Annotated in this window: 113 protein-coding genes, 1 tRNA gene, 1 pseudogene and 3 other annotated features (2 of these 118 only partly in view); of the genes and pseudogenes, 30 read left to right on the top strand and 85 right to left on the bottom strand. The window is 43.7% G+C overall.

The features are described from left to right. From liaX to rplU, 35 genes are all read right to left on the bottom strand, one after another. Positions 1-442, bottom strand: the 5' portion of a protein-coding gene (liaX, locus tag A5878_RS06875; RefSeq protein WP_010748005.1) for a daptomycin-sensing surface protein LiaX. It extends 1,121 nt beyond the left edge of the window; 442 of the gene's 1,563 nt are visible here — the first part of the coding sequence; it begins with the start codon at positions 440-442; its stop codon lies off the left edge, out of view. Positions 443-970: 528 nt separating this feature from the next. Beyond that, positions 971-1,648 (bottom strand): phosphate signaling complex protein PhoU, encoded by a 678-nt coding sequence (gene phoU / locus A5878_RS06870; protein WP_010748004.1) that lies wholly within the window; start codon positions 1,646-1,648, stop codon positions 971-973. 11 nt (positions 1,649-1,659) lie between these two features. Next, positions 1,660-2,418 (bottom strand): phosphate ABC transporter ATP-binding protein PstB, encoded by a 759-nt coding sequence (gene pstB / locus A5878_RS06865; RefSeq protein WP_005225784.1) that lies wholly within the window; start codon positions 2,416-2,418, stop codon positions 1,660-1,662. 31 nt (positions 2,419-2,449) lie between these two features. Next, positions 2,450-3,256 carry a phosphate ABC transporter ATP-binding protein PstB gene (gene pstB, locus A5878_RS06860; protein WP_005225783.1) on the bottom strand — a complete coding sequence of 269 codons (807 nt, stop codon included), beginning with the start codon at positions 3,254-3,256 and terminating at the stop codon, positions 2,450-2,452. A 13-nt stretch (positions 3,257-3,269) separates the two neighbouring features. Continuing rightward, a complete protein-coding gene (gene pstA, locus A5878_RS06855; protein WP_005225782.1) occupies positions 3,270-4,154 on the bottom strand; it encodes a phosphate ABC transporter permease PstA in 885 nt (294 codons plus the stop codon). Further along, the gene (pstC, locus tag A5878_RS06850; protein ID WP_005225781.1) at positions 4,154-5,074 is read right to left on the bottom strand and encodes a phosphate ABC transporter permease subunit PstC; all 921 of its coding nucleotides are present in this window, start codon (positions 5,072-5,074) and stop codon (positions 4,154-4,156) included. The genes pstA and pstC overlap by 1 nt, the downstream gene beginning before the upstream one ends. A 97-nt stretch (positions 5,075-5,171) precedes the next feature. Next, positions 5,172-6,026 (bottom strand): phosphate ABC transporter substrate-binding protein PstS, encoded by an 855-nt coding sequence (locus A5878_RS06845; protein WP_010748000.1) that lies wholly within the window; start codon positions 6,024-6,026, stop codon positions 5,172-5,174. Between the two features lie 401 nt (positions 6,027-6,427). Beyond that, on the bottom strand, positions 6,428-7,159 hold the full coding sequence (locus tag A5878_RS06840) for an alpha/beta hydrolase (protein WP_179190634.1): 732 nt from the start codon (positions 7,157-7,159) through the stop codon (positions 6,428-6,430). A gap of 95 nt (positions 7,160-7,254) precedes the next feature. After that, positions 7,255-8,928: a DNA repair protein RecN gene (recN, locus tag A5878_RS06835; protein WP_010747998.1), complete on the bottom strand. Its 1,674-nt coding sequence runs from the start codon at positions 8,926-8,928 to the stop codon at positions 7,255-7,257. Between the two features lie 15 nt (positions 8,929-8,943). Continuing rightward, on the bottom strand, positions 8,944-9,393 hold the full coding sequence (argR, locus tag A5878_RS06830) for an arginine repressor (RefSeq protein ID WP_086295086.1): 450 nt from the start codon (positions 9,391-9,393) through the stop codon (positions 8,944-8,946). 97 nt (positions 9,394-9,490) lie between these two features. Further along, positions 9,491-10,312 carry a TlyA family RNA methyltransferase gene (locus A5878_RS06825; protein ID WP_005225776.1) on the bottom strand — a complete coding sequence of 274 codons (822 nt, stop codon included), beginning with the start codon at positions 10,310-10,312 and terminating at the stop codon, positions 9,491-9,493. Further along, on the bottom strand, positions 10,309-11,205 hold the full coding sequence (locus A5878_RS06820; RefSeq protein WP_086295084.1) for a polyprenyl synthetase family protein: 897 nt from the start codon (positions 11,203-11,205) through the stop codon (positions 10,309-10,311). The genes A5878_RS06825 and A5878_RS06820 overlap by 4 nt, the downstream gene beginning before the upstream one ends. After that, positions 11,202-11,423, bottom strand: coding sequence for an exodeoxyribonuclease VII small subunit (locus tag A5878_RS06815; protein ID WP_005235356.1), 222 nt, complete (start codon positions 11,421-11,423; stop codon positions 11,202-11,204). Before A5878_RS06815 ends, A5878_RS06820 begins: the two co-directional genes overlap by 4 nt. Next, a complete protein-coding gene (gene xseA, locus A5878_RS06810) occupies positions 11,404-12,756 on the bottom strand; it encodes an exodeoxyribonuclease VII large subunit (protein WP_010747995.1) in 1,353 nt (450 codons plus the stop codon). Before xseA ends, A5878_RS06815 begins: the two co-directional genes overlap by 20 nt. Next, positions 12,757-13,608: a bifunctional methylenetetrahydrofolate dehydrogenase/methenyltetrahydrofolate cyclohydrolase gene (locus A5878_RS06805; RefSeq protein WP_005235351.1), complete on the bottom strand. Its 852-nt coding sequence runs from the start codon at positions 13,606-13,608 to the stop codon at positions 12,757-12,759. It abuts the gene before it with no gap. A 293-nt stretch (positions 13,609-13,901) separates the two neighbouring features. After that, positions 13,902-14,366 carry a transcription antitermination factor NusB gene (gene nusB, locus A5878_RS06800; protein ID WP_086295082.1) on the bottom strand — a complete coding sequence of 155 codons (465 nt, stop codon included), beginning with the start codon at positions 14,364-14,366 and terminating at the stop codon, positions 13,902-13,904. Continuing rightward, positions 14,359-14,784, bottom strand: coding sequence for an Asp23/Gls24 family envelope stress response protein (locus A5878_RS06795; RefSeq protein ID WP_005225770.1), 426 nt, complete (start codon positions 14,782-14,784; stop codon positions 14,359-14,361). Before A5878_RS06795 ends, nusB begins: the two co-directional genes overlap by 8 nt. A gap of 209 nt (positions 14,785-14,993) precedes the next feature. Beyond that, positions 14,994-16,058, bottom strand: a complete 1,065-nt coding sequence (locus A5878_RS06790; protein WP_005225769.1) for a Xaa-Pro peptidase family protein — start codon at positions 16,056-16,058, stop codon at positions 14,994-14,996. A 218-nt stretch (positions 16,059-16,276) separates the two neighbouring features. Continuing rightward, the gene (locus A5878_RS06780; RefSeq protein ID WP_086295080.1) at positions 16,277-16,516 is read right to left on the bottom strand and encodes a GlsB/YeaQ/YmgE family stress response membrane protein; all 240 of its coding nucleotides are present in this window, start codon (positions 16,514-16,516) and stop codon (positions 16,277-16,279) included. Positions 16,517-16,590: 74 nt separating this feature from the next. Beyond that, positions 16,591-16,956 (bottom strand): DUF956 family protein, encoded by a 366-nt coding sequence (locus A5878_RS06775; protein ID WP_005225766.1) that lies wholly within the window; start codon positions 16,954-16,956, stop codon positions 16,591-16,593. 114 nt (positions 16,957-17,070) lie between these two features. Continuing rightward, the gene (locus tag A5878_RS06770; protein WP_005225765.1) at positions 17,071-17,982 is read right to left on the bottom strand and encodes a PTS system mannose/fructose/sorbose family transporter subunit IID; all 912 of its coding nucleotides are present in this window, start codon (positions 17,980-17,982) and stop codon (positions 17,071-17,073) included. A gap of 20 nt (positions 17,983-18,002) precedes the next feature. Next, positions 18,003-18,806, bottom strand: coding sequence for a PTS mannose/fructose/sorbose transporter subunit IIC (locus A5878_RS06765; RefSeq protein ID WP_005225764.1), 804 nt, complete (start codon positions 18,804-18,806; stop codon positions 18,003-18,005). Between the two features lie 30 nt (positions 18,807-18,836). Next, positions 18,837-19,829 (bottom strand): mannose/fructose/sorbose PTS transporter subunit IIA, encoded by a 993-nt coding sequence (locus A5878_RS06760; RefSeq protein ID WP_005225763.1) that lies wholly within the window; start codon positions 19,827-19,829, stop codon positions 18,837-18,839. A gap of 69 nt (positions 19,830-19,898) precedes the next feature. Then, complete coding sequence (locus A5878_RS06755) at positions 19,899-20,393, bottom strand: mannose/fructose/sorbose PTS transporter subunit IIB (protein WP_026008065.1); 495 nt, start codon at positions 20,391-20,393, stop codon at positions 19,899-19,901. Positions 20,394-20,622: 229 nt separating this feature from the next. Continuing rightward, on the bottom strand, positions 20,623-23,397 hold the full coding sequence (locus A5878_RS06745; protein ID WP_086295809.1) for a sigma-54-dependent transcriptional regulator: 2,775 nt from the start codon (positions 23,395-23,397) through the stop codon (positions 20,623-20,625). A 230-nt stretch (positions 23,398-23,627) separates the two neighbouring features. Then, positions 23,628-24,161, bottom strand: coding sequence for a GNAT family N-acetyltransferase (locus A5878_RS06740; RefSeq protein WP_086295078.1), 534 nt, complete (start codon positions 24,159-24,161; stop codon positions 23,628-23,630). A gap of 96 nt (positions 24,162-24,257) precedes the next feature. Then, on the bottom strand, positions 24,258-25,166 hold the full coding sequence (locus tag A5878_RS06735) for a diacylglycerol kinase family protein (protein ID WP_086295076.1): 909 nt from the start codon (positions 25,164-25,166) through the stop codon (positions 24,258-24,260). A gap of 145 nt (positions 25,167-25,311) precedes the next feature. Next, positions 25,312-26,103: a phosphonate ABC transporter, permease protein PhnE gene (gene phnE / locus A5878_RS06730; protein ID WP_010747988.1), complete on the bottom strand. Its 792-nt coding sequence runs from the start codon at positions 26,101-26,103 to the stop codon at positions 25,312-25,314. Then, positions 26,100-26,882 (bottom strand): phosphonate ABC transporter, permease protein PhnE, encoded by a 783-nt coding sequence (gene phnE / locus A5878_RS06725; protein WP_005235330.1) that lies wholly within the window; start codon positions 26,880-26,882, stop codon positions 26,100-26,102. The genes phnE (A5878_RS06730) and phnE (A5878_RS06725) overlap by 4 nt, the downstream gene beginning before the upstream one ends. Further along, on the bottom strand, positions 26,879-27,667 hold the full coding sequence (phnC, locus tag A5878_RS06720; RefSeq protein WP_016610305.1) for a phosphonate ABC transporter ATP-binding protein: 789 nt from the start codon (positions 27,665-27,667) through the stop codon (positions 26,879-26,881). The genes phnE (A5878_RS06725) and phnC overlap by 4 nt, the downstream gene beginning before the upstream one ends. A 95-nt stretch (positions 27,668-27,762) precedes the next feature. Further along, positions 27,763-28,698: a phosphate/phosphite/phosphonate ABC transporter substrate-binding protein gene (phnD, locus tag A5878_RS06715; protein WP_015509497.1), complete on the bottom strand. Its 936-nt coding sequence runs from the start codon at positions 28,696-28,698 to the stop codon at positions 27,763-27,765. Between the two features lie 460 nt (positions 28,699-29,158). Continuing rightward, positions 29,159-29,623, bottom strand: coding sequence for a GNAT family N-acetyltransferase (locus A5878_RS06710; protein WP_060792438.1), 465 nt, complete (start codon positions 29,621-29,623; stop codon positions 29,159-29,161). Between the two features lie 109 nt (positions 29,624-29,732). Next, the gene (gene rpmA, locus A5878_RS06705) at positions 29,733-30,026 is read right to left on the bottom strand and encodes a 50S ribosomal protein L27 (RefSeq protein ID WP_003126181.1); all 294 of its coding nucleotides are present in this window, start codon (positions 30,024-30,026) and stop codon (positions 29,733-29,735) included. A gap of 12 nt (positions 30,027-30,038) precedes the next feature. Beyond that, positions 30,039-30,383, bottom strand: coding sequence for a ribosomal-processing cysteine protease Prp (locus A5878_RS06700; protein ID WP_005225752.1), 345 nt, complete (start codon positions 30,381-30,383; stop codon positions 30,039-30,041). 26 nt (positions 30,384-30,409) lie between these two features. Further along, the gene (rplU, locus tag A5878_RS06695; protein ID WP_005225751.1) at positions 30,410-30,718 is read right to left on the bottom strand and encodes a 50S ribosomal protein L21; all 309 of its coding nucleotides are present in this window, start codon (positions 30,716-30,718) and stop codon (positions 30,410-30,412) included. A gap of 19 nt (positions 30,719-30,737) precedes the next feature. Next, positions 30,738-30,808 (bottom strand) — a sequence feature (ribosomal protein L21 leader region). 169 nt (positions 30,809-30,977) lie between these two features. Between rplU and A5878_RS06690 the strand changes: the two genes are divergently transcribed. Further along, positions 30,978-31,631, top strand: coding sequence for a uracil-DNA glycosylase (locus A5878_RS06690; RefSeq protein WP_086295074.1), 654 nt, complete (start codon positions 30,978-30,980; stop codon positions 31,629-31,631). Positions 31,632-31,648: 17 nt separating this feature from the next. Here A5878_RS06690 and leuD read toward each other — a convergent pair whose 3' ends face one another. The 4 genes from leuD to A5878_RS06670 are packed head-to-tail and all read right to left on the bottom strand — an operon-like array spanning position 31,649 to position 36,180. Further along, on the bottom strand, positions 31,649-32,236 hold the full coding sequence (leuD, locus tag A5878_RS06685; protein WP_086295072.1) for a 3-isopropylmalate dehydratase small subunit: 588 nt from the start codon (positions 32,234-32,236) through the stop codon (positions 31,649-31,651). Next, positions 32,236-33,618: a 3-isopropylmalate dehydratase large subunit gene (leuC, locus tag A5878_RS06680; protein ID WP_086295069.1), complete on the bottom strand. Its 1,383-nt coding sequence runs from the start codon at positions 33,616-33,618 to the stop codon at positions 32,236-32,238. The genes leuD and leuC overlap by 1 nt, the downstream gene beginning before the upstream one ends. Further along, positions 33,599-34,663, bottom strand: coding sequence for a 3-isopropylmalate dehydrogenase (gene leuB / locus A5878_RS06675; protein ID WP_086295067.1), 1,065 nt, complete (start codon positions 34,661-34,663; stop codon positions 33,599-33,601). Before leuB ends, leuC begins: the two co-directional genes overlap by 20 nt. Continuing rightward, positions 34,660-36,180, bottom strand: coding sequence for a 2-isopropylmalate synthase (locus A5878_RS06670; protein ID WP_010747979.1), 1,521 nt, complete (start codon positions 36,178-36,180; stop codon positions 34,660-34,662). Before A5878_RS06670 ends, leuB begins: the two co-directional genes overlap by 4 nt. 574 nt (positions 36,181-36,754) lie before the next feature. Between A5878_RS06670 and A5878_RS06665 the strand changes: the two genes are divergently transcribed. From A5878_RS06665 to A5878_RS06655, 3 genes are all read left to right on the top strand, one after another. Beyond that, a complete protein-coding gene (locus tag A5878_RS06665; protein WP_005225745.1) occupies positions 36,755-37,453 on the top strand; it encodes an O-methyltransferase in 699 nt (232 codons plus the stop codon). Between the two features lie 145 nt (positions 37,454-37,598). Continuing rightward, positions 37,599-37,672: transfer RNA gene (locus A5878_RS06660), tRNA-Arg, on the top strand. Positions 37,673-38,012: 340 nt separating this feature from the next. Beyond that, complete coding sequence (locus A5878_RS06655; protein WP_005225744.1) at positions 38,013-38,435, top strand: HIT family protein; 423 nt, start codon at positions 38,013-38,015, stop codon at positions 38,433-38,435. 39 nt (positions 38,436-38,474) lie between these two features. Here the strand turns inward: A5878_RS06655 and A5878_RS06650 are convergent, their stop codons facing one another. After that, positions 38,475-39,011, bottom strand: coding sequence for an AAA family ATPase (locus A5878_RS06650; RefSeq protein ID WP_086295065.1), 537 nt, complete (start codon positions 39,009-39,011; stop codon positions 38,475-38,477). Positions 39,012-39,125: 114 nt separating this feature from the next. Here A5878_RS06650 and A5878_RS06645 point away from each other — a divergent pair, with 114 nt between their 5' ends. Continuing rightward, positions 39,126-39,983 carry a PhzF family phenazine biosynthesis protein gene (locus A5878_RS06645; protein ID WP_086295063.1) on the top strand — a complete coding sequence of 286 codons (858 nt, stop codon included), beginning with the start codon at positions 39,126-39,128 and terminating at the stop codon, positions 39,981-39,983. A 148-nt stretch (positions 39,984-40,131) separates the two neighbouring features. Here A5878_RS06645 and trpA read toward each other — a convergent pair whose 3' ends face one another. Genes trpA through trpE form a run of 7 tightly spaced genes read right to left on the bottom strand, consistent with a single transcriptional unit; the run spans position 40,132 to position 46,540 of the window. Continuing rightward, a complete protein-coding gene (gene trpA, locus A5878_RS06640; RefSeq protein WP_086295061.1) occupies positions 40,132-40,908 on the bottom strand; it encodes a tryptophan synthase subunit alpha in 777 nt (258 codons plus the stop codon). After that, positions 40,905-42,098 carry a tryptophan synthase subunit beta gene (gene trpB, locus A5878_RS06635; RefSeq protein ID WP_086295060.1) on the bottom strand — a complete coding sequence of 398 codons (1,194 nt, stop codon included), beginning with the start codon at positions 42,096-42,098 and terminating at the stop codon, positions 40,905-40,907. Before trpB ends, trpA begins: the two co-directional genes overlap by 4 nt. Next, positions 42,095-42,742: a phosphoribosylanthranilate isomerase gene (locus A5878_RS06630; RefSeq protein ID WP_086295058.1), complete on the bottom strand. Its 648-nt coding sequence runs from the start codon at positions 42,740-42,742 to the stop codon at positions 42,095-42,097. The genes trpB and A5878_RS06630 overlap by 4 nt, the downstream gene beginning before the upstream one ends. Then, positions 42,739-43,497 (bottom strand): indole-3-glycerol phosphate synthase TrpC, encoded by a 759-nt coding sequence (gene trpC, locus A5878_RS06625; protein WP_086295056.1) that lies wholly within the window; start codon positions 43,495-43,497, stop codon positions 42,739-42,741. The genes A5878_RS06630 and trpC overlap by 4 nt, the downstream gene beginning before the upstream one ends. 26 nt (positions 43,498-43,523) lie before the next feature. Continuing rightward, entirely contained in the window at positions 43,524-44,558 is a 1,035-nt protein-coding gene (gene trpD / locus A5878_RS06620) for an anthranilate phosphoribosyltransferase (protein WP_086295054.1), read from the bottom strand. A gap of 16 nt (positions 44,559-44,574) precedes the next feature. Continuing rightward, on the bottom strand, positions 44,575-45,153 hold the full coding sequence (locus tag A5878_RS06615) for an aminodeoxychorismate/anthranilate synthase component II (RefSeq protein ID WP_086295052.1): 579 nt from the start codon (positions 45,151-45,153) through the stop codon (positions 44,575-44,577). After that, positions 45,134-46,540: an anthranilate synthase component I gene (gene trpE / locus A5878_RS06610; protein WP_086295050.1), complete on the bottom strand. Its 1,407-nt coding sequence runs from the start codon at positions 46,538-46,540 to the stop codon at positions 45,134-45,136. Before trpE ends, A5878_RS06615 begins: the two co-directional genes overlap by 20 nt. A 58-nt stretch (positions 46,541-46,598) precedes the next feature. Continuing rightward, positions 46,599-46,845, bottom strand: a binding site (T-box leader). Between the two features lie 66 nt (positions 46,846-46,911). Beyond that, positions 46,912-47,124, bottom strand: a binding site (T-box leader). Between the two features lie 862 nt (positions 47,125-47,986). On the opposite strand from trpE, the gene A5878_RS06595 reads away from it, so the two are divergent. Further along, positions 47,987-49,438 (top strand): helix-turn-helix domain-containing protein, encoded by a 1,452-nt coding sequence (locus A5878_RS06595; RefSeq protein WP_010747967.1) that lies wholly within the window; start codon positions 47,987-47,989, stop codon positions 49,436-49,438. 16 nt (positions 49,439-49,454) lie between these two features. On the opposite strand, the gene A5878_RS06590 is transcribed toward A5878_RS06595, so the two are convergent. Beyond that, positions 49,455-52,019, bottom strand: a complete 2,565-nt coding sequence (locus tag A5878_RS06590) for an HAD-IC family P-type ATPase (protein ID WP_086295046.1) — start codon at positions 52,017-52,019, stop codon at positions 49,455-49,457. A gap of 268 nt (positions 52,020-52,287) precedes the next feature. Between A5878_RS06590 and A5878_RS06585 the strand changes: the two genes are divergently transcribed. After that, positions 52,288-52,626 (top strand): RidA family protein, encoded by a 339-nt coding sequence (locus A5878_RS06585; protein WP_074535663.1) that lies wholly within the window; start codon positions 52,288-52,290, stop codon positions 52,624-52,626. 78 nt (positions 52,627-52,704) lie between these two features. Here A5878_RS06585 and A5878_RS06580 read toward each other — a convergent pair whose 3' ends face one another. Further along, positions 52,705-53,829 (bottom strand): glycerate kinase, encoded by a 1,125-nt coding sequence (locus A5878_RS06580; RefSeq protein ID WP_086295044.1) that lies wholly within the window; start codon positions 53,827-53,829, stop codon positions 52,705-52,707. A 170-nt stretch (positions 53,830-53,999) separates the two neighbouring features. On the opposite strand from A5878_RS06580, the gene A5878_RS06575 reads away from it, so the two are divergent. Genes A5878_RS06575 through A5878_RS06560 form a run of 4 tightly spaced genes read left to right on the top strand, consistent with a single transcriptional unit; the run spans position 54,000 to position 57,079 of the window. Continuing rightward, on the top strand, positions 54,000-55,190 hold the full coding sequence (locus tag A5878_RS06575) for a helix-turn-helix domain-containing protein (protein ID WP_086295042.1): 1,191 nt from the start codon (positions 54,000-54,002) through the stop codon (positions 55,188-55,190). Further along, positions 55,183-55,410 (top strand): PLDc N-terminal domain-containing protein, encoded by a 228-nt coding sequence (locus A5878_RS06570; protein WP_086295040.1) that lies wholly within the window; start codon positions 55,183-55,185, stop codon positions 55,408-55,410. Before A5878_RS06575 ends, A5878_RS06570 begins: the two co-directional genes overlap by 8 nt. Beyond that, the gene (locus tag A5878_RS06565) at positions 55,407-56,318 is read left to right on the top strand and encodes an ABC transporter ATP-binding protein (protein WP_086295038.1); all 912 of its coding nucleotides are present in this window, start codon (positions 55,407-55,409) and stop codon (positions 56,316-56,318) included. Before A5878_RS06570 ends, A5878_RS06565 begins: the two co-directional genes overlap by 4 nt. Next, positions 56,315-57,079, top strand: a complete 765-nt coding sequence (locus A5878_RS06560) for an ABC transporter permease subunit (RefSeq protein ID WP_086295037.1) — start codon at positions 56,315-56,317, stop codon at positions 57,077-57,079. Before A5878_RS06565 ends, A5878_RS06560 begins: the two co-directional genes overlap by 4 nt. 102 nt (positions 57,080-57,181) lie before the next feature. Here the strand turns inward: A5878_RS06560 and A5878_RS06555 are convergent, their stop codons facing one another. From A5878_RS06555 to A5878_RS06540, 4 genes are all read right to left on the bottom strand, one after another. Next, the gene (locus tag A5878_RS06555) at positions 57,182-57,805 is read right to left on the bottom strand and encodes a YitT family protein (RefSeq protein ID WP_086295035.1); all 624 of its coding nucleotides are present in this window, start codon (positions 57,803-57,805) and stop codon (positions 57,182-57,184) included. A gap of 164 nt (positions 57,806-57,969) precedes the next feature. Then, complete coding sequence (locus tag A5878_RS06550) at positions 57,970-58,530, bottom strand: NAD(P)H-binding protein (RefSeq protein WP_086295033.1); 561 nt, start codon at positions 58,528-58,530, stop codon at positions 57,970-57,972. A 60-nt stretch (positions 58,531-58,590) separates the two neighbouring features. Beyond that, a complete protein-coding gene (locus A5878_RS06545; protein WP_086295031.1) occupies positions 58,591-58,998 on the bottom strand; it encodes a MerR family transcriptional regulator in 408 nt (135 codons plus the stop codon). Positions 58,999-59,073: 75 nt separating this feature from the next. After that, complete coding sequence (locus A5878_RS06540) at positions 59,074-60,054, bottom strand: aldo/keto reductase (protein WP_086295029.1); 981 nt, start codon at positions 60,052-60,054, stop codon at positions 59,074-59,076. Positions 60,055-60,264: 210 nt separating this feature from the next. On the opposite strand from A5878_RS06540, the gene A5878_RS06535 reads away from it, so the two are divergent. Beyond that, positions 60,265-60,630, top strand: a complete 366-nt coding sequence (locus A5878_RS06535; protein ID WP_086295027.1) for an HIT family protein — start codon at positions 60,265-60,267, stop codon at positions 60,628-60,630. Positions 60,631-60,695: 65 nt separating this feature from the next. Here the strand turns inward: A5878_RS06535 and A5878_RS06530 are convergent, their stop codons facing one another. From A5878_RS06530 to A5878_RS06520, 3 genes are read right to left on the bottom strand one after another with little or no spacing between them, the layout of a single operon-like run. After that, positions 60,696-61,544: a PRD domain-containing protein gene (locus tag A5878_RS06530; protein WP_010747958.1), complete on the bottom strand. Its 849-nt coding sequence runs from the start codon at positions 61,542-61,544 to the stop codon at positions 60,696-60,698. Positions 61,545-61,564: 20 nt separating this feature from the next. Beyond that, the gene (locus tag A5878_RS06525; RefSeq protein WP_086295025.1) at positions 61,565-63,028 is read right to left on the bottom strand and encodes a glycoside hydrolase family 1 protein; all 1,464 of its coding nucleotides are present in this window, start codon (positions 63,026-63,028) and stop codon (positions 61,565-61,567) included. A 47-nt stretch (positions 63,029-63,075) separates the two neighbouring features. Beyond that, entirely contained in the window at positions 63,076-64,908 is a 1,833-nt protein-coding gene (locus tag A5878_RS06520; protein WP_086295023.1) for a beta-glucoside-specific PTS transporter subunit IIABC, read from the bottom strand. 336 nt (positions 64,909-65,244) lie between these two features. Here A5878_RS06520 and A5878_RS06515 point away from each other — a divergent pair. The 8 genes and pseudogenes from A5878_RS06515 to A5878_RS06480 all read left to right on the top strand — a co-directional run bounded on the left by A5878_RS06515 (position 65,245) and on the right by A5878_RS06480 (position 72,560). Then, a pseudogene (locus A5878_RS06515) lies at positions 65,245-66,166 on the top strand (dihydrodipicolinate synthase family protein). Then, entirely contained in the window at positions 66,156-66,815 is a 660-nt protein-coding gene (locus A5878_RS06510) for an HD domain-containing protein (RefSeq protein ID WP_086295021.1), read from the top strand. Before A5878_RS06515 ends, A5878_RS06510 begins: the two are co-directional and overlap by 11 nt. A 314-nt stretch (positions 66,816-67,129) precedes the next feature. After that, positions 67,130-68,194, top strand: coding sequence for an ABC transporter permease (locus A5878_RS06505; RefSeq protein ID WP_005235249.1), 1,065 nt, complete (start codon positions 67,130-67,132; stop codon positions 68,192-68,194). An 11-nt stretch (positions 68,195-68,205) separates the two neighbouring features. Further along, positions 68,206-68,922: an ABC transporter ATP-binding protein gene (locus tag A5878_RS06500; protein ID WP_005225713.1), complete on the top strand. Its 717-nt coding sequence runs from the start codon at positions 68,206-68,208 to the stop codon at positions 68,920-68,922. Continuing rightward, on the top strand, positions 68,919-70,406 hold the full coding sequence (locus A5878_RS06495) for an NAD(P)/FAD-dependent oxidoreductase (RefSeq protein ID WP_086295019.1): 1,488 nt from the start codon (positions 68,919-68,921) through the stop codon (positions 70,404-70,406). Before A5878_RS06500 ends, A5878_RS06495 begins: the two co-directional genes overlap by 4 nt. Then, positions 70,396-71,319 carry a phytoene/squalene synthase family protein gene (locus tag A5878_RS06490; protein ID WP_086295017.1) on the top strand — a complete coding sequence of 308 codons (924 nt, stop codon included), beginning with the start codon at positions 70,396-70,398 and terminating at the stop codon, positions 71,317-71,319. The genes A5878_RS06495 and A5878_RS06490 overlap by 11 nt, the downstream gene beginning before the upstream one ends. A 2-nt stretch (positions 71,320-71,321) precedes the next feature. Then, positions 71,322-71,882 carry a TetR/AcrR family transcriptional regulator gene (locus tag A5878_RS06485; protein WP_086295015.1) on the top strand — a complete coding sequence of 187 codons (561 nt, stop codon included), beginning with the start codon at positions 71,322-71,324 and terminating at the stop codon, positions 71,880-71,882. Positions 71,883-71,981: 99 nt separating this feature from the next. Next, entirely contained in the window at positions 71,982-72,560 is a 579-nt protein-coding gene (locus A5878_RS06480; RefSeq protein ID WP_074535651.1) for a TMEM175 family protein, read from the top strand. A gap of 106 nt (positions 72,561-72,666) precedes the next feature. Here A5878_RS06480 and A5878_RS06475 read toward each other — a convergent pair whose 3' ends face one another. The 8 genes from A5878_RS06475 to A5878_RS06440 form a co-directional block, all read right to left on the bottom strand. Further along, complete coding sequence (locus tag A5878_RS06475) at positions 72,667-73,671, bottom strand: sugar kinase (RefSeq protein WP_086295013.1); 1,005 nt, start codon at positions 73,669-73,671, stop codon at positions 72,667-72,669. Between the two features lie 10 nt (positions 73,672-73,681). Further along, complete coding sequence (locus A5878_RS06470) at positions 73,682-74,431, bottom strand: KDGP aldolase family protein (RefSeq protein WP_086295010.1); 750 nt, start codon at positions 74,429-74,431, stop codon at positions 73,682-73,684. Beyond that, the gene (locus tag A5878_RS06465) at positions 74,428-75,534 is read right to left on the bottom strand and encodes a DgaE family pyridoxal phosphate-dependent ammonia lyase (RefSeq protein ID WP_086295008.1); all 1,107 of its coding nucleotides are present in this window, start codon (positions 75,532-75,534) and stop codon (positions 74,428-74,430) included. The genes A5878_RS06470 and A5878_RS06465 overlap by 4 nt, the downstream gene beginning before the upstream one ends. After that, positions 75,518-76,630 carry an amidohydrolase/deacetylase family metallohydrolase gene (locus A5878_RS06460; RefSeq protein ID WP_005225705.1) on the bottom strand — a complete coding sequence of 371 codons (1,113 nt, stop codon included), beginning with the start codon at positions 76,628-76,630 and terminating at the stop codon, positions 75,518-75,520. Before A5878_RS06460 ends, A5878_RS06465 begins: the two co-directional genes overlap by 17 nt. 4 nt (positions 76,631-76,634) lie before the next feature. Next, positions 76,635-77,729 (bottom strand): DUF871 domain-containing protein, encoded by a 1,095-nt coding sequence (locus tag A5878_RS06455; protein ID WP_086295006.1) that lies wholly within the window; start codon positions 77,727-77,729, stop codon positions 76,635-76,637. A 1-nt stretch (position 77,730) separates the two neighbouring features. Then, on the bottom strand, positions 77,731-77,982 hold the full coding sequence (locus tag A5878_RS06450) for a hypothetical protein (RefSeq protein WP_005225703.1): 252 nt from the start codon (positions 77,980-77,982) through the stop codon (positions 77,731-77,733). A gap of 27 nt (positions 77,983-78,009) precedes the next feature. Beyond that, positions 78,010-79,308: a PTS sugar transporter subunit IIC gene (locus A5878_RS06445; RefSeq protein ID WP_086295004.1), complete on the bottom strand. Its 1,299-nt coding sequence runs from the start codon at positions 79,306-79,308 to the stop codon at positions 78,010-78,012. 307 nt (positions 79,309-79,615) lie between these two features. Further along, the gene (locus A5878_RS06440; RefSeq protein WP_086295002.1) at positions 79,616-80,101 is read right to left on the bottom strand and encodes a GNAT family N-acetyltransferase; all 486 of its coding nucleotides are present in this window, start codon (positions 80,099-80,101) and stop codon (positions 79,616-79,618) included. Between the two features lie 168 nt (positions 80,102-80,269). On the opposite strand from A5878_RS06440, the gene A5878_RS06430 reads away from it, so the two are divergent. After that, on the top strand, positions 80,270-80,533 hold the full coding sequence (locus tag A5878_RS06430) for a hypothetical protein (protein WP_086294998.1): 264 nt from the start codon (positions 80,270-80,272) through the stop codon (positions 80,531-80,533). 116 nt (positions 80,534-80,649) lie between these two features. Here the strand turns inward: A5878_RS06430 and A5878_RS17500 are convergent, their stop codons facing one another. The 3 genes from A5878_RS17500 to A5878_RS06415 form a co-directional block, all read right to left on the bottom strand. After that, complete coding sequence (locus A5878_RS17500) at positions 80,650-80,820, bottom strand: hypothetical protein (RefSeq protein WP_005225698.1); 171 nt, start codon at positions 80,818-80,820, stop codon at positions 80,650-80,652. Between the two features lie 131 nt (positions 80,821-80,951). Continuing rightward, a complete protein-coding gene (locus A5878_RS06425; protein WP_086294996.1) occupies positions 80,952-81,827 on the bottom strand; it encodes a cation diffusion facilitator family transporter in 876 nt (291 codons plus the stop codon). A gap of 200 nt (positions 81,828-82,027) precedes the next feature. After that, complete coding sequence (locus tag A5878_RS06415; protein ID WP_086294994.1) at positions 82,028-83,053, bottom strand: NAD(P)/FAD-dependent oxidoreductase; 1,026 nt, start codon at positions 83,051-83,053, stop codon at positions 82,028-82,030. A 266-nt stretch (positions 83,054-83,319) separates the two neighbouring features. On the opposite strand from A5878_RS06415, the gene A5878_RS06410 reads away from it, so the two are divergent. Both A5878_RS06410 and mprF read left to right on the top strand, forming a co-directional pair. Then, positions 83,320-84,045, top strand: a complete 726-nt coding sequence (locus A5878_RS06410) for an alpha/beta fold hydrolase (RefSeq protein WP_086294992.1) — start codon at positions 83,320-83,322, stop codon at positions 84,043-84,045. Between the two features lie 2 nt (positions 84,046-84,047). After that, positions 84,048-86,594, top strand: coding sequence for a bifunctional lysylphosphatidylglycerol flippase/synthetase MprF (mprF, locus tag A5878_RS06405; RefSeq protein ID WP_074931775.1), 2,547 nt, complete (start codon positions 84,048-84,050; stop codon positions 86,592-86,594). Positions 86,595-86,660: 66 nt separating this feature from the next. Here mprF and A5878_RS06400 read toward each other — a convergent pair whose 3' ends face one another. Next, on the bottom strand, positions 86,661-87,620 hold the full coding sequence (locus tag A5878_RS06400; RefSeq protein ID WP_086294990.1) for an SPFH domain-containing protein: 960 nt from the start codon (positions 87,618-87,620) through the stop codon (positions 86,661-86,663). Continuing rightward, positions 87,617-87,892 carry a hypothetical protein gene (locus A5878_RS06395; RefSeq protein ID WP_016620494.1) on the bottom strand — a complete coding sequence of 92 codons (276 nt, stop codon included), beginning with the start codon at positions 87,890-87,892 and terminating at the stop codon, positions 87,617-87,619. Before A5878_RS06395 ends, A5878_RS06400 begins: the two co-directional genes overlap by 4 nt. A 185-nt stretch (positions 87,893-88,077) precedes the next feature. Here A5878_RS06395 and A5878_RS06390 point away from each other — a divergent pair, with 185 nt between their 5' ends. Together A5878_RS06390 and A5878_RS06385 are read left to right on the top strand one after the other, a co-directional pair. After that, positions 88,078-88,488, top strand: coding sequence for an organic hydroperoxide resistance protein (locus A5878_RS06390; RefSeq protein WP_026008061.1), 411 nt, complete (start codon positions 88,078-88,080; stop codon positions 88,486-88,488). A gap of 58 nt (positions 88,489-88,546) precedes the next feature. Beyond that, positions 88,547-88,981 carry a MarR family winged helix-turn-helix transcriptional regulator gene (locus A5878_RS06385; RefSeq protein ID WP_086294988.1) on the top strand — a complete coding sequence of 145 codons (435 nt, stop codon included), beginning with the start codon at positions 88,547-88,549 and terminating at the stop codon, positions 88,979-88,981. 76 nt (positions 88,982-89,057) lie between these two features. On the opposite strand, the gene A5878_RS06380 is transcribed toward A5878_RS06385, so the two are convergent. The 5 genes from A5878_RS06380 to A5878_RS06355 all read right to left on the bottom strand — a co-directional run bounded on the left by A5878_RS06380 (position 89,058) and on the right by A5878_RS06355 (position 94,671). Continuing rightward, positions 89,058-89,420 carry a hypothetical protein gene (locus A5878_RS06380; RefSeq protein ID WP_005225688.1) on the bottom strand — a complete coding sequence of 121 codons (363 nt, stop codon included), beginning with the start codon at positions 89,418-89,420 and terminating at the stop codon, positions 89,058-89,060. Between the two features lie 277 nt (positions 89,421-89,697). After that, positions 89,698-90,066 (bottom strand): hypothetical protein, encoded by a 369-nt coding sequence (locus A5878_RS06375; RefSeq protein ID WP_015509452.1) that lies wholly within the window; start codon positions 90,064-90,066, stop codon positions 89,698-89,700. A gap of 681 nt (positions 90,067-90,747) precedes the next feature. Further along, positions 90,748-92,910 (bottom strand): L-type lectin-domain containing protein, encoded by a 2,163-nt coding sequence (locus tag A5878_RS06365; RefSeq protein ID WP_086294986.1) that lies wholly within the window; start codon positions 92,908-92,910, stop codon positions 90,748-90,750. A 44-nt stretch (positions 92,911-92,954) separates the two neighbouring features. Further along, positions 92,955-93,986 carry a DUF916 and DUF3324 domain-containing protein gene (locus A5878_RS06360; RefSeq protein WP_086294984.1) on the bottom strand — a complete coding sequence of 344 codons (1,032 nt, stop codon included), beginning with the start codon at positions 93,984-93,986 and terminating at the stop codon, positions 92,955-92,957. Positions 93,987-94,002: 16 nt separating this feature from the next. Continuing rightward, positions 94,003-94,671, bottom strand: coding sequence for a WxL domain-containing protein (locus A5878_RS06355; protein ID WP_086294982.1), 669 nt, complete (start codon positions 94,669-94,671; stop codon positions 94,003-94,005). A 92-nt stretch (positions 94,672-94,763) separates the two neighbouring features. Between A5878_RS06355 and A5878_RS06350 the strand changes: the two genes are divergently transcribed. Further along, positions 94,764-96,269, top strand: coding sequence for a helix-turn-helix domain-containing protein (locus A5878_RS06350; protein ID WP_086294980.1), 1,506 nt, complete (start codon positions 94,764-94,766; stop codon positions 96,267-96,269). 82 nt (positions 96,270-96,351) lie between these two features. Here A5878_RS06350 and A5878_RS06345 read toward each other — a convergent pair whose 3' ends face one another. The 7 genes from A5878_RS06345 to A5878_RS06315 form a co-directional block, all read right to left on the bottom strand. Continuing rightward, a complete protein-coding gene (locus tag A5878_RS06345) occupies positions 96,352-97,239 on the bottom strand; it encodes an SDR family oxidoreductase (protein ID WP_016610366.1) in 888 nt (295 codons plus the stop codon). A 238-nt stretch (positions 97,240-97,477) separates the two neighbouring features. Continuing rightward, positions 97,478-99,178, bottom strand: coding sequence for a DUF4091 domain-containing protein (locus tag A5878_RS06340; RefSeq protein ID WP_086294978.1), 1,701 nt, complete (start codon positions 99,176-99,178; stop codon positions 97,478-97,480). Positions 99,179-99,180: 2 nt separating this feature from the next. Then, positions 99,181-100,152 carry an alpha/beta hydrolase gene (locus A5878_RS06335; RefSeq protein WP_086294976.1) on the bottom strand — a complete coding sequence of 324 codons (972 nt, stop codon included), beginning with the start codon at positions 100,150-100,152 and terminating at the stop codon, positions 99,181-99,183. A gap of 3 nt (positions 100,153-100,155) precedes the next feature. Further along, a complete protein-coding gene (locus A5878_RS06330) occupies positions 100,156-101,520 on the bottom strand; it encodes a glycoside hydrolase family 1 protein (RefSeq protein ID WP_086294975.1) in 1,365 nt (454 codons plus the stop codon). Further along, entirely contained in the window at positions 101,513-102,418 is a 906-nt protein-coding gene (locus A5878_RS06325; protein ID WP_086294974.1) for an ROK family protein, read from the bottom strand. The genes A5878_RS06330 and A5878_RS06325 overlap by 8 nt, the downstream gene beginning before the upstream one ends. 9 nt (positions 102,419-102,427) lie before the next feature. Then, positions 102,428-103,780 carry a PTS sugar transporter subunit IIC gene (locus tag A5878_RS06320; RefSeq protein ID WP_086294973.1) on the bottom strand — a complete coding sequence of 451 codons (1,353 nt, stop codon included), beginning with the start codon at positions 103,778-103,780 and terminating at the stop codon, positions 102,428-102,430. Positions 103,781-103,799: 19 nt separating this feature from the next. Continuing rightward, positions 103,800-106,001: a glycoside hydrolase family 3 N-terminal domain-containing protein gene (locus tag A5878_RS06315; RefSeq protein WP_086294972.1), complete on the bottom strand. Its 2,202-nt coding sequence runs from the start codon at positions 105,999-106,001 to the stop codon at positions 103,800-103,802. A gap of 100 nt (positions 106,002-106,101) precedes the next feature. Between A5878_RS06315 and A5878_RS06310 the strand changes: the two genes are divergently transcribed. After that, complete coding sequence (locus tag A5878_RS06310) at positions 106,102-107,337, top strand: helix-turn-helix domain-containing protein (protein WP_086294971.1); 1,236 nt, start codon at positions 106,102-106,104, stop codon at positions 107,335-107,337. Positions 107,338-107,446: 109 nt separating this feature from the next. After that, positions 107,447-107,704 (top strand): hypothetical protein, encoded by a 258-nt coding sequence (locus tag A5878_RS06305; protein WP_005225681.1) that lies wholly within the window; start codon positions 107,447-107,449, stop codon positions 107,702-107,704. Positions 107,705-108,300: 596 nt separating this feature from the next. On the opposite strand, the gene A5878_RS06295 is transcribed toward A5878_RS06305, so the two are convergent. The 3 genes from A5878_RS06295 to A5878_RS06285 form a co-directional block, all read right to left on the bottom strand. Continuing rightward, a complete protein-coding gene (locus tag A5878_RS06295; RefSeq protein ID WP_086294969.1) occupies positions 108,301-109,806 on the bottom strand; it encodes a glycoside hydrolase family 1 protein in 1,506 nt (501 codons plus the stop codon). Positions 109,807-109,861: 55 nt separating this feature from the next. Further along, the gene (locus tag A5878_RS06290; protein ID WP_086294968.1) at positions 109,862-111,763 is read right to left on the bottom strand and encodes a beta-glucoside-specific PTS transporter subunit IIABC; all 1,902 of its coding nucleotides are present in this window, start codon (positions 111,761-111,763) and stop codon (positions 109,862-109,864) included. Positions 111,764-111,933: 170 nt separating this feature from the next. Beyond that, entirely contained in the window at positions 111,934-112,776 is an 843-nt protein-coding gene (locus tag A5878_RS06285) for a PRD domain-containing protein (protein ID WP_005225677.1), read from the bottom strand. A 1,065-nt stretch (positions 112,777-113,841) separates the two neighbouring features. Here A5878_RS06285 and A5878_RS06270 point away from each other — a divergent pair. Further along, positions 113,842-114,705: a helix-turn-helix domain-containing protein gene (locus A5878_RS06270; RefSeq protein WP_086294967.1), complete on the top strand. Its 864-nt coding sequence runs from the start codon at positions 113,842-113,844 to the stop codon at positions 114,703-114,705. A gap of 79 nt (positions 114,706-114,784) precedes the next feature. After that, positions 114,785-114,967, top strand: coding sequence for a hypothetical protein (locus tag A5878_RS17360; RefSeq protein WP_142967746.1), 183 nt, complete (start codon positions 114,785-114,787; stop codon positions 114,965-114,967). Here the strand turns inward: A5878_RS17360 and A5878_RS06265 are convergent. Continuing rightward, positions 114,964-115,343, bottom strand: partial view of an oligopeptide ABC transporter substrate-binding protein gene (locus A5878_RS06265; protein WP_086294966.1) — the end only. 1,414 nt of this gene lie beyond the right edge of the window; only the last 380 of its 1,794 coding nucleotides appear in the window; its start codon lies beyond the right edge, outside the window; the stop codon is at positions 114,964-114,966. The genes A5878_RS17360 and A5878_RS06265 overlap by 4 nt on opposite strands.

The following is a 115,343-nucleotide window of genomic DNA, read 5'->3' as shown; positions in this document are numbered from 1 at the left end:
TCGCTTCTGTTTCGTGACGCGTAGCCAATTCATCTTCTGACAATTGATCCAACTCTTCTTTGGTGTTCAATTGCATCAGTGTTTCTTGTGCTTCTTTTAATTCTTCTTTGACGCCAAGAATTTCAGCATTGATTTCGTCCAACTCAGCAGATGCTTGGTTGGCTTCCGTTGCTAAACCATCGAGAATCTTTTCAAGATTTTCTTTGTCTTGCGCTTCGTTTTGACGAAGTTTTTCTTCGCTGTCAAACGTGAACATCTCATCGTCGTTTTCAGTATCATCAAATGGGCTTGTCGCATTCTTATCCGCGGTTACCTCAGCAGCAGCTTTGTTAATTTGTTTTTCGTCTTTGGCTTTTGCCATACCTTCTAGTAAATCCAAGGCTTCTTCTGTAGAAAGCACACCTTTTTTTACTAGATCCAATATACGTTCTCTTTCGTTCATGGAAATTGCCTCCTTCAGCAAATGTGTGATTGCAAGTTTAGCTTACGAACCTATTATGCCTTGTTTTTGCAAAAGTGTCATAGGTCTTAAGTACCAAGTTTTTCTCAATCTGCAGATTGGCAAGCAAAACCGACACTTTTTCTTCATTACACTAGGCTCAAAACGATCTTCCTATTGTTAACAGTACCACGAAAAACCAATAGAAACAAAAGTTTCAGCTAGTAGAACTCTTAAGGAATAGGCCTGCTAGAGTAAATGAGTGATTGCTCCTTTCACTGCAGGTCGGCGACGAAAAGCATAGACGGCTCAACTAGTAAATTTCAGGGACGATAGAATCGATTTCCATTGGCCATCTTTATGGTGGAGCCATTTTCTAATTTGCCTATCCTGTTCACGTCATCGATTGAAGCGATTCTTCCAAATCAAAAAGACCGCCGAGAGAAGTTACTCCTTAAAGGACAACTTCTTTCGACGGTCCGTCCCATCTCTTTTAAAAGAGATATGTGATCAAGAACCCAAGCTGGTTTCTTAAATCATTTCCGTACGGTTTGTATTCAATTCACTGATTTTCCCAGTAGCAAGATACACGATCCATTCACAAATATTCGTTACGTAGTCACCGATTCGTTCCAAGTATTGAGCAACGGATAAATAATCGGTCCCACTGACAACTGTTTCTGGATTTTCTTTCATACTCTCGATCGTTTTGTAATAAATGTCTTTGTAATATTCATTGACCCGATCGTCCATTTGAGCGATCATACGGGCATCTTCTTGGTCGGTCTTTACATACGCCACTAAAACATTATCAACCATTTTTTTGACGTAATCCGACATATCTGAGATTTCTTTTTCGATTTCGGCGATCCGCGTTTCGCCTTTGACCCGTATCGTTGACTTCGCGATGGATACCGCATGGTCCCCCATCCGCTCCAAGTCAGAGCTGGCTTTCATAACGGTAATGATCATTCGTAGATCGGTCGTTACTGGTTGTTGCAAAGCAATCATCTCAAAGCTCTTTTTTTCTAAACGAACCTCCATATTGTTGATCGCCAAATCATTTTCAATTACTTCCTGCGCAATTTCTTTGTCATGTCTGACATATGCTCGCACAGATTTATGAATGGCACTGCTGACTAGCATCCCCATTTCATAAAATTGATTGTGTAAATTTAATAACTCTTCTTCAAATTGTGTACGCAACATCCCTTTTCCTCCTAACCAAATCTTCCTGAGATATAATCTTCTGTTTCTTTTTTGCTTGGACTTAGGAACACTTTTTTCGTGTCATTGAACTCGATCAAGTTGCCGTCCAAAAAGAACGCGGTTTTATCTGAGATTCTTGAAGCTTGTGACATGTTGTGAGTCACGATGATCATCGTGTAGCGTTCTTTCAGCGCTAGAAGGGTATTCTCGATTTTCCCTGATGAAATGGGGTCTAACGCACTGGTTGGTTCATCCAGCAAAATGATTTCTGGATCGACAGCCAATACCCGAGCGATACAAACCCGCTGCTGTTGTCCACCTGATAAAGAAAGCGCACTTTGGTGAAGTTTGTCTTTGACATCTTCCCAGACAGAAGCTGCTTTCAGGCTTTCTTCTACCGTCTTATCAAGAATCTCCTTGTCCGTGACTCCTTTTAATTTTAACCCATAAATCACATTTTCGTAAATTGAAAAGGGAAAAGGATTCGGTTGTTGAAAAACCATCCCGATTTCTTTGCGCAAATCAACGATGTCTTGCTTTGGACTATAAATGTCTTTCCCTTTATAGACAACACTTCCTGTAATTGTCACACCAGGGATCAAATCATTCATTCGATTAAGAGAACGCAAGTAGGTCGATTTCCCACAACCTGAAGGTCCGATCATTGCCGTGATCTCGCCTTTTTTGATGGAAAGGTCGATTCCTTTCAATGCTTCTTTTTTTCCATAGTATAAATGCAGATCTTTCGATGTAATAATTTCTTCTGCCATTGTTTTGCCTCCGTTTACTGATCGAATCGGCTCAGCCAAAATGACCGGATACGTAATCTTCTGTTGCTTTAATTTTTGGACGAGTAAATATCTTACGGGTCTCATCGTACTCGATCGCATTTCCTAAGTAGAAAAAGGCAGTATAATCGCTGATCCGAGCAGCTTGCTGCATATTATGGGTCACGATGATGATTGAATAGTCGTTTTTCAAGTTGATAAGAGTTTCTTCCACTGTCCCTGTTGAGATTGGATCAAGGGCACTAGCTGGTTCATCTAGAAGCAAAATATCTGGTTTCATCGCAATTGCTCGAGCGATACACAGACGTTGCTGCTGTCCACCGGACAATGCCAAAGCACTTTTGTCTAAGCTGTCCTTTACTTGATCCCAAAGTGCGGCTTGTTTCAAGCTGGTTTCGACTGCTTCATCCAATTTCTTTTTGTTTCTTTCTCCATGACGTCGCAAAGCAAAGGCGATATTGTCATAGATCGATTTACTGAAAGGGTTTGGTCGTTGGAAAACCATGCCGATCCGCTTGCGCATTTCGAAGACATCGACTTCTTTTGTATTGACGTCGACTCCTTTATACATGATGTTTCCTGTGACTCTCGTGTTTGCGATCCCATCATTCATTCGATTCAAAGAACGCAGATACGTTGATTTACCGCAACCGGAAGGTCCGATCAATGCGGTGATTTTATTTTTTTCAAATTGTAGATCAATGCCTTTGATGGCTTCATTTGATCCATACCATACATGCAAGTCAGTGGTATAAAGCGCCACATCTTCTGGTTTATCGAAGGTAATGATATTTCGATCGTCCCAATTGTAATCGTTCATACTGTCATTCTCCTTATGCTGACGTCATTTTCTTGTACAACCGTTTGCCAGCTGCACGGGCGCCAAAGTTAAATAGCAAGACGGCAATGATCAATACCGCGGAAGCCCCGGCTGAAACTTGAGCGCCATCAGGCATCGTACCTTCTGTATTGATTTTCCAAATATGGACTGCCAGCGTCTCCGCTTGTCGGAAAAGACCGATCGGGCTGGAAACACTCAATGGATTCCAGTTTGTAAAATCAAGGGCCGGTGCACTTTGTCCTGCAGTGTAGATCAGCGCTGCCGCTTCACCAAAAATCCGACCAGAACTTAGAATGACCCCAGTCAAAATCCCTGGTGTTGCTTCTGGAACAATGATGCGTGTGACAGTTTCCCAACGGGATAAGCCTAACGACAAGCCCGCTTCACGCTGCGTATAATGAATCGCTTGTAGAGATTCTTCCACATTTCTAGTCAATAGTGGCAAATTGAAGAAAGTCAATGCCAAGGCACCTGAAATGATCGAAAAGCCATAACCAAACTGGATAACAAAGACCAAGAAACCAAAAAGACCGACAACCACAGAAGGCAGTGAACTCAAGATTTCGATCGATGTCCGAATGATATCCGTCAACCAGTTTTTCTTCGCATATTCTGATAAGTAGATTCCCGCTCCTAAAGAAATCGGAAAACTAATGATCATTGTCACTAAAAGCAAGTATAGGGAATTGAACAATTGGATGCCGATCCCGCCACCTTCTTGATATGCTTTTGAAGAAGAAGTCAGAAACTCCCAATTGATATGGGGAATACCACGTACCAAAATGTACAATAGTAAGGAAGCCAAAATCAAAACAATGACTCCAGCAACAGCATACAAGACGCCGGTAGCAATTTTATCTGAACGTTTTGCATTCATTATTTCAATGCTCCTTTCTTCCCAATAAAGCGAATGACAATGTTAAATAGTAAGGACATCAATAAGAGAATCAAGGCTAATGACCATAGAACGTTGTTTTGGACTGTTCCCATGATCGTATTCCCAATACCCATGGTTAAGATCGATGTCAATGTTGATGCAGGTGTCACTAAGCTCGTCGGCATCAATGCCGCATTACCGATAACCATTTGGATCGCCAATGCTTCCCCAAATGCGCGAGCCATTCCGAAAACAACTGCCGTTAAAATCCCAGGGACAGCTGCTCGTAAAACAACTTTATAGATCGTTTGCCAGCGTGTTGCACCTAAAGCTAAGGATGCCTCACGGTAGTGCCGAGGGACTGCCCGTAACGCATCGACAGTCATCGTAGTCACTGTCGGCAAAATCATGATAAATAGGACAAAGGTCCCCGCCAAGATCCCAAACCCTGTACCGCCAAAAACCGAACGGACTGCAGGTACAATGACAGACAAACCGATAAAACCATAAACTACAGAAGGAATACCGACTAATAGTTCGATAACGGGCTGCAAAATCTTCTCTCCGTTACGAGGGGAGATCTCCACCATAAAGACTGCTGCACCGATCGCAAATGGTGTTGCGACGATCGCTGATAGGAAGGTTACGAAGAACGAACCAAGGATCATCGGTAAAGCACCTACTAATGGTTGGCCATCAGGACCAACAGCACTTGGATTCCATTGCGTACCAAACAAAAAGTCGAAAACATTGACTTTGTCTACAAAGAATGTCGCTAATCCACGGCTAGCAACGAAATAAAAAATGGAGATCACAACCAATACAATCAGCGCAATACACAGAAAGCTAACCAGCTTTCCTCTTTGTTCCATTCTTGCGCGCTTGGATTTTTTTGTTAACACTTCTTTTACATTTTCCACGAGGGTTCCTCCTCAAAAATCAAACTAAACTCATAACCATTAGTTTATCGGTTCAACATCAATTTCTGTTAAAGCTTGTGTAAATTTTGTGTAAAGATTACTCGACGATGTTGCCTTCCCAATCTCTTTCCACCTGCATGATGGAAATTGGAATATAACCCAGATCCCCGACGATATGCTCTTGTACTTCATCAGAAAGCATATATTCGAGAAATTCAGCGGTCAATCCCGTTGGTTCTCCTTTTGTATACATATGCTCGTAAGCCCAAACTTTCCAATCATTGGTCGTTACATTTTCAATCGTTGGTTGAACCCCATCGATCGAAAGGACGTTGACTTCATCTGTCACATAAGAAAATGCAACATAACTGATGGCGCCTGGTGTATCTGAAACAATCGAACGGACCATCCCACTAGAATCTTGCTCTTGGGAAGGAATCGCTGTTTCGCCATCCATGATCCATTTTTCAAACGTACTTCTCGTGCCGCTTCCAGTCGCCCGATTCAACAAAACGATGGGCAGATCATTTCCGCCGACTTCACGCCAATTTGTAATATTTCCTAAGAAGATATTTTTTAAGTCCTCTGTTGAAATATCCGTGATCCCGACGCCTTTGTTGACGATCGGTGTGATACCCACCGTTGCCACTCGGTGGTCAACGAGTGCATCCGCATCGATCCCTGGCTTTTCTTCTGCAAACAAATCAGAATTCCCAATATCGACTGCGCCTGCTTGGACTTGACTTAACCCAGTGCCGCTCCCGCCTCCTTGGACATTGATAAATCGCCCAGGATTTGAGTTTTGAAATTCTTCCGCAACGGTTTCTACGAGTGGCTGCAAGGCAGAAGACCCGACTGCTGTGATCGATTCTCCTCGATCTGCCCAGCTTGCACATCCTGAGAGTAAAATAACCAATCCGATGATAGGACTTAGAAGTTTTAATTTTTTCATCATAACGCTCCTTGTACTTTCGAAAGTCATTGATTGTAAAAATCAATTATTTTCATTTTACCATTAGTTGAAATCAATGAAAATTATTATTTGCTTTTTTTTCTTGAGCTGAGTCTGTCCCTTTATTTAAAACGCTTTTTTTCTTTTACAAAATAACTATTTTGTAAATAAAATGACAAGATTTCTTAATTAAATTACGTGCATCCAGAAGGTATGCTGTGCTATACTGTGAGAGGAAACGTATTTTAAAAAGAACATAATTATTAATCTTGCTTCCCCAATCAAGTACAATATGTTGTTATGTTCAGCGTTTTCACGATTTCATCAACATTTCCCCAAAATGTCTGTTGAATCGAAACGGCAGAAAGAAGCATTCCTATGCATCTTCTGCCGTCTTTTTTTTATTCTAATTCACTTAACCATGCCGCCATCTGCTCAATGATGGCTTCTTGCTGTGCTTCATTTGGTAGATCCGCTGCTGCTTCTCCTTTTTGTAACCCATAGGTACCAAAGCCAGCATGATTGCCGCCTTCGATCGTTTGGAACGTCGTAGATTCTGGAAGGAGGCTGCGGGCAGCTTGCCAATTTTCCTGATTCACTACTTGGTCTTGACTGCCTGAGAGTGACAACACAGCAATCGATTGATCAGCTAAGGATCCTTTTTCATCTGGGTAACTAGCAAAGAAAAAGACGCCTTTTAACTCGTTGTCGTTTTCAGCCAACTGATTCGCTGCAAAACGGCTGGCCATGACGCCACCTAATGAATGACCACCAATGACATAGGAGCTATGGGGAATTTCTTTCAAGACCTCTTCTGCTCGATTGCCTGCTAAAACAGCCATGTTAAAGGGCATTTTAACGATTGCGACAGGATAGCCTTTTTCCGCTAAACCTGCTGCCCATACACTATAGCTTTCGGCATCGACAAGCGCACCAGGATAGAAAATAACCAAAGGCTTTTCTTCATCTCCAGCAAAATAGAGGACATTTCCCTCATCATCTGCCTCTTTCGCTGCTGTAACTGCAGCATCCACTGCTGGGTAATGCAGTTGTTGCCAACCGACCCAACCGGCAATAATTAAAATAACAACGGTGATCAATACACCGATCAAGACTTTTGTTCTTTTTCTCATCATGTCCTCCTGCAAAAAAGAAGATCAGGAAAGGATGGCAGACGAAACTTGCGGGTCCATCATCTCCTGAATCTTTCTATAAGTGTTTCCAATTTTTATCGGTGAGCCAGCGCCAATAGTTCTCGTGCATGTTCGATTGTTAAATCGGTGATTTCTGCACCTGAGAGCATACGGGCGATCTCAGCCACTCGTTCTTCTTCTGATAATTTACGGACATGGGTTTCTGTCCGACCTTCTTGAATTGCTTTTTCGATAAAATATTGATTGTCCGCCACAGCCGCTACTTGCGGCAAGTGGGTGATACACAAGACTTGCGAATTCGCAGCGATCTTGGCGATTTTTTCGGCGATCGCCTGAGCTACTCGGCCACTGACCCCAGTATCCACCTCATCAAAGACAATACTAGTGATTCCTTGCTTGCGGGAGAAAATCGATTTAAGCGCTAATAAGATTCGGGAAAGCTCTCCTCCAGAAGCAACTCGCACTAACGGTTTCATGCCTTCACCGGGGTTGGTGGTCAAATAAAACTCCACGGTATCAAAGCCGCTGCTGCTTAATTGTTTTGAGCCAGATGCAAACCGTACTTCAAACTGCGCGTGCTCCATATACAGCTCTTTTAACTCTTGAACGATTTCTTTTTCTAAACGATGAGCCAATTCACGTCGTTTGACGTGCAAGGCTTCCGCCAGCTGCCAAACTGCTTCAGCTTTTTGGGCAAGCTCTTCTTCTAATTGCTCCAACTGACCTTCCGTATAGGCTGACTCGCTGATTTCTTTACTGATCTCATCATAATAAGCAAGAATCACAGGAATTGACTCCCCGTATTTGCGCTTCAATTGACGAATCGTTTCCAGCCGTGAAATGACTTCTTCCAGTCGGCCTTCATCTAATTCAAGGTTGTCGACTTGCCGCGAAATATCAGTGGCTGCATCTTGCAACAAGTAATACGCACTTTGGATCGCTTCACTGATTTTTTCATACGCAGGATCAAGATGGGCGATCGACTGGATCTCTGATAATGCCACACTGACTCCATCTAGGCTATTAACTTCTTCGGCGGATAGAGCGCCATAGCTTTGCCCTAGAGCATCCACGATTTTTTGATAATTGGTCAGTTTTTCTCGTTCATCGATCAGCTGCTCTTCTTCATTTTCCATCAATTCCGCTTGGGCGATCTCTTCTTGTTGAAAACGCAGCATGTCCATTCGCTGCACATAGAGCTGTTCATTTTCTTGAATGGTCCGCACATGTTTTTCTAAGGAGCGATAGGCTTGATAGGCTTGACGGTAACTTGCAAGTTCCGCTTTAAAGGCATCATCTCCAAAACCATCCATCAACGCCAAATGTTTTTCTGGCTGCAGCAGCTCTTGATGCTCATTTTGTCCTTGGATATCAACTAAAAACAAGCCGATTTGGCGCAAAACCGACAAGGTAACAGTTCGACCATTCACACGACAAATAGTTTTACCCGATTGAGAGATATCCCGTTGTACGATCAGAACTTCCTCTTCATCAATACCCAGATCTGCGGTCAGCTCTTTGAACTCCAGCTGATTCGGCCATTCAAAAATCCCTTCCAAACGGCATTTTTCTGCGCCTTGACGCAAATAGTCACTGGATCCTCTGCCACCTGCTAGTAAGCCCATCGCATCGATAATGATTGATTTCCCAGCACCTGTTTCACCTGTTAGAGCCGTCATCCCCTCATGAAAAGACAGGTGCAAGTTGGAGATAATCGCAAAATTTTGGATCGACAATTCTAAAAGCATCCCTTGCCTCCTCTTTTATACGTAACGTTGGAAATCCTTGAATAGGTTCTCGGTATCTGTTTCTGTTCTAGTGATCATCAAGACGTTGTCATCATCGTTTAGCGTGCCAAATAATTCTTTGGCATAACGCTTATCGATCAAATTCGCCAAAGCCGAAGCATTGCCAGGCAGTGTGCGCAGAATCACAAATTTGTCCATTCGATCGACAGAAACAAACGCCGTTTTTAGGATTTTATCTAGTTTACCACTCACGTCTTCCGTTGTCTCTTGTGGAATACTATAGCGATAGCCGCCTTTTTGGGAAGGAACTTTCACTAACTTCAATTCCTTGATATCCCTTGATATGGTTGCTTGTGTGACTGAGACGCCGCGATCTTTTAACAACTCGACAAAATCTTCTTGTTTCTGAATATCTTGTTCACTTAACAATCGTGTAATCAAGCGATGCCGTTCTTTTTTTCTCATCTCTTGTTCCTCCTGAATGAATTCCTACTAATTTTATCCTATTTTGCGCAAGAAAGAAAGAGAGCCGACAAGTAAAATGTCCACTCTCTTCCATTCTTTATTTTGGTTGATGAAAGGTCTCATGTGCTGATGCAACAACTTTCGGGATGTCGATCCCTGCTGCGGTGCCTTCTTGCAGGCTTTTCTTTAAATGTACGATAAACTCGATGTTCCCTTCGCCACCAGTGATTGGTGAAAAACTTAGGTTTAATACATCGAATTTTGTTTTCTTAGCGAATGCCAGTACTTCCTCCAACACTCGTTCATGGGTTTTAGGGTCACGAACGATCCCATTTTTTCCGACCGCTTCTTTGCCCGCTTCAAATTGTGGTTTGATCAGCGCCATCACTTCGCCATCCGCTACCAAAATATCATAAAGGGGAGGTAAGATCAGTTTAAGTGAAATAAAAGAAACATCGATCGTAGCAGCTTCAGGAAGACCATCCAGGAAGTCTGTTGGTTTTGCATAACGGAAGTTGACCCGTTCCATTACGATCACTCGCTCATCTTGCCGCAGCTTCCATGCCAACTGATTGTAACCGACATCCAGTGCATAGCTTTTTTTGGCGCCATTTTGCAACGCCGCATCAGTAAAGCCACCGGTGGAAGCGCCGATATCTAACATGATTTTATCGGTTACGTCAAAATCAAAAACTTTGAGTGCTTTTTCTAACTTGAGACCACCACGAGAAACATAAGGCAGCTTCTTCCCTTTGATCTGCAGCAGTGTATCTGCGGCAATTTTTTCTCCAGGCTTATCTAGGCGCTCATTGTTTTTTTCTTTGTACACCAATCCAGCCATCACTCCTCGTTTGGCTTGCTCGCGGGTCTCAAAGAGGCCTTGCTGGACAGCTAAAACATCTACTCGTTCTTTCTTCATGCGTTCCCTCGAATCTCAAATCGTTCCACAAATGCCAATAAAACATCCGGCGTAAATTGACCGTATTGGCTTAACAGTGCCAGAATTTCTTTGGCTTTGCTCAATTCTTCAGTCAAGGCTTGCTGCGCGCCTGCTAAGCCAAGTAAAGCAGGATAGGTACTTTTCGCCAACTCGTCATCTCGGCGGACAACTTTGCCTAGCTCTTCGGTCGTACTAGTGGCATCTAACAGATCGTCGCGAATTTGAAAGGCTAACCCAATATGCTGGGCAAAGCGATCCAATTCATGCAGAACCTCTTCCGTCTGGTCGGCTAAGACACCACCAGCAATCACCGCAAAGCGGATCAATTCTCCAGTCTTTCGTTCATGGATTGACATGAGCTCCTCAAGACGAAGGGCTTGGTTCTCCCCTTGAATATCAGCTGCTTGGCCGGCGACCATCCCTTGCGTGCCCGCTGCTTTACTCAACTGCTGCAGCAGCAAGACTTTTTGATTGGCTTCGATTTCCGCCATAGCGACTAATTGAAACGCAGCCGTCAAAAGACCATCTCCAGCTAAAATCGCTAAAGCTTCACCAAAAACCTTATGGTTGGTGGGTTTTCCTCGACGCAGATCATCGTTGTCCATTGCTGGCAGATCATCATGGATCAGCGAATACGTATGCACCATTTCTAGGGCTGCTGCACACTGGTACACCGCGGTATTGATGGGTTTGTGAAAAGCGGCGACTGTTGCTGCCAATAAAAGCGGGCGAATACGTTTGCCGCCGGCTTGGATCGAATACTGCATGCTTTCAAATAATCGTTGATCAGAAGTGTGTTCTTTGACAAAGCGTTCCATGACTTCTTCGATCAATGGGGCGTGTTCTTTTGTGAATTCTGTTAAAGCACTCATTGGTTTTCCTCTTCAAAGGGGACTTCTTCATTGGATTCAGTCATCATTTTTGTTAAGGATTTTTCCGCTTTACTCAAGGTGTCCTTGCATTGCTTGCTCAAAACCATGCCTTTTTGAAAAGCATCTAACGCTTCTTCCAATGGAACATCGCCTTGTTCCAAACGGGTTACGATTTGTTCTAATTCTTGTAATGATTCTTCAAATGTTGGATTTGCCATGATTAACTCCTTCTGTACTAATAACTTCGACCAGTGCTTGGCCATCTTGGTAATGGATCGTCAGCTGATCTTCTGGCTCGATCGCATCAATCGATTTGATCACCTGCTCATTTTTCGTGGTATAGCTGTAGCCGCGCCCCATGATTTTCAGCGGGCTTAGCAAATCAAGGGATTGGACTGCATTTGCAAATTGATTTTCTTTTGCTGCATAGATATCTTTCATGGCTTTCGTTAAGCGTTGAGAAAGATAGCTGACCTCTTGATTGCTGGCTTGTAATCGCGCTTTTGGTTGTTGTTGGGCCAACCGTGAAATCAATTGCTGTGCCTGGCGATCCTTGTCATAAAGCAAGGTTTGCAAGCCTTGCTGCATCCGCTGCTGCAACTGATCGAGTTTGATCGACTGTGCCTCATACAAGCGCTCTGGTTGTCGAAAAACATACGATCCAATCACTCGCTGATAGCGTTCTTGTTTGTACTGGATCTGGTGCATAAATGCTTGCTCTAATCGGGCTTGTCTTTCTTCGATCCGCAAAATCTCCTCCGACAGCACTGGCACCGCTAATTCGGCAGCGGCGGTCGGAGTTGCCGCCCGCACATCCGCCACTAAATCGGCAATCGTCGTATCGGTTTCATGCCCCACTGAAGAAATAATGGGGGTTTTTGCATCAAAAATGGCTCTTGCCACTCGTTCTTCATTGAAAGGCCAGAGGTCCTCGATCGATCCACCCCCACGTCCGATGATCATAGTATCAAAGGTCCCATCGGCTTCGACTCGTTGGATATTTTTCACCACATCATCCGCAGCTTTATTACCTTGTACCACGGTTGGATACAAAACGATCTGAGCAATGGGGTAACGCCGCTGTGTCGTCGTGATGATATCTCTGATCACCGCCCCACTAGGACTGGTCAAAACTGCGATGCGTTTCGGGTATTTCGGCAAGGACTGCTTCGGTGCAGAAAATAATCCTTCCGCTGCCAATTTCTGCTTTAATTGTTCATAGGCTTGATAAAGAGCGCCGACACCGTCTGGTTCCATGTGATCGATCACCATCTGGTAATTTCCGCTTGCCTCATACAGAGTGATACGCCCAACCGCCATGACTTTCATGCCCTCTTCTGGTTGAAAGCGCAGCTTGTCAAAAGCGCCTTTGAACATGACGGTCGAAATTTTTGCACCATCATCCTTCAAACTAAAGTATTGGTGATTGGGGCGCCGACGAAAATTGGAGATCTCCCCTGTCAAATAAACCCGCTCTAAATACGGATCGACGTCAAACTTACGCTTGATATATTTTGTTAATGCGGTCACCGTTAAATATTCTTGCGCCATTTAGTTTTTCATTGTCTCCTTTGCTGCCTCGATCGTTTGGGCCATCAACATCGTGATCGTCATTGGACCTACACCTCTAGGTACCGGTGTGATATAGCTAGCGATCGGTTCGACTTCATCAAATTTCACATCGCCGATCAACTTGCCGTTGGCATCACGATTCATCCCAACATCAATCACCACAGCCCCTTCTTTTACGAAGTCTTTTGTGACAAAATGACCGCGGCCGATCGCCACGACTAAAATGTCCGCTTGTTTTGCCAACTCGGGCAGATTTTTGGTTTTTGAATGAGCAATAGTCACGGTGGCATTTGCCCCCAAGAGTAAGTGCGCCATTGGTTTTCCGACAATGTTGCTGCGACCGATCACTAAGGCATTTTTTCCTTCCAATTCGATCCCATACGCAGCAAACATTTTCATGATGCCATAAGGGGTACAAGGAATTCGGTCAGGTACACCTGCGAATAATTTTCCTAAATTGATTGGATGAAAGCCGTCGACATCTTTTTCTGGTTTGATGGCTAACAGTACTTTTTCTTCATTGATATGTTTTGGCAAAGGAAGTTGAACCAAAATTCCATGAAAGGCATCATCGTTATTGAACTGTTCGATTTCTGCTAATAATTCTGCCTCAGTAATGGATTCAGGGTAGCGGGCAACACGGGAATTAATGCCGATTTTCGCCGCAGCTAGTTCTTTATTTTTCACATAAGTCTGACTTGCTTTGTCTTCTCCAACAAGCAAAACAACTAATCCCGGTGTCACACCCTGCTCTTTTAGTGTTGCTGTCTCTGAAAGAAACGCTGCTTGCATTTTTTCAGCCAATTCTTTTCCATTGATCAATGTACCCATTCTGACAACTCCTCCAACCTGATTATACGGACTTATTTTGTAAAAAGAAACGCACCAATCGTTTGTCGATATGCTTCTTCATGTTTTCTATCATAGCATTTTCTGAAAAGAAAAACACCGTCTAAGGCTCCCTTTTTTCGGAAAAAACGAGGGTAAACCGACAAAGTGCGTGCAAAAAAACCGAACGATCAAGCAGGACCGTCAAAACAAGGCGGTTGCTCATAAATCGTTCGGTTTCTGACTCGATCGAAAAAAAGCTGATCTCTTTTGATCAATCGTGTTAGGGCTGAAAATTACTCACTTACTTGGTTGGTTTTTGTTTCTAGCTCTTGATTGACTGTCGATAAAATACCGTTGACAAACTTTCTGGACTGATCGTCACTAAAGGTTTTCGCTAATTCGATCGCTTCATTCAAAGCCACACGATTCGGCACATTATCCACATAGACCATTTCATACAAAGCAATTCGTAAAATCGTCACGTCCATTTTTGATAAACGCTGGATTTTCCAACCAGCTTTTAAATGATTTTGAATGACTTCATCCAAGGCTTCTTTGTAATGACAGACACCTGCCACTAATTGATCTAAATAAACAGGCACAAAATGCTCTTGTTCTTCATCGATCAATTCATGGTGTTCCAACTCGATGGCATGCATGATGGCATCTTGTTTCGTTAAATCTTTATTAAAGTCTAGTGGAAATAAAGCTTGTAACGCCATTTTCCGTATTTCATGCCGTGATAATTCTTTACTCATTTTCTTCCTCATCGTTTCCAAATAATTCTTCGATGTCTGGTAAATCTACTTTTTCTGGCACGACTGCCACAACATGAACATTTACTTCAGCCAGTTGTACATCTGTCATAAATAAGACTTGCTGTTTGACCCGTTCTTGGATCTCCATTGCCACTTTAGGCACTGACATCCCATAAGTGATATAGCAATAGATGTCCACTTTGATCCCTGTTTCATCGATCGTTAAGTAGACCCCTTTGCCATGAGCTGCGCGACCTAATAATTCAGTGACACTGTTTGCCAGTGTTCCTCGCATCCCATAGACACCTTCCACTTTAGAAGCAGCGATCCCAATAATGATCTCGATCACTTCTGGCGCGATGACGATCTCGCCTAATTCAGGACTTGCATTTAATACAAGGTTTTTATCTTCATTCATACGTTTTTGCCTCCATTCTAAACAGCTGTACCGTATTGTTTGTAAAAAAACCGCTCGTTTTTTCCGTTTGAAGCAAACCAACGCTTGATTCAATCAATAACATCCATGGCACAGTGTTTCTTCTCGCTCTAAGTTTATCATTTTCTGCACTGAGAATCTATAATAACCCACTATTCTCAATGAATTTTCTGAAAAACAAGGTCGATGAATCAGAGAATGATCAATTCTTTCGGTGAATGTGTCAACACTTTATTACCAGTTTCGGTGATCAAAAGATCATCTTCGATACGAACGCCGCCAATTCCTGGAAGATAGATCCCTGGTTCATCTGTAATGACGTTTCCGACAACAAATGCTTTATCAGCGCGGAAGGATACATTTGGTCCTTCGTGGATCTCTAAACCAATCCCATGGCCTGTTGAATGACCAAAGGCATCTCCGTAGCCAAAGGAAGCAATGTGATCCCGAGCGATCGCATCTAGTTCAATTCCGGTCATTCCAGGTTTTGCTGCGGCCAAGACTTTTTCTTGCGCTTCAAGTACGATTTGATAGATTTCCTTCAATTTATCGCCAGGATCTCCTACTGCAAAGGTTCTAGTCATATCAGACACATAGCCTTGATAGTAACAGCCAAAGTCTAACGTGATCAGATCGCCTTGTTCGATCACTTTTTCACTGGCAACCCCATGGGGCATTGCTGAACGCAGACCACTAGCAACGATCGTTTCAAAAGATACGCTTGTGGCACCTAATGAACGCATAAAGAAATCTAACTGATTCGCCACTTCGATTTCTGTCATTCCTGGGCGGACCATTTTCAAAATATGTTCGAATCCTTGATCAGCGATATGGCAGGCTTGTTGGATCAATGCGATCTCTTCCTCATCTTTGACTTCCCGCAAAGCCTCGATCATACCCGATACAGGGGCAAGGGATGATTCCTCGATCAAGTCTTCTAAGACGGAGTATTCGGCAAAGCTGACGAAACTTTCTTCAAAAGCTAAGACATTGATTTCTTCCTTTTGGCAGATGGTTGCAACTTCTTCAAAAATCGGTCCGCTATTTTTTACGATCTCAAATCCTTGAGCTTGGGCAGCTGCTTGCTCTGTATATCGGAAATCTGTTACAAAAAAAGCTTTGTCCAACGTAATGACTGCTAAACCAGTTGTCCCAGTAAAGTTTGTCAAGTAACGCAAATTGTATGGGCTGGTGATCAAGAACCCATCAATCGAATCTTTTCTCATTGCTTCACGTAATTTTTCAACTCTTAACATGTATCGTTCCCTACTTTCTTGTTCTATACGATAGTATTATAACAAACTTCCAGAAAAAGCGGAAAGCAAGCGAAAAGTTTTCTAAAAAATCAAGCAATATGAATAAACGATAGAGTACTTTAAAAAGACTGCCGTGTGATCTTTCGTTGTTCTCTTCTAAATGATGGCTTCCGTGCACAAAAAAAAGCAATTCAATCAATGAATTGCTTTTTTGATAATTATCTTTTACGTCCCAAAAAGAACGATACGACTGCCACGAAAATGACCGCGCCGATAATCGCAGGCACGATAGCCATTCCTGCTACTTGCGGTCCCCAAGTGCCAAAAAGGCCTTGACCAATCGATGCGCCTACAAGTCCCGCAACGACATCAAAAATACAACCGCGTTTTTCGCCTGCAATGGCACCACCGATTGAACCGATGACCGCTCCTACGATCAATGTCCATAAAAAGTGCATACTAACCCCTCCTAAACTTTCTTATAAAAAGGGTACCATATTGAGAATCAATTGGAAAAATATATGCTCTCTTGTTATTTTCTGCGAGTGAAGGCTCGTTTCAATACATCAAAAAAGCCTAATGAATGCACCATATGGTCTGGATCGACGTATTCACGAATCGCTCGCAAGACTTTTTTTGGTTCTTTTGAGGAGAAGGTATACGTGCCATTCTTTTTGGTGCGGATCGCATAGCGTGGTATCCAACGGCCTTTGAACATGACCGAAGCGATCACATAGTCGACATCTTCCCATGGGATCTGAATAAACTTGCGTTTGTCACGGTCATTGTAAAACTCAAAGGCTTTATCGCCGATCATGATTTTGCCGTACTCATTGATCCCTAAAAAAGACGTAGCATCGATCGTCAAATCCACTTTTGTATTAAGAGATTGTACCATTTGCGCTTACTCCATTCTATATCGACTTATTATCTTATTATACGTGTTTGCAGCAGGTTTGGCGAATAAATAAAAAGGTACTTGGGTTGCCCCAAGCACCTTTCATTGAAAAGATTATAACAATCCGATCAAGTGTCCACCGATACCGACTAAGAATAGACCGATAATAATGATGATTGGAGAAACTTTTTTCTTCAATAACCACATACATAATAAAGTAAGCAATAGTGCAGCTAGACCAGGAATCAATTGATCCAAGTTGTTTTGCAATGTTGTTACTTTTGTATCAGTCAACGCACGGCCTTCAGCAACTTGTTGGAAGGCTTGTTGCAAACCAGCAGAGCCAGAAGGCAAGTTCGCCCAATCGACATAAGCACCTTCATCAAGCGGTACGCTTGAGACAACTGGCGCAAATGAGATCGATACCCAACGCTGAACGAGTGACCCTAATACGAACATCCCTAAAATTGAAGCACCTTTTGTTACATCTTGCAACAATCCGCCTGAAAGGTCATCAGTGATTTTTGAACCAGCACGATAGCCGAATTCTTGTGTGTACCACATAAATGCCCAACGGATGATGTTCCATGCAACGAAGAAGATGATTGGACCTAAGATGTTTCCAGCTAAAGCAAGAGAAGCACCTAGAGCACCTAACATCGGACGGACAGTAAACCAGAACACAGGGTCACCGACACCGGCTAAAGGACCCATCATACCAACTTTTACCCCTTGGATCGCTACGTCATCGACAGGCGCGCCATTTGCGCGTTCTTCTTCTAAGGCTAATGTTACCCCTAAGATTGGCGATGCGATATATGGGTGAGTGTTAAAGAATTCTAAGTGACGCTTCAATGCAGCGGCACGGTCTTCTTTTGTTTTGTATAATTTTTTGATTGCTGGAATCATTGAGAATGCCCAACCACCATTTTGCATACGTTCATAGTTCCATGAACCTTGAATGAAGGTAGAGCGCCATGCTACGGCTAAACGATCTTTTTTATTTAATTGAATTTTTTCTGCCATTTTTTTCTCCTCCTTCGATTCTAATAGTCATTCAAGATATCGCCTAGAGGGTCGCCAGTGTTGCTGCCGCCGCCTCCATTTGATGATCCGCCCATTTTAGTTAGGTTCAAGTAGATCAATGCGATTGCTACTGCCAAAGCACCGATAGCGATCAATGTCAATTGAGAAATAGCTGCGATAACGAAACCGATAATGAAGAATGGCCATACTTCACGAGTTGCCATCATGTTGATAACCATTGCATAACCAACGGCAACGACCATACCACCACCGATAGCCATACCATCAGTTAACCATGCAGGCATTGATTCTAAGAAGTTTTGAACAGTTGCAGCAGGAATTGCCAACAATGCAGCTGCAGGAATCGCAATACGAACCCCTTGCATACATACAGCGATCACATGCCACATTTCGATTTTACGAATGTTGCCTTCTTCAGCAGCAGCATCCATAAAGTGAACGATTGGCACAGCCAATGTACGAACGATCATTGTCAAGAACAAACCAGCAACAGCTAGAGGGATCGCAACGGCAATCGCTGTATCAACACCAGCAGTTCCTTGTCCACCTAAAACTAGAATAATTGCAGATGCAACAGACGCCAATGCAGCATCAGGTGCAACAGCGGCACCGATATTTGCCCATCCAAGTGCGATCATTTGTAATGATCCGCCCAAAATGATACATGCTTCCAAATTACCGGTCACTAAACCGATCAAAGTACACGCGACTAGCGGTTGATGGAATTGGAATTCATCCAAGATTCCTTCCATACCAGCTAAAAAGGCAACGAGTACTACTAATACCATAGATATAATAGTCATGATAGACCTCCTATTTAGTTGAATACGTTTCTATTTATTCGCCAATTCATTTTTGGCTTTGCGTAAGATTTCGTCCATGTTGTCTCGAGAGTCATTTGGCACTTTACGTACATCAAATTTGATGCCGCGTCCTTTTAGATCTTCAAATGTCTTCACATCGTCCGTACCCATCGACAATACTTTACTTACAACAACTTTCCCAACAGAGTGAGCCATTGAACCAACGTTCACTTCAGTGATGTCAACGCCGCCTTCAACTGCACGCAATACATCTTGTGGGTTTTCAAATAATAGTAAAGCTTTCGTATTCCCGAAACGAGGGTCTTTAGAAACTTCGATCATTTTGTCCACTGGAATGACGTTCGCTTTTACTCCAGGAGGAGCTGCTTGTTCGATCAGTTTTTTACGCAAATCATCTTTTGCAACTGCATCAGAAACAACGATGATCCGAGATGGATTAACTGATTTTGTCCAAGCTGTAGCGACTTGACCATGTAGCAAACGAGAATCCACACGCGCAAGCACGATTTTGATTTTGCCATCGCCTAGAACAGTTCCCGGAGGAAGTGATCCTTTAGGTTGATCGTCTTGCACAGCTTTTGGTGCTGTCGCTTCTTCTGGTTCAAGCTCTTCTGGTTTGACCTTAACCCCTTCTTTAGCTGTTTCAACGATGTGCGCAGCGATTTCATGCGCAGTGTTCATTGAAAAACGTGAAGCATAGGCTTCGATCACCATTGGTAAATTCATACCAGCAACGATTGCCCATTTGTCTTTGTGATCTTCAAACAAGCTGTTTGCTTGGTTGAAAGGAGTACCACCCCAAAGATCAACTAAGAATAATACTTCTTCTTGATCGTCAAATGTAGCAATTGCTTCTTGCATTTTTGCCTTGATGTCATCTGGACCTTCACTTGGCATCAATGTAACAGCTTTAACATTTTCTTGTTCGCCGAAGATCATTGAACCAGATTGCAAAATGCCGTTAGCAAATTCTCCATGACTTGCTAGGATAATTCCTACCATCTTTTTACCTCCTATATCAAAATTGAAAAATGTGACACGAATACGAAAGAAAAAACAACATCGAAAAAATTAAGGGTGACTACCTTCTTTTTCCAAAATATCCTTCAAAAAGATTTTACGATCAGCTGGAACTTTGCGTATCTCTACTTCTATGCCTTGATTTTGCAAATAAAGCAGCGAAGCAAGATCTTGATCATTGACTGACACGAAATTAGTGATCATCCGTTTTCCCATTGAAAAGCTCATGCCGCCGATATTGACGGAACGAATGTCAATGCCTCCTTTGACCAGAGTCACGACATCTTGAGGGTTGGTAAATAATAACATGACTTTTTGCGTATTAAATAATGTGTTATGCGCCACCTCAAGCATTTTTGCTACTGTCACCACATTGGATTTGATTCCTGGTGGAGCAGCTTCTTTCAAGAGAAACTTCCGTAATTGGTCATTTGCGACCTCATCACTGACCACGATGATTCGATTGATACCAGTCATTTTCGACCAAGCTGTGGCGACCTGACCATGAATCAACCGATCGTCGATTCGGGCAAGACGTATATCCATTCCCATTGTGCAAGCCTCCTACATCCATCGATCCGCTTTTCATATTGAGGATCTGTTCTTTTTTCAATCACCTCCTGTATCCACTTATATAGAAGCAAGAAGCGTGCCAAGTTTTTTCGATACACTATTCTTGAAAAAACCTTAAGAATCAGCATTCGGACAATACACTAAAAAAGATACACTAAAAAATACTGTATCTTTTTTAGTGTATCTGTATTATTTGCAGGATTTAAAAATACATTTCTTTTTCGTGATGGTTTTTGATCAACTCCAGCAGGTAATACTCTTCTGTCTTCGGCACTTCGATATTCATCAAGCGCGAAAATGATTGGACATGCACATGCAATTGGCCGTAAAGAGGATTCTCCTCCATCGCTGCTAAATCAATTTCAGAAACAGTCAATGGTTGACGCAATAAGATCCGCTCCAGCATACCTGCGCCATGCATCACAAAATTGATCTGAAAGCCTTGCTGCGCCCCTACCAAATCCAAATCGTGAATGATCTCTTCGCCAAATTTCCACAACGGCTCTACCACTTTTTTCGCATTGATATAGGTAAAGTTTTCCTCTAAATACCGAACACAGATTTCCTTTGCCTGCCGATCATCTAGCTGCACTTCATCTTCAAAACTCAAATCGTTTTCCAATAAGATATCATCCAACAAAAGATCAACATCTTGGTCGATAAAACGTTCTAATGAAATAAACGGTGCATCGATATGCGGATCAATGATCCCCGTTGCGGCAATCAGCCGGTAGCGCTGTTGAATCTGATCCAAGTCCGTTCTCAGATCCGCCACCGATAAGGTCACTACGTCAACATTTTGATTTTGGCGTTTTGACAATGAGCTTTGGATCAATTCTTTGATGCGCTGCGCTGTACCTTTTCCCGAAGCGCAGACCGCTAGAATCGCTTTAGGGTGGTGGTTTTGTGTCACTGGTTCTTCCACAGTGACCGCTCCGTATCCGCGGAACTTCCGTAATGAATCATAGAGCTGATCGAGGTCCGTGCCGATCACTGATGCTTTGCGGACCGTCTCGAGGACGATGGAGGTAGTCACCATATCGACTGTTCGAACAGCCACACCCGTTTCTCGCTGGATTTCATTATTAAAGGTCGCTAAGGACCCCATATCGACTAAGAGGATCACCCCACTGCCGTCATTGACTGCTCGTACACTATCCACGATTTTTTTCAACGCCACAGCCGGTGGCATATCTAATGGCATGTCCACCGCTGTCACTTGATCGACTTCCAACAGCTGCTTGACTACTTGTACCATACTACTAGCCGTACTGTTGCCGTGAGCTGCCACAACGACACCAATTTTCCCAGAGGAATGTGTCGTACGCAGTGAAACCAATAGAACTGCCAAGTAATAGGATTCACTTTCAGGAATCGCCACGTGAAAGCTGTCGCCGATGAAGTCGCGGACTTCTTTGGCAACTTCGAACTCTTGGGGGTAATCCGCCACCATTTGACGAATGTTGTCGTTGGTTTGCCGTTCTTCTCCCAAATGGATCTTTTTCAAAAAAGAACTGATATGCAAACTCATCGCGTAAATAAAGTTTTGCTGGAAATCGTAATTTAACCGTTTCCGAACCATCTCATAAATTTGATTTGTTACACTGATCACTTTCTGATCGACAAATTCACTTAGTTTATTGACAGAATTAAAAGAGAAGCCGTGATCTTTATAAAAAGATTTCAAATGAACATTGATATCGGTTGAAATAAAATGATTGATTGCTTCTTGATCCAAACCATCTGCTTTTAATAAGGCTGCTTTATCCCCGATGATGTCGTAGAGATTGTAAGGCAATTCATAGGAATCTGATTGAATATTGTTTAAGTTTTGATTCGGTTGAATGCTGATCTTCGGTTCAAGGATTTTAGAAAGCTCCGCCAGCTCATTGCGGCGATTCCCCAAAACGATCAATCCAGAACGAATCCCTTCTGGCAAATCGATCAAATCGATCTCAATCTCATCTTGTTGCATATGATTCAAAAAGCCCCGTGCACAGACGAGCTGGACATTGGATTTCAATTGACCGATATTCCCAAAACTGACACTGCCGATCAACGCTTTGACTACATCTTCTGTCAAGGTGATCGTCCGCTGAATACGGGACGCCTCTTGCCCGACTAACACCCGAACGAGATCGACTTTTTCTGATGCGGGTCGTTTCTCAAAGAAGGGCAGTTGAATATTGATAGGAATGCGTCGGGTAAAGGTATCTAATAGCGTTGAGTTGGGGTCTTCGGTAGTCGCTCCAACGATTCGGACATTCGCTTGATGATTTTTGCCCGTTTCCCCTAAACGACTAAACGTTCCATGGTCCATAAAGTAAAAAATCATTTCTTGCCCTTCTGGCGGTAATCGATGGATCTCATCGAGAAACAACATACTCTCATCCGCTTGATCAATAATACCGATCTTCTCTTGATCGGCACCCGTAAATGCCCCCCGTACATAACCAAACAAATGGCTCATCAAAAGCTCTGGGTTATTTGCATAGTCGGCACAGTTAAAGACGATCAATTCTTTGTCATCGGCAATTACTTGATTGCTTTTGGCAAACTGGAACATTGCATGGGCAAAGTAGGTTTTCCCAGAACCAGTAGGCCCTGTGATCAAGCAGTTTAGCCCTTTTGGCGGATACAAGATCGCTGCTTTCGCCTGCTCAACGGCATTTTTCATACTTCCGTTGGCACCGATGATCGTCGCAAAAATATCTCGGTCAGAGGGTTTTCCTTGTACCCGTTGAGGGAAGGCTTTTTCTCTTTGCGGGCGACTTTCTTTGTAGCTTGGCACATACTTTTCCCTACTGCTGAGATCGACCCCTGCCGCCCAGTAGCGAACAGGCCGCGAGTCGCTTTTTTCGACGCGCCCTTCTTTGACAAGCTTATTTAAATCCTTACTGGCATTACTGCGCTGAATGGCTAAATGATCGGCAACTTCTGAAGTAGACAACCCTTTCTTTTCCCCTAAGCCGCTCATCGTATTTTCGACGATATATTGATAAATCCGTTCGATTCGCTTGCCCAACAGCTTCGCCTCCTTGTTTTTTCCACTTGAATACTTTACTCATTTTTCTATAAAAAAGCAACTTTTTTTCCGCACAGAAAAAGCAAAATACTTTGTTCGAAAGAGCAATAGAACGTCCTATCACATGCTACTCTCAGCATAAAGCATTTTGCCAAAAAAAGATATTCAAAAGTCAGGATGCGTTAGGCTTTTTCATTGGGAATGAACGCTGGTACCTTCTCAGGAAACCATTGCAGTTCTTTTTGCATCCAAATCACATCGTGCCATTGATTGAACTTATAGCCGACATGCGCAAAATCAGCAACTTTCCGATACCCAAGCTTCTCATGAAAAGCCTCGCTTTGTTGATTGCCTCCTGTAATACATGCAGTCAGATTGACCACGTTTTGCGCTTTTAATTTTTCTTCAAGCGCTTGATAAAGAGCGGTGCCGAGCCCTTTTGCTTTGGCATCCGGTGCTAAATAAACGGTTACTTCAACGGTCCAATCGTACGCCGCCCGTTCTTTATAGGCTGACGCATAGGCATAACCGACGATTTCACCAGCCTCTTCTGCAACGAGATACGGGTAGCGTTTCAAGGTCTTGGCGATGCGTTCCGCGAATTCTTGAACCGATGTCACCTCCGTTTCAAAGGTAATCGGGGTATTTTCTACATAATAAGCATAGATGGCTGTCAAGGCTTGGGCATCTGCAATCGTGGCAGAACGTATCGTCATAGAATCCCTTCTTTCAGTAAATTTTTTCCCAGTATACTCTTTCTGAACAAAAAAAACAATCCGCTTTTGACGGATCGTTTCCTAGCGATAAATGATTTAGCGGGCTTTTTCAGCTCCGCAATACACGGTAAGATGTTGTGGCAGTACCGCTACTGTGATTGGCAATTCAGGTCCTGGATCACCATCGACATTTGTTTCGATCGTTGCCCCATCCGTCAAACGAATCGCAGCTTTATCAAAGGTTTGATAGCCAAGAACATCATTTGATTCTGTCACCCCTTTGAGAAGCTCTGGGACACTTTTGACGGTCTCCCAAAGATTCGTATCCTTCAAGTAGATCAGATGCAATTTGCCGTCATCGGTACTCGCTTTAGGCAAAAGAGATTCGAAACCGCCGATCGTATTGGATGACCCAACGATCATCGTACTGCTTTCCACAGCGATCGTCGTTTTTTCGCCATTATTTTCGGCGGTCACTTCAAACGGATGACTTTCATTTTTCCGCACTTCCCGTAGACCAGAAACAAAATAGGCCATTTTTCCCAGCTTGGTTTTTTCTTCGACTTCTACGTTGTTGATCGCTGCTGGAATCATACCGATCGCCACCACATTGGTAAAATAGGCTTGATTGACCTGACCAATATCGATTTTGCGGGTGTGATCCACTGCAAATGATTCGATAGCTTCTTTAGGATCTAGTGGAATCGCTAATGCTCTGGCTAAATCATTTACTGTTCCCAGCGGGAAGAAACCAAAATTTGGTCGTTTGTCATGAGGGGCTAAGCCATTGACCGCTTCATTGACGGTACCATCACCGCCCATTGCGAAGACACTGTCAAATTCTGTTGCCGCTTCAGAGGCAAAACGTGTGGCATCTCCTTCTTTTTCGGTATGTTTGACCACGACTTCTGAAAAAGCCTCCCGCAGCTTTTCTTCTGCCAGCTGCTCATATTCTTGGGCCTCTTCCCCACCAGAGCTTGGATTGACGATCAATAATGCTTTCATAAAACAGCCTCCTTGTTTGGGTTCATTTTCTATGAATCCAGTATAACAAGTTTCACGAAACCTGTCTTAAACGACCTCCGCCTATCCGCTACAAAAAAACACAGCCTAATCAGACTGTGTTTTTTCGAGTACTCACTTCATTTAATTAAACCAATCGTTTACGCAAACGCCCAGAAATAAAATCAATGATCGTGACCGTCACCACGATCCCTAATAAAATGATTCCTACACGGCTCCATGATCGCGCATTGATGGCAAAGATCATCGGCGTACCGATCCCACCTGCCCCTACGATCCCTAAGATCGAAGCTGAACGGACAGCCAGTTCAAAACGATACAAGGTAAAAGAAAGAAATTCTGGAATCAGTTGTGGCAATGTCGCAAAGCCTAATACATCCCAACGGCTTCCTCCCGCACTAATGACGGATTCCGAGGGACCATGGTCCATGTTTTCGATCGCTTCGCTGTAAAGCTTTGCTAGCATCCCAATGGAATGGACACTGACCGCCAAGACTCCAGCAAAGGAGCCCGGACCCACTGTTTTGATGAACATGATCGCTAAGACGATTTCTGGAAACGTTCGAATCGCCGTCAGCACGATTTTCCCAAATCCCGATAACCAGCGAGGGCTGTTTTTGCTGCGCGCCGCCCAAAAGGCAAAAGGAATACTTAAAATCGATGACAAAAAGGTCCCAACAAAGGCAATCGCGACGGTTTCGATCATCAGACTGATCAAATCTTCGCCATCACCGGTATAAACATAGCCCCAATCAGGATGGATCAGGCCATAAAAGATCGAGCCGACAATTTGACCGACATTTTCTTTAACACCAGCAAAAGGCACGCCAGCAAAAGCCCAGATATAAAGGAGGATAACGACTACTGCGATCAGCCAATTCCGTATTTTTTTCTTCTTCGGTTCTGCTGGCAACATCATAATAATCGCTCCCTTAATCTATTACTAATGGTATCAATCACCAAAACAACTGCAAAAATCACTAAGACGATAATCGAGGTCTGGTCATATCGAAATTGGCTTAAAGATCGTTGTAAGAAAACACCGATTCCGCCTGCGCCGATATACCCAAGAATCGTCGATGCCCGCACATTGATCTCAAAGGCATAAAGCAAGTAACTAAGAAAATGGCTCATGACTTGCGGTACGACTGCATAGCGGATGATATCAAACTTCGATCCTCCAGAAGCCGTGATCGCTTCGATCGGACCTTCATCAATCGTTTCAATCGATTCATAAAACAATTTGGTGATCATCCCAAAAGAAAACACAGAGATGGAGATCACCCCTGCAACGGGACCAATTCCGACAATGGCAACAAATAAAGCCGCCAGCATCAAATCAGGTACCGTCCGAATGATATTCAAAACAAAACGGAAACAACCACTGATCCAATGATTGGTCATGATATTTCGTGCTGCTAAAAGTGAAAACGGAAAGGCCGCCAGTGCACCAAAGGTTGTGCCGATGATCGCCATTTGGATCGTTTGCAAAATCGGCTCAACAATGATTTTGGCATATGCCCAATCAGGATGAGCCATCTTTTGTAAGATGACATTCATTTGACTGCTATTGCTAAAGAACCGTGCCAAATCAACACCTGAAATAGAGCCGCTAACGAACAATACCACTAAAAAAATGACGAGCCAAAGAACATTTTTCCATAGTCCGCTGCGTTTCGGCAACGTATTTGTCGTCATTGTCCCGCCCCTTCCTGCTCTTCCATGATCTCGCTGCCATAAATCTGTTTCAATCGCTGGTCGGTCGCTTCACTGACAGGACCATCAAAAACCAAGCCTCCGTCTCGCAACCCAATGATCCGCGTGCCGTATTCTCTTGCCAATTGGACAGAATGTAAATTGACTACGATGGTGATCCCCAGATCTTGATTGATCCGTTTTAAGTCATTCATGACTTTTTCAGTGGTTAACGGATCCAATGAAGCAACTGGTTCATCCGCTAAAATAATCTTCGGTTCTTGCGTCAACGCCCGGGCAATCGAAACCCGCTGCTGCTGACCGCCAGACAGTTCATCGGCTCGGGTATAGACTTTTTCTGCTAAATTGACCCGCTGCAGTGATTGATACGCCAACTCTTTGTCCGCTTGCGGAAACAGACCCAGCAGCATTTTGATCGTGGGATGATAAGCCACCCGCCCCGTTAAGACGTTTCGCAAGACACTCGAACGTTTCACCAAATTGAAGCTTTGGAAAATCATGCCAATGTCTCGACGAATCAAGCGCAGCTCTCTTCCTTTTGCTTTTGTGATCGACTTGTTATCGATTAAAATCTCGCCGCTTGTGATCTCGTGCAGTCGATTGATGGAGCGCAGCATCGTCGATTTACCTGCACCGGATAAGCCCACTACGATGACAAATTCCCCTTTTTTGATATCGATGTTCAAGTCCTTCAACCCCAACACCCCATTTGGGTATTGCTTGGTCACATTCTGAAATGAAATAATCGTTTCGTTCTCTAGAGCCATGATTCTCCTACTTTCTTTCCATTAGGTAAAAATTGCTGTCCATTCGAAAAGGGTACCTCAACTACCGGTACCCTCCCGATCTATTCATCTATTAATTATTGTCCGACTTGTTCCGCATACTCTCTTACGATGTCGAAATTGCTGTCTTGTGAAACAACGTATCCTTCATGAGAGTAAATATCAGAGATGATTTGTTTTCCTTCTTCATCTTTTCCGATCGCGATAAAGGCATCTTGGATTTTTTTGTCCCACTCTTCACTCATATCGCTGCGAACACTGATCGTATCGTTCGGAATCGGTTCGGTAAAGTACATTGGTTCTACCTCATCCATGATTTCTGGGTAATCATTTTTGACCGTGTTACGGGCATCTTCAAAAACGAACGCCGCGTCAACATCGCCATTCAAGACAGATAAGACCGCTTGGTCATGGCCTTTGACTTGAACAGTCGTCACATCCGTATTGATATCGATGCCTGCTTTTTTCATTTCTGCTACTGGCCAAACATAACCGGCAGAAGAAGTAACATCTTGCGTGGCAATCGTTTTGCCTTTTAAATCTTCCAACTCTTTGATGTCGCTGCCGCTTTTTACGACGATCATTGAACGATAGCTATCAACCAATTCATCCGTTGATTCGCCACCAGGCTGCTTGATGCCATAACGCTGTGCTTGCAACAGTACCTTAACATTGCTTTGTTCATTTGCTAAAACATAGGCATTCGGCGGTAAAAAGCCGACATCTACTTGTTTAGAAGCCATTGCTTCGACGATTGTATTGTAGTCAGTGGAAACACTCACTGTGACTGGAATCCCTAATTCATCACTTAATAATTGCTCAAGTGGTTTTGCTTTTGCTTCTAATGTTTCTGCTGCTTGTGATGGGACAAATTGAACGGTCAACTTTTCTGGTACATATCCTGCGTCCTCAGCCGCCGAGTCAGTACTTGCTCCACCTGAGCCACATGCCGCCAGCGTAACTGCTGCCACCAAACCTAAACCAAACATTGCCGTTTTCTTCCAAACTTTCATCACTTTTTCTCCTTTTCATATAAAAAATCGAACTCATGGAATTCCGAACTTTCCTTTTTGATTATAAAAAACCAACGAATTAAAAACAATCTTTTTCGAATTACGAACGTTTTCTTTTTTGATAATGTTCGTGTTTTGACCGAAATCATTCGTGAGCACATTCTCAATAATCAACGTTTTTCGAAAGTTTCTTTCCATTTGTTCTACTTCCTCAGAGTATCAAATGAATATAAGGTTTGTGTTGTCAACGTGTAAAGATTCTGTTAACAGCAAAAGGAACTTTGTGAACAACAAAGCATGGACATACTCGTCATTCTTACCCCAAGTACACAAAATTTCTTGAAACGTCTAACCAGAAGATGACCGCACACTTTTTTTAACGAAACAACACAAAAAAAGCAGAGGATTCCCTTAAGAACCTCTGCTTTTGACCTCATTCTCTTACTGTAAAAAGAGTCATTTACCCTTGATCCGTTGGCAGCTGCAACAAGAGTACATGCTCGTTCTCAATCATTTCACCCGTCAAAACAAAGCCATTGCGTTCGTAAAGCTTCGTTGCGATCTCGTTGCCATCCACAGCGGAGATCCTTAATTCTTGCGCTTGGATATGGGTTTTGAACCAATCTAACCCAGCAAGAAACGCCTGAGTGCCTAACCCTTGATTTTGGAATTTTTCTGCGATCATAAACCGCTCGATCCACCACGAAGCTTTTGGATAATCCTCATCCGCCTCGTAAAAACTAAATAGCATAAAGCCGACCATTTCCTCACCATTGTATAGGGCAAATGCCTGACGAGGTTCCTCATAGATTGCCTCTAACATTGAGTACCAATTGGGCGCAACAAAATCTTCTTGCTCCTTCGTTGTCTTCAAATTCATGCACGCACGATAGTTTTCTTTCGTGATTTCTTTTAACTGAATCATTGCTTCGCTCCTTATCTAATCCATTATAAATAACTATTTCGTTAAAACGGTTTCATTGGTGTATAAAAAAACACCCAGGTTACTTTTACGTAATCTGGATGTCATTTTCTTATGCTTCTTGCGCTACTGGATACACAGATACTTGCTTTTTGTCGCGGCCTTTACGTTCGAAACGAACAACGCCGTCAACTTTTGCAAACAATGTATCATCTCCACCGATACCTACGTTTACCCCTGGGTAAATTTTAGTACCGCGTTGGCGATAAAGGATTGATCCGCCTGAAACGGTTTGACCGTCAGCACGTTTCGCACCTAAACGTTTTGATTGAGAGTCACGTCCGTTAGAAGTAGAACCCCCACCTTTTTTGTGAGCGAAGAATTGCAAATTCATTTTCATCAACATGAGATGCACCTCCTAGTTTTCTTTAGTAGTTTTGATTTGGATATAATCGTTGTACTCTTCTTGAACTGATTGCAAGCCGATCAACAAATTTTCTAAAAGAATTTGTGCGATATTCGACTGCTCTTGGGTCAAACGAGAAGGCAGTGTGACTAATAAGTACCCACCATTTTCGTTATCTGCTTCAACTTTTGGCGCAACGCCAGCCAAAGCATCGATCCCATTGACTGCACTGATCGCTAAAGCGGATGCTGCAGCACAGACGATGTCTTTGCCGTATTCTCCTGCTTGTGCGTGTCCAGCTAGTTCAAAAGAAACAATCCGACCAGAGTCATTTCGTTTGAATGTCCCTTTGATCATATTCGTTACCCTGCTTTTCGTAAGAATTAAGCGTTGATCGCGTCAATAACAACTTTTGTGTAAGGTTGACGGTGACCTTGTTTACGGTGTGAATGTTTTTTAGGTTTATATTTGAAAGTTACGACTTTCTTTTGTTTGCCGTGTTTTTCAACAGTTCCTTCAACAGTTGCTCCTGCAACGATTGGGGCACCAACTTTTGTTGATTCGCCACCTACTAAGATAACTTCATCAAAAGTAACCTTTTGTCCAGCTTCAACGTCTAATTTTTCAACGTAGATTGCTTGACCCACTTCAACTTTTACTTGTTTCCCACCAGTTTTGATAATTGCGTACATGCTCTACAGCACCTCCTTATAATATACTTAGACTCGCCATCCCAAGTGACTTTCGTACTTACTACTTGTTCTGTGCGGTTGTAGCTGTGGAGTCCACAATTACAACAGATTAACTTTATCAAAATGTTTTCCTAAAGTCAATCACTAATTAAGGAAAAGACAGAATTCTTTTGCTACTAGTCATTTCCTTTTGTGCATTTTTTATTTTCTATTACTATAGAAGAAAGAGCATAAGTGAAACAGAATTGGAGGAGTTTTCATGCAATACCCCAAAGAATTAGCCACTGCCGTCCAACAGGCGTCCCGCAGTTATCCGTTGGAAGGATTTGTTCCCGGTCAAGGACCGCTACAGCCCAAATTGATGATCGTTGGTGAAGCCCCTGGTCGAACCGAAATCGAAAATTTTATTCCTTTTAGCGGACAAGCAGGAAAAGAATTGATGAAATCGTTGGCTTTAGCCGGTTTGACCCGTGAGGATGTTTACATCACCAGCGCTGTCCGCAGCCGTCCATATTCCGTCAAAGAACGAATCAACAAACGCAGCGGTGCCCATGAGATCGTCCATCCCAATCGGACACCTACCAAAAAAGAAGTCTTGCTACACGCACCGCTGCTTGACTACGAGTTGTCCGTTGTAGATCCGCCTGTCATTGCAACTGTTGGCAATATCGGACTGCAGCGATTATTAGGCAACGCCTATTATATCAAAGATCACCATGGCGAAGTGATCCGTTCCAAAATACAAGAAAGCAATCCAACAAAAGATGGCTATCACTGGTCGGAAAAAGAATATTTGATCGTGCCGATGTATCATCCCGCTGCGATCTTTTACAATCGAACGTTGACTCCGCAAATCGAAGCCGATTGGCGAGGGTTAAGAAACATTCTCTCACAAATACCCGCCGACGAATAACGACCAGTCCCCTAGCCCTACTGCCAATACGCTGGAATCGTCTGCTCATAGGCGGTGATTTTCGCCTCTTCCTGCAACGTGATACTGATCTCATCGAGACCGTGGATCAATTTGTGTTTCCAGGTAGCATCGATTGCAAAGAAATGCTCCTCCCCAGCAACGATCACACATTGCCTCGGCAAGTCAATGCTGATTTTTTCTGAAGCAGGCAGCGAAGCGATCCTTTGGCGAACAGTCAAAGGCAGCTCGATGGGCAGCAGCCCGTTTTTGGTGGCATTCATATAGAAAATATCACCGAAGCTGCCAGCAATCACGGCTTTAAAGCCGTAATCCAACAGCGCCCATGCCGCGTGCTCTCGAGAAGAGCCAGAACCAAAATTATCACCAGTGACGAGGACTTGAGCGGTCTGATATGCTGGATCATTCAAGATAAATGCTGGATTAGGCTTGCGTTGCGGCAAATAGCGCCAATCGTCAAATAAAAATTCGCCAAAACCCGTTTTTTCAACGCGTTTCAAATAATTTTTCGGTAGGATTTGATCGGTATCGATATTGTCATTCATCAAAGGCAGCGTCGTACCTTCAAATTGCGTAAAAGCTTTCATTAACCAACACCTCCAACCACTTCTCGTACATCGACAAAGCGCCCATGAATCGCAGCTGCTGCCGCCATCGCTGGACTACAGAGGTGCGTCCGCGCGTTTTTCCCTTGCCGTCCAACAAAATTGCGGTTTGATGTGGAGGCACAGTGGACGCCTTCTGGTACTTTATCAGGATTCATTCCTAAGCACATGGAACAGCCAGGCTCCCGCCATTCAAAACCAGCGTCAATAAAGACTTTGTCTAAACCGATCGCTTCCGCTGCTTTACGAACAGGGCGTGAACCAGGAACGATAATACCAGTGACCCCTTCTTTGATGGTCTGACCTTTCAAAATCGCCGCTGCCTCTTGCAGATCAGACAAACGACCATTGGTACACGATCCAATAAAAATGTATTCAATGGGGATATCAGCAGCTGTCTGTCCAGGTTGCAGCGCCATATATTCATAGGCTTGCTGATCATTGTGATCCCGCACTTCAGGAAACGCTTCGCTGACTGGTACCCCCATTTCTGGATTGGTTCCCCAAGTGATATAGGGTTCTAAGGTTGTTGCGTCTAGGGTGATCAGGGCATCATAGTTAGCATCTTCATCGGTATAAAGGCTTTGCCAATCAGCCACCGCACTGGCAAACGCTTGTGGCGCAAAGCATCGATCCTTCACATAAGCAAAGGTCGTTTCATCAGGGGCGATCAAGCCCATTTTCGCCCCACCTTCGATCGACATATTGCAAATGGTCATGCGTTCTTCCATCGTCAGGCTACGGATCGTTTCGCCAAAGAATTCTACGGCATAGCCACCACCAAAATCAGTGCCATGGGTCGCGATCAATGCCAAAATAATATCTTTGGCGTACACTCCCGGCTGCAGGTGACCGGTAATCTCAACTCCCATGCGTTTCGGTTTTGTCTGCCAAATCGTCTGTGTCGCAAAGACATGCTCCACTTCACTCGTACCGATCCCAAACGCGATCGCACCGAAAGCACCATGGGTGGCAGTGTGGGAATCCCCGCAAACGATCGTTTTCCCTGGTTGGGTCAAGCCAACTTCTGGGCCAACCATGTGGACGATTCCTTGGTTGGCAGAGCCATTGTCACACAATTCGATCCCAAAATCACGACAGTTTTTACGTAACGTGTCCATTTGCTTTTTTGCAACCAGATCAGTGATGGTAAAAATATCTTTGGTAGGCACGTTGTGATCCATCGTTGCGAAGGTTTTTTCGGGACAACGGACGGTCCGTCCCGCTTGCCGTAATCCTTCGAAGGCTTGCGGTGTCGTCACTTCATGGATCATATGCAGATCGACATAAAGCAGCTGCGCTTGCCCTTCTTCTCCTGTGATGACATGCCGATCCCATAGTTTATCAAACAGCGTTTTCCCCATAATTGCTCACTCCTAACTGTGCAATAACCGCTTCTGTAAAGGCAGTTATCGTTGCTGTACCACCTAGATCACGGGTCAAGATCCCCGCATTCATTACCTCGTAACAAGCACTTTCGATGGTATCCGCCAGCTCTCCCTCTTGAAAGGACTCTCTTAGCATCATGACGACAGATAAAATCATGGAAACCGGATTGGCGCAATTTTGCCCAGCGATATCAGGTGCAGAGCCATGAATCGGTTCATATAAAGAAACCCCTTCTGCGCCATGACTTGCGCTGGGCAGCACCCCTAATGACCCTGGCAAAACCGAGGCTTCATCACTTAAAATGTCGCCAAAGAGATTTTCTGTCACGATTACATCGAAGTCTTTGGGATTTTGGATGATTTTCATAGCGGCGGAATCAACATATTGATGAGTCAACTGACAATCTGGGAATTCCTGTGCCGTTTCTTCCGCTAATCGGCGCCAAAGTCGGCTAGTCGCCAACACATTTGCTTTATCGACAGAGAGAACCCGCTTCTTCCGCGTGCGGGCGATCTCAAAAGCTTTACGCAAAATTCGTCGAATCTCTGCTTGATGATAATGATTGATGTCGTAGGCTTCTTCAGGTTTTTCTGCTTTTTCGCCAAAATAAATACCGCCAGTCAACTCACGAACGATGACAAAATCTGTTCCCCGAAGGATCGCTTCTTTAATGGGAGACAAATCAATCACCGCATCAACTACTTTGATGGGTCGAATATTGGCGTATAGCCCTAACGCTTGACGCAAATTCAAAAGTCCTTTCTCGGGTGTTATCGGTGCGTTTTCCCAAACTGGATCACCAATGGCTCCTAAAAGGATCGCATCCGCCTGCTGGCAAGCTTGTAGTGTTTCTTGCGGCAATGGCTCTCCAGTAAGTGCCAGCGCCGCACCACCAAATGGCCGCTGGTCAAAATGAAAGCGATGAAGATGGTCTGGACAAGCCGCTTTCAATACCGCAAGCGCACTGGCCATAATTTCTGGTCCGATGCCATCTCCTGCTAAAACCACGATTTTTTTCAAACAAGGACACCTCGATTCTTTAGAGCTGCGCTAGCCTGTACATAGGCTTTGGCTGACGCCTGCAAGACATCAAAGTCTAAGCCGATCCCGCTGATTTTTTCATTGGTTTCCTGGCATTCAATAACCACGTGCACTTCCGCTTGCGCATCTTCCCCACTGGTCAAGGCAGTGATCTCATAGTTCAACAACTTCGGCTGCTGCTGGAAAATCTGATCGATCGAGTTGTAGATAGCTTGGATACTGCCGGCACCGATAGCTGATGCCACTTGTTTTTCCTCGTCTTTGATGATAGAAACCACCGCTCCTTGATGGCCATTGGACACGTATTGCAGCTGAACTGACTCCAACTCGCAGCCATCTTCTTGGCTGCGGCCCTGGTCAGCCACCAACGCTAACAAATCTTGTTCGGTCACTTGCTTTTTCTTATCTGCCAACTCTTTGAAGCGTTTAAACAATTCATTGGTTTCTTCTTGGTCAAACTGGTACCCCAGCTGCTGCATTTTATCGACAAACGCATGGCGGCCAGAAAGTTTGCCAAGAGGCAGTGAGTTGGTTTGTACGCCTACCAGTTGCGGGGTAATGATTTCGTAAGTTTCAGGATTTTTCAAGACGCCATCTTGATGAATCCCAGATTCATGAGCATAGGCATTGCCGCCGACGATCGCTTTGTTTTTCGGTACCGTGATCCCAGACAAACGTGCCACCAGATCGCTGGTGCGTTTTGTTTCGTTTAACTTGATGTTGGAGGTAGCCTGATAGAAATCATTGCGAATATGCAACGCCAGCGCCACTTCTTCTAATGCGGTATTGCCCGCTCGTTCGCCGATCCCGTTGATCGTTCCTTCCACCCGATCAGCACCATTTTCGATAGCTGCCAGCGCATTGGCTGTCGCCATTCCCAAGTCATCATGACAATGGGAAGAAAAAATGATCGGCTGCTCACTCTTGATATTGGCGATCAAATAGGCAAAAAGCGCACCATATTCCGTAGGATTGGTAAACCCTACTGTATCGGGCACATTGATGATCGTCGCGCCGGCATCAATTGCTGTTTGAACCGCCTCAAGCAAGAAGGGCTTATCGGTGCGGGTGGCATCTTCTGGCGAGAATTGGACTTTTTCAAAGCGTTCACGGGCATAAGCCACATGTTCTTTGATGGAAGCGAGTACTTCTGCTTTCGTCATATTCAGCTTGTACTGGCGATGTACCTCACTCGTTGCTAAAAAGACATGGATCTGGGGATCGACGGCTTGATGAAGAGCTTCATAGGCACGATCAATGTCTTTTTTCTGACAACGGGCAAGTCCTGCAACGGTCATTTTCGTCACCGCCCCAGCAATCGCTTGGACTGCTTGAAAGTCTCCTTCTGATGCAATCGGAAAGCCTGCTTCGATCGTATCGATCCCCCATTTTTCTAATTGCAGCGCCAGTTGAACCTTCTCTTTCGTATTGAAGTTGACTCCCGGCGTCTGTTCACCGTCTCTCAATGTGGTGTCAAAAAACTGGATTTTTCTCATCACTATTTCCTCCTTGGCAGTGGTAGGGGCACGCTTGGCGCGACCTCATTCAAACAAATTGAAAAAATGGTATAAAAAAAGCACTCCATAAAGGGTTTCCTTCATGCAATGCGAATAGGACTCTTCAAATGATGCCTTAAAAAGGCGGGTCATAGAAAAAGAGTCCTTACGATAATAATAATAAAAATGCAGCTGTTTGTTTCAATCGTTTATCCATCGTCGTCACCTATCACTTTTTTTATCTTGTTATGAAGATACCAAACAGCAGGTTCCTCTGTCAACACTTTTCCCTGAATTTTCTGAATATTTCGATAAAAAATTCGTTTTCGCCCTGATGATGGGTTGCTTTTCTTCCTTGATGAAAATTTAAGCAGAACCTGACGAGATCTTCACAGGATTTTAACCAAACCTCCACATAACACCGTTATGATAGAAATATCCCAAAAATATTTTTCACCCCTTTATCCTGCCAGTCGTATGACTGGTTTTTTTGTTGTTCCAAAGACTCGAAAAGATTGAACTTAAGGTGAGTTATTCGTATAATAAGGGGCAGCGATAAATGAGGAGGATGAAGATGCGCAACGAAATGATGCATCGTCCAGTAGTCAAACCAGAACTAGTGGCGTTTATGCGTGAAAAACAAAAACAATTACCCGGCGAACTTGGTGAAATCGAGCAAGCCGCTCATGAAAAAGAAGTGCCAATCATCCCACATGAAACTGTGGTCTTTTTGCAGTTTTTATTGGGACAGCTTCAGCCAAAAGAAATCCTTGAGATCGGCACAGCGATCGGTTTTTCTTCAAGCTTAATGGCACAATGTGTGAAAGAAGGTCATGTCACAACGATCGATCGCTTTGACGTCATGATCCGCAAAGCCAAAGAAACCTATGCTCGCTTAGGAAATGAAGACAAAATCACGCTTTTAGAAGGACAAGCGGCAGATGTCCTGCCTACATTGAGTGGGCCTTATGATTTTATCTTCATGGACAGTGCCAAATCGAAATACATTGAATTTTTGCCAGAATGTCTACGCCTGTTACGCAAAGGTGGCGTGTTGATGGTGGATGACGTGTTCCAAGCTGGAACGATTCTACAACCCATCGAAGACATCCCTCGCAACCAGCGAGCGATCCATCGCAAGTTGAATCTTTTCTTGGATACCGTGATGAACCATCCTCAGCTGACCTCCACCCTCGTCCCTTTAGGAGATGGCGTGATTCTCATTACGAAAGAAGCAGATAGCGTAATCCTTGAGGAACCTGAGAAAGGTTGAGGGCAGCTGCGCTTCCTTTTTTCAAAGAAAAAATAAGAAAAGGGCGAAAAGAGATTGACATTGCTGCGCCCTTTTTCTATAATGTTATTTGTTGCTGATTGATTTCAACAGCTTAGGCGAAGTGAGCATTCGCTGAAAATTATTTGTTCCAGTAGCTCAGCCGGATAGAGCATTCGCCTTCTAAGCGAACGGTCGGGGGTTCGAATCCCTCCTGGAACGTTATATTATCGTGCATAGCGCTAGCAGATCGTTAGGAATCTTGATTCCTAGCGATTTTTTTTGACAAATTTTTTAAAAGCCACTTTTTTCAAACGCACTTTTACCACAAATCAGCAGCACGGTGCTTTTCTTTTGCAAACAACCTATTAACTAATTATCTAAAACATTATTAATTATCACATATAGTTTTAACTGCTAAATAAATATGATATTATCCTCTCAAAGAGCGGCTTAATTGCAAAGCTCGTTTATGGTTTCCCATAATCCAGTAGCTTCACGTTTTTAGATATTATACTTCTCGAACACAACTAACAAAATTTATTCCATAGGAGGAATTTTGATGGAAGAATGTCCTTTTTGCCGTATCGTCTCTGGAAAAATAAAAAGCCATGTAATCTATGAAGATGACAGTATTTGCGCCTTCCTTGATCATGCCAAAGACGTGGATTATCATATGCTGGTTATTCCTAAAAAACATTACACCAGTATTTTAGACTGCGACCCCGTTCTTCTTGCTCACCTCATTCAAACGGTTCAAAAAATAGCAGATCATTGTGTCACTCGCTTAGGATTTGATGGGATTAATTTGCTAAGCGCAGCAAATCAAGCAGCGGGTCAATCAGTCCCTCACTTTCATCTTCACTTGATTCCGAGAAAAAAATGTGACGGTATCAATGCGTGGCCCACATTCAATGGAGCAGCGCTCTCTTTAGAGGAAGCAGCGGCATTTTTGACCTTTGAAACAAATAGTAAGGGAGTTTAAACAAAACTCAGTAGACTAAATCTTACTTAAAAGCGCTTCTTAAAATACTTGATAATACTTTACTTGTTCTGCTAGCTGATCAGCTGGTCGAGCACCATCCAGTACATAGTCGGCTGTTTCAGCAATGATCTGTTCGTGTAAAACAAATAGCTCCCTTGCATAGGAAAGATAAGTATCTGCCCAAGTCAAAATCGCTTCTTTTGATTCGTTCGTATAATCCCGTTTAATCTGACGAGCAAAAGCAATATCTAGTGGTGTTTTCAAATAAATCACCGTATCGATCAACTGACGCAAATCTTGGTGCTCATATCCGAAGGGAAAGTCCACAAAAATGATTGGGTAAAGTAGCATCGCTCTCTTCAGATCTTTCAGTAGCAGACTGATGTCATATTGATTGATCGCTGCGCGGGGATCTTGTAAAAAATAATCAAAAGATGGTGCTGAGGGCAATGCATCGATACTATAATCATCAAAGGAGATCACTATTCCATCTGCCAATCTACTCAATTCACGAACCAATGTCGTTTTGCCGGACGCTGTAACACCACTGACTACAATTACTTTCCCTTTCTTCATGAAGTCCCTCCTCTGTCGTACCTTCAGTATAACACGCTCAACCAATCCGTTTTCTTATCCTCCCCCTGCAAAAATTATGCTATGCTTGACAAGAATAAAGAAAGCAGGTGTCCTATGGAGATAACGGTATATATCGCAAGCGGGTTTAGTAAAAATCAAACAGGTGGCAACAAGGCTGGAGTCGTTTTGCTGGAACAGCCCCTTACACCACAACAAAAGTTAGCCATCGCAAAAGAGTTAGGCTTTTCAGAAACAGCTTTTTTATCGAAATCCCCGGAGGCCGATTTCCGAGTTGACTATTTTACACCAAAAGAAGAAGTTGACTTATGCGGACATGCAACAATTGCTTCCTTTGCTCTATTGTCATATTTGAACAAACTTTCCAAGCAACAGTATCGCATCGACACCAACGCCGGACGTTTGTCGATCACCATCAAAGATGGTGTCATTTTCATGGAACAGAACAAACCGCTGTTTTCAGATGTCCTTTCACTAGAACAATTAGCTGACTGTTTCGATACCAATGCTATCGATGATCAAATTCCTATTCAAATCGTTTCTACTGGATTAAAGGATATCCTTGTTCCAATCAAAACAACGGCCCAGTTGCAGCATGTTGTACCTGATTTTGAGGAAATAAAAAAAGTAAGTGCGCTGCAACAAGTAGTTGGCATGCACTTATATGCAATGGAAAAAGAACGAATCGTTTGCCGTAACTTTGCCCCATTGTTTGACATCAATGAAGAATCTGCCACAGGTACTTCCAATGCCGCTTTGGCTTGCTTATTGCATCAAAAGTGTTCCCTTGAAAAAGAAGTGTATCGCTTTGAACAAGGCAGCAATTTAGGTGAACCTTCTGAAATCTTTGTCAAACTAGCTACGTCCTCGCGAAAGGAAATCCAACGTGTTTATGTTGGGGGCAGAGGGCATTTTTGCGAGACAGTCACCATCGACACCGATACACTGGCATAATCACAACAATTTAGGCTGATCTTCCATCAGCCTTTTTTCCTCTTCACACATCGTGTTCTTTTTCCATAGCAGCCCATCAGTATCTCGAATACTAGTTTTCTCATAAAAAAAAGAACCCAACTCGGGTTCTTTCCTTCACCTTGATTTTCTATGAAATACCGACAAGTTCTGCTAACAGCTCACTGACTTTAGGCAGTGGCTCGTTTTGTAAGGCTGCTACGATTTTTGAACCGATCACTACCCCATCGCACACTCGGGCAAAACGCCGCACGTCTGCGTGGGTCGAGACCCCGAAACCAGCTAGTACTGGAATCGGACTTTTTTCCGAAATGGCTTGCAAATGCTGATCCAGCTGTTCGTTGTATTGGCGATCTTCTCCAGTGACACCGTTCACTGTCACAGCATAAACGAATCCTTCCGCTTCTTCGATCAGCGTCTGAATTCTGTCTGGAGGACTGGTCAAAGAGACCAGTGTGAGCAGCGCGAGATCCGCCGCATCAAACGTAGGCGTTACTAGCGATCGATGTTCAAAAGGCAAATCTGGAATAATCAACCCTTTCACATTTGTCGTTTTTAACTCATTTGCTAACTGTTCAATCCCATAATGAAAGAATGAATTGGCATACCCCATCAATACCAGTGGAACCTCAGAATGGATCGTTTGCAGCGCAGCAATGATCTTTTTTAAAGTGGTGCCATTGGCTAATGCCTGCATTCCAGCTGCTTGGATGACCGCTCCATCTGCGACTGGGTCTGAAAAGGGCACGCCGATTTCAATGGCGGCTGCGCCATGTGTCGTCAACAGTTCGATTTCTGCTGGCAGGCGTTCCAGTCCGTTGGCACCCGCCATGATATAAGGTACAAACAAAGGCTTGCCTTGTTTTTGGCGCTCTTTTAGTTTCATCGTCAATGTTTTGCTGGTCATTTCGCTGCTCCTTTCCGATCTTTGATTTGTTGAACATCTTTGTCCCCTCGCCCAGACAAACAGATCACTAAGCGTTCTTCTGCTGTCATCGTTGGCGCTAACTTTAAAGCATAGGCAACGGCATGAGCACTTTCCAAAGCGGGAATAATGCCTTCGATTTGAGACAAGAGATAAAAGGCGTCAACAGCTTCTTCATCAGTGACCGCGAAATACTCCGCACGTGCAATTTCCTTCAAGTAAGAATGCTCGGGACCGACCCCTGGATAATCCAAACCAGCTGAAATCGAATAGGGTTCAATCACTTGCCCATCATCGTCTTGCAGCAAATGCATTTTTGTACCATGTAAAATACCGATACTGCCTTTCGTTAAAGTCGCCGCATGCTCGGTAGTATCCACGCCTTTTCCAGCTGCTTCAACGCCAATCAAACGAACGGTTTGATCGTTGACGAAAGGGTAAAACATTCCCATCGCATTGCTGCCGCCGCCAACACAAGCAACGACTGTCGTTGGCAGTTGTCCTTCTTTTTCTAATAGTTGCCGCCGTGTCTCACTCCCAATCACACTTTGAAAATCTCGAACGATCTCTGGAAAAGGATGCGGACCGAGTACCGAACCCATCACGTAATGAGTGTCCTCGACGGTTGCGACCCAGTAGCGCAGCGCTTCATTGACAGCATCTTTCAATGTCTGATTGCCTGATGTGACTGAAACCACTTTTGCTCCCAACAATTCCATTCGAAAGACGTTTAGTGCTTGCCGCTGAACATCTACCGCGCCCATAAAAATCGTGCATTCCATACCGAACAACGCGGCCGCAGTTGCTGTGGCGACGCCATGCTGCCCAGCACCGGTCTCTGCTACCACTTTCTTTTTCCCCATCCGTTTTGCTAATAAGACTTGGCCAAGTGCATTATTGATTTTATGGGCACCCGTATGATTCAAATCTTCTCGCTTCAGATAAATTTTGGCACCGCCTAAGTGTTGTGACAAGCGCTGGGCATGATAAAGGGGGGTCTCTCTTCCTACATACTCTTGTAAATATTCCTGTAATTCAGCTTGAAAACTTGCTTCCGTTTGTGCTTCACGATAGACAGTTTCCAATTGCTTGACTGCATACATCAATGTCTCTGGCACAAACTGTCCGCCAAAAGAACCATAAAATCCTGTTTTTGTGGGATACTGAGTCATCTTTTTTTCTCCTTTACTAAATGAATAAATTGTTCGATTTTCCGACTGTCTTTCTTGCCCTGGGTTTCAACGCCTGAAGAAACATCGACAGCATAAGGCCTAAAAAATTGGATCGCCTCTTCTACATTTTCCGCGTGCAACCCGCCAGCAATAAAAAATCGCTCAGACAACGGCAACGGTTCTCTCGCCGCTTTTTGCCAATCAAAGGACTGGCCGTTGCCGCCAGCATAAGGGTGATCTCTTACTGGAGCGTCCAATAAACCAAAATCTGCATCGCAGTTCAGAAAGTCTTGCTCTAAAGTCTCTGCTTCTCCATCAAAGGCTTGGATCACTGCGATCTTTTGATGAGCAAAAACCCCCTTCTGAATGGCTGTTTGCAAAGATGGCAGAACCTTTCCATGGAGCTGAATCGCTGTCAGTTGGGCGGCTTGAATTGCCGCTTGCACTTCTTCAAAACTTGGAGAAACGAAAACCCCGACTTTCCCTACATTTTGGGGTACTTGCTCCGTTATCTTGCGGACTTGTGTCGGATCGATTCTCCGACGGCTTTCGGCAAAAACAAAGCCAAGGTAATCTGCTCCTGCACTGATGGCAGTTTCGACATGCAGCCGTTCGGTGAGTCCACAAATTTTCACTTTGGTCATCGGCGGCTCACCTGCAAATCTGCAGCCGTTTCAGCAATTCGATTGCTTCTCATCAACGTTTCTCCAACGAGGACTCCATGATAAAACGGTGCAAGCTGCAGCACATCGGAGGCAGTTCGAATACCAGATTCACTGATGTAAACCGCCTCTGACGGCTGAGGTGCTAAAGCAACACTGACATCCAAGGAAACGTCAAAGGTTTTTAGGTCACGATTGTTGACGCCGATGATTTTGGCCCCTAAGGCTTGGGCTTGTTGAAATTCAGCCGCATTATGAGTCTCAACGAGTACTTCCAACCCTAGTGCTATTGCCTCTTGATGAAGTATGGCTAAGCGTTCTGGTTTTAAAGCGGCCACGATCAATAAAACAATACTGGCACCCGCATTCTTGGCGCGAATCAATTGTTTTCTGTCGATAATAAAGTCTTTGCATAGTATAGGCACCGAAACGGCATTACTGACTGCTTCAAGATCTGCCAGCGAGCCTTTAAAAAACTGCTGGTCGGTCAAAACGGAAATCCCGCTGACACCCGCGGTTTCATAAGCTTGCGCTTGCGTGACTGGGTCGATCGCTTGATTAATGTCTCCTTTTGAAGGTGAAGCTCGCTTGATTTCAGCAATGAGGTGCATCTTTTGTGGTCGTTCCTTGACTTGCTGATAAAATGATGGGCGTTTCGCTACGACCTTTTCGGTTTCTTGTGGCATCGCGGCAACTTCTTTAACTTTTTTCTGGATGATCGTTTCTAAAAAATCCATGATTCTCCTCCTTACAGCTTTCGTAGTTATTGGCTATTTGACTGGCGGATCAACTCCTGCAGTTTGTCATAGGCGGCACCCGAAGCGATACACGCCCGTGCCATCGCAAACCCTTCTGCTAGCGTGGTGGCTTTGCCGTTAGCGTAAAAGCCTAACCCTGCATTTAAGACCACCGTTTCTAGATAAACGGAGGGTTGATTTTTCAACACCGCAGTTAAGATCGCCGCATTTTGAGCGGCGCCCCCGCCGACGATCGCCTCGATTGGCGCTGGCGTAAAGCCGTACGCTTGTGGGTCCAAAGAAAAATTGGCTACCTCTCCTCCTTGATAAAAGCTGATCGCAGTTTCACCTGCCAAATTGGCTTCATCCATTCCGTTGCACCCATGGATCACCATTGCTCTTTGCCGACCAAGACTGCCTAACGCCTGAGCGGTGTCGGCCAAGCTCTCGCCTGCGTATGTCCCAATCAGTTGCGTAGTCAACGGAACAGGATTGATCAAGGGACCTAATAGATTAAAAATCGTTGGCGTCGCTAATTCTTGCCGTATCTTCATCACTGCTTTCATGCCTGGATGCAACGAGGGAGCGAAGAGAAACGCGATGCCGACAGTCGCTAATAGCTCAGCGATTTTTTCTGGTGATGCTTGGATCGATACCCCCAAGCAGGCTAAGACATCGGCACTGCCTGAACGACTAGAGATACTGCGATTGCCGTGTTTTGCCATCGTGATTCCTCCAGCTGCTAACACGAAAGCAGCCGTAGTGGAGACATTAAAACTATTGGAGTGGTCGCCGCCAGTACCGCAATTGTCCATGGCGTCTCCTCCTTCATAAGGAATGGTCACGGCATGCTCTAACATAATTTCTGCTAAAGCAGTCAATTCGGCAGCTGTGATGCCGTTGATCTTCATCGCAACTAACGCTGCCCCCAATTGACTTTCTGAAAACATCCCGCTTAAAATTCCTTGAGCAAAGTGGCGCATCTCCTGATAACTTAAATGACGGCCATTAAAAAGCTGCTGGGTGATTTGTTGCGGCGGCTGTTTTTTTATTGCTTGCATAAATGTTCCTCCTTTTTCATTTGCTGCTTTTTGCTGAGTTTTCTGGAATGAGTTCAAGAAACCGTTGGATAAAAAACGCCCCTTCGTTTGTCCCCATTGATTCAGGGTGAAATTGAAGGCCTACGATCGACTTTTGTCGATGCTGGATCGCCATGATGATCCCTTTTGTTTCAGCCAACACCTCAAATTGTGTAGGAAGGGTCGCTGGCTCAATAACCAGCGAGTGATAGCGCATGACAGTCATGTCTCCTAGGTAGGTTTCGAATACGCCTTTTTTCTGATACGTAAGGCTCGATTGCTTGCCGTGCATAATGGCTGGTGCTTGGACCACTTTGGCACCAAACGCTTCTCCAATGGCTTGATGACCTAAGCAGATTCCTAGAAGCGGCTTGCTATTGTGATATGTTTTGATCAAAGGAATCATGTATCCTGCCTCTGCGGGACGGCCTGGTCCCGGGGAAAAAATGATGGCATCTGCTTCTTTAGCAACATGGAAAAGGTCTGGATCATCATTTCGCAAGACGACCGTCTCTTCTGGACAGAGCTGGAGAAGATTGTAAGTAAACGAATCATAGTTATCGACGAGTAAGATCATTGGCTGACACCTCCAATAGTGCTTTGGCTTTGTGTAAGGTTTCGTGGTATTCAGATGAGGGATCAGAATCATAAACGACACCCGCCCCTGCCTGGACATAAGCGATCGCGTCTTTCAAAACCATTGTCCGAATCCCGATGGCAAAATCCGCTTGATCGTTTCGAGAAAAATACCCAACGGCTCCCGCATAGACCCCTCTTCGAACAGCTTCCCATTGATAGATGCGAGTCATGGCGCGAATCTTTGGTGCCCCGCTGACCGTGCCTGCTGGCAGGGTTGCTTTCAAGGCATCCATTGCCGTCACACCTGCTCTGCGCTTGGCAGCCACCACCGAAACGATATGCATGACATAGCGGAATTTCTCGATCACCATGTATAAAGGAACATGAACCGTGCCATGTTCAGCGATTCGTCCCAAATCATTGCGCCCCAGATCGATCAGCATCTGGTGCTCTGCACGTTCTTTTTCATCTGCTAATAGTTCCGCCGCCAAAGCTTCGTCTTCTGCTTTGGTTGCCCCTCGTTTGCGGGTACCAGCGATTGGATTTGTGGTGATCGTTGTTCCTTGAACCCGAATCAAGCTTTCAGGTGAACTGCCGATCACTTTGAATCCGTGATCGAAATCAAGATAATAGAGGTAGGCAGACGGATTCGTCACTCGCAGTTTTCGGTAATAGTCAAAAGGATCTTGCGTAAATGCTGCTTGCAGACGTTGGGAAGGAACGACTTGAAACATATCCCCTGCCGTAATTCGGGCTTTTGCCTCACGAACGATCGTTTCATAGGCATGTTGGGTAACATTACTTGTAAAATGCAGCTTTTCATTCGATAACCCGCGGGTCTCAGCTGCGACCGGTGTCCTTAATTGCTGCTGCACCGCTTGGAGTACCTGCTTCATCTCGGTGGTCCCCCTTTGGCTGTAGCAATTTTCAAGGATGATCGTCAAGGTTTCCCTTTGATGGTCCAGAACGAGAAAGGTTTCAAAAAGCCAAAAGGCCATATCAGGCACCTGCAATTCATCTGTTGGCAGTTGTCCAATATCTTCATAGCAAGCGGCGATATCATAGCCCGCATACCCGATCGCCCCACTTTGCAACGGCAGATTCGGTAAAGCGGTGGTTTCTTTTTTGACTACATACCGTTCCATTTCTTTTAAAGGGTCCTGACAGGGATACTTGTTGACCGTTTTTTCCAAAAGATCCTCTACTTGAAAAACACCATCTTTAAAGGTCAGTTTCTGAACAGGATCAAAAGTGAGGATCGAATAGCGTCCCGTATCTTCTTCTCTGGGAATACTTTCTAGTAAACATTTATGCGCCCCTTGAATCCGTAAAAACACTGAGACAGGTGTCAAACAATCGCTGTTGATTCGTTCCATTCGATACATAAGCTGCTCCTTTCTTTGTAAACAAAAAGCCCTCAAGCAAACATCATAAAAACGTCTGCTTGAGGGCGAATGACCGCGGTACCACCTCAATTGAAAGTTGCCTAAAAAAACAACTTTTTCTCTATCAACCGTCTAACAACGGTCTTCCTCTATAACGGGAGTTCCCGCATTTTCCTACTGCCAAAAAAGGGTTCAAAAAATGATCGGCTAAGGCCATTTCCTTGATTTCTTGGTATCGGACTCTCATCACCGCCGACTTTCTGTAACCAAAAAAGACTCAAGTACTTCTCTTAGTTTGATTTTACGTTTATTTTTCTATTGGTTGAAGGGCAAGAAAAACAAAAAAGCCCTCATGCAAACAAACTCGTCTGCATGAGGGCGATTACTCACGGTGCCACCTCAATTGGTTCTCTAGATCGTCTATCAACGATCGTTCTCTGTAACGGGAGATCCCGAAAAAAGCCTACTGATTTCAGCCTTTCGACACAAAAGTCCATTTCTGAAGCGTCAATCTGCTGATTTACACCACCATCAGCTCTCTGCAAGACGAACGTCCTCATACTTCTCTTTTGTTTGGTCTTTACTAGTTATTGGTAGCTATATTACGTGGCTTTTGCTGATCTGTCAACAGAAAAAAGCGAATTTTATTTTTTTGACTCCTTTTGACAATACAAGAAAACAACCTACAATGGGTTGCCTTAACCAAAATAAAAAGACATTCTTTAGGACAAAAATCTCCTTCACTTCTTTCAGCGTACTTTATTATAGCTGCCACTCTATTTAAATAATATTTGTTTTTTTATAACCCTTGCGTGAAGATCAAAGAGTGAAAACTTTGCTATAATTTTGCCAAAAAATAGACATTTATCCAAAATTTTCATAACATCATGAAAAAACAAAATTGTTATTTGAAATATTCTTCTATATGATTGAACCGAATGTAAGAAAGGGTGATTAAATGCACATAGACAAATTATATTTTTCCACCTTTATTTATAAGATGAGCTGCTTAGAATTTACTTACTCTCTCATTCAATCCAATGAGAAAAAAGTCGAATTATCCGAGGAAGAACAAGCAGAAATTGAATGGATCATCAATTCTGCGCTCCATCGAAAACTCTACGCCTCTCGCAAAAAGAGTCTTTTTTCCTCAAAAATAAAATTGTCAAAAGAAAGTTATTCTATGTATTTGCGAATGAAGAAATACGAACATATGATAGATCTCTAACCGTTAAAACACATAAAACAAACGCATTCCTTTAGACAGTTACTCAGAAGGTTGCCGATCCCATCTTTTTTAATAAAAAAAACATCCTCCAGTGAATTGGAAATAGCAAAACTTGCCTTTTTCGTATAAAATCAAAAAGAACACGAAAGAGTTGTCTTTCATCAAAACAGTCAATGTGACTCTTTTGACCTTCAAGACTCGGAAAGGAAGTTTTTGTCATGGATGGGATGATGAAAAAAATCATTACGGAGAAGGATTTATTACGTCAGATCCTTCTCTTGGAACAACTGGCGAATCACAAAATGATCACTGCCAAGCAACTAGCAAAATTGATCGATACGACGGAGCGAACCGTTTTTTCCGATCTAACCTATATTCGCCAACAATTGCCTGATGGTTGGCAGATCGAAGCTGCCAGTAGTGGCTTTGCTCTGACCCATGATGGGCCATTGTTGATGAGTCAGCTCTGGGAAACGTTTTTCCCTCAATCGATCGGTGTTTCTTTGATGAAAGCATTGCTTTTTTCCAGCGAACTCCGTACGCAAGATATTCTTAGCCAAACAGGGACATCTTATGAGACCTTGCGACGACATGTGACAAAATTAAACAAAAGCCTTACTGATTTTTCGTTGCGGATTCGGATCACCAATCGCATGATCCGCTTTGAAGGAAGTGAGATCAACATCCGTGTTTTTTTTCATCGCCTGTTACTGCCATACACCCATAACAATTACTTTTTTGAGGAATATACGATTCATGAGTCCCACTATTATCATTTCTTGGATCGCTTAGCAAAAGCCAAGCTGCAGATCGAGGTGGAACAAATCTACGGTACCTGCTGGTTTTTTATCAATACGATCCGCATCAAAGCCAATTGCCGTATCGATTCCTTTGAATTTCAGGGGGACGATCCCCTTTATAGCCTTTTCCAACAGCCATTAAGCCAGCTGTATCAAAAAGAAGGCGTTTATTTAGAACGCAGCGAACACTTCTTTAGCTTCTACTGCTTCTTAGAAAGTTGGAACTACAATAACGACTGGTCCGCAACGATCCAAGCAACCCTTGAATCCTACCAAACTATTTATCAGAAAACGACCCATTTTGTTGGAAAACTAGACCGCTTGTTGCAGTTGTCTTTAGCTAGTGATACACAACTGATTGAGAATCTACTGTTGCTTTTGATCAAATCGCAAGAGTCAGCCAAGCTCTCAGAATTGTTCGGGCTAGAATTTCACGAGATCCAACGGTTAAATCAACCCTATTCGCTATCGATCGAAGCTACGATCCATGACTTTTTAGAAGAGCAAACAGCCAGTCAATCGGAAATGAGTTTTCCATTATGGTCAACCACCACCTTACTGATCCAACAAGCGATTTTACAAATCAATCCCATTCGCGCAAAAGGATATTTTGTTTTCCAAGGTGAGCCTGCCTGGAAAGCTTATCTCCTGCAAGAATTGAATGACTTCCTCGGTGCCCGCATCCTTTTATCGGCGATCGAGCCTGGTCAACTAGAAGCGTTGGCGAAAATCGAGGTTGATTTTATTCTCTCAAATTTCCCTTTAGAGGAAGTATCTGTTCCAGTTTTTTACTTATCGATGGTACCAACGAAAAATGAGCTCAATCAAGTGACTGAGCTCATCCAAAGCTATTATTTAAGTTATCACTAGAATCATCAAGCTGCCTTTATTGTTTCACTGGGGCGGCTTTTTGCCGTCCTTGCAACTTATTTGTAATAAATTTCTCACCTTCGACGACTGCGAAAAGGAGTGCGCCGTTAGCAGCGATACTCAACTGCTGCATCAAGGTCAAAGAACCGATCCCTAAAAGCTGGTGCCCAAGAGGGGTTAGGAAAATCGCTGCCTGCAATACGATCAGAAGTGCCAGGGAGACTAAGAGTGCTTTATTGGCAAAGAGTTGGCGATTCAAGGCTGGCTTGACCAGCTCACGACAGTTCAACAAGTAGACTGCTTGAGCAAAGACGATACTTTGCAGCAGCATGCTTTGCTGAAGGACCGTTCCTTCAAACTGAATCGCTAAGACGTAGGAAGGAATCATGATCAACAGCGAGACGTAGAAGATGCGGAACAGACTGTACCAAGATAAGATACCTTCTTTGATTGGCCGTGGTGGTCGATTCATGACATCCGCACTTGCCTTTTCAAAACCGAGTGCGTAAGAAAGCGTGATGGTTGTCACCATATTTACCCATAAAATTTGGACAGGTGTTAGTGGCAGTGGTCGGTTCAACAAGAGTGCCGCAATAACGATCAATCCTTGGGCAACCGCAGTTGGTAAGAAGAAGTTGATGGTTTTCTTCAAATTATCGTAGATTCGACGACCCACTCGGACGGCATTGGCGATCGTATGAAAATTATCGTCTGCCAAAACCATATCGGCTGCTTGCTTGGTTACTTCACTGCCTTTGATCCCCATAGCGATCCCAATGTCGGCTTTTTTCAGCGCTGGTGCATCGTTTACACCATCGCCGGTCATTCCGACAATCTCTTCATTCGCCTGCAAAGCACTAACGATCCGCAATTTATGCTCTGGGGTCGTTCGAGCAAAGATATCTGTCTTTTGGACTGCTTGCTGCAACTCCTCCTCAGACAGCAGATCGATTTCCAGCCCTTCCAACACGTGATTCGTGTGCTTCAATCCAATTTGCTTGCCGATAGCTTGAGCGGTCTTGCCATGATCTCCTGTGATCATTTTGACTTGGATGCCCGCTTGCAAGCACTCTTTTACTGCTTTGATGGCACTGTCTTTCGGAGGATCAATGATGCCAGCGATCCCAACAAAGGTTAAATTGATGAGTGCTTCGTGGGACAAGGACTCCTGTGCCGACAGCGTCAGATGCGCAAAGCCGATCAGCCGCTGCCCTTTCGCTGCTAATTTTGCACTTTCATCTAACCACCATTGCTTTTGATCTGAAGTCAGTTGGCTTTTCTCAAGCAACACTTCGGGCGCACCTTTGACAAAAACTACCGAGGCATTCGGCTCTTCTTGATTTTGATGGCGTGTTGCCATGTACTTGTAAGAGGAACTAAAAGGAATCTTATCGACTGTTTTACGCAATGGTTGCTGCGCTGATTCTGCGTATTGTAACAAAGCTTTTTCGGTTGGGTTCCCAACGAGATCCGCAGCCTTTTGTCCTTCATCTTGCTTCAAGTCTTGACAATTTGCCATGATATCAAGCACCGTTGCTTTATCCACGTTTGACTCAACTAAAACATCGACGACCGTCATTTCATTTTTGGTCAAGGTTCCTGTTTTGTCTGAACAAATCACCGTCATGGCACCTAGTGTCTCCACTGATGGCATCGTTTTGATGATTGCTTGCTCCTCAGACATTTCCTTGACACCCATCGATAAAATCATGGTCAGCACGGCTGGCAACCCCTCAGGAATCATCGCTACCACTAAGGCGATACCTGATGAGAACAAGAGATCAAGATCAAAGCCGTAGCGGAAGGTAGTAAAGAAGATCAAGAAAATCACTAATCCGATAATGCCTTTAAAGATTTGGTGATTCAATTGCTTCATTTTTTTGATCAACGGGGTTTCTTGCGCTTTCACAGACTGAATTGCTTGATTGATCTGGCCGATTTGTGTATCGTCGCCTGTTTCAACGACGATCCCGCTGGCAGTTCCGCTTTCTACATGGGTACCAGAAAACGCCATGTTCCGCTGATCACCAATTGTACTTTCTTGAGTAATAGGCTCGGTCATTTTTTGAACAGGCTCAGATTCGCCAGTTAAAATCGACTCTTCAATCACAAGATCATGGGTTTCGATCAAGCGCATATCTGCTGGTACAACATCTCCTGGTCCTAAAACGACTAAATCTCCATCTACTAAGGAAGAAACAGCAATTTTCTTCTTGCGGCCGTGAACATAAATCGTTGCTTCTTGCCCCATGAACTGCTTCAATCCATCCAGTGATTCTTGGGCTTTGCGCTCTTGCCAGTAGCCGACGAATCCATTGATGACGACGACCGCCATAATAATGCCGCTTTCGATATAATCACCAGAAATCCCTTTTAAGACGGCTGCGACGATCAAGACCAACATCAGTAAGTCGGTAAAGTGCTTGCCGACTTTCTTCCATGTGGGGATCTGCGCTGCCTCAGTAATTTTATTTTCACCTTGCTTTGCTAAACGCTGGTTGCGTTCTTCGGAGGAAAGGCCCTGCCGTGTTGTTTGCAACGTGTGTAATAGTTCTTCTGTTGTGTTTTTGTACCAATTCATATTTTTTTCCTCCTTGTTTATTTATTTGATCTGAACATAGTATAAGACATTGAAACCATAAAATTCTGGCGATAATTTCAGCGGAGCCTGAAAAAAATGAGTGCTTTGATTAAAGGGGAAGAGCGGCTTGCTCGCGTGGGTTCACACAACCAACTGAAAACGTCCGTTGATTGTTTTTGCAGGTGGAATCAAGTAAACTAGGACACACCCAATCAATTTCTATCTGTCCCATCATCCAAAGGCAAGATAGACGAAAGGAGCCAAAGAAATGGCAATCTATACCGATACAAAAATCGCTCAAGGACCTTTTCTTTTCATTTCTGGTCAAACGCCGTCGCAAGACGGAGCCACACCTGAGGACCCGCAAGAGCAAACAACCATCGTTTTGAAAAAGATCGAACAGCTTCTATCAGCCAATCAGTTGACTTGGTCATCAGTGGTCAAAATGACCGTCTTTTTAACAGATGCTGCCTACTTAGCTGCTGTCCGCACGGCATTTACAACTATTTTGGCAGAAAACAAACCAGCAATGAGTCTCGTCATCGTTGCTGGCTTGGTTGCCCCTGAATTTAAAGTAGAGATTGAAGCACAAGCTACCTTGGCTTAAGCACAGAGAAAAACACCAAAAAAACTTCGTACAAAAGGCAGTAGCCAATTCGAAGTTTTTTTGGTGTTATCTTCTTATTCAGTCTTTTTTTTGCCACTGCTCCACAAAACCAGCGATGGCTTGAGCAGTCTGTTGAGCATTCACTAAGGTTCGCTTTTTCTCCATCGCTTCTGTCAACGAAACCGGACCTTGCTGGATACAAAAGACGGCAGATAGTAGTTGCGGCAGTTTTCCTAGATCGTCGCTTCGGGAGCCGCAGATGGCAACAACCGGGACCTGATGTTTGTGGGCGAGCAACGCGACACCATAGGGTACTTTTCCCCCAGCGGTTTGCCCATCGATGCGTCCTTCACCCGTGATCAACAAATCTGCTTCTTTGATTTTTTCCTCAAATCCAATCAATGAAGCGATCGTCGCAAATCCTGGAACCAATTGACCACCTGCCAAATGAACAGCACCACCAATCCCACCTGCCGCACCAGCGCCAGGGACGGCCAGATCGATCCCCGTGGTCCGCTTGATGTGCTCAGCCAAGCGCTTTGCCTGCTGATCCAACTGCTGGATCGTTTCTTGGGATGCCCCTTTTTGCGGACCAAAAACCTGCGCAAATCCCTGATTGCCAAAATAGGGATTCGTTACATCGGCTAATGCAAATAGGTCAATTTGTGCAAGCAGAGAGTTCAACTGGCTGAGCGCCAGAGATTCTACTTGCAGCAAAGGATTGTTTTCCATCCGCTCGTTTCTTTGAATGGTTGCTCCTAGTGCAAGTAAAAAGCCTACGCCCCCATCAGAAGTGCCGCTACCGCCAAGGGTCAGGTAAATTTTTTTCACTCCTTGCCTGCAAGCTGCTAAGACCATTTGGCCTAAACCAAAAGAAGAGCTATTGCGGGTGGTCTCGTCACTAGGTTCCACGAGTTGCAACCCAATCACTTCTGCAGATTCAATCAGGGCAATTTTTTCTTCCTTGATTTTGGTGATCAACATACGGGCTTGCAACTTACCGCCTAATGGAGCGGTCACTGAAACCGTTTCGTAATTGCCTCCCAGCGCAGCAATGACTGCTGCCATTGACCCTTCTCCCCCATCAGCGATTGGGATACTGCGTGTTTCCCACTGGTCTGAAAACCCGCTTAAGACCGCTTGATTTAGTTCTGCGGAAGTGGCACTTCCTTTGAAGGAATCGATCGCTGCTACAACTTTCATTTTTCTACCTCTCATTTACGATCATCTCTTTCCCAAAGATTGGAATACTTCGACTTATAATCAACTTTTAGTTAATTAAATCAACCAAAAATTAACTAGCAATCCATTGTAAGTCATCTCTTCTCCTCTTATGATAGAAGTATACCAAACAAACCTATCGGAGGTGCACTATGGACTTACCAATTGGCGAGGAAATCGCTCGGAGAAGAAAACAACGAGGTATTACCCAGCAAGAATTAGCAGTGTTTATGAATGTGTCCAAAGCATCCGTTTCGAAATGGGAAACGGGACAGTCTTATCCAGATATCACCTCGCTACCCTTATTAGCAGCGTATTTTGATTGCAGCGTCGATGAATTATTGATTTTGGACTCGCAGCTATCCCCTAAAGAGATCCAGCGAATCTACCAATTACTAAAAGACGCCTTTCAAACACAAACACCAACGGAAGTTCTCGCACTTGCTCAAAGTTTTACCAAGCGCTATTACTCTTGTTATCCATTCTTATTACAAATGGGGTCCTTTTACTTGAATCATTGGGATCTGCTGCCAGATGTCCCCGTAGAAGGCGTCCCGAAAGGGCAAACTTACGAAGACGCTTTGATGGAAGCAAAGAAAAATACCTATTTGAAGGAAGCAGAAACCCTGTACCAACGCATCATGGACCAAGGCGACAGTGAGCTGGCACAACAAGCGAAACAGATCGATGCTTATTGTCTTCTGATGAGAAACAAGCCAGAAGAAGTCTTGGCGATCCTTGGCACGAAAACTCTCTCGTTTTTACCCAGCGAACCGTTGATTGCCGCAGCATTTCAGCAAAACAATCAGTTGCAACAAGCTGAGCTCGTTACGCAAAGTGCGATTTACCAGTACTTAATTATTTTTATGAGTTTGCTAACGAATTATTTAGCAATGCTCACACAAGACGAGGAGCAACTGGAAAAAACCTTTGCACGTGGGCTGGCACTCAGCGAGAGCTTCCAACTGGCCCAGCTGCATCCTATTTCTTTACTGAATTTTCTAGCCGCTGGGATGGTTTCGTTTGCGGCTTTAGGAAAGGAAAGCTTATTGCTGCAAGCATTAATACTGTATGTCAAAACATTAGCAGACACGCCTGAGGAAATCGTTTTGAAAGGAGACGATTATTTCAACAGCATCGATGAGTGGATCAGCGAATTAGAATTAGGCAGTCAGATCCCGCGGAACTCAGGTAGTGTCAAAAAACAATTTCTTGCAGTAGCACAGCTGACACCCTTGTTTGAACCGTATCAAGAAAAACCCCCATTTAAAGAGTTGTTTCAGCGCTTGAGCAATCTTGCTGAACAAGTATCTAATTCTCAAAGGAGTGACTCACATGAATAGTTTTTCACTAAATATACCAGAAAATATGTCTGATTATTTGCCCGTACTGATCCCCTTGATTGTTTTGCAATTGGTCCTGATCATCTTGGCGGTTCGCGATATTTTAAAACAAGAACAGTTTAAATTCGGCTCCCGCCTTCTTTGGCTTTTCATCGCCTGTTTTGTTAGCCTGATCGGTCCTATCCTTTATTTTGCTTTCGGAAAAGAGGGCCAACAATGAAGATGATCGAGATCAACCATTTATCCAAGCGTTTTGGGCGCAAACAAGTGCTGCAAGACCTAACCTTTTCGGTTCCAAAGGGCAGCGTTGTGGGGTTTGTCGGGGAAAATGGTGCTGGCAAAACAACGACCATGAAGGCGATTTTAGGATTGCTCCCCATTGATGAAGGCGAAATCACCGTTTGCGGCGAAGTGGTGCAATTCGGCTCAGCCAAGACCAATCGCTGGATCGGCTATTTACCAGATGTACCGCAGTTTTACTCGTTTATGACAGCTGTAGAATATTTGACTTTTTGCGGAAAGATCCAGCCCAATCAAGAACCTTTTCAGCCTCAGCGGGTGATGGAAGTTTTAGCGTTGGTAGGCCTGGAAGCTTCGAAACAAAAAATCGCTGGCTTTTCTCGAGGCATGAAGCAGCGTCTTGGATTAGCTCAAGCATTGATCAACCGACCAGCTATCTTGATTTGTGATGAGCCGACCTCTGCACTCGATCCTTTAGGTCGCAAGGCCTTTCTTGATGTATTGGCTAAAATCAAAGAAGAAACGACAGTTCTTTTTTCATCCCATATTCTCGCAGATGTCGAGCAGCTGTCAGATTACATTGCGATTTTGCACAAAGGCCAGATCCAGGCGTTTGAACCGATGGATTCCTTAAAAAACCGTTATCGAAAAACCGCCTTTGGGATTGTCTTTACCAACGAAGGTGACCATTCGAAATTTGCCAATCTGTTAGCATCCCACGGCATTGCGTCAGAAAGAAAGAACAATCAATTACTGATCGACGAAACTGCCGACACGAATGTTGGAAAGCAGTTGCTGCGATTGCTCAATGAACAACAGATAGTACCTGAATCCTTTCAACGGATCGAACCGACTTTAGAGGCGATTTATTTGGAGGTGATCAAATGAAGGTGTTTCTTGTTTTCTTAAAGAAAGAATTTCTCGGTGGTCTTCGCAGCAAAAAACTGCTGATTTGTTTGATTCTGTTTGCGCTGATTGGTATGCTCTCTCCCTTTACTGCCAAAATCATGCCAGATCTGATGGCCAGTATGATGCCAGAATCGATTGAAATCACGATTGCTGATCCGACATCGATCGATGCGTGGCTTCAGTTTTACAGCAACATCGGCACGATTGGTCTGCTAGTATTTGTGATTCTTTTTACCGATACGCTGTCAGCCGAAATAAATCAGGGTACCTTTATTCAGCTGATTACGAAAGGATTACCGAAAACGACGATCGTCTGTGCCAAAGCTGGCTATTTAACGATTCTGTGGTCTTTGAGTTACCTCCTAAGTGCCAGTGTCAGTGCTTTTTATACGATGATTTATTTCGATGATTCCAGCGCTGCTCAAGTCCCTAGCGCATTGTTCAGCTATTGGCTGTTTGGTTTACTAGCAATCAGCATCCTGCTGCTAGGTTCCAGCTTTGCTAAAAGTATCTATCAAGGTTTGTTGTTTATTGGCGTCTGTTATCTGATGGGCATGTTAGGCAACCTATGGAGTCAAGTAACAAACTGGAATCCTTATTCCCTTTCCAGCCAATTTCCTAACTACTTAACCGACCAAATCAAACTAGGGGAACTGCTGCCAGCGCTGCTGCTGAGTTGCTTATTGATCATCAGCTGCCTAGCGGGGGCTATTGCTGTTTTGAGAAAAAGAAACTATTAAAAAACCATCGGTGCAAATGTTGTACTGACCTCCTATAGGTAGACGTTTCGTCTAACTCTTGGGGGTCACTACCTGTTGCACCGATGGTTTGCTTCTGCTAGTTTATTCTAGTTCTGCTGTTTCTTGAACGTTCACTGCTTTTTTTGCCTGTGTTTTTTGCTCGATCCGCATAAAGAAGCGCATGAAAAAGGCAATCAAATAGATAGAGAAAGCGGAAATGAGGGCTTCTTGCCAAGAAAAAATCAGGAGATTCAACAAGATGATGATCAGATTGGTTAAGAAGACACCACTAGACTTTCGAATGCCATAGTATTTTTCCAAAATCAGCGGCGGAATCGTGACCCCACCATTGGAAGCACTGATTTTATAAAGTGAAAAAATACCGAAGCTAAAGAAGAAACTACCTAAAATCAAGGAAACAGAATAAAAACGCAAGAGCATGATCTCTGGTAAAAGCGCCAGAAGAACGGGAAATGCCAGACTGCCGATAACCGTATTGACAAAGACCTCTCGCTTTAAAAGCAAAAATGCCAACGCCAGCATCAATAAATTAATCCCCCAGACAACGATATGACGATTGATCGACCAGCCGGTTTCGATCAGGTAGCCGATCGACCCGACACCAGCAGAAGCAATACTGTGAGGCAAAAGGAAAAAGTTTAATGCGATGCAGATCCACAGCACCCCAAGCAATAAAGCAAGATTTTTTTTGATAAGTGATTCCATCAACGTTCTCCTTTCAATCTGGCAACTAATTTTATGGATAAAAGCTTCTGTCTATTCTATCAAAAAAAGCTCAAAAGAAAGAACCATTTTTTTCATGAAAACATGAAAAAAATGATTCTGAACTTCAAGAAAGCATGTTGGTTTTCATCACAAATGCACAGGCTTTAGGCTGTATAGCAGTGATACATCGCAAGCATTTCTTCTGCGACTGCTTCTTGCCATCCCCCTGGCTGTAACATACATTCTTCCATTGATGGCAAATGAACAAAGCGAACAGCCAACTCTGAGCCTACAATCAATTGGTAGGACATCAAGCGATTTTTTTGCTGCAAGAGCAGCTGATGCTTTTCAGGGGCAAGAAAAGGCGCTGTTAAGTCTGCCAATTGCTTCAATGCCTCCGATGTACAAAGTCTTTTTTCGGGTGCGACACTGATCAATTGGTTGACCTCTGCTAATTTCATTGCCTCGATCACCCGCAGCGTTGCTCGAGGATCATGGATATCCGTCAAAAAAACCGACTGGCAGCCTTGCAATGCCCGAACGAGTCGTCCTAAATCGAGAAAGTCACCATCAATGATCGTCTCACGCGCAGCATCGATCTCATGCAAACGCTCCGTTGCACGGCGGGCATAGAGTACGAGTGGTCGATTGGTTCTTTCCAAAAGTTTTTGCCGTGATCGCTGACCGATCGTGCCAGCAGCACCTAAAATCGCAAGTCGTTTCATAAGCTCCCTTTCATTTTTGAAAAATTCAAGCCTCGTTCTTTGAGTAGAAAAAATGGCTTGTCATAAAGTCTGGTTGATGAGATTGGCTTTGCGTTGACGCAGTCGTTCTTCAGTCGGCAGAACATGCTCGTCGTAATGTTCCAATTTGTATTCTAAACGTTCAACAGCTTCCGTCATATCTGAGATTTTCTCCCGCAAAACTGCAATTTGTTCGGCTAACAGCTGCTTGCGCTCAGGAACCGTCCCACGCCCTTCTTCAAATAAAGCTAGGTAATGACTCAGGCCATCAATCGATAGTCCAGCGTTGCGCATTTGCCTAGTAAAGGTGATCCATTTTAAGTCGTCATCATCAAATTCACGAACACCGTTTTTATTGCGTTTGACCGCCGGGATCAGCCCAATTTTTTCATAGTAACGGATGGTATCAGCTGAGACACCGCTCAGTTCACTGACTTTTTTGATATTCATGGCTTCACTTCCTTGTTTTGCATTTTTTCCTAGATCGTTTTGTATGCTACGAGCCAGAAGCCCTTTTGTTACTCGTTATTCCGCTCCTACCACTGCATGAGGCAAGTATGGCTCTTCCAAATACGCAATCTCTTCGGCAGTCAGCTTTAGATCAAGGGCAGGTAATGCATCTAATAAATAGCTTTCTTTTGTTGCGCCGATAATTGGTGCGACCACTTGTTCTTTTTGTAATAACCATGCCAAGGCGATTTGCGCCCGTTTGCTTTGGTGTTTGTCAGCGATCTGTGCGACCCGCGCCACGATCTCTCGGTCTTGTTCCATCGTTTTGTCGTACTTTTGATTGGCGGTTTTATCCGTTAAGTACCGTTTGGTCTCTGCACCCCAATCTCTTGTTAACCGTCCAGCAGCCAATGGGCTATATGGCGTCACGGCAATTTTTTGATCGGCACACAAGGGCATCATTTCCCGCTCTTCTTCTCGATAAAGCAAGTTCAAGTGATTTTGCATCGAAACAAATTTGGTCCAGCCATTTTTTTCAGCGACTGCTTGTGCTTTGGCAAATTGCCAAGCGTACATCGCAGATGCGCCGATATAGCGTACTTTTCCAGAAACTACCAAATCATGTAATGCCTTCATGGTTTCTTCAATTGGCGTGTGGTAATCCCAACGATGGATGATATACAGATCAATGTAGTCCATTTGCAGGCGTTTTAAGCTTTGTTCGACTTGATAAAAAATCGCTTTTCGGGATAAGCCTCCACTGTTAGGTCGCTGTTTCATTTTAGAATATAGTTTTGTGGCAACCACGATCTCATCCCGGGGTGCAAAATCATTCAATGCTCGACCGACGATTTCTTCGCTCGCTCCATAAGAATAGACATTTGCCGTATCAAAAAAGTTGATGCCCAGATCCAAGGCTTTTTTGATGACTTCACGACTGTCGTCTTCTTCTAACACCCACTCATGAAACCCGCTGTTGGGATCGCCAAATCCCATTGTCCCTAGACACAAAGGTGACACATCAAGTCCTGTATTGCCAAATTTTACATAGTCCATTTGTACGTCCTCCTGTTTTTTTAAGTTACACTAAGCATACAGGTTGAAGTGCACTCTAAGTCAAGCGAATCTATAAACTTTTTTTTATTTTACTGTCAATTGACTCAAAAGGACATGCTTTTTGTCGTGCGTTTCATTTCAAATCAGCTTTTGGTACACTAAAGATAAGTATTGATACGCTATCTAGCCGAGAAAAAGGAGCGAAAGATTTTGACTTGTATTTTTTGTACTGCCTCAAAACATGCGATCATTGAAAACGAACGCTTTTATGCGATCGCTGATAAGTACCCCGTCAGCCCTGGACACTTGCTATTGATCCCCAAAGCGCATCGCAGGGATTATTTTGCTCTCACCCAAGAGGAATTACAAGACTTGCAGGCTTTGTTGCAGGAAGACAAAGCTTATTTATTGGAAACCTATCGACCAGACGGCTTCAACATCGGCTTCAATTGCGGGGAGGCTGCTGGACAGACGGTCTTTCATTGCCATTGTCATTTGATCCCACGCTACCAAGGCGACGTGGAGCAGCCAAAAGGTGGCGTTCGAGGCGTGATTCCTAACAAGCAAGCCTACTAAACACAAACAAGCCGTTTCTCCAGCAAAGGAAAACGGCTTGTTTATGTTTGTTAAAATGAGGACGCTTAGGAATTAATCGCTGAATGATTCATCAATCGATTGATATGAACGCCTAGATAGACGATTTCATTGACAGGGATCTTCGTTTGGTATTCTTTATCGATATAGGCTTTGACTTTTGTCGCAATCTCCATAGCATTCGGATAAAGAGCCCACATTTGACGGTATAGTCCTTCATCTTCTTCTTGCAGCAGACCATCCAAAAAGAATCGGTCAACGAAGAAACGCACGTGGGTGATAAAGCGATTATAATGGATCGAATTGGTGTTGACGTCTTGCTGGATCGAGTAGCGCACCATATTGACGATCAACCCGATCAATTTGGCCTTTTTCAACCCATCTTGATTTTCCTCGGTGTTCGACTGGGCATTGATCAAATGAAACGCGATATTGGAGGCTTCTTCTTCTGGCAGCTCAATCTGATACTTCTCTTTCAGTAAGCGCAGTGCCTGTTCGGCGGCTCGAAATTCCTCTGTATAGTAATTCTTGATTTCCCAATAGAGCCGATTCGTCACACTCAAGCCTTTTTGCTGACGTTCTACAGCAAAGTGCAAGTGATCCGATAAGGTGAGGTAAATCGTTGAATTTAGCGGATATGGCAGCATTTTTTGCGCCAGCTGGACGATTTCTTTGGTCATTTCAAAATAGTACAACGGAATCTCATCCACTAAATCGGCAAACTGACCTGATTTTTTTTCATCGATTGGCAGAAAAACTTGATCGATCTGGGTATCGGCTATGCTGTCGCCGACTTTCTTTCCATAGCCGATGCCTTTCCCAAGTGCAATCATTTCTTGGCCTTCCTTATCAACAAGTACGACACTTGAATTTAAGACTTTCTTGATGTAAATCATGCACTCTCGCTCCTCACTGTTTATTCTGCCAAACTTGCGCCATTGGTGGCGATCACTTCTTTGTACCAGTCGAAGGAATCTTTTTTCAAACGGTCATAACTGCCGTTTCCTTCATCATCGGCATCCACATAAATGAAGCCATAGCGTTTCGTCACTTGTGACGTCCCAGCACTGACCAGATCGATCGGTGCCCAAGAAGTATAACCAATCAAATCGACCCCTTCATCGATGGCTTCCTTCATTTGTTTGAAGTGTGCCTTGAAATAATCGACCCGATACGGATCATGCACTCGGCCGTCTTCAAGGACATCCACGGCGCCCATACCATTTTCAACGATCATTAATGGCACTTGATACCGATCATACAATGAAAGCAAGGAGATTTTCAAGCCTTTAGGATCGATCTGCCAGCCCCATTCAGTTGATGGCAGCTTGGGATTTTTTACCCCTAAAACCGTATTGCCCGGTGTCCGTTCGGCATTTGGATCACCTGATTCGGCCATAGACATATAATAACTAAAGGAAAGAAAATCAACGGTGTGATCTTTTAAGATTTGGCGGTCTTCTGGTGCCATTTCAATTTTGATGCCGCGTTTTTCCAGATCTTTTTCAATCATTCGCGGATAAGCCCCCTTGACTTGAACGTCCGCATAAAAATCATTTTCCAAGTTTTTCTTTAAGGTCAATTCAACATCCAATGGGTCACAAGTCAATGGATATGTCATTAGCTTCGTTAACATGCAGCCAACTTTATTGTTTGGGTTTTTCTCATGAGCGATTTTGGTCACTAATGAGCTGGCAACAAATTGGTGATGGAGCGCTTGATACACATCCTGTTCTTCTTTGCCTGCTTCTGATTGTTCTGGAATGATGCCCGCTGTTGTAAAGGGATGACGATGGATACTGTCGATTTCGTTAAAGGTCAGCCAATACTCCACATACTCCCCAAATTCTTCAAAACAGACGGTTGCAAAGCGGACAAAGTCATCGATCACTTTGCGTTCCACCCAGCCATTGTACTTCAAGCTAAGCGCTAGCGGCATTTCATAGTGAGACAACGTTACGATCGGTTTGATCCCCAAGCGCTGCATTTCTTGAAAGACATTGCGGTAAAAAGCGATCCCTTCTTGATTGGGTGTCGTTTCTTCCCCGGTTGGGAACAAACGGGTCCACGCAATCGACAATCGCAACACTTTAAAGCCCATTTCCGCAAACAAAGCCAAATCTTCTGGATAGCGGTGATAGAAATCGATTCCTCGCCGTTTTGGATAAATGGTATCTGTTGGATCTGCCATCGCTTCTTTGACGGCTTCTACGGTCACGTTCATGTGCGCCGCATAATCTTTGTTATCGACATGAGGTTTGTAGGTCGCCACATCTGCCACCGACAAGCCTTTGCCGCCAAGATTCCAACCTCCTTCTACTTGATTTGCGGCGATAGCGCCACCCCATAAGAAGTCCTTTGGAAAAGTTGTTTCAGTCATTTTTTCAATCCCCTTTTTACATTGTTTTTGTTGCATTGTTCAATTGTTTAGACGAGCGGTGCGATCAATAGGACACCTTGGTCGCTTTGCTCATCGGTTGATTCGATCGTTTTGACCGTAAAGTTTTCTTGATTGGTGACCACACAGATCACGATTGGATCAAAACCAGCTGCTTTGATGGCATCCAAATCAAATTGGATCAGCGGTTGCCCTTGTTTCACTTGATCCCCCGCTTTTACATAAGGGGTAAAGTGTTTGCCTTCTAGTTGAACGGTATCCAAGCCGATATGAAAGAGCAATTCTGCGCCATTGCGGGTTTTTAACCCGATCGCATGGTTGGTTTCAAACAACATCGTGATCTCGCCATCTTCTGGTGCGATCAATTCGCCAGACGTCGGAATGATCCCGAACCCTTCTCCGATCATGCCGCTTGAAAAGACTTCATCGTTGACTTCAGATAAAGCTACCACTTGCCCATCTACTGGTTTGCTCAATACTTCGGCTTTGGGATCGGCAACAGTCGTCTTATTTTCTACCACTTTGTCTTTGAATAAGAAAAGGACAAGGACAAAAGAAACAGCAAAGGATACCCCTAACGTGACCACTGCCCACACAAGATTCATCGGGTTGGCTTCATCCACGAACATAGTGATACTTGCTAGACCAGGGCCAACTAATGCGAAGGCCTTGATGGCAAACAAACCAGCCACCGCACCACCAACTAGGCTGGAAGCCATCACGCCGTAAAGCACTCGTTTATGCAGGATCGTCACCCCATACAAAGCAGGCTCGGTGATGCCAAAAAGGGCGGAGATGCCTGCAGAAACAGCGGTTGAACGAAGTTTTTGGTCTTTGGTCCGAACACTCACCGCAAAACAAGCACCAGCTTCTGCAATGTTATGTGCCAATGAGGCAGGCAAGTATAACAGCTCTGCCCCCATCTCACTCATAGACGAAACAGCATAGGGAATCATGGCTTTGTGCATACCAGTAACCACCATCAATGGTAAAACAGCAGCTAAGATCCCTGTTGCCACCCAACCTAAATGGGCATACAGCCAAATGATCGCTGCTGAAAAAATCGTTCCGACTTCAAAGCCTAATGGGCCTAAAATCAATAAAGCAACTGGAACCGTAATAACTAAGCTCATCATCGGAACAAAGAAGATACGGATCGGTTTTGGTGAAATTCGGGTAAACAGCTTTTCAATTTGAGCGTAAAATAAAACCGTTAAAATTGCTGGAAATACTTGTGACGCATAGGCGATATTTTGTAAACCGAAGCCCATGAACGCTGCGCCATCTGTCAATAGTGTCGTTAGTTCAGGCAAAATCAAGGCACCAACAGCGGAAACCGCCACCAATTGGTTGACCTTTAATTTATTTGCCGTGGTGATCGCCACTAAAATCGGTAAGAAATACAATGGTGCGCCACCGATCAGATTCAAAATTTGATACGTCTGGCTCGTATTGTCCATCAATCCAGTGACAGAAGCAAGTAACAGTAAGGATTTCAAGACGCCCCCTCCAGCGACTGCTGGAATCAACGGTTGAAATATCGAGATAATAAAATCAAGCAGGACTGCACCCCACGATTGTTTTTGTTTGCCTTCACTTCCTCCATCCGCTGTTAGCTCATGACCTAACACATTCATAACCTCATCATACACTTCGACGACATCATTGCCGATGATGACTTGGCATTGGACATTTTGTCGCACCCCAATCACGCCATCGACTTTTTCCAAGGCATCTTTTTGTACGAGGCTATTGTCTTTTAAGGTAAAGCGCAAGCGTGTGGAGCAATGTTCCAAATGTGCGATATTTTCTTTTCCGCCAATCAACTCAACGATGGCAGTTGCCGTTTCTTTTACATTCATAATTTTCTTCTCCTTTAATTAGTTTTCCTTTGTTGGCCAAACAAAGAAAAAAGCAGGCAGCACCTACAAAAACATTGAACGGAATCCAACGATCCCTTCCATGTTTTTTATAGGTCCTGCCTGCATTACCAGTCACATGCCTGTTTTATTACTTGCATAATACCATGCTTTATTTGAAAACGCAACCACCGTTTTAAAAATATTTTGCTAAGCCTTTTGCTGAAACGAGAAGTTTGCTACACTTAGTGGATAATCAGTTGTTTCGTCTTCCTTGGCTTGCACCAGAAGCAAGAAGAACATCGCTGGCTAAACGTATCACAAGAAAGGATGAATCGGATGACTTCATTGAATCACTCACTGCATGTTGCCGTCCCAACAGCATTTGATCATGCAGAAAGACTTGACACGAAAAGAACGATCGCTCATATCTTGCAACTGCAAAAGCAAGGGATCAAATCGGTTTTGGTGTGCGGCTCCACCGGTGAACAGCACTCATTGACCTTGACAGAAAAAAAAACTTCTACATGCCTTAGCGCAAGAAACCAGCTGGGCAGCCGATTTCGAAGTCCTCTTCGGTTTAGCTGGCATCGTATTTCATGAAACGCTCGCGTTGGCAGAAGCAATTAGCAAAAATCCCCGAATCGATGGTGTGGTTTTAGGCTTTCCCCCTTATCTTTGCCTGACGCAAAAGGAAGCCGTGCTCTATGCTCAGGGATTGATCCATACTTGCGAAAAACCAGTTATTTTTTACAACAATCCCCGCCGCACGGGCTTTGATTTATCTGCAGAAAGTATCTTGACCTTGATCGCTGACCCTCGGGTGATCGGCTTAAAAGAAGCTGGCAGGAAGGAGCGAGTGCCTCAACTAAAAACAAAGACGGCTGCCGATTTTCGCTTTTATGCTGGTGGTGAAGCGGACTTGGAGGAAAAGGTCGCACTAGGGTTTAACGGGCTGTCATCAATGGCAGGAAACCTTTGTCCCAAGGAGATCCAGGTGATTTGGCAGGGCTTATTGAAAGGTGATGCAACGATTTCTACGTCGAATGAATGGCAGAATATGGAACAAGCAGCTGCTGGCGATCCAACCAATACTATCAGTTACCTTCCGTGGCTCAAGCAGCAAATCACCATTGATGGACAGCCCTTTGGCTTTTGTCGTCAGCCGCTAGGTCTAGCAACAATTGATCGATTTGGCACTGGCTCAATTCCCCCTCATCTAGCACATGAAAGGCAGGAGAACCAGACAAATGAAGATTGATGCACCGATTGATCCACAACTAAAGCACTATATTGAAAGCTCCATCATCCCGCAATACAACCAATTGGATAGCAGTCACTCCCCAGCGCGCGTCCACCAAGTGATCCAAAATAGTTTTGAAATTGCTGAAACATTGCCCGTTGACCTGAATATCGTCTATACGGTAGCTGCCTACCATGATATCGGCTTGCTCTATGGCCGCAAAAACCACGAAAGCAATTCCCGCAAGATCGTTGAACAAGATGCTGTGTTGCCACGCTTTTTCTCTCCTCCAGTCATTTCAATGATCGGCGAAGCTGTAGAAGATCATCGCGCCTCGCTGCCCTATGAGCCTCGCTCGCTTTATGGCAAAATTATTTCCGAAGCCGATCGCGACTTAGATTTTGAGCGAATCCTCAAGCGAACCTTGCTTTTTGCTTATGAGAAAAAGCAGCTGACAGATTTAGAACAATTGCATCATGAAGCGTATCAGTACATTTCAAAGAAATACGGTCCTCAAAGTGAGCTGAAGGTTTGGTTGGATTATCGCAAAAACCAAGATGGTTTGGCGATCATCTATCAAAAATTAGCACAACCTGAAAGCTTCCGTCACTCCTTTGAAAAAATCGTGCCGTTAGTTATCGCTACAAGAAAAGAAACTGACGATTGAAACTTTGATCCAGCACCAGACTTCAAATAGGAACCCTCTGATTCAGCGCCGCAGTTGTGTCTGCACTGAATCAGAGGGCTTTTACTGTTATTCTAAACGTTCTTTCTCCACTAAAATCCCCCGCCCCCTCGCTACTCCTACGCTCCTATTCAAATCAAAGGGCAGCAAGTGGTTTTCTTCAATCAACAGACGCCCCTTCTAAATAACCTTCCTTTTTTCACCGAATTTACTCTTTGTAAGCAAGATAGTTTGCTGAAAATAAAAAAAATGGTATTTTTATTTTATCAAGTGATAAAATATTAGGAGGAATCGTTATGTTTTTGGCAATCAATGAAATACGCCATTCCAAATTGCGTTACGCCCTAGTCACAGGGGTCATGTTTTTAATCGCCTATTTGGTCTTTTTTTTAACTGGGTTAGCTTACGGGTTGGCTCAAGATAATCGGATGGCGGTCGACAAATGGGAGGCAGATCAAATTTTGTTGACCGAAGAAGCAAATGATAATTTAAACATGTCGATGCTTCCTCGCAGTCTTTATGATGAAGTCGATGCACCAGAAAAAGCAGTTTTGGCGCAAACCGCTGGAGTTGTGACCAAAGAAGACAACGGTGAAAAAGTCGATGTCACCTTTTTCGGCATTGATCCAGATCAATTTTTAGCACCAAATATTACCGATGGCGAGATGTTTGCTTCAGATGATGAAGCGGTCGCCGACAGCAGTATTGAGGAAGAATACGGGATTTCCATTGGTGACACCATCAAATTAGCAGGCAGTGACAAAAAATTGAAAATCGTCGGTTTTACAGATAACGCCCGCTTCAGTGTCGCTCCGGTCCTCTACACCTCGATCGGTGCTTATCAAGAAATTCGTTTTGAAAAAGAAGATGATTCTGAAAATGCCCGTATCAACGCGATCGTGACTCGCGGCAAAATCAAAGAAGTGCCAGATGATCTGGTCGCTACGGATATCAGCAAATTTATTAATGAATTGCCTGGTTACAACGCGCAAGTGCTGACCTTTGGCTTTATGATCGGGTTCTTGATCGTGATCGCTGCCATCGTTATCGGTATTTTTATCTATGTGCTAACGATGCAAAAATCAGAAATTTTTGGTGTCATGAAAGCTCAAGGGATCTCTAGCCGCTACATTGCTTTTTCGGTGATCGCCCAAACGTTCTTATTGGCAACCTCGGGTGTTTTGATCGGTGGTTTGGCAACGATCGGTACCGCCCTCGTGTTACCTGCGGCAGTGCCATTCCAAATCAATCTATTATTCTTTGCTAGTATCAGTGTCATGATGATTCTGATCGCGATGCTAGGTGCTTTCTTCTCGGTGCGAACGATTGTAAAAATCGACCCATTGAAAGCAATCGGATAGGAGGAAAAAACATGAGTGCCATTGAATTCAAACAAGTCAAAAAATCATTTAAAGATGGGGACGCGACAATTGAAGCCTTGAAAGAAACCAACTTTTCGGTAGAAAAAGGCGAATTTGTCGCCATCATCGGTCCTTCTGGCTCTGGGAAAAGTACCTTTCTAACGATCGCCGGTGGTCTGCAAGCCCCCTCTGAAGGCGAAGTGTTTATCAATGACGAACCCTTCAGTAAACAAAAAGAAAAGCAACGGGCAAAAACTCGTTTCAAAAAGATCGGCTTTATTTTACAAGCTTCCAACCTTGTCCCTTTTTTGACGGTCAAAAAGCAACTCCAATTAGTGGATAAGGTCAGCAAAGAAACCCAAGAGCAATCAGCAACTGAATTGTTTGAACAACTTGGGATCGAAAAGCTGCAGAACAAATACCCCGATGAACTTTCTGGTGGTGAAAGACAGCGTGTGGCTATTGCCCGAGCGCTCTATCATGATCCCACCATCATATTGGCAGATGAACCAACTGCGAGTCTTGATTCAAAAAAAGCCGTCGAAGTCGTCAAAATCTTAGCAAAAGAAACCAAAGAAAAACAAAAAGCCACCATTATGGTGACCCATGATACCCGTTTAACAGATTATTGTGATCGGGTTCTCGTCATGAAAGATGGCGTTTTAGAAGAAAAAGAACACACGAAAAAAGAAGCCGAATCAGATGATTCGCAGAAGGAGCAAGCATGAAAAAAATTATTGTTGTCGGTGCGGGCGTGTCAGGATTAGCTGCTGCTGTCCGTTTGCAAAAACTTGGCTATGACGTCACCCTCTACGAAAAAGAAGGTCAACCTGGGGGCAAAATGAATCAGATCAAGGAAAACGGCTTTACCTTTGATGTGGGCCCCACTATCGTGATGATGCCTGAAATTTATCGTGAAGTGTTTGAATTTGCTGGCGTTGATCCGAATGACTATATTCCTATGGAGAAAGTCGATCCGATGCTGCAGCTGTATTTTGCCCAAGACGAACCGCTGACCTTCTCAAATGACTTAGTAGAATTGACCAAAACGCTAGAAGCGATCTCAGAAGAAGATGCTCAAGGCTATTTTGCCTTTTTAGCAGATATTTACAAACGCTATGTGATCGCCAAAGAGTCCTTCATCACCAAGTCGTTTCGGACATGGCGAGATTTTTACAATCCCAAATCATTATGGGCAGGGTTAAAGCTGCGAACGTTTAGTGACGCCTACTCTTCCATTTCTAAATTTGTCAAAGATGATCGCCTGCGTAAATCATTGGCGTTTCAAACCTTGTATATCGGTGTCTCCCCTTACCAAGGGCCGTCCCTTTATACGATCATCCCTATGATCGAGTTGATGTATGGGGTCTATTTCATCAAAGGCGGCATGTATACGTTAGCCACTGGTATGGCACGTTTGTTCCAAGAATTAGGCGGTACGATCCATTACAATACGCCGATCGATGAATTATTGATCGAAAACAAGCAAACCAAAGGCGTTCGTGTCAATGGAGAAACGATCACCGCAGATGCCGTGATTTGTGCGGCTGATTTTCCTTATGCTATGGAAAGCTTGATTCCTGATGAATCAAAACGCGGCAAATACACCAATCATAAAATCGCTTCGATGGATTATTCTTGTTCTTGTTTCTTGCTTTATTTAGGTCTGGACAAAAAATATGAGGATAGCGCACTCCACAGCATTTATTTTGCCAATGATTTCAAACGCAATGTAGATGATCTTTTCGAGGCTGGTAAGCTGCCAGAAGATCCTTCCTTCTACTTGTATCGCCCAACCCTGAAAGATGCTTCCTTAGCACCTGATGGTCAAGAAGGTCTTTATGTTTTAGTCCCAGTACCTGAATTATCTAAATTTGATCAATGGACGGATGAAACGATCCAAAGCTACCGCCAGCAGATCATTGGATTATTAAAAGAAAAAACGATCTTTACGGATATCGATGAACACATCGTGTATGAAAAAATGTATACGCCAGATACGTTCAATGATCGGTTCAATGCCTACAACGGTGCGACATTTGGCTTGAAACCGACCTTAGCCCAAAGCAATTACTATCGTCCCCATAATAAATTTGATTATGCAGAAGGCCTATACTTCTGCGGCAGCAGTACGCATCCGGGAGCGGGTGTACCAATCGTGATGCAAAGTGCCAAGTTAGCTGTGGAGGAGTTGTTAAAAGATGACCGTTAAATCATTAAGCGTCTTTGATGAATACGACAACGATTTTTTATACTGTGAGGCCATCATAAAAAAGCATTCGAAAAATTTTCATACCGCCTTTTCTCAATTGCCAAAAGACAAAGCCCGCGCCGTCTATGCCGTCTACGCCTTTTGCCGACGTGCCGATGATGCCGTCGATGAAAAGCAAGACCCATTGTTGATCGAAGCCATGAAAAAACGCTTGGAAGAAATGCAAAAACAAGTATCAGACGATACGATCGACTTGCCGCAAGCCGTCAAGGAAGAAGATCCTGATGAAGCCATTTGGCGGGCATTGACCCTTTCTTTCCAACAGTTTGATCTGCAATTTCAACCCTTTTTCGACCTATTGGTGGGGCAAAAACAAGACCTTGACTTCCAGCAGCCCACCTCTGAAAAAGAGCTTTCTGACTATAGTTACTACGTAGCTGGCAGTGTAGGTCTGATGCTCTTGCCGATTCTCTCGCAAGCAGCCGCTGCGATTCAAGAGCCTGCCATCAAATTGGGTGAAGCGATGCAGCGCACCAATATTTTACGTGATATTGGCGAGGATCTGCGGATGGGCCGCATCTATCTGCCGCAAACGGTCTTGGCGCAATTCAACCTTTCGCGAGAGGCTTTAGCAGCTGGCAATCAAAACCCGCAGTTTATCGAGATGTGGGAACACGAGGCGCAACTGGCAGAGACGCTTTATCAAGAATCTTTTGTCATGATGCCGCAAATCGATGAAGATTGCCGTGAAGCTCTATTAGCAGCTGCTTTGATCTATCGGGAAATCTTGACTGTGATTCGCAAAAACAACTATCAAGTATTTGCTGAAAAAACAGCGGTACCGAAACAACGGAAAATCCAACTTTTGTTTACCGCGAAAAAAATGCTTCGTCAGGAACGTTGGGAGGGCTAACTTTGAACTTGCGAGAAAAAATATTACGAGTCGCAGAAAACCTGTTTATGCAGCAGGGGTATCAAGCAACTTCTACTAGACAGATCGCAGAAGCCGTCGGCATCACCCAACCCAATCTTTATTATCACTTCAAAGGCAAAGAAGCCATCTATTATGAAGTGATGGTCTCTTTGGCACAAGAGGTTTCTGGAAAATTAAATCAGACCGTTGAAGATACTTCCTTGACGATCTCTGAAAAAATCTTGAACATGTTTCTTTTTTTAAGAAGTCGGCATCGCATCAATTTTTATATGATGATGCACGACATTCAGCATACCGTTTCTGAGGACACTTCTAAAAAACTGTACTTGCTTTGGCGGAAAAATTACAAAGAACCGTTTCTTGACTTGTTTCGTCGCAGTGATTCCAATCTCCGTTCGGATGTCGACCCAGAATTTGTCACCAGTCAATTGTTAGTACTGATGGCGGCTCATTTGGACTCACCAGAAAAAGAAGACAAGATGCCAGAAGCGATCAATTTGTTTTTATTCGGTGCACTAGGCAATGGGCCAATTGCAAAATAGCTGGAACGTTGGCTTTTGTCCCGAGAATAATCATTCGACGAATTTCTGACAATCGCGTACACTGATCCAGTAAACAGAAACTTAAAAGGATGGATGTACATGTCAAAAAATCGAATCGAAGCCTTTACCGATGCGGTCATTGCGATCGTAATGACCTTATTAGTATTGGAATTGCACCAGCCCGAAGGCGATACCTTTGCTTCTTTTTTAGGAGTGGAACAGCAATTTATTATTTATTTGATCAGCTTTGTGATGTTAGCGATCTACTGGAACAATCACCATCATCTATTTCAAGTAGTGTCTAAAATCGACGGTTGGACCTTGTGGGCGAATCATTTGTTGATCCTGGCACTGACCCTCTTTCCTTTTGTAACGTCATGGGTCAGTCGTTATCCAGTCGCTCTTGCCCCTCAGCTGCTATACGGGGCTGTCATTTTATTGACGGATTTCAGCTATTTCCTTGTAGGAAAATCCTTGGTGCGTGCCAACCCTGATAATCAAGCCATCGTAGAACTGTTTCGCGGATACAAGAAACTCTACTTTACGTTGTTTATCAACGTGCTGGCATTGCTCCTCGGCTGGCTGATCCATCCCTTATTCATCATCACACTGGATAGTCTCGTGCTATTGTTGTGGGTGATCCCTGAGAAAAAAGTAGAAGCCTTTTTAAAACAATAAAAACACTTGCGTCCTTCTCCTAAAAGCGGTGAATGATTGCGCAAAAGCAGCCGATTGGTCTACTTTTGCACAGTCATCCATCAAGAGAAGGACGCAAGTGTTTTTTCTAGCGAATCAAGTCTTTCCCAGGTGCCCGTAAGACTTGTTCCACTTGTTCTTTGGTGGTTAAGGGGACATCTCCCAGCATCGTATGAGCCAATACTGCATTCGTGATAGCAAAATCAGCGGTGCGTTGGAGTGACCATTTTTCGGCGTAGCCTAATAATACGCCAGCAGCATAGGCATCCCCTGCCCCGATCCGATCCAATACTTGCAGCAGCTGCGGTGCCGTTTCATAGGTATCTTGTGCCGTAATGATCCTTCCGCTGATAAACTGCTTGTCTTCCACGGCTAGACGCCGTGTCCCGCAGAACCATTCTAGTTGATACTGGTCAATAAAGGATTGGATCAATGCAAGCTCGGCGCCTTCGGTTTCCTCTAAGGGATAAGCCAAGAGCTCCTCCAAGTCACGGACAGAGCCGAAAACTAGGTCACAATAGGGTAGGATCGTTTCATACCGTTGTTTCAGTACCTCCCGATTTAATTCTTCATTCAAGCTTGGACGGAAGTTGAAATCAAAGCAGACGCGAATCTGCTTGGCATGGGCCTGTTTCGCCAAAGCCAAAGCTGTTTGCCAGGTTTTCTCAGTCAAACTAAGAGAGATCCCGCAAATATGAATGAGATCGATCGTTTCTAAAAAACCATCGATAGCATATTCTTCTGGACCTGAAACGCCAAAGGAACTATGATGTCGATTTTGATACGTCACATAGGTCGGACGAGCGCCGTAGCCGATCTCGGCGAAATAACTACCGATATGACTATATTTTTTGCCAACAAATGCCGTTTGAATCCCATAGGAACGCAAGCTGGCTTTTGCCGTATCTCCTAATCGGTTGGCTGGCACCTGCGTCAGCATCGACGTCGTCAAGCCGAAATGCGCCAAATTGCCTAACAGATTGACCCCTGTTCCCGTAAAATCCATTCGCAAAGAGTGGGTCTGTTCCAACGTTCGATATTCTGGTGGCGTCAACCGCATCATTACCTCACCGTAAGCACCGATCCGCATCATTGATCCCCCCCTAATTGGCTGCTGCCAACACCTTTTTCGTCATCTCTGCTAATGTCTGTACATCTCCAGGGCGTGTGTCCCCTGTTTCTCCATCGATGATCGAGCTGTAAATATGCGGAATGATTTTTTTCACGCCTGCATCAACAGCAATCTGCAAGATTTCTTCAAAGTTTTCTAAATCGATACCGCCGGTCGGTTCCAAATAAAAATCATTCGCGGCACAAGCCTCGGCTACCGCTTGATATTCTGCTTTATGAGCCAACCCTTTCATTGGAAAATACTTGATAGAACTAGCGCCCATGTCTTTTAATAAAGCGATCGCTGTTTCAACTGGGACTTCTGCAGCTGGAGTTTGTGAACTCAATGGACCAGTCGCAATATTGACATAGCCGACTTTTCCCGTTGGTGAAACAAGGGCATTGACGATCGTTTCAGATTGTCCTAGCAAAGCTCGTGAGGTCCCCGCTCCCGTGAACACTTGGTTAACATGCTGTGGTTGAAGAACAGCGGAAATTCGGGAGACCATTTCACTTTGATTGGGGTCGCCAGCACCAAGCCCTACAGAAAGGGCATTATTTGTTGCCACTTGATAGTTCTTCATGTCAGCGATAGCCGCCTCGTCACTATCATAGTTTTTTGATAAAACACCTAGGACGATGTTGCCCTCTGCTGCTTCGTAACAAGCTTTCGCATTTTCGATGGAGTTTGCTAACACATTTAGACAGACACGGTCAGCGAAATAATTGGGTGAAGTTTTCATTTTTGGGTTGCTCCTAACATAATTTCTTGTAAGCGATCGGTGATCACTGCCATTTCTTGTTCATTGACTGCTCGGATATCAAATTCAATAATGCCGTTATTGGCTTGGTACTCACGGGTATAAATCGCTGGTTCTCCTGCTTTTAGCGCGTCGATCACTGCTTTGGCACTTGGTTCTTTCACTTTGACACTCGCCCGATAAATGTCTCTGCCCGCGCTGTCTTGAACGATTTTTGCTTCGAAACCAGTGATTTCATTGATTGCCGCAATAAATGGTTGCAGACGCTCTTGCATCGAAGCGCCAGATTCTGTTCCCTCCGCTAGATAATCCGTCACGGCTTGGGTAAATCCGAGAATATTGTCTTTACCGATTTTCATTGCTCGACCTATCCCTTTGGATTGCAGGCGCACCCAAGAGACATAGGGCTGCTTGCCGATCACTAAGCCAGCACTCGGTCCTGACAGTGCTTTCGCACCTGAATAGATCACTAAATCAGCACCAGCTTGGGTATAGGCAAACAAATCTTCCTCAGCAGCCGCATCAACGATCAATGGAAGATCGTGTGTCTTGGCAACTTGGGCCGTTTCTGCTACCGTCAGCATACTTTTTTGAACGGTGTGATGACTCTTTATGTAGAGGATCGCCGCCGTTTCGGGTGAGATCATCTGTTCAATGTGCTCGGGTGTACACATATTGGCATAGCCTGCTTCCACGACCTTCCCACCACCTTGTGTCACCATCACTTCCACTGGTGTGCCATAATCTACGTTGTGGCCTTTGGGCAAAATGATCTCCCGCTTACTGATTTTCTCACTATATGGATGATACAAATGATAGCTGTCGCCTTGACCGATGAGTGCCGCCACTGATTGGGCGATCCCCGCTGAAGCGGAAGAAACGATCTGTGCATCTTCCGTTTTCAACAATTCTGCTAAATAGGCTCCGGTTTTTTCTGCTAGATCTGCCATTTCAAAGAAATGCTCCCCGCCATAGCGCTGGGCTGCAAGCACACTTTCGCTGACTTTCGAGACACCAAGAATCGTCATTTTGCCAGAAGCATTGATGACTTCTTTCAAGCCTAATTCTTCAATATTCAGTGTCAAAAAGTTCCCCTCCTATCACCGCTTTTTGCGGCACGATCTGTTGTGTCGTGATTCGGCGATTGCCGTTAGAATCCGTCAATTCCTTTTCGCCCGCTTCAAAGCGGAAAATCGTAAAATCAGCATCATACCCCAATGCGATTTCGCCTTTGTTTTGTAAATGAAATTGCTTCGCAGGGGCACTGGTCACCTTCTCGATGATCTCACGCCAATCATACCCTACGACCGCTAATTTTTCCATAGTCGTCGCTAAATCAAAGACTGGTCCATTGGTACGATTGCGGATGTAGATATCCGTACTAATGGAAGAAGCCTTCAGCTGATTGGCAAAGGCCGTCTCCGCCACGTCAAAATTGAAACTGTCTGTCCCATGACCAATATCGAAGACCAAGCCTTTTTCATAGGCAGCAAAGACGAAAGGCTTGATGGTTTGGTTTGTCTGATCCAAAATCCCATTGGCTTTGCCGTTAAAGCAATGGGTTACCACATCGCCTGTTTCCAATTCAGCGAGAATCTCTGCTAAATTCGGTGGTGCTGAACCAATATGGACCATCAAAGGCAGCGGTTGATTTTCAGCTTGGATTGTTTTCGCTAATTTCAACGGCGTGATGCCATTTTCGCCGATCACCGTTTTGCTCATTCGGGCTTTGATCCCGACGATAAAGTCAGGAAACTTCTGCAGTGCTTCTTTGACCAATTCTTTTTTGACTTTTGACAGATCCGCAAGTTCATCCTGCTCTACGATCCCCCATTTGGAAATGTTGACTAAAGCAAAGACATTGGTTTTGGCTTCTTTGGCTAAATCATAAAACCGATGGATATTTTCAGCGCCCGTCGTCCCCGCATCGATAACGGTCGTGACGCCTTGTTTGACACCGATCTCGTCTGGATAATCATAATAGAGCGTCATTTCCTCGAAACAATGGACATGGTCATCGATCCAACCAGCTGACAAGAACTCCCCTTCTGCTAAGGTCAGCTCTTGTTTCGCCTGCTTCTGCAACGTGGGTGCCAGAGCAGTGATTTTGCCGTCTTGAATCCCAATATCAAATACTTCTTCATCGATCGTGCGGGCTTGACGAATAATCAAATCAAACATTTCGTTACACCTTCCTCTCTGTGAAAGTGAATTTCGACCAAGGATGGATAAAGGGCAGCAGAACTAACTCTTGTTCGACGATCGAACCGATTTTATTTTTTCGTGGATCTGAATGAGGCTCCAGCACGACTTGCAGCTCGTTTTTGTACTTGCCAAAATGATCGTTGCCGATCACAACGTCCCCTCGTTGAAAGACGCCTTCGTGGTCATGGACAGGATTGTCATGGTTCTTATACTTTTTACGAACTTCTGTGGAACGGATCATCCGATCGGTGATGTCGCCTCGACGATAATGCTGCTCGTCCAGGGCGATTTGGCGTTCAACTTCATTGATTTCAGGCACAAATTCAATAGCAAATGCGGTCTGGTAGCGATCAATCGCTCCTAGTGCCGCCAATTCTGCTTCAGAAGCATAAGCGTTTCCGATAATGACATCGTCGATCAAGCCTGTGGCAAACAAATGTTTTGCGGCAGTTTCTACAGGCATTCTTCGGTGCATTTCTAAGGTCGGTAAGCCATCATTGATATCCCAAGGTCCGATCGTTCCCGTTTGAGAAGAGATAAATGCGGCGGTTCGAATGCCTTTTTCCTTGAAACGACGACTGCATTTTTCAAAGAAATCATAGGGCAAGGCAGTCCCTTCTTGCGGATAGAAATTGTGGCAGCCATATAAGTAAGGAATGTTGGCTTGATAGGTCAAAATATTGTCTAAATACGCCACATCATTGCTCATATTCAATTCAACAGCTAAGCCAAAGGGATTGTAGGTCAACATCGCTTCTTTATTGCCGTCAAAGCCTAAATCTAAACGAATCCCATCGGCACCTAGTTCATGGAAAAAGGTCAAGTCATCATAGGAGATGCCTAGTTCCGAAAAGATGGCTGGTGCCACGTCTAAAATCGTTTCATAGCCTAATCCTTTGGCAAAATCAATCAACGCTTTAAACTTTTTCTGCACGTTTTCTTTGCCGTCACTCACTTCCAGCATACTCATAAAAATGCGGCTAAAGCCATAATCATGGGCTAATTGCAGATAGGCTTTGTCTGTTTCAAAATCACTGTGATCGGGATACACCGATACTCCTAGTTGTCTTTTCAACTTATCTCATCCTCATTTCTTCATAAAAAGCAGTAAAACGTGTCAGTAAAAGCGAACTGCAAACAATCGTCGCCGTTATCGTCAAAAATGGTCCCCACGGAAACTGACGGCTCAGTAGGATCGCTGCAGCAACGCCAAGAATCCCGAACAAAAGCATCCGCCAAAACGGCACTTCTTGAATTTTTTTCCCTTGTGCTGATTTTGTTAACCAAATTTGACAACCAAAAAATAAACAAATGGCATAAATCCCCATGTTTGCACCTCACTCTTTTTGTCTTGCCTAAGCGGCAGTTTCTTCTTCTTGTTCGCGGGCAATCTGCTGTTTCTCAAAGACTTTAAAGAATGGGTAGTAGATTGCGAGTGTGATAAAGAAGTTGACGATCACTAAAATCGCTGCTGCGATACTCCAGTCCGTACTCATCCAGGCGGCGATCGGTGCTGGAATGGCAAACCCAAGTCTGGCAGCCATCATCGGTACGACACCCGTAATGGTCGCGAAGTAAGAAATCGTTGTCGTAATCAATGGTGCCACCAAGAACGGAATGCCTAAGATCGGGTTCATTACGATCGGTGCACCGAAAATCACTGGTTCATTGATATTGAATAAGCCTGGCAAGATGGACAAACGGCCCAATTGTTTCAAGTATTTTGATTTGGAGAAGAAGAACAAAACGACCAACGCTAAGGTCGTACCGGCTCCACCGATCCAGACGAACCATTGTAAAAATTGTTCCGTAAAAATATTAGGCAATTCATGCGCATTGCCAGATGCTTGGAACGCTTCCATATTTTCAGCGATGGAAATATCCCAGAATGGACGAATGACAGGACCCATGATGGCTGGTCCATGAATCCCCAGTACCCAGAAGAAACAGATCAAGAAGACAGTCAATAAGCCACCAAACAAGCTGTTACCAGCTAGCACGTCTTTTAACGGCAACAACAAGTTACTTAAAAAGCCATTGATATCAAAGCCTAACATATGACGGATCACCCAGAACAAAATCAGGATCGCTCCTCCAGGAATCAACGCCATGAATGAATTCGTCACTTCTGGTGGCACGCCATCTGGCATTTTGATGGTGATGTTTTTTACGATAAAGAAACGATAGATTTCAACGGATAAGATTGCCGTGACGATCGCGCCAAACAAAGAGCCTGACCCTAAATTTGCCACATTGATATAACGTCCCGCATCAATGATGCCTTCCACAGAATCAAAGACTCGCAACGGTGGTGCAGCGGTTACAAGAAAGGACATCGTTGCTAAGATACCCGCAGTCAATGAATCCAGCTTGTAGCTTTTGGCTAGCGATGAAGCAATCCCATACGTTGCATACAATGCCAATAATCCGACTGTATAACGAAAGGGAATATCCAAAACTTCCCGATACGGTTCGATCACCGCAGCGACTGATTCGATGGGAAAATTCAGTAAGATCGTGAAGAAAGACCCAACGATCGTTAACGGTAACGTAGCGATGATCCCCTTACGAATCGCTACCATGTGCCGTTGCATCCCCACTTTATTTGCAATCGGCATCAACTTCTGTTCAATAAATTCTACAAACCCTTTCATAATTGCCTCCTTAGTTTATAACATTATAATGTTTATACAAGGATAATAGCACAGTGCTTCCTAGGAGTAAATATGTTTTTTACGAATAGACGAAACTATTTTTAACAGTTTAAAAGAACATTTATTCATCGTAATTTTACACAGTAGCATAACTTAAAAATTTATGTGTTGATGAGGAATTTTAAAATTAGCTAGATACAAAAAAACCTATTGGCAATGTTTCCCAATAGGCACGATATTAAATTCAAAAATAAGATTCTTGCTTCATTTAATTTTTTTTGGTTTATCAAATGAATTTCCTGCTTAATTATACTTTCTTCTCATAAATAAAATCATCCATCACAAAACCCGAACCAATCGTAACAGTACGTTCAGAAACACGCTTAAAGCCGCGATGCTCATAAACAGCGATCGCCTGCTGGTTTTGTTTGTTGACGTTTAAATGCAGCGTTTTGCCTGAGGCGATCTCCTCATACCAATCAAAGACTTGGCTGGCATAGCCTTTGCCTCTAGTGGATTGATGGAGATACAATTTACTTAAATAAATCTGTTGCTGCGTTTCTTCATACGCTGTATATCCTACTACTCGGTCTCCTTCTAATAATAAAAGATAGACTGCTCCTTGCTGGACTTCGTTTTGAATCGCTGCTGGTGATTGATAATGAGCCAGCATATACGCAACTTGGTCGGACCCAATGATTGGTGTAAACACTTCTGGCCAGATTTCTTTGATCAAACGATCCAACGTTTGGAAATCTTCAGGTGATTGAATGATTTTTTTTGTGATTGCCATAAGAACCCCTTCTTTCTGCTGCACGAAAAAAAAACTCGTTTTTAAATATCTCTATTATAAGGGATAAGAAAAAAAAAGAAAGGGCACGTGGAACAAAGACCCCAAAACGTCTCAAAAGATGATAAACTAGAAGTGAAAAAATGGTGACGAAAAGGAGGTAGCAACACGATGCAGCTCTTGCAACTACTTTTACTGGCAATCATTTTTGTTTCGTTCTTCATGGCGTTGATTGGCTGGGTTTTATCGATGACCAATGGCTTGATCTTCTCTCGTTCTCCTCAGCAATTTAAAGCGCATGCCCATGATCCTAACTATGAAAAAGAACGACAAGCAGGCAAGCGCTTGAAAGAGATTATATTCCGACGCATTGTTCCTCTAGGAATAGCCTCTTTGATCGTCTATGGGTTAATCGCACTATTAAACGTCCTTTAAAAGTTTTTAAAAAGACTCAAACAAATTAAAAAACAACCGGCATCTTTTCCTGTTGATCAATGCGCCTTTCGCTTTCGCTGAGGGGAACATCAATGCATAAGATGCCGGTTTGTTTTTTATTTACTTACTGCTGCTTTTGAGGCTTGAACTTTTTTCAGTAAAGCGAAGAGGACTTGGCTATCATCAATAGCCGCAATATATTGTTGGCAAAGTGCCATCATTTCTGTTTCATCCATTTTATCTAAAGAAATAACTAATTCATTTTCTACTACCTGCTTATTATTCATAGGGCTCCCTACTTTCTTCCTTTGTTACCTCTAGTTTGCCATGAATGAGCAGGTTCCGTAAGAACTTTTCAGTTTACAAACAGGAAACGGGTGGTTTACATCCTTGTCCTATCAAGGTTTTGCCAGAAAATTTATTCGGTAGCAGGTTCGATGTGGATGTCAGTATCAAACACCTGAAAACGATCAGCTAAGAGATCTTCAATAGCATCTGCCACGTTATGACTCTTTTCAACCGTCAAAGATTTGTCCATCGTCACGACGACATCGAGAAAAACATTGGCGCCATACATTCTTCCTCGAATCGATTTGACAGATTTCACTTCAGAAAAACCAGCGATTGCCGCTTCATACTCCACGACTAACGATTCATCAAACCCATCAGAAAGTGAAAAGGCACTCTCACGAAAAATATCGACGGCGGTTTTGATAATCAAAAAAGCTACCACGATCGCAGTCAAACTGTCCAACCAACCGATACCAAATGAGGCGGCAAAAATTGCGATCGCCGTTCCAATACTTGTCCACGCATCGCTGCGGTTGTCTTTCGCAGCTGCTAGCAAAGCGGAGCTTTTTACGCGAGCGGATAATCGCTTATTATAGTAATACATGCCATACATCAAAATAGCTGAAATGATACCGACGACTGCCGCGATCATATCGGGACTTTGCGTTTCTCCGAGTAGAATCGTTTGAATGGAGGACCATAAGACCTGCAGACCAACCGCCAGCATAATCAAGGATGTTACGAGACTTGCCACATTTTCTGCTTTCCAATGACCATATTTATGGTCTTCATCTGCTGGCTTTTGAGCCAGACGCAAACCAATCAAGACAGCGATCGACGCTACAATATCCGTCGCATTGTTCAGCCCATCTGCCCATAGTCCTTCAGAGTTTGCCAAACGACCGATGGCAAGTTTGGCGATCGAAACCAAAATGTAAGCAACGATACTTAAGATGGCGCCTCTTTCTGCTTGTTTTAATTCTGCGTATCTTGTTTGATTCATGTCATCCCCTCCAAATAGTCAACTTGAAAATAATAGCTGAAATTTTCACAATTTGCATCATTTATTTGAGAGATTTTATTTTTTAGGAGCGGCAAACATTCACTTCTAGTGAAACGAATTTCTGTTCTGAGGACACCAAAAAAGCAGGACCCATAAGGGACTCCTGCTTTTTCTACTTTTTCTTTCACAAAGAAGCGTTGCTACTCATTCACCAACAACTGGCGATTTCTTTCACTGAATTTCTCATTGTGGGAGGAAACCATCGCCTGTGGGACACTGGTCGGCTCTAAATAGTGTTTGATTTGGTTGACTGCTTGCGCAGCATCTTGAAAGGCTCCCGCCAAAAGATTCACTTTGCCTTTGAAATAATGAATGTCGCCAGCTGCAAAAACACCTGGATGGCTAGTTTTTGTAGGAATCTCGCAATTGAGGTAAAAGTCTTCATGGCGTGCCAGATCAAAGGAAACTTTATCTAACAAGCCACTGTCACGGTCATACCCGTGTTGGATCAGTAGATGATCGCATAAAAAATCGATCGTCTCATGGTTGGCACTGTTTTTTAGTCGTAGAACCATATTGAATGTTTCTGCTTGATTCACCCCATCGATGGTGTGATTCATCAGCACTTGAATCCGTTCTGCTTTCATCTTCTTTACTTGTGCTTCATGGGCTTTCAATTTTTCTCCTCGGTAACACAGGGTGACTTTGGCACCATAAGACACTGCTTCGATCGCATAATCCACTGCCGCATCACCGCCGCCAGAGATCACTAGATGCTTGCCTTGGATCGCTTGCTGGTCAGGAAACTGATAGTGGATATAGTTGTCGACATTATTATGGATGAAACATGGCAATTTTTGCGGAGAAACGACACCGCCGCCGATACAGACTAAAACGGTGCGTCCAACGTGGGTCCTCCCTTGGTCATCCACTGCATTAAAAAGGTCGTCTTCCTTGGTCAATGCGATGATTTTCGTTTTCAGATAGACCGTTGGATCAAACAACTTAGCCTGTTCAATCAAGTGTTCTTTGACTTTCTTCCCCTTGGTTGGCGGCAATGCACCCACATCCCAGACCATTTTTTCAGGATAGAAATTGATCTTCCCGCCTAATTCGGCTTGTGCTTCAAACAATACGACCGATAGATCACGTAATCCAGCATAAAAACTCGCATAGAGTCCAGTGGGTCCTCCGCCGATAATCAGAACATCTGCTATAGTGGTCATTGGCTAGCCTCTCTTTCGTAAATGAAAATCATTCTCAATTAGTTAGTTCGATTATAGACAACGATCGTCCATTTGTAAAGAATTTTCTGAAAACAAATTAATTATGTTTACCAATTATTTTTCTTTACATTGTAAAGAAAAAAGCCTTTTCCTGAACTTCTGGTAAAAAAAAGATGAGCAGATTGTTATTTTTTCTCATTTTATCTAGTGATATATTTGTGATCGTCCCTGACTTCAAGGTATACTCTTAGAAAGTAGGTGAAAAAATGGAAGTTGAAAAATGTTACGCGCCCTTACCGGACGGGTCTGTCCTCTATTACGAGAAAACCGGTTCAGGACGCCCTCTTTTTTTACTGCACGGAAATGGCGGCAGCAGTGCCTATTTCTCAAAGCAGGTCGACGCCTTGCGTCAAAAACATCAACTGTATTTAATCGATAGTCGAGGGCATGGCAAATCCACTAATACGCAGAAGAAAATCGATTTTTTTAAAATGGCAACAGATCTTTTAGCAATTATTCAGCAAGAAAAGCTAAAGAAAATCGCCTTACTAGGATTTAGCGATGGTGCCAATCTGGCGATGGTCTTTTGCCATCTCTACCCAGAGCATGTCAGCTGCATGATTTTAAACTCTGGCAACACGGAACCGCGAGGTGTGAGGCTCTTTTCTCGAATCGGCAGTGTCTTGCAATATCTGATCGTTTGGCTTTGTTCCCCATTCTCCAAAGGTATGCGGGGCTTTCTGCCTATTTTGGGATTGTTGTTTCGTCCAATCGGTTTATCTACAGCCGATTTGAATCACCTCAGCGTGCCGACATTGATTTTGGTCGGCAAACGTGATTCGATCAAGCTTTCCCATTCTTTTTATATTGCAAACAGTATCCCTCAGTCCAATTTTATCGTTGTCAAAGGACAAGGACATAGTTTTGCACGAAAGAATCCTGAAGTTTTTAACACGAAAGTATTATCTTTTTTAGAAAAGGTCGGTGAATAACTATGAGAATCTTTACTTGGCTCCGTGACCACCGCTCACTGTTTAAAACCCTCTTCTTAATTGCAGTCGCCGTGATCGTGTTCGGCGAGCTGCTTTCGTTAAGCAAGACGATCTCGATTGATCAACTAAAACAATTGTTTGCGCAACTATCCCTTTGGCGAGTGGCTTTAATGGCTGTCATTGGCTTACTGTGTGTCTTTCCCATGGTCTTATATGATATCGTCTTGAATCGCTTGCTAGGGGACAAACCTGATCGCCGCTATTTACTAGAAACCAGCTGGATCATCAATACCATGAACAATTTGATCGGCTTTGGCGGATTCATCAGTATCGGGTTACGGTCGGAATTTTATGGCAAAGGAAAAAAAGGCAAAGACGTTGCCCAAGCAATATCGAAGATTTTTATCTATTTGATGTCTGGTCTTTCGATTTTATCGCTTGCTGCGCTGGCATTCGTCCTCTTCGGTCCCACGACCGATTATCTACAACAGTATTGGATCTGGCTTTTAGGCGGCAGTCTTTATTTTCCAATCGTCTATGCGCTTAGTTTTTCCAAAAAAAATGCCTACTTAGGTGGGCTGCAACGACGTGATCGTCTGCAGCTGATCGCCGCTTCCTTATTGGAATGGCTAGGTGTTTTTGCCGCCTTCTTTACGACGGGTCTGTTGATGGGTCTCTCGGTCGATGTGTTTCAACTGTTGCCGCTTTTCATCGCTGCTTCCGTGATTGGGATCGTCTCGATGATTCCTGGCGAACTGGGAACCTTTGATGTCATGATGATTATGGGAATGGGTTCACTACAGATTCCCCGTGAAAGTGTCATTGCCTGGCTCTTGCTGTTCCGTCTGTTTTATTACATCATTCCCTTTTTGATCGGTTTGCTTTTTTTCTCAAAAAATGTCGGTGTCTCCCTCAACCAGCGCTTTTCTGGTATTCCAAAAAGCTTGTTGTTGGAAGTGTTCCACAAGATCGAAGTGTTGCTGCTTTATCTGACTGGAACGATGTTGGTGCTTTCCGCCACGATCCCAGAAGCCTTTGATCAAATCAAATGGTTAGCCCACCTCAATCCGATTCGCTTGAATTTTGTGATGCAGTACCCGAGTATCTTTCTCGGCTATCTCTTTTTGATTGCCGGTCGCGGCATCTCTGCCCGTGTCAGTCGCGCGTATGTGCCGACGCTTTTGTTGATTGCAGCAACGATCGGCTATGCTATTTTTGCGGGTTTCCGCTTTTCGACCATGCTGTTTCTTCTATTATTACTGGCGATCATGATTTTTTCAAAAAGCGAGTTATTCCGAAAGCAACTGGTTTTCGCTTGGGAATGGCTAACGATCGATGGGTTGCTGATTGGTTCATTGACGATCCTCTATGTCATTATCGGGGTCTACAATATGCCCCATATCAATCGGCATCCGACGCATCACCATTCGATGGATTTTTTGCTTTTCCCTTCTGAAAAATTATGGCTTCAAGGCTTCGTTGCGATTTTATTCGTCGCCGTTGCGATGCTGCTGTTTGCACGCTACTTGATGGGACCAAAGCACCAACTCGGCGTCAGTGCCGCCACCGATAAAGTGAAGCATATTTTGAACACTTATGGCGGCAATAGCGACAGCCATCTTGTCTATTTAAAAGACAAGCAAGTGTACGTTTATCCAGAAATCGGCGAGCCGACGGTCTTTTTTCAATTTACGACCTTTAATAATAAATGCTTAGTCATGGGGGATCCTTCTGGGAAGCAAGCAGACTTTCCCCAGGCACTGGAAACCTTTCTAACAGAGATGGATCAGTGGAATTACTTGCCAGTCTTTTATGAAAGTAGTGAAGAAATGGTGATGCTGCTGCATGAATTCGGGTATGACTTTATCAAATTCGGTGAGAAAGCCTATGTGGATCTGCCTAGTTTCACCCTCTCAGGAAAGAAAATGAAGGGACAGCGGGCTTTGAACAACAAGATCACCAAAGAAGGCTTTACCTTTGATGTGCTCACCCCACCCTTTTCAGCCGAAACCTTTGCCACTCTTAAGGAAATTTCTGATAACTGGCTAGATGGGCGGAAAGAAAAAGGGTTCTCCCTTGGATTCTTTTCAGAATCCTATCTGAGTACCGCACCAATTGCAGTCGTCCGTAATCAGCAACAAGAGATCGTCGCGTTTGCCTCCTTTATGCCAACCTATCAGACAGGCTTAGCTTCCATTGATCTGATGCGTCACGATCCTGAAAAAGCCCCGAACGGAACGATGGATTTCTTGTTTATTCAGCTGTTTGACTATTTTAAAGAGCAAGGCTATCAACAATTCGATTTAGGCATGGCACCGTTAGCCAATGTTGGTACTTTCCGCAGTAGTTTCTTGCAAGAGCGGATCGCCTATCTCGTTTACACGTTTGGTTCTCGCTTCTATTCTTTTGAAGGGCTACGAGAATACAAACAGAAATATGCCGCTTCTTGGTCCCCTCGCTACATCTTATATTCTCGGGACAGTTGGATCGGTTATGTCATGATTGCTCTGTTGATCGTCGATAATCAAGCGGCGGACAAAACGAAGTAAAAAAGCTCAAATGCGCCGGTTTATTCTCGGTGCATTTGAGCTTTTTTCATTTGTTGCGCTTTGAAGTTATTCTGCTGATTTAGATGGTGCGTTTTCCCAAAGTTGTTTGACGACTGGAATATTTCCTAGTTCCGTCATATTGGATGGCAGAATGACCGTGTTGGTATTGCTGTTGACCACGTCTTTAAAGGCTTCGATCCCTAGATAAGATAAGGAGCGCTCGTCTAGCTGGCTTTCTTTGATTGCTTCATTGATAGCTAAAATCCGTTTGCGTTCAGCTTCAGTGATTTTCGCGATTCGTTCCGCTTCTGCCTCAGCATCGATCCGTACACGTTTTGCCCGCGCCTCTGCATCGATTTGGGTTTGTTCTGCCCGAGCTTCGGCGTCGATCGTCATTTGAGAAGCTTTGGCTTCGGCACTTAAGACTGAAGAAGATTTCTCCCCTTGGGCTCTTGTGATCATGGATTCTTTGTCTCTTGAAGCTGTGATCAATTTATTCATTGATTCAATGATTTCTTGGGAAACTTTGATTTCCCCGATATTGATCCGGTCGATCGCTAACCCATAGCCAGCAGTGATGTCTTTGATCGAAGTAAATAGAGCCACGTTGATTTCTTCAGTTCCATTTAAAACTTCATTTAAATCCATTTTCCCGATGATTCCCCGCAAGTTCGATTGGGCATCTTGGATCATTGAAACAACGGAGTTTTCATTTTCGTAGACAAAGGCACGCACATCTGTGACATGGTATTTGATTGCTTCATCAATTTGAACGATTACATTATCTTTTGTGATTGCACTTTGGGGTTCGATCTCCAAAGGAATCTGTTTCAAGGACACTCTTTCTCGAACTGTATACAAAATCGGAACAAGAAAATGAAGCCCTGGTTCCAACGTTCGAACGTACTTCCCAAAACTTTCGACAACTTTGACTTCCCCTTGACGAACGATCACAGCAGTGCTTGCAATCAGCCAAATCAAAATAACTAATACGAAGATAACTAAAATAATTTGGATAATGATCATTGTAAAAACCCTCTTCCATTTTCAAATAATGTATTGTTTACACGGGTCAATAAGACACCGTTTTCAACCCCGATAATCTCTAACATGACATTTTCAGCAGGAATCCCTGCAATCACCCGATATTCTGTATAGGTGCCATAAAGCCGTATATAGCCTGAATAATGATCCGTCAACGATCGAAAATAGCGCCCTACCGCTCGTTTTTCCATATAATCTACGATGATTTTCACCCTCTTTGCCTTCATGCAGTAAATTTGAAGCTTCAAACTCATTTGTTAATCTATTACAAGTGTTACTAACTATGATAGCACGTTTCACCCAAGAGAACAGTAAACTTATGCAGATTCCGCTTTTTTTTAGAAAAAAAACATAGAACGAAAACCAATTCCTTGCATTTTCTCATTAAATTGCATACAATTCAATTGTACAAAATATAAAAAATAGGAGTGAAGAAATGATGAAAAAAATGTATTCAACTAAAATGATCAACACTGGTGGCCGTTCAGGAGAAGTTCATAGTCCCGATCATTCATTTGAGCTAAACATCACTGCACCTGGCAAACGTGTTGAAAATGCCACCAATCCAGAACAACTTTTTGCGGCAGGTTTTAGTGCTTGCTTCAACAGTGCCCTTGAATTAGTGAAAAGCAACAAAGGAATCGACGGTGCTTCAACTGTCAGTGCACAAGTGACTTTATACGCAGAAAGTGAATCAAGCTTTGTTTTAGGCGTTGAGATCGAAGGTCAAATCGAAGGTTTATCAACAGAAGAAACACAAGAATTGCTTGAAATCGCTCATACCGTATGTCCTTACTCAAAAGCTACAGCTGGCAACATTGAAGTGACTGTCAAAGCCGTTAGCGAGTAGACTTTCGTTGAAAAAACAGCTATGATAAGAGGCGGATGTTAGAAAAAGGGGTGAAAACATGAATGTTTTAGCGTTAGAAAACCAATTGTGTTTTCCTCTATACGCCGCTTCAAAAGAAATTATCAAACAGTACAAAGACTTACTGGACCCGTTGAATTTGACCTATACCCAATATTTAGTGATGTTGGTGTTATGGGAAGATGAAGCGATCAGTGTCAAAGAATTGGGGAAGCAATTATGTCTAGATTCTGGCACACTGACACCGGTTTTAAAAAAGCTTGAAGCAAAAGGATACCTAGTAAGAAATCGAAATCAAGACGATGAACGTTCCTTGCGGGTCACATTGACTGATTCAGGCAAAGGACTCCATGAACAAGCGCTAGAGATCCCCTACAAAGTAACTGAATTCTTGCCTCTTGAACCGGAAGAACTGTCAGTCCTCCAAGAATTGACGACCAAAATGGTCCAAAAATTTCAAGAACAAGAAAAATGATCCGCTGTTTTCACAGTGGATCATTTTTTTATCTTTTAAACCTTCACTAACAAACAGCGAAGAAAACGTGGATGACTTAAGAAGCTTTGGTTTTCAATTCGCCAATAACATTTCGCAACTGAGTTAATTGTTCTGGGTCTTCAATTTTTTTGATCGCAATTTTTACCAGTTCAAAAATTTGTTCCTCCGTCAAACCACTTTGCAAAATCTCCAATTCGGTGACGGCTGGTTGGAAACGACGAGCCAAAACTGACCCACTCATCTTGATACTTGCGATCTCAAGTATCCCTTTATTGACTAACTTACGAATCACTGACAATGACGTGTTGCGATTCAAGCCGAAGCGTTCACTAAATTCGGTACAGCATAGCGGCTCATCCACAGCCCAAAAACAAACTAAGACTTCCCACTCTTTTTTTGAAAAACTCAAGTAATCCATAACTGCTCCTTTCCATGCCAATCAGGCTGGTTCTTATTTTCTAATCAAAACAATCGCAGCTATTGACATAAGCTATCTATCCTCTTCATTTTACGATTGTTTTTTCTTTCACTAAAAGGATTATATACCAATAATAATCTATTTTATTCATAATTTCAAAATAATTTTTATTTTAATGATAAATAACACGTTTAATTCTCCTTCTTCTCCATAAAAAAAAAGCGACTAGATACGCTAGTCGCTTTCTTTTCTATCAAGTGATCCTAAGAAGAACCGCTTATTGGATGTTGAAGATCAGGCTTTCGTGCTCTTTTTCTTTTAAGGAATAGCCACAAAACTCTTTATTCAAATTCGGATAATCGCGTTCGATCATCTGAATAACCTCGATTTCCGTCAAAAATTTGTCTTCTGACAATTGCAACGAGTTCAACAAGACAAAGCGTGAATCATAGCCTAAAATCTCTGGCATCAATTGCCAAAAATTTGAGTGATCAATTTGTTGGATCGTTTCTTCAAAGTTAGCAATCAATTGTTGTACATGATCATAGACTTTGGGATAATCAGATTTTAACAAATCCAACAGTGCTTGATCGACCACCTTATCCAAATAAGCCTTTGTGTCCGTATAGATTATTGAAGAAATCACTTATTTCATCAATCCTTTCATTCAAATGCCATATTCGACATCGTCAAGGATGGCTCCCTGTTCCTATATATAGCATACTATCGGTGATTTTCGTTCTCAGATTAAGGATAAAATCAAGAAAAAAAGGAGAAGTCGTTTTTTGATTCCTCAATCTTACTCCACAATAGCAAAATTTTGCTGAACTGATAAGCAAAGCGAATCAGCAACATCTGAAAATGAGAAAATTGTCAGATTTCCCTCCTTTTTTAGATAGATTGCCTCTCTTCTATACGAAAAATCAGCCGCCAAGGATGGCATCCTTTAGCAGCAATCGATTTGAAACAAACAACCAGCAGCCCTTATTGCCCTTCACAAAAAACGGAGACAGCATAATCTCAGACAGAACCTCCAGCAACATGTATAATTAGAGTAGAGAAAGTCATCAAAATAAACGAGACAAGGAGTGGAGCAAAGATGAAGAACCATTGTAAATGCGGCAAGAAGTTAACTGGCAATGAAAAAAGCTGTCCGGACTGCAAACGCAAAAAACAGCAAACTTTAGATTCCTTGGAAAAATTCGTTAAATACGGCAGTTTTGCTTTAGCAGGCCTATCATTAGTTTTAAAAATTGCGAAAAGTCGACAAAGTTAGCAGTGATCGATTGAGAACTTTAATAAAAAAAACGCCGTAATGGCGTTTTTTTTATTCGTCTACAATCGTACTCTCCAACTGCCAATTGACCGTACCAGTATACGTCCCCGGTTGAATCAAATCAAAATCAGGAACAAATCGTAAATAGCAGTTGTATTCATTTAAAGCAAGGGTCAAATCAGCCTCGCCGTCGGGAAGCTGCTGAAAAAGGATCGTTTCTTCTTTCGTAACTGTTGCCACCAAGTGATCGTCGAGCGGATCATAGATCACGAATTGGACTTCTTCTGCCAACTGCTGCTGGTCTTGCAAGAAATCAGTCATTTGCCCACTAAGCTGCCAAGTCCCTTCACTGCTGTTGCTGATAGACAGTAGTGCCGAGGTTTGATCAAAAGAAACGGGAAGATAGGCAAAGCCATCACTTCGGAGCGATCGTGCGAGCTCATTTACATTGATTGTCGGTCCGTTGATCGACTCCGGCGCACTGAGAAATTGTACACTGCCTCGAAAATCAATGCCATAATAATGGGTTTCTGATTGATTTCCCTCTGCATCGATCACAAAAGCAGCAAGATAATAAGTGGTTCCCGGCTCCAGATTCGCGGTATCTCGTTCCAACGTGTATGTAAAGGGATCTGCCAATGTGGCACGATCTATCTGAGCTGTTTCTAAGAAATCTGCCTCCGTCACCGTCTCTTCTTCCGTAAAAAAATCCGTAACATACAAGCGTGCTTGTGTTGAATTGCGGTCGTCGATGGTGATCGGGGTAAAGCACAAACGGTTTTCCCGCACGAGCTGCTGGGTTTCTTTCGCTTCTGCTAAGGTAGGCACACCCGTTGTCAGCATCGGCGGAAACACACCGGTCATTGTGTAGGAATGCGTCTCAGGGCTGCCAGATACGATACTCGATACAAAGGCATTCCCTTGAAAGGTCGTTCGCACAGGCACCGTTTGATTCAAGTTCTCATTGAGCGGCGCCCCCGTATAGGTAATCGAATAGTGGATAAGATAGTCATTCCCTTTGGCTAATGCAGGTAGGGTCGCGACCAACTCACCAGCTTCAACGCTAAAATCAATCGGCGTGCCGCCTTCTGGCATACCATTTACCATCAAATCAGGACCACCAAAATACACTGTCTCATCGACTAAAGAAAACCCTTCTGGAAATATCGAACTCAGCTTGATACCTGCTTCTAAATCTGATAAATCACTGGAGTCTTTGTACGAGAGATACGTTGCATAGGTAATTGTTTTTTCTGCATCAACTATTGCTGTCTGACTAAGAGCTGTCTCGGTATCCAGTAACAACTTGTTGGGGTCGCGTTCGAAGACACCGGTTCGCATATCAATAGCGACTAGTCCTTCTACGTCAATAAAAGCAACTGCTTTTTCTTGGACGTTTCCACCATTTGCACCGGTAAAGCCAAAGTATACGGGCGCATTGTTTGTCAAATTCAAATTGGTTCTAAAAGTATCGTCCACCGGTACAGTAACATCGACCCCAAAATCAGGGACAGAATAGTGTAATGTTTGATTCGTCTGATTGAATTCAACAGAAAATGTATGCCATTGGCTATCAGAAATATCGGTGACCGCACCAAGGTCCTTATGGTTGACGACCTTGTACGACGGCAGCCAGCCTTCTGTCGTATAGGCGTCGTTTGAACCTGGAAAATTCCATGCGATATGATGGCTATTCGGTGCATCGCGATCCATGGCACCATGGACACCCAGACTACCAGAATTGTAGTAAGTATCGAATTCGATGGCAAAGCTTTGCGGAATCGCTCCGGTATTCAGTGGGTCGGTTCCCCCTACATTCGACCAAACACCAATCGTTGGACCTGCTTGTTGAGCGAGTGCATCTACACCACTGCTTTGCATAACAAAAGCTAAGCCATCGCTATCAGTTGCTGTATTTTCGATGCAAAAAGCCATTTCTAATCGAAAAGATCGGGTAAAAGAAACCGCTTTGTTGAACCAAACACCCCCACTGACATTTGATGTCACCCCATCATTGATCTGAACATAGTTATAACCATCCGATCCTTGCGGAGAACCGGCTTGACCTACCGTGGTGATCAAGGTCTCATCGATCGGTAACGTCGCAAAATCTGGCTCCACGACGGTCGCCGCAACAGATGCGTTTCCTGTATGAAATAAGGCGATACCTAACAAGAAGAAAAGTAAAAAACGTGTCGTAAAAATTTTTTTCATCGTCATCCTCCGCTTTATTTGATCAGAACTTAAATGAAGCCCTCTCAATCCTGCTCTGTTGTTTCCTTTGATTTTTTTCGTCGCAAATACATCAGGAGCAATAGACTGGAAATAAGCAGAAGAATGACCACTGCAACAATATATACCCAACGGTTGCTGTGAAGAGAGCCTGATCCCACGATTGTTTTTCGATTGATCGTTTCAGCTTCTGGGCGAGAAACAGTGACGCTATCCTCAAAAACCCACGTTCCACGTGGGGCGCTCAGCTCGATTTGAATGTGATAGGTTCCTGGCTCTACGATTTCTTCATCAAACGCGCTATAAAGATCCAGTGTAGAGTTTGGGCCAAATTGAAAACTTTCTGCTGTAAATCCCCCCACAACGCTGTCACTGTCTTGCTCACGAATCACTGTCTTAACAGCAATCTTCCCAAAAGCCACTGGCTGATCATTTTCAATGCGGCTTTTTAGGGATGCGATGCCGTCTTTTTCTACCGCCTCACTTTTGATCAAGGAAAGTTCAGGATCAGGTAGCGCATCTAACTGCTGGCGAAGGCGGACACCTTGGATGATTTTATAGGTTGACGTAAGACTGGTTTCCTCCGCCTCTTGCCCCTCTTTTTGTTCTTCTTCAAAAGAAAAGGCACCTAAGATTTCACCTGTAAAACGCTTGTCATTCATTGAAAGAGGAAATACCACTTGGCGTGTTTCCCCCGGTTCAAGCTGAATCATTTGATTTGGTTTCTTTATTAAAGTCGTGAAAGACACACCGCCAAAATCCTCTGCTGTTTCGGCTGCCTGATAAGCGATGATTCCACTAGCAGCTGTGTAACTATTCAGTGCGGATGCTTGTATCGTAAGGGTTTCCGAACTCGTGTTATGAAGGGCAACGGTCAAATTCTGTTTGGTCTCATGATTTACCAGTAAGTCGAAATAAGTGACGTCACTGACTTGATTTTGGGGAAGTTCAGGTGTTACAGTGAACCGTGTGGTCTGTGCATGACCGGTGACTTTCGTAACGCAACACAAACTGATAAAGAAACTAATGAGTACGAAGCACTTGATTTGTTTTTTCATTGTCGCCCTTTCTTTCCTACTCTGCTTGATACGTGTTCGCTAATGTCCAAGTGATCGTGCCGCTATAAGTGCCGCTGTTCACATTTTGCTTCGGTACGGTTAATGAAGCATTGGAAAAGTTAAAGTCATTGGTTGCTAAGCCAGTTGTGCCATTAGCAGAAGCAATCAGCGTTGGGTCTGTTGCCCCTACTATCAATTCGGTGCCCGAGACTAGCGCTGCATCGCCAGAAGCCGTTGTACCATTTAAAGTGACTTTGGCATTTGCCAGCTCGTTATCGCTCGCATTCGTCATTTTCGATAATTGCGCCGTCAACTGCCAGCCAGCTTGATTCGGCCCCCGGTAATCCGTGATCGAAGTCACTTCATTCGACGTTGTTTGAATCACTTGTTCATCAGTAGCGATCTCTTGGATACTGCTTGTACCGAAGTTAAAATTAGTCACCTGATCCAGTGACAAGATTCCTTGTTCGATCGTTAGTGTTGCTTGACTCGTCATTGAAGCCGTTGGATTCGCTTCTGCTGCAGCTGCCGCAGTCGGCGCCATTCCTAAACCCATTCCGACCAAACCTAACATTACTGCCTTTTTGTTCATTTTCATCTCTTCCTTCACTTTTTTTAATGAGAAACCGAGGTTAATCGAAAAAAACAGCCTTGAAAAATAATAAATTAATTGGCGTTTTTTCATTCTATTCTCATCTATCATAAGTATAATCCATCATGGTTATCATACGGTTCACAGATTTAGCGTAAAAAAAACGCCAAAAAGGAGAATCCCTTATGTATCGAGAATTCATTTCTCCCGCAGAAGAAAAGAAATTAGAGATTTTCAAAGTTGTCTGTAATTCCAATGGCGTGACATTGGTCCAACTGTCAGAAGTTTTGAACATCCCACAAAAAAGTCTGCAAAAATATATTTATTTTTTAAATGAAGATTTGCAGCTGCTCTCCCCTCACCTGCTTCTATCAAAAAATCATTACAATCAGTATTTTGTTGATCGAGCAGAGGATGATGAACCTTTCTATGCAAAATTGATGTATCATTATTTGCTCAACTCCACACAATACACCTTGATTCACTACTTGATTGGGCGCCCGCAAATGACCTTGACGCAATTATGTTTGGATTTGCATGTCAGCCAATCGCATATGTATCGGTTGATCAAGAAAATCAACCAACTATTGGAAAAATTTCAAATCCAAATTCGAACAGACCTGAATAACCGCATCGTTCTTGCTGGAAAAGAGCTTGATATCCGTATTTTCACCTACAGTTTCTTGACCCAAAGTGCGCCTGCTGATTTGTGGCTATTGCCGAGCGTTTCCCATAAAAATGTCGAAGAGTTTACAGCGTTCTTTGCTGTTTCTCACTTTGATCCGTTGACGAAAAATAAACTCGCTGCATTTTGGCAAGCAGTGGTCAGCCGAACGATCCAGAAAAAATATTTGCCAGCGATCCCTGAAAAATACATGGGATTGATGAATTTCTATTGTTTTTTACCAGAGGAAATCCTCGAATCGCTTTTTTTGAGTGCCGATTATGCCTCAGAAAAGACGCTTCAGTCAGAATATCTTTACTTAAATTTCTTTTTGCATGTGTTTTTGCCAGGGGTAATTCCCCAAGCGAAGAATCAAGCGATCATCCAAGAAATAAAACATTCTGATACCGATCTTGTGCGCTTTTTCACTGCAATGATCAAAGATTGGCACGATACCTTTGCTCCAAGTCAGGAAGTCGCCGAATTTGAAAAATTATTAAGCAGCTGTCTGCTGGTCTTCAATCTTTCGATCATTATCGGCATCGATCTTCTGGAAGTGTGGCAGCTCGAACACCAACTGTTGACCGAAAACACTCCTTCGAAAGACAAAACCTATGAAGCAATCTGCAAGCTTTTACTGACCCATGTTGAAAGGTATCCATTTGCTGACTTGGATAAAGAGTATTTTGAACAGACACAGTTGCCTTATCTTGCGCATCTCTTGTATTTGGAAACACAGATGAATACGCCCCCGACCGTGTCGGTCTATATTCAAACGACGATCCAATACCGCACGAAGCAAATGATCGAGACAAGGATCCATTCGATTTATTCCAAAGCTTCAGTGACTTTTATTAACCAGATGGAAGCAGCCGATCTATTGATCACCGATAGTTATGAAGAAGTGATTTTTTCCGAAAAATTAGTCTTACTGTCTAACCTGCAAGCCGAACAAGAGTGGGCAGCCGTTTTTGCAAAGATCAATCAACTGATGATGTCCAAGATGTTTGCCAAACAAGGAAAGTAAGCTACCGATTCCATTTTCATCCCAAAAAAAAGCCCGAGCATCTTTGCTCGAGCTTTTTTCCTACAAATTTATCCAGGGATTGTTAAGCGAAGAAGCTACCACCCGTTACACTGTACACTTGACCAGTTACATAGCTTGCTTCATCAGAGGCTAGGAAAACGTAGACTGGTGCTAATTCGACTGGTTGTCCAGCACGTTTCATCAATTCTTTTTGACCAAATTCTGGGATCGCAGATTGTGGTTGTCCACCAGAAATTTGAAGTGGCGTCCAGATTGGACCAGGCGCAACGGTATTGACCCGAATGCCTTTTTCACTTAATTGCGCAGCTAGCCCTTTACTAAAGGAAGTAATGGCACCTTTCGTGGCTGCATAGTCTAAAAGATGGGCGCTTGGTTCCGCACTTTGGATCGAAGTGGTCGTGATGATGCTTCCACCAGCTGGTAAGTAATCCAATGCTTCTTGGACTGTCCAATACATCGAGATGATATTCGTTGTAAAGGTGTCTTGAATTTGTTGCGTAGTCAACTCTTTGATGTCCTTCACTGCTTGTTGCATCCCAGCATTTAGAACCAACGTATCTAACCCGCCTAATTCTTTGGCTGCTTCATGAACCAATTGACGAGCGAAGGTTTCATCTTTCAAGTCTCCTGGGATCAAGACGGCTTTGCGTCCAGCTTTTTCAATGACTGCTTTGACTTCTTGCGCGTCTTCTTCTTCAAAAGGAAGATAGTTGATTGCAACATCGGCGCCTTCTTTGGCAAAAGCGATCGCTGCTGCTCGACCAATACCAGAATCACCACCGGTCACTAATGCTTTGCGTCCAGCTAATTTGTCTGAACCTGCGTAGCTTTCTTCCCCACAATCAGGTACTGGCTGCATCTTTCCTTGAATCGCCGGTGCTTCTTGCACCTGTTTTTCAAATTTGCCATCATAATACTTCGTTAACGGATTGTTGATTTTTTCTGACATGCTCGTTTCCTCCTTGATTATTTCTACTTCTATTTGTCATCGTTTGTTATGACCTTACTTAAAAGTGTAAAGGAAGATGGAGGGAATGAGAAACGAAACGCTCAGTAGAATAGACGAAACACCGAAAATAAGGAGGCTTGTTCATGCTGGAAACCGTGCTAAATCACGATCAAAAGCGTCGCCTCATCGAAGCCTTCCTCTAGGGATGACTCGTCGACGGCGACGCTTAAGAAAATGATTATTTTACCAAAAGTGTGATAAGTGCCTGACGAAATGTCTCCATCTCCTCAGCGGTTTGCAAAAAAACATCGGGATGACTATGATGGCTGTCGATCATCCAACGTTTGGTATCCGTGATTTTTAGAAAATCTGCTACCAAATCGTCCGTTTGCTTCGGTTGAGCAGCTTGAGCGGTCTTCAAGAGATAGAAATCTTCAATCCCCCGCTGTAGTTGTTTATATCTTAGAGACAACAATATATGTCCGTGATTCCCAGGATAGACGAAACAAAGATCACCGATCGGTAGTGAGCTCGTGTTGTATCGAATATCGGTCCGAGCCTGTTCTGGCCAGCAATTGTATGCCCAACGCAGAAAGCCGTCTGTTTTGAACTGATACGATAAGATTCCTTGCATTCGCGTCTCTAACAAGGGACTATGCAAAAAGGTATTTGGTTTGTCGGGATAATTGCAGACATAGTACTGCATCTTGCCCGGATGGCTTTGTGCTAGTGTTTCGTAATGGTTGCAAGTACAGTAATAGGAAGTCACAGGATGATCGATCACTGGCAGCAGCTCAAATAACACGTCTTCTTTATCAAAAGCAGCTTTGATCTGGATCGACGGATCAATTTCTTTTAAAACAGCTAACGAGGATCGGAAACTGTCGATTTGCTGTTTCTTCGGTTCGTCAGAAACGATGCGAACCTTCTCCCGTAGATTCTCCCCTTTAAAATAATCAAATACTTGGCGTAGATACTCCTGCAAATCAGCTTTTTGATTGAGAAAGCCAAAGGTGCCTTTTCCCTCATCGTAAAAGCGAATCACCAACTTTTCTGGATGGTCCAAGTTGACCAGCGGGAAAAATGGCGGCTCCCAGACCCCTAATAAACCAAACACGTCAATTTCTTCTTTGATACCCGCAGCAAAAAAACAATCCAAGTAACGCGTCAGCACAGAAAAATCACAGGACAGTTCTCCGTCTGGCGTCTTTTTGACCTTGACCATCGAATACTCATATAAATTAGCAGGATAATCTTTGACGATGTAATTGAACCAGCCCTTCCATGGGATCTCTCCGGCGATCACTGTGATCGCTTTTTGTCCGATCGCAGCGAGACTCTCAGCCATTTCCTTGATCAAGTCAAAGTGGGCATCGCTCCATAACGGAACGTCAAAGGTGCGAGCCAAATTGCTGGGCTGCTGCCACATATTTAAGTGGAACGTCTCTAAATAGTCTTTTGGAAAAGTAAAGCCATCCACTTCAATCGTTAGGTTCTTTTCTAACAAGCACTCCTCTTGGCTAGTCAAGTGTGCCCGATAGACCTTGATTTTCACGGGATATGCTTGCGGTTTGATCGTCTCATCGATCTGCCACTCCAAATAAAGAGGCGCAAAGCGATCGCCAGGATAGGTTTTGGCAGTTCGTTCAAGCAATTTATCGGCGTACGCCAATTCCTGCTGACCGACATAATAATCGACGAATTGCGCTTTGACCGGCAATTCGCTAAAAATCTCAACACGTATCATGGGAATTTCGATTTCATCGGGGATCGAAAACTCGTCGCCAATAATATAATGATTGCGATTGCCATCGTGCAGCAGCAGCTGACAAGCAGCAGTACTGTTACGAACAGCTGATAACTGTTCAATCGCTTGTGGTTCTTGGGTGATCAATTCTGTTGAAGCCTTATAGCTTTCATGGACCAGGATTGCTTTCATTTTTACTCTTCCTTTCTAGGATCAATCAGCTGCGATACAAGCTTTTGATAAGAAACATTTTCAAACGCTTCTGGCATGATCGTTAGTAGTTGCTGCAAGCTGATGTTTTTTACGATTTTTAAGCGACTTTTGTCTGCCCATGATGGAAAAGCCTGCAACAGCAAGCGTTTGTTTTCCCCTGATTCAAGCAACGCTCGAATTGGCCACTGCCCTAAATCAGGAAACAAAGCTGGCTGGGCAACTTTATCTGCCCAGTTCAACTCTAGCCATTCGACGCATTCATCAAACCAACGGGCAAAGCGTGGATCGACCATCTCTTTCCGATTACCGAAGCGTTCGGTCGCCAAAGAAAGACCGTGACGTCCTTTTTGGAAAATATGACTTTCAAAGGGAACCTCGTGCTCTTCTAGGGCTTGCAGATACGCCAATGAATTTTCGATAGGAACGACATTGTCTTCAAAGGTTGAAAACAAAAAGGTGGGTGGCGTATCTTTTGTGACACATTTCTCTAATGAAGGGGCATCGATCTTCATCACAGCAGCAAATGAAGACACTATCGCTGGGTAGCCTAACATACATAAGCTCGGTTTCATTGGGGAGAGTGTCGATAACGCCGCTGCCAAATGACCGCCAGCAGAAAAGCCGATCACAGCGATTTTTTCGCTATCGATTCCCCATTCACTGGTTAGTTCTTGGATTTTGGCAATCGCTTTTTCGGCATCTTCTAAGGAATGGCTGAAACTGCGATGTGTCCCCACATGATAGCGCAAGACTCCTGAGTGAAAGCCTTGGGCAGCAAAACTTAAAGCAATCGGCTCGGCTTCCCGCTCACTGCAAAAGGAGTAGCCGCCGCCAGGAATCACCATGACAAACGGACGATCACCCACCCGTTCATACTCGGCTTTTTCCTCATGCAGATACACTGTCAGACCGGCTTGCGCTTCTGGATCAAATAGATATTCCTGAATAAACACCGCTTACTCTCCTAACCCATTTTTATCGATGACGTTTTGATACCAATAAAAACTATCTTTCTTGTATCGTGCCAAGTCCAACAGCTGCTCGTCCGTACGATTGACATAGATAAACCCGTAACGTTTAGCGATGCCTTCGTGAGTACTGACTAGATCAATGGCACTCCACGGGCAATAGCCGATCACATCGACACCATCTTCGATCGCCAATGCCAGCTGCTTTATGTGCTGCTGCAAATAGTCGATGCGATAATCATCATGGATTTTTCCATCAGTTGTCAAAACATCCTTGGCACCGATCCCGTTTTCCGTGATCAAGAGCGGTAGACGATAACGGGAATAGATTTCGTTCAACGTAAAGCGAAAGCCCTCTGGATCAATCGGCCAGCCGAATTCAGTCATTGGCAAATGGGTGTTTTCTACTGCTTGGAAAAAGCCTGGAATCCCGAAACCAGATTGTTGATCGAGTTTCGTTTCTTTTTGAAAATAGCTGCTGACGGTCATCGTATTATAATAATTCAATGCGATGTAATCACAGGTACCCGCTGCCAAAATTTTTCGATCTGCTTCAGTGACTGTCGGTGCTGCGCCAATCTTCTCTAATAAATGCCATGCGTTGTGATTGTACGTGCCTAAAACAGCCGCATCTAGGAATAACCAATTTCTCAGCGCACTCATATATAGAGCTGCCAGCTGATCTGCTGGTTTTTCAGAAGCTGGATAGACACTGGCGATATTCGGTGCTGGGCCAATCTTGCCGCTAAAATTGCCTGCATGAAACTGCTGGGTGACCAATGCTTGTGCCACCAGCATATGATGATTTTCTTGAAATTTTTCTTTCATGGATTTTTGACTCGTACCAATGACCGAACCAGCAAGTGCCATCACATTTTGCTCGTTGATGGTTTGCCATAACGGAACTTGTTGCCCAAAGTTTTCGAACAGTACTTGGCAGTAATCAGCAAATGCTTGGATCGTCTCTCGGTTTTCCCATCCGCCTTGCTTTGCGATCGCGACAGGAAGGTCAAAATGGAAAACGGTGACGATCGGTTGAATCTCGTTTTCTAGTAGCAGATCGATCAGTTTTTGATAAAACGCTAATCCTGCTGGGTTGACCTGACCATCGGGCATGACGCGGCTCCATGATATGGAAAAACGATAGGCTTTTAACCCTAATTCTTTAAACAGTTTCACATCTTCTTCATATCGGTGATAGTGATCTGATGCTACTTTAAAATCAGTGGTCCCTTGCGGAATCTCTTTGATATCTTGCACTGAGGGACCTTTGCCGTCTTCCGCCCATGCGCCCTCTACTTGATAAGCACTAGTGGATGCTCCCCACAAAAATGCTTCTGGAAATTTACTCATCCCACGGTTCCTCCTTAGCTGCGCCGATCAAATTGGCGTCCGCTTGAAAATAAGCGGCTTGGATCGCAACTGGCTGCAGCGTTTTCTCAATGATTGGTGCGGTTTTAAAAATAGCTTGATAGCTGCTAGCTATGGCTTCGATCAAGCGTGGTTGACGGCTGATCCCGCCACCGATAACGATTTTCTCCAGAGCTAAAAGACATTGAAGATCGAAGCACAAGACAGCGATTTCTTTGGTATAGGCTAAAAATAAAGCTTCTGCCTCCGGATCAGCAGTTTTCGTAAGGGTATCAAAGACCAAAGGACCCTCAGGCGCAACAGCCATACAAGTAGCCAAACGCTCAATCAATCCGACAGCCGAAAGACCGATCCCCACAAAAGAGTCCGCGCCTCTCATTTGTCGGTCACGAATCATAAAACTGACTTCACCAGCTTGTCCATGATGCCCGCGATAGAGTGTTCCATTCAGACAAAGGCCGACCCCCACACCGGTTCCTAAAATGATTGCCGCACCATTTTGGATACCTTGAAGATTGCCAGCTTTCATTTCCCCTAGTGCGGCGGCTTTTGCGTCGTTTTCGACAGTAACCTCTGTCACCATGCCATCGCTTAACTGGCAGATCAATTCCGGCAAATTTACCCCATCAAGGTATGGCAAGGCACCACCAAAGAAGACCGTCCCTGTTTCATTAACTGAACCAGGGACTGCGATCGCGACTTTGGTGAAAGAAACTTGACGGGCATAGCTTTGCAAGAGCCCTTTGATAGCTTCTTTAAAAGGTTCCAAAGCTGCAGGGGTTAAAATGGTGCGCCGTTTGCTGACCTCGTTGTGTTCGACCCATCCCGTTTTGATGTGCGTCCCACCGATATCAATTCCTAAATAAACCAAATGTGCCACTTCCTTTATTTACGCTTGAATTTCTTCCACGACTTTTTCTGTCATTTTTGCTGCTTCACTTGCTTGCTTTTTTTCAGCAGCCAGTTCTAATTCGTACTCTTTTTTATCCGCAATTTTTAGGAACGGATACCACATCACAATACCTATCAGCATACAGATGATCATTAAGATCGTGTAGTTAAGCCCTCCTGAAAATGGCATTTTGATAAAAGTCGGTGTCGTCCATGGCAATAGACTCATGGTTGGATTCAAGCTGATTGGGAGGATCGTAGTCGCCAATCCCCAGGTCACAAAGCCAGCGATCAATTGTGTAAAGACTTGCGGAATAAAGAACAACGGATTCAAAATAATCGGCATCCCAAACATGATTGGCTCTGTGATATTAAAGATTGACGGGATAAACGACAATTTTCCTAATTGTTTCATTTTTGCCGATTTGCTGCGGATCATAAAGAAGGTCACAAAGCCCATGAAGCCAGCAGCATACATACCCATATAAATCACTGAAGGAATCAGATAAGGCAGTTCTTGTCCTTGTTGGTAAGCGGCAATATTCGAAACGACCATGGTCATACTAATCGCGCCGAGCGGTCCTTGTAAAACTGCATTATGAATTCCGAAGAACCATAAAACGGCTAATAATTCCATAATGATGATGATCGATAGCGGGCTGGCAACTAAGGAGTTCAACGGCGCATTGATCACATCGATAAAGAATTGGAAAATCGAACCAGATGAAGTAAACCCAAATAAGACCCGTAAGACAAAGACGACTGCAAAAATGATCGTGACAACAAAAACGGGTGCTAAGGACTGGGTCACCATTGGGGGAACACTGTCTGGCAGTTTGATCATAATATTTTTTCTCGACAAGAAAGCATAAAAGCGAGTGACCAACAAAGCGGTCAGCATGCCGATAAACAGTCCTTGCCCGCCTAAGAAATCAAACTTCAAGGCACCAATCGTTTGTTCCACTGCTTGGCCATCTTGCATGACAGTTGTTGCGACGGTTTGGGGCATCAACATAATGAAACTAGCTAAAGAAATAATCGCCGAGTTGCGTTCGTTGCTTCCTAACTGTTTTGCGTAAGAATACGCCAAACTGTATACGACATACAAGGCAAAAACGCCAGTTGCTCCGTTGGTGATCGCTTCAACATGTTGGAAGATGCCAATTTTCGTCAAATAGTCCGTCCAACCGGGAATCGGAAAATTTCCAATAATCGTGATAAACGCAATTCCTAAAGTGATGGGACTTGTTCGAATAAAGCCTTCCATCAAAGCGGCCAACACTTTGTTTTGTTGTAATTTTTGTGACATTGGTAATAGTTTGCTACTTAAAAATGCTTCTAATTTTTCCATTCTTTCTCACTCCTTTAGTTTAGATCGTTACACTAAGCATCGTTTCTTTTTGATCGATCCGTATTAGGAATCGATAAGTACCTTTGGTAAAATGTTTGGTTCCTTGATTGTCATAGAAAACAAGTTCTGACAACGGCAGTGAAAATCTTCGCTCTTTTTCTTCCTGGGGCGCGAATGAGATGAGGTCACTCGCGATTAATTGGCGACTTGGACGTACCACTGCCGCTGGGCGCTGCATGAGATAAAGTTGAATGACGGTTTCTGCAGCTGTTGCTGATTGGTTTTTCACTCGATATGCCAATTGGATCGTCTCGCTAGATACTTCACTGCCTAGCCATTCACCAGTAAACGAACTATAACTAAGACCTGTTCCGAATGCGAATAAGGGTTCATTTGATTCATCGCGGTATTTTGACAAAAAGCGATCAGAATGCTCACTATCTGTCAAAGGTCTGCCTGTTGGCATCTGGACACTGTATATTGGGATCTGTCCTTCACTACGAGGAAAGGTCATCGCCAGTTTTGCCGTCGGAGAAGCCTGCCCACTCAACAGATTGGCGATCCCGATCCCGCCCATCGTTCCTGGATACCAAACGAGCAACAGACTATCAAATAATGCTTCCACTTGTGTTAAGACTAACGGTCTGCCAGTGTAAAGCACGCCAATCAAAGGCTTGCCAGTTTTTTTCAACGCTTGGATCAAACGCATTTGTTTCAATGGCAGCTGCAAATGAGCTTTTGATGCCCCTTCGCCGCTTTCCAAAAATTGTTCCCCAAAAGTCAAGACGATGACCTCTGCAGCCTCAGCCGCTTTGACGGCTTCTAAAAGCAGCTGGTCTTCTGGTTCGATCGGTCCATTCAGCTGTTCGATCCCGACTTTTAAAGGACCAAATTGCTCATACGAATCGAATAAATTGTATCCACGAGCAAAGATCAGGTTTTCAGGTGCGAAGTGCTTCAGCAAACCAGTTTTTAAAGGAATCGTATCTTGTGGCTTGCCGCTAACTGACGCCCAAAAGCCTAATGTCAACCGGCTTTCTCCATAAGGACCGATCACAGCGACGGTTTGGTCTTTTTTCAAAGGTAAGCTGCCCTCATTTTTTAAAAGCACGCAGCTTTTTTCCACTAACTTAACGGCTAGCTCTTTGGCTTCCTCCGACAAAACCTCTCCAGTCTGTTGCGTTTTCAACCCTCGATAGGGTTCCTCAAACAAACCTAATTGATTTTTTAATACGAGAATTCGCCAGACTGCTTCATCCAACAAAGCTGCTAATTTGGGTTGTTTGATCAGTTCTGGCAAGTGCGTTGCATAGACCGATGTCATCATATCAAAATCAACGCCCGCTTCCAAACCTTTCTGAGCGGCCTCCCGTTCATCTTTGGCAAAGCCATGAGGGACCAATTCTTTGATGGCCGCATGATCGGAGACCAATACCCCATCAAAACCGAATCGTTCGCGCAAAATCTCTCGGTTCAGCCAGCGGCTACCCGTTGCAGGTTCACCATTCAATAGGTTGAAGGCCGTCATCACTAGCAGTGCTTGGGCTTCGATCGCCGCTTGATAGGGTTGCAAATATTCATTGAATAAGCGCTGATTCGACATATCGACCGTATTGTATTCTCTGCCTGCTTCGGGTGCACCGTAACCAGCAAAATGTTTGATGCAAGCAGCAACGTGATTGTCTGCCACTCCTTGATCAAGATTACCTTGGTAACCGGTCACGACGCTTTTAGCAAAACGTTTGGCAGTATAAACATCTTCTCCTGGCGACTCCATCACCCGCCCCCAGCGAGGATCGCGAACAAGATCCAGCATGGGTGAAAAGATCACATGAAGGCCATTTTGGTAACATTCTTTGGCGGTCATCTCAGCGGCTTGCTCGATCAGGTCAAAATCATAAGAACCTGCTTGCGAAAGGGGGATCGGAAAAATCGTCCGAAACCCGTAGATGACATCAGACATAAACAGCATGGGAATCTTAAGTCGGCTGTGTGCCAACGTTTCCCTTTGTAACTGAATCAACTTTTGGTAATCGTTCACATTATAAATCGAACCAATCTCGTGAATCTTCAAATTTGGTGGAAGCCCTAAATCTTGCATCGGTCCCGTAGACATCACCTCATTTTCAATGACTAAACTGCCATTCAATTGAATCGTCTGAGCGATTTTTTCTTCTGGCGTCAATTGCTGAAACAATTCTTTCAATTTTTTACTATCCATGTTTGCTCCTTCCTGTAACCGTTTTATTTATCTGAATTATAGGAAGAATTCTTCCTTAGATATACTAAAAAAATATTATTTATAATAAAATATTTATTGAATGCGAAAAAATTTACGTTATACTAAAAGAAAAAACAATGTTTGGACTTTGAGGTGTCTCATGAACAAAACAACACTTACGACCGCCATGGATCTGCTGTATCGCAAATATTTGATCCCGATGATCCTCTTGGATCAAGAAGGAACTCCTTTGTATCCCCCACTCACCTTAACAGCCCAGAATCCTCTGAAACACTATTTGGAAGAAACGAACGGCCCAGTTGCGAATCTCTATCATTACGGCAAATATATGCTTGGTTGTTTTGCATTTCAGTTAACTGGAAAAACCTGTTATATGGTCATAGGCCCTTGTGGTGTGATTGGTACACCAGATACGTCTTACCTGTTTCTTGAGCATGAATACCACTACAATGTGCACTACTCAAAAGAAAACAAATACTCCTTTGAAGAGTACATCCAGCTGCTTTATACGCTGTTTGCGGAGCAACCTCTTGCAAAAGACCAAATTCATTGGCATTACCAAAACGAGCCTCACGACCGATCCATGCAAACAGATCTTAGTCTGGAAACCAATCTTTACGAACGTCGGGTGCATGAAGCCACCTTTGATTCCTACCATTTTGAATTGCGTTATCTCGACTACATCAAACGTAATGAGCCTGAAAAAGTGGTTTGGGTGTTCAACAAAATGAAAGAGACCTACAGCGTTTCGCTCTCTCCTTATGAGCTTGAAGGGTTGAAACTAAAATTTTCGGCCTTTGTCGCTGTCGTGACCCGCATGAGCATTGATGAAGGAGTACCAGTCAACCAAGCATTCGGCTTATCTGACTCCTTGATCCAAGGTCTGGTTTATATTCATTCTGCTGAGGAATGTCTTCGCTATATCAAAGAAGCCACCTACCGCTTCATGGAGCTTTTACATAGCTACCCGCTAGCGAAAAAATCACTGCTAGTCAAAACGATCGTGAATCATGTTGATAGCCATCTCTACGAAAAAGTGACCATTGATGACCTCGCTGCCATCACTCAAAAACACAAGACCCATCTGTGCAATCAATTCAAAAAAGAAATGAACAAAACGATCCACAGTTACATTCAGGAACGAAAAATCAGTGAAGCCAAGCATTTATTGTTGTTCACAGATTATTCCTACGAAAAAATCAGCACCCAATTAGCCTTTGCCAATCAGAGCCATTTTATTCGCAATTTCAAAGCAGTCACGGGGCAAACACCAAAAGAATTTAAAGAGCAGCATTACGCCCATGCCTTAAGTTGAAAACACACGCTTCGAAAAAAAAATACTCATAAGCAATGGCTATCATTTTTAATAACAAGCGTTTTAAGCTATCCTTTTACTCAAATCAATTTGAATGAGGAGAGATAAAATGATCCAACTTGCTCGCTTGATCTTTTGGGTACCAGTCATCTTTTTTTCGTTAGGTTTGGTCTTCCTAACCAAACGACTGCCGCGTTTCACATGGGTTTCTCTAACGATCACTGTTTCTTTGATCATCTTTGTTTGTAAAATCTTAGAATACTCCTATGTCATGCCAGATATGAAACTAACCGTTTATTTTATGGGTTTCTTGATTTCTGCTAGTCTGCTTGGGTATATTTTTTATTTGCGTAGTAGAAAACGTTGACTGCAGCTGCGCCTGACTCGCGCCAAAACGCCCTCTTAATGCCTTTTGACTATAACAAAGACGATCTATACCTATGAAGCAGCTCCTTTCATCCCCTTCGTAAGGATTACGGCTCATGATCCCCTTTCGAGGGGATTTTTTTATTGTTCATCCTCACTCATTCTTATTCAGTTTACTTTGATGAAAAAATCACTTTTCGCCGATCACGGCATGCCAAGCCTTTCTCTCTGATTCCTTTCGTTGTGACACTTGCGATCCCCAAGAACACATTGTCTTCATAAACAATTAAATATATAATAAAATTGTAAATTACCACATCATAACAAAGAATCATCAAATCTCTTGAAAGGAGCGTTTCCTATGAGCTGGCTGACCTTTGTCGTCCAACCACTGACCCTGTTGTTTTTTCTTACAGTATTCTCTCTTGTCTATTTGATACCCGAATCCTTTGTGCCTAAATTAAAAATGAAAAAATGGGCGTTGACTGTTTCATTGATCTTTCTAGCATGGCAGCTGCTAACCCCCTTTCTCTTCTTTTTTTACTGAGCACATCAAAAAAGCGGCTCTCACAAAAGAGAGCCACTTTGGTTTAGTTTTTAATCCTGTAACAAACTACCGCCATTGGTGGCAATCACTTCTTTGTACCAGTAGAAACTATCTTTGCGAGAACGATCAAAGCTGCCATTTCCTTCATCATCCGCGTCTACATAGACAAAGCCATAGCGTTTCGACATTTCTGATGTGGAAGCCGAAACTAAGTCGGTACAACCCCAAGGCGTATAGCCCATCAATTCCACACCATCTTCGATCGCTTCATACATTTGCTCGATATGCGCCTTCAAATAATCGATGCGATAGCTGTCATGGATTGAACCATCTTCTTCCACCGTATCCAAGGCACCTAAGCCGTTTTCAACGATAAACAACGGTACTTGGTAGCGGTCGTACAAGTTATTCAAAGTCACACGCAAGCCGATTGGATCGATTTGCCACCCCCAGTCAGAGGCTTCCAAGTAAGGGTTTGATTCGCCTAAAGAAAAATTGCCAGCAGTTGCTTCGCCGCCTTCTTCAGGATTGTGGCGGGCAATAGAACTCATGTAGTAAGAAAAGGACATGAAGTCGACAGGGTATTGCGCAAGAAGGTCTAAATCGCCATCTTCGAAGGTCACTTCGATGCCGTTTTCTTTAAAGAAGCGCTTCGTATATGCGGGATACTTCCCACGAACTTGGACATCAGAGAAGAAGAGATTCTCGTGGTCACGCTTGATTTCTTCCATCACATCTGCTGGATTTGGTGTAGCTGGGTATGCTTGCATCCGTGCCAACATCATCCCTACTTTGATGTCAGGATTGATTTCGTGGGCAAATTTTGTTGCTAAACTAGAAGCCACAAATTGATGATGCACGGCTTGATACATGTCAGAAAGGTTTTGTGTGCCGTCTTCGGATAACAAGGCACCACCAACATAGCCAGAGATCCCCATAATATTGATTTCATTGAAGGTCAACCAGTATTTGACTTTGTCTTTGTAGCGGGTCAACACGGTTTCTGCGTATTTGACGAACAAATCGATCACTTGGCGATTTTTCCAGCCGCCATAGTTTAACGCGATCCCGATAGGTGTTTCGTAGTGAGAGAGGGTCACTAAGGGTTCGATCCCGTATTTCGCACACTCATCAAACACATTGTCATAAAATTGCAAGCCTTCTTCATTTGGCTGAGCATCGTCACCATTTGGAAAAATTCTTGACCAAGCGATGGACAGACGGAAGGTTTTGAAGCCCATCTCTGCATACAAGGCGATATCTTCTTTGTAGCGATGGTAGAAGTCTGACCCCCAACGTTTTGGATACAAGCCTTCTTTGTCATTTAAGGCAAACAAAACTTTTTCCCGTGTCATTGGTGCAGCAAATTCTGCCATGTTTTTGCGGTCTTCTGGTTTGACAGCGATCGCTGTATCAGATGTGGCTGGACCACGTCCGCCTTCGTTCCATGCTCCTTCAAATTGGTTGGCTGCAGTGGCGCCGCCCCATAAAAAGCCTTTTGGAAATTGTTTTTCTGTCGTGATTAGCCTACTTTCTTTTTCTTTAATAATCGACACAGCAGATCAGCAAGAAAGCATTCTTACTGATCCAGCGACGTGCCGATAAACGCATTTATTTTACGACTTCGATCAAATTGTCGTTCGCTGTTACTTCTTTTGACTGTGTCGTTTGGATGTCACTGTAGTCGTTAGAGTTTGTGACGATGACTGGTGTCAGTAAGGAATAGCCTTCCGCACGAATCGCTTCAGTATCAAAAGAGATCAATTTTTGACCGGCTTTGACTTTGTCTCCTTGGTTGATGTAGGCAGTAAAGTGATTGCCTTCAAGTTCCACCGTATTCATGCCGATGTGGATCAATAATTCTGTCCCATCCTCAGTGACTAAGCCGATGGCATGTTTTGTTGGAAACAAGATTTTGACTTCTGCATCTGCTGGCGCAGTGATTTCACCGATCGCTGGTTCAACGGCGATCCCTTTTCCCATAGCACCTGAAGAAAAGACTTTGTCTTCCACATCTGCTAAAGCAACCACTTGACCGGTTACTGGACTTTTGACTGTTTCATCTTTGACGCTGACAGAAACGGTTTTTACTTCTGGTGCTGGTGCTGCTGGTGTTGCTTGACCGTCGACTGGTGAATCAACAGTTGTATACAATGTTGGTACTTTCAACAACATCATGATGATAAATGACGCTACGATCGCAATCACTGTACCAATCGCCAAGTGGATCACACTATGGAAGCTGCCTGTTGCTGGATCAATATATGCAGGATACAAGAAGATCCCCATACCACCCATTGCATAACCAGTGACGTTAAAGATTGACAAGTAGATACCGACGAAACCTGAAACTAAACAAGAAACGATAAATGGTGTTTTCATTGGCAACGTGTACCCGTAGATCGCAGGTTCAGTCACACCGAAGATCGATGAGATCAATGCTGGCATTGCGCCTTGTTTGACTTTTGGTTCTTTCGTTTTCAACCAAATCGCTGCTAACACACCCGTTTGCGTGAAACATGGTAGCACTGCTGCGGTCAAAATAATCGAAGAGCCGTTTTGCGCCATATCCATGATCGCCAATGGCACAAGACCCCAGTGAAGACCAAACATAACTAATACTTGCCATAATGCCCCTAAAGCAAAGCCGTAAATAATTGGGCTGAAATCGTACACTGCTTGGAAAGCAACACCGATCCAGCTAGATGCTGTATTTGCGACTGGACCTACCACAAAGAAGGTCAACGGCACGGTGATCAAAATCGTTACAAACGGAACCACAAACATTTTGACTACGTCAGGTGTGACTTTGCGCATAAACTGCTCAATTTTTGAAGCGACAAAAATCGCTAAAATAATTGGCAATACGCTGTTGAAGTAACCGCCTGCTGGCAAGGTCAAGGTTAGACCGAAGACTTTGCTCGCTTCAGCTACGCTTTCTGCTAAGCCAGGATAGACCATCGCCCCTGCGATCGCTAATGCTGTATAGGTGTTCATCTTGAATTTCTTCGCTGCAGTGACGGCTAAGATCATTGGTAAGTATTGGAACAAACCATCGCCTAAAGTATTCATTACTACATAGATACCATTGGTCGCTTCCATCCCAGTTGCTGCCAGCAACGCCGTGATCCCTTTTAAGATACCGGCTGCCGCTAATGGACCTAAGAACGGTTGGAACAGGCTTGAGATAACATCGATAAAGCGGTCAAACAAGCTGCCTTTTTGTCCGTCGCCTTCGTCGATATCCAGACTGCCGCCATCGGCTAATCCGCCGACTTTCAACACTTCATCATAAACATCTGGCACATGATTACCGATAACGACTTGGTATTGTCCGCCTGCTTTGACGACGGTCACGACACCGTCACGTTTTTGCAAATAATCAGTGTCCGCTTTGCTTTCGTCTTTTAAGTGGAACCGTAAGCGAGTCACACAGTGTTTTACAGATGAGACATTTTCTTTGCCACCAACGTGGGCCAAAATGTCTTGCGCTAATTCAGTATATTTTGCCATTTTGATTGCTCCTTTTTTATTGGTCATTTAATAAAAATAAAAAGACCAGCCATTTCTACAATAAACAAGCATGAGAGACCCCCTAAAAAAAGAGCGACGGGTTTCCTCATCGAGTATTGTAAGAAAGTGCAGGTCTTGCCAGCCGAACTGTAACGAATCCATTTCCATTCTTAGGTTAATTTTGAGTGAGCGGCTAAGTTACCGATATGCAGAATCAAATACATCAATTCCATATCGTTGACATGCCAGCCCTTTTGTTCAAATAAGTATTCTTTGATCGAATCTGCGGTTTCTTTTTCTTTTGGATAGCTGCTGAAGGCCAAGGCAATCATTGGATTTGCCAATACCGGCTCTTCTTTTTCTTGACTTTGTCGAATTAAATAATAGCGAATGTGGGTCACGAACCGTTGGAAGTAAGAAGAATTCTCATCAAACTCGATGTTCATGCTGTACTTAACGATCCGTAAAATATTGTTCGTCAACTCGGTGTGCTCATAAGCACTTTGATTGGCGCTTTTTTCAATTTGCGCATTGACGAAATGCAAAGTGATAAACGCAGCTTCTTCTTGTGAAAAATCGGGATACAGCTCTTTGCGGATCAATTCGACCGCTTGGACACTGACCGCATATTCCTTGGCATAGATTTTCTTGATTTCCCAATGCATGGGATTGGTCAAAACAATTTCTTGCTTTTGACGACTGATGGCAAACAAGATATGATCCATCAGTGTGAAATAAACATTTGGATTGAAATCGGTTCCAACACTATCCCGAAAAAGACGCACGATTTCATAAATGACGGCCATTTGTTTTTCGTCAGCCTTTGTCATGACTTTCGACATATGTTCCACTGTCAAATCATCTTCTGGATAGTATTTTTTTTCGATTCGCTCAGCTGGAATCGGGTCACCCGGTTTCGTTTGAAAGCCGATCCCTTTTCCCATTAGGATCACTTCAACTTCATCTTCTTTTGAAAGTACAACATTGTTGTTGATCCTCTTGATAATCTTCACGAACGATCCTCCTTGATCAGCATAGCCCATAAAAAACGTTGCATCCTTTGACGTCTATGCAGAAGGTCTTGTATTTTTTTCTTTCTCTGACGTGCCGTTAAGTGACGAGGTGATTGACTGCTCCAGAAAGTGTTGCAGGCTATCGTCAAACCTAGCTGGCAGTTCATTGCGTTTTACTTCTCCCCTCCTTTGCTGATCAATGACTGGATCTTACCTTGGAACCGGTTCTTTTTTTAGCGAATAGAAATAATGGAGCAAAAAAAGAAGACCAAAGCAAAAAAGTGTACAACCCAAGAAACTTTGGGTAATCAACGCACTTTTTTCCTCTGGTCTTGCCTGCCGAACAGTAACGAATCCAGTAATGAGAACACTCTCATGTTCCGTTGAGATAATAGTACTCATTCTGAGAAAAAATGTCAACACTTTTTTGCAAACGTTTTTCTTTTTTCGTTTTCGGCTTCGTTTCACTCTTATTTGCTCGTAGTTTTCTTACTGATAGTGAGGGTTTTTTCTGTATAAATCCTCTGTAACAGCTTGGGCATTTTTTATCCAACAGCACACAACAAAAAAAAACCGTAATCTTCGTACATTACGGTCATAGCTAGAAGGATGATGCTTTACAAAAAACGATCAATCACAAAGAATCAAAGAATTGGGGAAGGTCTGGTGCATGACAGACATTCAATGTGACTGACCGCTTTTAGCGATTCATGCGCTTCATGACTTCCACAAACGAAAAGGTGTCTTTGAGAGGGGGAAGCAATCAAATAACCTTTCGATTCTTCAAGATGTTGCTCGATCCTGCGATAAAAACCGCAGAGAGCGAGGAAAATGCTGTTCCTATCATAAAGGAAACAGTCACAAGACTTATCATTGAAAGGTCAACGATAAGGTTTCGCAGAAAAGGCAGTACTAGTTTTTAAATGGGTTGATTTCCCAAGGGCCGAATGGTTCAAATTCCATGAAAAACTACCTCCTTTATTATTTGCTATACCTTATTATATTTGATAACATGTTATTAAAATCACATTGTTCAGAAATGCGTCACAATTAAGGAGGTCCCCCATGAAACAGCTAGGCTCTTTAATCAAAAAACTGCGCACAGATCGCAAAATCTCGCAAGCCAAGCTTGCCGAAGGTATTTCCTCACGTACCACCCTTTCATCATTCGAAAATCGTAAAACAAACCTCTCTTCACAAACCCTGTTTGACTACTTAGACAAAATGAATATTACGGTTCATGAGTTCAGTCTGTTGATCGACAGCGAAGCCACGGATCAGAAACGTCAGCTGGTGCAAGATTTCTATACCCGTTACTATGAGCGAACACTGACTCTCGACTACTTGACTAGCCTGGAAAAACGCTACTTTGAGACACAAAATTTTTTCTATTATTCTTTGTATGTCCAAGGATTGCTGCTGCTCAACCGTGAATCATTTCTGATGAATCAAGGAGCTTACACCCAAGAAGTGGAACTGGTAAAGCAATACTTGTTTGATATCGAAACCTGGGGGCGCTTTGAGTTAAATTTATTCTCAAATTTGTTATTTATTTTTGACCAAGAAACAATCAGTTATTACTTAGATCACGGGATCAAAAAAATCCTTCGCTACGCCAATGATCCATTTTATGCAAATCTGTTAAGTGTCGTGATCCTAAACGGCTGTGCCTTTGCCAGCGAAAATAAAGATGCCTATCTGCTTAACAAGTTTCTGCTCTTGTCTGAACCGCTACCCAATACACCCCTCTATTTTTATTTAAAAATCCATCAAGTGCTGTATCAGGAAATTTACTCGTATTTGCAATCCGCTCAGTTGAACAAAGAGATTCTTAAAAACACCTTAGTCGTTATTGAACAAGCGGGTTACCAGAACCATAAAGACGATCTCCAACAGTTGCTTGCTGCTGTTACCAATCGTGCGATTTAGCCGCTTATTAAATGGACATTTATGTAATGTTATCTAACAAAAAAAGCTGTTATTCCAACGGAGCTCAGCTTTTTCGTCAATGTCACTCCAACCCGCCCACGAAACAGCCGCTCAAAATGAAGGGTTCAACATTCGACTTGCTTCTTCCGTCTGCATGGACCAAGAAAAAAACCAGTTAGGTTTTAGACCTAACTGGTTTTGTTTGGCAAAAGCAACGAGCATGCTGCTGCCGATTCATTTGTGTAATTTACTAACCGATTAACGAGATTCTGAAGTCACACCGATGGTTGCCCATGGGTTATGATCGGCGTCAAATGCCCAGGTAAAGTTTGCGACACGATCAGAGATCGGTAAGATTTGATTCCGATACAACGTTGGGATCGCAAAAGCTTCTTCAATCGCATATTCTTGCCATGCATCAAAAGCAGCCTTCCGTGTTGCTTCATCAAAGGAATCGATTGAATCGATCGCAGCTAACAATTCAGTATTTTCCTCTGACTCAAAACGAGTGTAGTTAAATGCTGAATTTGGTCCCCATAAGCTGGTTGGTGATGGATCTGAACCAGTAGACCAAGCAGCTTGAAAGACATCGATATCTGGATCATCGTTTTTCAGCTTGTCGTAGAAGGCTTGGAAAT

Origin of the sequence: Enterococcus sp. 3G6_DIV0642 (assembly GCF_002140635.1) — a bacterium.
In the GTDB taxonomy this organism is placed as follows: Bacteria; Bacillota; Bacilli; order Lactobacillales; family Enterococcaceae; genus Enterococcus_D; species Enterococcus_D casseliflavus.
This window is presented reverse-complemented; position numbering and strand designations above follow the sequence as displayed.

What these genes read in the sequence shown, in the direction of transcription:
- phoU (WP_010748004.1), bottom strand. Translation starts at nt 1,648, where the DNA reads ATGTTGCGTACACAATTTGAAGAAGAGTTATTAAATTTACACAATCAA.
- pstB (WP_005225784.1), bottom strand. Translation starts at nt 2,418, where the DNA reads ATGGCAGAAGAAATTATTACATCGAAAGATCTGCATTTATACTATGGA.
- pstB (WP_005225783.1), bottom strand. Translation starts at nt 3,256, where the DNA reads ATGAACGATTACAATTGGGACGATCGAAATATCATTACCTTCGATAAA.
- pstA (WP_005225782.1), bottom strand. Translation starts at nt 4,154, where the DNA reads ATGAATGCAAAACGTTCAGATAAAATTGCTACCGGCGTCTTGTATGCT.
- A5878_RS06845 (WP_010748000.1), bottom strand. Translation starts at nt 6,026, where the DNA reads ATGAAAAAATTAAAACTTCTAAGTCCTATCATCGGATTGGTTATTTTA.
- A5878_RS06840 (WP_179190634.1), bottom strand. Translation starts at nt 7,159, where the DNA reads ATGAGAAAAAGAACAAAAGTCTTGATCGGTGTATTGATCACCGTTGTT.
- recN (WP_010747998.1), bottom strand. Translation starts at nt 8,928, where the DNA reads ATGCTTTTAGAATTGTCGATCCAAAATTTTGCGATTATCTCCAACTTG.
- argR (WP_086295086.1), bottom strand. Translation starts at nt 9,393, where the DNA reads ATGAGAAAAAAAGAACGGCATCGCTTGATTACACGATTGTTAAGTGAA.
- A5878_RS06825 (WP_005225776.1), bottom strand. Translation starts at nt 10,312, where the DNA reads ATGAAGAAAGAACGAGTAGATGTTTTAGCTGTCCAGCAAGGCCTCTTT.
- A5878_RS06820 (WP_086295084.1), bottom strand. Translation starts at nt 11,205, where the DNA reads ATGAGTGCTTTAACAGAATTCACAAAAGAACACGCCCCATTGATCGAA.
- A5878_RS06815 (WP_005235356.1), bottom strand. Translation starts at nt 11,423, where the DNA reads ATGGCAAATCCAACATTTGAAGAATCATTACAAGAATTAGAACAAATC.
- xseA (WP_010747995.1), bottom strand. Translation starts at nt 12,756, where the DNA reads ATGGCGCAAGAATATTTAACGGTGACCGCATTAACAAAATATATCAAG.
- A5878_RS06805 (WP_005235351.1), bottom strand. Translation starts at nt 13,608, where the DNA reads ATGGGTACATTGATCAATGGAAAAGAATTGGCTGAAAAAATGCAAGCA.
- nusB (WP_086295082.1), bottom strand. Translation starts at nt 14,366, where the DNA reads ATGAGTAAAGAATTATCACGGCATGAAATACGGAAAATGGCGTTACAA.
- A5878_RS06795 (WP_005225770.1), bottom strand. Translation starts at nt 14,784, where the DNA reads ATGAATGAAGATAAAAACCTTGTATTAAATGCAAGTCCTGAATTAGGC.
- A5878_RS06790 (WP_005225769.1), bottom strand. Translation starts at nt 16,058, where the DNA reads ATGTTAAGAGTTGAAAAATTACGTGAAGCAATGAGAAAAGATTCGATT.
- A5878_RS06780 (WP_086295080.1), bottom strand. Translation starts at nt 16,516, where the DNA reads ATGCACTTTTTATGGACATTGATCGTAGGAGCGGTCATCGGTTCAATC.
- A5878_RS06775 (WP_005225766.1), bottom strand. Translation starts at nt 16,956, where the DNA reads ATGGTACAATCTCTTAATACAAAAGTGGATTTGACGATCGATGCTACG.
- A5878_RS06770 (WP_005225765.1), bottom strand. Translation starts at nt 17,982, where the DNA reads ATGGCAGAAAAAATTCAATTAAATAAAAAAGATCGTTTAGCCGTAGCA.
- A5878_RS06765 (WP_005225764.1), bottom strand. Translation starts at nt 18,806, where the DNA reads ATGACTATTATATCTATGGTATTAGTAGTACTCGTTGCCTTTTTAGCT.
- A5878_RS06760 (WP_005225763.1), bottom strand. Translation starts at nt 19,829, where the DNA reads ATGGTAGGAATTATCCTAGCAAGTCATGGAGAATTTGCTAACGGCATT.
- A5878_RS06755 (WP_026008065.1), bottom strand. Translation starts at nt 20,393, where the DNA reads ATGGATATACGTCTTGCCCGAATCGACGATCGGTTGATTCATGGTCAG.
- A5878_RS06745 (WP_086295809.1), bottom strand. Translation starts at nt 23,397, where the DNA reads ATGAGCGGCTTAGGGGAAAAGAAAGGGTTGTCTACTTCAGAAGTTGCC.
- A5878_RS06740 (WP_086295078.1), bottom strand. Translation starts at nt 24,161, where the DNA reads ATGACGATACGTTCTGCCACGATTGCAGATGCCCAAGCCTTGACAGCC.
- A5878_RS06735 (WP_086295076.1), bottom strand. Translation starts at nt 25,166, where the DNA reads ATGAAAGCATTATTGATCGTCAATCCAAGCTCTGGTGGGGAAGAGGCC.
- phnE (WP_010747988.1), bottom strand. Translation starts at nt 26,103, where the DNA reads ATGATGTTGCCAGCAGAACCGAAGAAGAAAAAAATACGGAATTGGCTG.
- phnE (WP_005235330.1), bottom strand. Translation starts at nt 26,882, where the DNA reads ATGACGACAAATACGTTGCCGAAACGCAGCGGACTATGGAAAAATGTT.
- phnC (WP_016610305.1), bottom strand. Translation starts at nt 27,667, where the DNA reads ATGGCTCTAGAGAACGAAACGATTATTTCATTTCAGAATGTGACCAAG.
- phnD (WP_015509497.1), bottom strand. Translation starts at nt 28,698, where the DNA reads ATGAAAGTTTGGAAGAAAACGGCAATGTTTGGTTTAGGTTTGGTGGCA.
- A5878_RS06710 (WP_060792438.1), bottom strand. Translation starts at nt 29,623, where the DNA reads ATGATTCAGTTAAAAGAAATCACGAAAGAAAACTATCGTGCGTGCATG.
- rpmA (WP_003126181.1), bottom strand. Translation starts at nt 30,026, where the DNA reads ATGTTGATGAAAATGAATTTGCAATTCTTCGCTCACAAAAAAGGTGGG.
- A5878_RS06700 (WP_005225752.1), bottom strand. Translation starts at nt 30,383, where the DNA reads ATGATCAAAGGGACATTCAAACGAAATGACTCTGGTCGGATTGTTTCT.
- rplU (WP_005225751.1), bottom strand. Translation starts at nt 30,718, where the DNA reads ATGTACGCAATTATCAAAACTGGTGGGAAACAAGTAAAAGTTGAAGTG.
- A5878_RS06690 (WP_086295074.1), top strand. Translation starts at nt 30,978, where the DNA reads ATGCAATACCCCAAAGAATTAGCCACTGCCGTCCAACAGGCGTCCCGC.
- leuD (WP_086295072.1), bottom strand. Translation starts at nt 32,236, where the DNA reads ATGAAAGCTTTTACGCAATTTGAAGGTACGACGCTGCCTTTGATGAAT.
- leuC (WP_086295069.1), bottom strand. Translation starts at nt 33,618, where the DNA reads ATGGGGAAAACGCTGTTTGATAAACTATGGGATCGGCATGTCATCACA.
- A5878_RS06670 (WP_010747979.1), bottom strand. Translation starts at nt 36,180, where the DNA reads ATGAGAAAAATCCAGTTTTTTGACACCACATTGAGAGACGGTGAACAG.
- A5878_RS06665 (WP_005225745.1), top strand. Translation starts at nt 36,755, where the DNA reads ATGCGCAACGAAATGATGCATCGTCCAGTAGTCAAACCAGAACTAGTG.
- A5878_RS06655 (WP_005225744.1), top strand. Translation starts at nt 38,013, where the DNA reads ATGGAAGAATGTCCTTTTTGCCGTATCGTCTCTGGAAAAATAAAAAGC.
- A5878_RS06650 (WP_086295065.1), bottom strand. Translation starts at nt 39,011, where the DNA reads ATGAAGAAAGGGAAAGTAATTGTAGTCAGTGGTGTTACAGCGTCCGGC.
- A5878_RS06645 (WP_086295063.1), top strand. Translation starts at nt 39,126, where the DNA reads ATGGAGATAACGGTATATATCGCAAGCGGGTTTAGTAAAAATCAAACA.
- trpA (WP_086295061.1), bottom strand. Translation starts at nt 40,908, where the DNA reads ATGACCAGCAAAACATTGACGATGAAACTAAAAGAGCGCCAAAAACAA.
- trpB (WP_086295060.1), bottom strand. Translation starts at nt 42,098, where the DNA reads ATGACTCAGTATCCCACAAAAACAGGATTTTATGGTTCTTTTGGCGGA.
- A5878_RS06630 (WP_086295058.1), bottom strand. Translation starts at nt 42,742, where the DNA reads ATGACCAAAGTGAAAATTTGTGGACTCACCGAACGGCTGCATGTCGAA.
- trpC (WP_086295056.1), bottom strand. Translation starts at nt 43,497, where the DNA reads ATGGATTTTTTAGAAACGATCATCCAGAAAAAAGTTAAAGAAGTTGCC.
- trpD (WP_086295054.1), bottom strand. Translation starts at nt 44,558, where the DNA reads ATGCAAGCAATAAAAAAACAGCCGCCGCAACAAATCACCCAGCAGCTT.
- A5878_RS06615 (WP_086295052.1), bottom strand. Translation starts at nt 45,153, where the DNA reads ATGATCTTACTCGTCGATAACTATGATTCGTTTACTTACAATCTTCTC.
- trpE (WP_086295050.1), bottom strand. Translation starts at nt 46,540, where the DNA reads ATGTATCGAATGGAACGAATCAACAGCGATTGTTTGACACCTGTCTCA.
- A5878_RS06595 (WP_010747967.1), top strand. Translation starts at nt 47,987, where the DNA reads ATGGATGGGATGATGAAAAAAATCATTACGGAGAAGGATTTATTACGT.
- A5878_RS06590 (WP_086295046.1), bottom strand. Translation starts at nt 52,019, where the DNA reads ATGAATTGGTACAAAAACACAACAGAAGAACTATTACACACGTTGCAA.
- A5878_RS06585 (WP_074535663.1), top strand. Translation starts at nt 52,288, where the DNA reads ATGGCAATCTATACCGATACAAAAATCGCTCAAGGACCTTTTCTTTTC.
- A5878_RS06580 (WP_086295044.1), bottom strand. Translation starts at nt 53,829, where the DNA reads ATGAAAGTTGTAGCAGCGATCGATTCCTTCAAAGGAAGTGCCACTTCC.
- A5878_RS06575 (WP_086295042.1), top strand. Translation starts at nt 54,000, where the DNA reads ATGGACTTACCAATTGGCGAGGAAATCGCTCGGAGAAGAAAACAACGA.
- A5878_RS06570 (WP_086295040.1), top strand. Translation starts at nt 55,183, where the DNA reads ATGAATAGTTTTTCACTAAATATACCAGAAAATATGTCTGATTATTTG.
- A5878_RS06565 (WP_086295038.1), top strand. Translation starts at nt 55,407, where the DNA reads ATGAAGATGATCGAGATCAACCATTTATCCAAGCGTTTTGGGCGCAAA.
- A5878_RS06560 (WP_086295037.1), top strand. Translation starts at nt 56,315, where the DNA reads ATGAAGGTGTTTCTTGTTTTCTTAAAGAAAGAATTTCTCGGTGGTCTT.
- A5878_RS06555 (WP_086295035.1), bottom strand. Translation starts at nt 57,805, where the DNA reads ATGGAATCACTTATCAAAAAAAATCTTGCTTTATTGCTTGGGGTGCTG.
- A5878_RS06550 (WP_086295033.1), bottom strand. Translation starts at nt 58,530, where the DNA reads ATGAAACGACTTGCGATTTTAGGTGCTGCTGGCACGATCGGTCAGCGA.
- A5878_RS06545 (WP_086295031.1), bottom strand. Translation starts at nt 58,998, where the DNA reads ATGAATATCAAAAAAGTCAGTGAACTGAGCGGTGTCTCAGCTGATACC.
- A5878_RS06540 (WP_086295029.1), bottom strand. Translation starts at nt 60,054, where the DNA reads ATGGACTATGTAAAATTTGGCAATACAGGACTTGATGTGTCACCTTTG.
- A5878_RS06530 (WP_010747958.1), bottom strand. Translation starts at nt 61,544, where the DNA reads ATGATTTACATCAAGAAAGTCTTAAATTCAAGTGTCGTACTTGTTGAT.
- A5878_RS06525 (WP_086295025.1), bottom strand. Translation starts at nt 63,028, where the DNA reads ATGACTGAAACAACTTTTCCAAAGGACTTCTTATGGGGTGGCGCTATC.
- A5878_RS06520 (WP_086295023.1), bottom strand. Translation starts at nt 64,908, where the DNA reads ATGAATGTAAAAGAAACGGCAACTGCCATCGTTGAGTTGATTGGCGGA.
- A5878_RS06510 (WP_086295021.1), top strand. Translation starts at nt 66,156, where the DNA reads ATGAAGATTGATGCACCGATTGATCCACAACTAAAGCACTATATTGAA.
- A5878_RS06505 (WP_005235249.1), top strand. Translation starts at nt 67,130, where the DNA reads ATGTTTTTGGCAATCAATGAAATACGCCATTCCAAATTGCGTTACGCC.
- A5878_RS06500 (WP_005225713.1), top strand. Translation starts at nt 68,206, where the DNA reads ATGAGTGCCATTGAATTCAAACAAGTCAAAAAATCATTTAAAGATGGG.
- A5878_RS06495 (WP_086295019.1), top strand. Translation starts at nt 68,919, where the DNA reads ATGAAAAAAATTATTGTTGTCGGTGCGGGCGTGTCAGGATTAGCTGCT.
- A5878_RS06490 (WP_086295017.1), top strand. Translation starts at nt 70,396, where the DNA reads ATGACCGTTAAATCATTAAGCGTCTTTGATGAATACGACAACGATTTT.
- A5878_RS06480 (WP_074535651.1), top strand. Translation starts at nt 71,982, where the DNA reads ATGTCAAAAAATCGAATCGAAGCCTTTACCGATGCGGTCATTGCGATC.
- A5878_RS06475 (WP_086295013.1), bottom strand. Translation starts at nt 73,671, where the DNA reads ATGATGCGGATCGGTGCTTACGGTGAGGTAATGATGCGGTTGACGCCA.
- A5878_RS06470 (WP_086295010.1), bottom strand. Translation starts at nt 74,431, where the DNA reads ATGAAAACTTCACCCAATTATTTCGCTGACCGTGTCTGTCTAAATGTG.
- A5878_RS06460 (WP_005225705.1), bottom strand. Translation starts at nt 76,630, where the DNA reads ATGTTTGATTTGATTATTCGTCAAGCCCGCACGATCGATGAAGAAGTA.
- A5878_RS06450 (WP_005225703.1), bottom strand. Translation starts at nt 77,982, where the DNA reads ATGGGGATTTATGCCATTTGTTTATTTTTTGGTTGTCAAATTTGGTTA.
- A5878_RS06445 (WP_086295004.1), bottom strand. Translation starts at nt 79,308, where the DNA reads ATGAAAGGGTTTGTAGAATTTATTGAACAGAAGTTGATGCCGATTGCA.
- A5878_RS06440 (WP_086295002.1), bottom strand. Translation starts at nt 80,101, where the DNA reads ATGGCAATCACAAAAAAAATCATTCAATCACCTGAAGATTTCCAAACG.
- A5878_RS06430 (WP_086294998.1), top strand. Translation starts at nt 80,270, where the DNA reads ATGCAGCTCTTGCAACTACTTTTACTGGCAATCATTTTTGTTTCGTTC.
- A5878_RS17500 (WP_005225698.1), bottom strand. Translation starts at nt 80,820, where the DNA reads ATGAATAATAAGCAGGTAGTAGAAAATGAATTAGTTATTTCTTTAGAT.
- A5878_RS06425 (WP_086294996.1), bottom strand. Translation starts at nt 81,827, where the DNA reads ATGAATCAAACAAGATACGCAGAATTAAAACAAGCAGAAAGAGGCGCC.
- A5878_RS06415 (WP_086294994.1), bottom strand. Translation starts at nt 83,053, where the DNA reads ATGACCACTATAGCAGATGTTCTGATTATCGGCGGAGGACCCACTGGA.
- A5878_RS06410 (WP_086294992.1), top strand. Translation starts at nt 83,320, where the DNA reads ATGGAAGTTGAAAAATGTTACGCGCCCTTACCGGACGGGTCTGTCCTC.
- mprF (WP_074931775.1), top strand. Translation starts at nt 84,048, where the DNA reads ATGAGAATCTTTACTTGGCTCCGTGACCACCGCTCACTGTTTAAAACC.
- A5878_RS06400 (WP_086294990.1), bottom strand. Translation starts at nt 87,620, where the DNA reads ATGATCATTATCCAAATTATTTTAGTTATCTTCGTATTAGTTATTTTG.
- A5878_RS06395 (WP_016620494.1), bottom strand. Translation starts at nt 87,892, where the DNA reads ATGAGTTTGAAGCTTCAAATTTACTGCATGAAGGCAAAGAGGGTGAAA.
- A5878_RS06390 (WP_026008061.1), top strand. Translation starts at nt 88,078, where the DNA reads ATGAAAAAAATGTATTCAACTAAAATGATCAACACTGGTGGCCGTTCA.
- A5878_RS06385 (WP_086294988.1), top strand. Translation starts at nt 88,547, where the DNA reads ATGAATGTTTTAGCGTTAGAAAACCAATTGTGTTTTCCTCTATACGCC.
- A5878_RS06380 (WP_005225688.1), bottom strand. Translation starts at nt 89,420, where the DNA reads ATGGATTACTTGAGTTTTTCAAAAAAAGAGTGGGAAGTCTTAGTTTGT.
- A5878_RS06365 (WP_086294986.1), bottom strand. Translation starts at nt 92,910, where the DNA reads ATGAAAAAAATTTTTACGACACGTTTTTTACTTTTCTTCTTGTTAGGT.
- A5878_RS06360 (WP_086294984.1), bottom strand. Translation starts at nt 93,986, where the DNA reads ATGAAAAAACAAATCAAGTGCTTCGTACTCATTAGTTTCTTTATCAGT.
- A5878_RS06355 (WP_086294982.1), bottom strand. Translation starts at nt 94,671, where the DNA reads ATGAAAAAACGCCAATTAATTTATTATTTTTCAAGGCTGTTTTTTTCG.
- A5878_RS06350 (WP_086294980.1), top strand. Translation starts at nt 94,764, where the DNA reads ATGTATCGAGAATTCATTTCTCCCGCAGAAGAAAAGAAATTAGAGATT.
- A5878_RS06345 (WP_016610366.1), bottom strand. Translation starts at nt 97,239, where the DNA reads ATGTCAGAAAAAATCAACAATCCGTTAACGAAGTATTATGATGGCAAA.
- A5878_RS06340 (WP_086294978.1), bottom strand. Translation starts at nt 99,178, where the DNA reads ATGAAAGCAATCCTGGTCCATGAAAGCTATAAGGCTTCAACAGAATTG.
- A5878_RS06330 (WP_086294975.1), bottom strand. Translation starts at nt 101,520, where the DNA reads ATGAGTAAATTTCCAGAAGCATTTTTGTGGGGAGCATCCACTAGTGCT.
- A5878_RS06320 (WP_086294973.1), bottom strand. Translation starts at nt 103,780, where the DNA reads ATGGAAAAATTAGAAGCATTTTTAAGTAGCAAACTATTACCAATGTCA.
- A5878_RS06315 (WP_086294972.1), bottom strand. Translation starts at nt 106,001, where the DNA reads ATGGATAGTAAAAAATTGAAAGAATTGTTTCAGCAATTGACGCCAGAA.
- A5878_RS06310 (WP_086294971.1), top strand. Translation starts at nt 106,102, where the DNA reads ATGCGAAAAAATTTACGTTATACTAAAAGAAAAAACAATGTTTGGACT.
- A5878_RS06305 (WP_005225681.1), top strand. Translation starts at nt 107,447, where the DNA reads ATGATCCAACTTGCTCGCTTGATCTTTTGGGTACCAGTCATCTTTTTT.
- A5878_RS06290 (WP_086294968.1), bottom strand. Translation starts at nt 111,763, where the DNA reads ATGGCAAAATATACTGAATTAGCGCAAGACATTTTGGCCCACGTTGGT.
- A5878_RS06270 (WP_086294967.1), top strand. Translation starts at nt 113,842, where the DNA reads ATGAAACAGCTAGGCTCTTTAATCAAAAAACTGCGCACAGATCGCAAA.
- A5878_RS17360 (WP_142967746.1), top strand. Translation starts at nt 114,785, where the DNA reads ATGTCACTCCAACCCGCCCACGAAACAGCCGCTCAAAATGAAGGGTTC.